Source organism: Vibrio sp. ER1A (assembly GCF_000733315.1).
Taxonomy (GTDB): domain Bacteria; phylum Pseudomonadota; class Gammaproteobacteria; order Enterobacterales; family Vibrionaceae; genus Vibrio; species Vibrio mediterranei.
In genome coordinates this window covers 104,501-219,843 of sequence record NZ_JPJA01000086.1, presented here as the reverse complement: position 1 = coordinate 219,843, position 115,343 = coordinate 104,501, and the positions used below count along the sequence as shown (strand labels likewise).

The window sequence follows — 115,343 nt, the reverse complement described above, 5'->3', positions numbered from 1 at the left end:
CCATTGGAGCCAATCGCAGCTATCCTGTTGATGTCTACGTCATCGTTGCTAGCCACAAGAACCTGACTGATATGGTCGCTAAAGGGGAGTTCAGAGAAGACCTATGGTATCGACTTGAAGGACTGAGTATCACTTTACCAAGCGTTCGTGAAAGAGAAGACACTCAACAGCTGATTGAGTCAACGTTTACGCAGGAGTCCAATAAACAGCGTCTCTCAGATGACGTTATTGACCTCATGCTTAAGTATGATTGGCCGGGAAACCTTCGAGAAGTGCACTCTACCTGCCGTTTGATCGCCGCTCTATGTGATAATCCCATCGTCAATCTAGATGATCTTCCAGAAAACATAATCCGTAAGCTCACCACTACACGAACTGCTACTCTCGAACAAGATAACGACTTACAATCGACCATTGACAATAAGCTATTGAAAACTATCGAAGAAACAAACGGAAATGTGAGCTTGGCATCGCGAATATTAGGCGTGAGTAGAAACACTATTTATCGAAAATTGAGGAAGCTCGGGATAGACAAAATTTCTTAATCGTTTCGAGAAAAACCTTTTGTTAGACATTAAACCCAATATATCCGTTAATGCGCACGACTCTTGAGTACCCTGCTCCACAACATTGGCACTCAAGAAGCTGTTCGTGACCATCATGGAAGATCATCACGAGGTTTGATTTTTCAGGTTAACGCTAATTCCCAATCATCAAATCGAGCGAAAATTCGAAAAAGAAAAAGATTAGTACCAGCCTGAGCGCATGATAAGTGAGACATGCCGTGACTAATACTTCCAAACTTGACCGCATCCGCGCCGACTACAACGTACAACACTGGAGCCAAAATTTTTTTGGCATCAATGACAGCGGCGATGTAACTGTTTCTCCTCGTAAAGACGGTCAACACCATGTTCCATTAACTCGTATTGCACAAGCACTTGAAGAAAAAGGCTTAACCTTGCCTGCCTTAGTGCGTTTTCCGCAAATCATCCATCAACGAGTTCATGGTATCTGCGACGCATTTAACCAAGCGATCAATGATTACGGATATAACAACGAATATCTATTGGTTTACCCAATTAAAGTGAACCAACAAAAAGACGTAGTAGAACAAATTCTTGCTAGCCAAGCAGAAGCAGAAACGAAACAGCTTGGTCTTGAAGCAGGAAGCAAACCTGAGTTAATGGCAGTACTGGCCATGGCTCAACGTGCGAGCTCAGTGATTGTTTGTAACGGCTACAAAGACAGAGAATACGTACGTCTTGCACTGATTGGCGAAAAGCTTGGCCACAAAGTGTTCATCGTTCTTGAGAAGCTATCCGAGCTGGATATCGTTCTTAAGGAAGCAAAAGCACTAAACGTTAAACCTCGTGTCGGTTTACGTATTCGCCTAGCATCACAAGGTGCAGGTAAATGGCAAGCAAGCGGCGGTGAGAAGTCGAAATTTGGTTTGTCAGCGTCTCAAGTGCTACAAGTCGTTGAGAGATTGAAAGCTGAAGACCAGCTAGAAATGCTTCAGTTAGTTCACTTCCATCTAGGTTCGCAGATGGCCAACATCCGTGATGTACGCAATGGTGTGAACGAGGCTGCACGTTTCTACTGTGAGCTTCGCAAAATGTCAGTGCCTATTGCTTACTTCGACGTTGGGGGCGGCCTAGCCGTTGATTACGATGGTACACGTAGCCAATCAAGCAGTTCCATGAACTACGGCTTGGCGGAGTACGCTCGCAACATCGTAAGTACCGTAGGTGATGTGTGTGCTCTTTATGAAGAAAGCGCGCCAGTGATCATTTCAGAATCTGGTCGCTCACTCACTGCACACCACGCTGTATTGATTACCAATGTAATAGGTACGGAAAGCTATAATGTGGAAACGGTTGATGCACCGAGCGAAGACGCACCGCTGCTGCTGCAAAATATGTGGCAGAACTGGCAAAACCTAAGGGCAGGCACCGATGCACGTGCACTTATCGAGATTTACAACGATACTCAAAGTGACCTGAGCGAAGCTCAAACACTCTTCACTTCTGGTGTCGTGGATTTGCATCAGCGTGCTTGGGTTGAGCAATTAAGCTTAAGCATTTATGGCGAGCTACATAAACAAATGGACAACAAGAATCGTTTCCACAGACCGATTCTTGACGAACTAAGCGAGCGTTTGGCTGATAAGTTCTTCGTGAACTTCTCGCTATTCCAGTCGCTTCCTGATGCTTGGGGAATTGACCAAGTATTCCCAGTGCTACCACTATCTGGTTTAGGAAGTGAAGAGCAGACTCGTGCTGTTATGCTAGACATCACATGTGACTCTGATGGTGCAGTTGACCAATATGTTGATGGTCAAGGTATTGAGTCAACACTACCAGTGCCAGCTTGGAACAAAGACCAACCATACTTAATGGGCTTTTTCCTAGTAGGCGCATACCAAGAGATCTTGGGTGATATGCATAACCTGTTTGGCGATACGCACAGCGCGGTAGTTAACGTCACTGATAATGGCGATTTCGAGTTTGCTGCTATCGACCTTGGCGATACCGTTGAAGATATGATGCGTTACGTGCACATTGACGTAGAAGCGATCAAAAACAATTACAAAGAGCTTGTTGAAAAACACATCGAAGCCGATGAACAGGCCTTAATTTTAGAAGAATTAGAATACGGCCTAACAGGCTATACCTATTTAGAGGATTTTTAAATGAATGATTTGTTTACTAAAACTGATTATTCACTGTATTCAAACGCGATGACGTTTGTTCGTCGTCCATACGTGAAAAATCCAGTTTCTGCTGACGCAGATGTAGTTATCTTGGGTGTTCCACTCGACATGGCGACCTCTGGTCGCCCTGGCGCTCGTTTAGGGCCAGACGCCATTCGCCGAGCATCAGTCAATCTTGCGTGGGAAGGAAAGAAGTTTCCTTGGGATTTTAACGTATTCGACAAAACAAAAGTTATCGACTCTGGCGACCTAGTTTTCGACTGTGGTGACGCAGAAGATTTTACTTATCGCTTAGAAGCAGCGACTAGCGAAATTCTAAAGAGTGGTAAGACTATGCTTGCATTGGGTGGTGATCACTTCATCACACTGCCGATCTTGCGCGCATACGCTAAACACCACGGTGAAATGGCGCTAATCCATTTCGACGCACATACAGACACTTATGCTAATGGCAGTAGTTACGACCACGGTACCATGTTCTACCATGCGCCAAAAGAAGGGTTAATCTCAGCCAAGCATTCGGTCCAAATAGGCATTCGTACTGAGTATGATTACGATGACCATGGTTTTAAAGTCATCAACGCAATGCAAGCGAATGACCAGAGTGTTGAAGAAATTGTTAGCCAGATCCGTGAAACTATCGCTGACAAACCAGTATATATCACGTTTGATATCGACTGCTTGGATCCCGCTTTCGCGCCAGGAACGGGAACGCCTGTTTGCGGCGGACTAAACTCAGATAAAGTGCTTAAGATCATCCGCGCTTTAGCCGGTATCAACGTGGTAGGTATGGATGTAGTAGAAGTCTCACCTCCTTACGACCAAAGCGAACTGACTGCTCTCGCTGGTGCAACCATAGCGCTAGAGCTGCTTTATGTTTGGGCGAGTAGACCGACTCAAGATTAAACATAAAAAACAGCAAGGCTTACTGGCCTTGCTGCTTTTCTAATCCAACCACATTTTCGCCAGCGTCGGTACTCCCATACCATTGATCTCAACCCCAGATAAGTTGTGTGACGTCTTAAAGATCATGTCATCTCGCCATAATGGGCAATAGTAGAACTGTTGAATAAGCCAGTTTTCAGCTTTATGCATCTTTAATAGGAAGTCATCACTAGTTTCGCTCTCTTCTAGCCACTCATCTAGAAAGCGGGTCATGTTTTTCTGGTTCTCCACAGAGAGACACCTTCGGAAAACATCAGAAGTTAAGAGCCATTCGTAGTACTGAAATGCTTGGTCCTCACTAAACACATAACAGTCAAAAGAGATATCAACGCTGTAATTATGTGCTTCATCTTTATCTACCACGACCCAAGATTCAGACGCGACATCGATTTGCTCTAGCACTTTCAAAAGCAGGCTGCGATGTACGTGCCTGACTTCAATAACCACAGGTCTTCGAGGTAATGCAGATGTTGTCGTAAAGAAGTACAGTCCTTCCTTTTGATGACATCGCATTATGCTGTTTGCCTGACACATATTCATTTCAACCGATCTGAATTGATTCACGATCCAATGTCGTTCTTCAGACGATAACATGTTGTTATGATGAATGAACTGAAGTACTAAACCACCATCTTGCTCAGCTACTTGGCTATCTTCATCATTGCTATGTGATAACTCTCTTAGTTCTTGAAAGTGGGCAGTTGTGGGAGAAGAATCCGCTTCCCAAAATTCGACTTGATCTATCAAGCCACCGAGTGCGAAATATCTGTGGTTTTTAGTAAAACTCCAGTGAAAAGTCTTAAACATACCAACAGAGTAAGGCCCTGTTCCATTAGGAAAGGTAGGTTGTTCAGTATCAAAGATACCTGAATGGACGTCCGCTAAAAGGTGAACAAAGACAGGGTCATGTTGACGTAGTTTTATGTGAACCCATTGGCCCTCAATAGTGATGCTCTCTAAATGCCTGAATAGTATTTTGTAGCTATGCTCACTAGTATGCCTGATTAACAGATTGTCCTTCACTCTCTCTGTCGTTAGTCTTTGATTATCATGAAAAAAGACGTCATTTCTTAATCGGAAGCTCAGTTGATTATCTTGATAGCTGAAATGGTGGGCAAGGTGCGGTATGACACGCTGAGTGACAGTATCAAATCTTAACAATGTATCAAATACGCCCTCAAGTAGCATGATAGAGCGAGACGAACGAGCATGCATCGGTCGCCATTCAGGAAGTGGGAATGGAGTCGCATAGATCAACGTATTTTGCTTTCTTAGCTCACTTTCTGCATCTTGTAACCAATTAGAAAGGTTGGCTTTAAAGTCAATCTGGTAATCAAAATGTTCCGCTAATTCAAACGCTGTTTGGACCTGTCCTGCACCAACTAAAGCTCTCAGCTGATTTAGGATAACTGCCTTAAAGTCAACAAGTAATGTAACTTTGGACAAGTTACCTCGCCCTCTCCCTGCTTTCCAATCTAGCCACCCACGCTCCATCAAAGTGCCCACCAGCTTGCTGACATTACGTTCGGAACACGACAGATTTTCCGCAAGTTCTCCTATCGTAACAGGATGAATGGTTCCGATTGAATACAGCTGATTGAGCTGTTGGAGCCTTCTAAGTTGCGTTATCGAGTAAAAAGGTGAACTTCCCATAATCATCTCTTCATTCTTTGTTCGCCAATTAGTTTACATAATAACCACACACTCAACCCGGAGGTCAATATGTATCCTGTATATTATCCAACACACACTGTAAAGGCCGAACGCCAAGATTACCGCTATGCCGCCAAAGCGACCGAACCTAAGCTGCTGAGCATTTTGTTTATATTTCTTCAACTCATTCTTGTTCTGTAAGCGATTAGGGAGAAGCCGATACCATGAGAGCAAACTCACATTTTGCAGATAGAAAAAAGCCTCGATACTGTTGCCAGCATCGAGGCTTCTAGAAAATACCTATTTACCACATCAAGTCATCAGGCACCACATACTGTGCATATGGATCATCCTCTTCAAGGACTTCCTCTTTCGATTCATTCTCGATGATAGTTTCTGAATCACGTTCCATGATCTTCTTGGCAACGATACTTGGAATAACCGTATAAGTGTCTTCTTGTCGTGCTATAGAAAGTATTCCTTTGCTAAGCTGATCTCTGACTTCTTGAGTCACATATATAGACTTCACAAGCGTGCCGTCAGTGAAATTGTATTTAATGTCACCGTCACGTTGCTCAATAGCATTTAGTGTGACCAATTGTTTAACTTGAGCCTTAATCTCTTTGCTCAACTTCTCTTCGTCACGTTGTTTATTTAACGCTTGATCTCGTTCTTTTTGAGCCGCTTTGTTCTCTTCAACAGCTGCTTTTGCTTCACGCGCTTGAACACGAGATTTTTTAGAGCCTTTTTTGGCTTTCTTCAGTTTTTTTTCGTTTACAAGGCCAGCTTTCAACATCTGTTCTTGTAGGCTTAGTTTCGACATGGGATGTAGACCTGAATCAATTTACCTATTGCCTTAATGTTCCCAAGAAATTCGCGCGAGAGCAAGTGCTACGCTGTTATCTCAAAATAAAAATCTCCTACATCAAATCAGAGATCACGTTGGTATTTAAACACTTTGAGACTTACGCAGGATTGCTATATGTTAGTGCTTAGAAAATAACAAAAAATTAACGACTTTATGCTGCTCGACATCACTCAATTAGCCACCCTATTTGTTGCCGGTATTCTCGGCGGTATTCTCAACTCCATTGCTGGAGGGGGAAGTTTTATTACTTTCCCTGCCCTACTTCTTGCTGGTGTCCCCCCAATTACTGCCAATGCCACCAACACATTCGCTGCATGTGCTGGCTATATAAGTGGCACCTACGCGTTCAGACGAGAAATTGTCAGAGACAGAGCAAACCTTGCCAAGATCATTGTACTAAGCCTTTTTGGTGGTATTACCGGTAGTTTCCTTTTGATCCAAGTCTCTGAGCAACAGTTTGTTACTGCGGTACCTTGGCTTCTTTTAGTCGCTACCTTGTTGTTCTTATTTGGCGACATCATCAATAACCACCTCAAAAAGGTCAGCAGCCACGCTAAGCTTGGCTTGTTAATATCGCTGATGCTTTCATTGTTCCTAATAGGGGTAGGTGTATTTGGCGGATTCTTCAATGCGGGTTTAGGGGTTATCGGGCTGAGTTATTTAGCGGTAGCAGGCTATCGTGACATCAACCTAATGAACGGACTCAAACTGCTAATTTCAACCTGTGTGTCAGCTATTGCCATCGTACTTTTTATCTTCAATGGATTGATTGATTGGCAATCAGGCATTGCTGTCATGCTGGGCACATTAACGGGCGGTTACTTTGCTGCTGATTTATCACGAAAAGTACCCCAATCTTACGTTCGTGGCTTTGTTGCGCTGAGCTCAATTGCCATCACCTGCTACTTTTTCTACGACATATATCTATAACCAGCAGGAATAATCAATATAACTTATATAACCCTCTGACCTATCAATGACAAAGTGATGACCGGACGGTAATCAACTCGGTGTGTGGATATGTTACTGATACTTCCTACCCTTAATAGTAAATGTATCCAAAAACACCGAGGCCCTCATGTCAGTACGCTACGCGGTTCTGTTATCGCTTGTTTCATCGGCGGCTTTTGCACAGCCAAGCCCTTTCCCGACCATTCCCAATGATACTGGGAAAGAGTTTATGGTCAGTGCTACCAATCCTTACGTCACAAGCACTGGCTACACCATTCTCAAGCAAGGTGGAAATGCTATTGATGCTATGGTGGCTATGCAAATGGTTATGTCGGTTGTTGAGCCGGACATGACTGGTATTGGCGGTGGTACCTTCGCCTTATATTACGACAATGAAACCAAAAGCTTTACCGCCTACGATGGACGAGATGCCGCTCCAGCGAGTGCAACGCCCGACATGTTTCTCGATGACAACGGCAAGGCAATAAGCCGAAACGACATATTGGGACCTCGCTCCGTCGCAATACCAGGGACCCTTAAGCTCCTCTACGAAACACATCAAAAGCATGGCAAGGTAGGGTGGGCACAGTTGGTCCAGCCAGCTATAGATTATGCTGAAAACGGCTACGCTATGAACAGCTATACCTATGACATTGTCGTGCGTGAAAGTGAACGTTTAGTCAATGACCCGGAGATAAAAGCGCTGTACTGGAAAGGAGAGACGATTCGGCCAACTGGTACCAAAATGACCAACCCTAAAATGGCGAAAACACTTAAAATGATCGCCCAACAAGGCGATAGCTATCTCTATCAGGGACCATTGGCAGAGCGTATTGTTGAGACGGTCAACGCACAGCTAAAAGACGGACAAGCCAAACTCACTCTAAAGGATTTTACCGATTATCGAATGAAGCAACGCGATATCATCCGCTCAAATTACCGAGGCAATCAAATCGTCTCATTCGGTTACCCTGCTTCCGGCGGTGTCCTTGTTTCTCAGTCACTTGACATGCTCGAGAAGTATGATATCTCCAACATGACGTACACCAGCGCCGAACCTTGGCGACTAATGGTAGAAGCGATGAGACTCGCTAAGGAAGATCGTATCGCATACGCAGGCGATCCTAGCTACGTTGATACACCCGTCAAAGAACTGCTTGCGGAAGACTATATCGATGATCGCTATGAGCTCATTCCTGAGCAAGGGGCAGGTAATAAGAAATCGATAAAACCAGGATTGCCTCCGGCTAAGACGCCAGCCAATCACGAGGGTTTTGAGAGTCAAGACACTGGACATATTTCTATCGTCGATGCACAAGGTAACGCGGTAGCCATGACGAGTACCGTCGGAACGGGAATGGGCTCCGGCGTTATGGTCGATGGCGTTTTACTTAATGCTCAGATGGCAAACTTCTCTTCAATTCCGAGTATCAAGGGTAAGCCAGTTCAAAACTCTATCGAACCAGGTAAGCGACCACGTTCTGCCATAACGCCACTAATGATGATGGATCACAAAGGCCAGTTGCGTTTGGTAGTTGGCAGTCCGGGTAGTTCTCAGATTCCGGGGTATGTGCTAAAAACCATCGTTGGTATTGTTGATTGGAATCTTCCAGCCCAAGATGCTATCGATCTGCCCAATATTCAGTACGGGACGAAAATCGACCGTACCAAGCCATATAACCCTACAGGTCTATTGGTCGAAAAGCGCACATTTGCAGAGTCTATGGTGCCGGAGTTTGCCGAAATGGGCTACAAAGTTCACGTCATCCCAGTGGTAAGCGGGCTCAACGCAATTGAAATTAAGGATGGTGAGCTACATGGCGCCACTGATCGTCGCCGAGCCTCGACTTCGTTAGGTGATTAAAATCATTGAAACAGAGTCTAGAGGCTAAATGCTGGACTCTGTTTCTTCACAGCCTAAAGTCATGGATTTGAGCTCTAAACCACCATTGAATAAAAAACCGTGATAAGTCGCTTTGACGAGTTGATAATCTAACTTTGGTGAAAACCAATACGTTACGGTTTCCGCACCTGTTTGCTCTACTTGGATCACCTCAAGCTCGCCCCACGGCTCAACCGTCATTCGCTGCGAGGCCATTACTTGGTATTGATACGGTTCGGGGCCGTCAGAAGCTTGCCTAGTTAACGTGAAGCTACTAAGCCCTTGTTTGACCCATTCTCTAAGTTGAAGAGAAAGCGTATCCATATCACGAAGCGGTTCGGCTGGATTATCGTAGGAAGTTAATTCACCATTGAGGTTCACTTCACTTTGAAGACCACTTTCAGAAAAGCTAACCAACATATCCCGACTTCGAAATCCGGATACCTTTTGATGAAAGGTTTGAGTAAGGAAAGTGTTATTTCGGTAAACAAACTGAGCCTTCTGATGATACTTAGTACCAATGCCTAAAATACTGGCGCGACTATAAGACTCGACACTCCCTTGGTGCCCATCAAACGTCTCATAGCGCTGCATACTGCCCGTTCGAATGCCACTAAAATAAATCGCATAGTCAAAGCTATTTCGGCACAGTGCACTATTATCATATGATTTCATTGCTTCAGCACTGACGGCGGCAGAGGTTAGCAGCACACCAAATCCAGCGAGGTGATTCAACGCTTTTGTTAACTTAACAACCATTAAAACGCCTCATTCACATTCAAATAGAAATGTGTTTCATGCTTACCTTTACCTATGTCTGCACGCAGGTTGATTCGGTCTTTAATTCTGACTCTAAAACCAGTTCCAACAGAGGCAAGTACATCTTGGTTCAACTCATGAATACTAGGTGCTACACTACCAGCCGCGCCCCAGAATACCATACCGTAACGTTGAAAAACGGGTAATCGATATTCGACTTGTCCCATCGCCATTTGCTTGTCTCGATATCGACCTCGAATATAACCGCGCATCGCACTTGAACCTCCAAGATCAGGCAATGCATACCATGGAACATCACCGCTGCTGAACTGACCTTGCAGCTGCCAAGCCAAAAGACCAGGCATGGGAGAGAGATCAATATAGTTGTTGAGTTCAACGCCATAACGTCCATATTGCTCATTATTATCAGAACGATGAAACAAAGCCGCATCGACTTCAAATAACCAGCCCTCTGAGGCATTTAGACGATAATCACGCGAATCATAACTACTAAGAAGACGAATACCGGAACTGGTACTGCTCGGCAAAGTCAAAGAAGTCGGCCCAGCTTCACTTTCTATGTTTTCTGCTTTAGCGTGTGTAACCTCTGCCCCTATGCCCACAAAATAATTATCAGCTAGCGCGGTCATCCATGTCGGTTTGAAAGATACCAGCACTTCATCAAAATCATTTTTATTATTCTCGTTATCTCCGGCGGCACTACCTATCCCATAATAAACTGCCGCTTCATTATGCAGCTCCAATTCCAAATTTAGACGTTGCTGACCTTGGTTAAAGTAGGTCATGTTTTCCGCACTGATGCCATAAGACTGGTTCATTGACGCATAAGTGTTAACAACTAGGGAAGAAGGCTGTTCTTGTTCTGTCGCCTTATCAGTTTTATATAAACCCACAAGTAGCAGCCCCACTCCGAATTGCTTTTCAGGCGTATAGTAGGCGGTCGGAATATAGCTCATGTCAATTGTTTTTGAGCGATCAAAATCTGCATCAGCACCGAATATATCCAGAACATCGTCCACGATATTGGGCTGGTAATCGTTAGGAGTAGCAATAAGAGGTTCAACAGCGAATGCAACTGGAGAGAAACCGGCGAGCAACACGCTTAACCGACACACGGTTCCTTGTGCAAATTTAAACATCATGTTTATGAAATCGTTGGAGAAAAACGACAGTATACGGCAAGGGATGCTTGGGGGGAATAGAATTAAAATCAACGACCTACTAACAGCCTAGTACTAAGGGTTTCTTTCTCATTTAACACCGATTTGGATTTAGCGTAATTTTTATTGACACTGAGTGACATGATGCTGTTTTGGCCACTGGTTAATCTAAGCCTTAGTTAAATGAATCAAGACTTTACCTTTAACAGAGGCCAGACATGAAATATCAAGATCGTTTAGAAGAAACCGTAAACCATCTCGGCATGGTATTAGCAGAGCAGAAGCAGTTGCTTAAAGAGCACAAAGCAACCATGAACTACGCCGAGCGTCTTGAGAATATTCTCACTCCAACAGACACACTCACAACCAAGGGCGATGATCTGTTAATTGGAGGCTGCAAAGCAAACGATCTTATTGAACAGTATGGCAGCCCGCTATTTGTGCTGAGTGAAGATACACTGCGTGGTAACCTGCGTCGTGTTAAAGCAGCGTTTGGGAATTACTGGCCGAAACCCGTCAACGTTATGTTCGCAATCAAGTCGAATACTAACTTCGCGGTACGTGCTATTTGTAATGAAGAAGGTGTTGGCGGTGATTGCTTTGGTCCGGGTGAAGTAGAAGCGACTCATATTGCTGGAGCAGATCCGAAAACGATCGCTCTCAACGGCACCGTAAAGCCTGAGCTAGCAATTCGCAAAGCGATTGAGTACGGCTATGCCATTCACCTAGACTCTTATGAAGAAATCGAAATAGTTGAACGTATCGCCCGTGAAGTAAAACCTGAGGACAAAGTAAGAATTGCTGTTCGTCTCAAGGTTCTACCAGACGACTTCTTCGACAACTTCTCACCAGATGCCTACCCATTCCCTGACTTCAAAGGTGCAATGAAGTGGATCAAGTTTGGTTTGTTGCGTGAAGAAGCGAAGAAAATCGTTAACCGCGTAAAAGAGATCGATATATTTGAATTCTACGGCTTCCACACTCACCTAGGTCGTTTCTCTAAAGATCCAGCAGGCTGGGATGCGTTGTATCGCCAATACGCTAAAGATGTGATTGAAATTTCTCGTGCTTGTGATGTTCAACCATTCCAAGTCGATCTTGGTGGCGGTTGGCCACGTGAACGAGAGCCTGAATGTCGTAGCAAAGAGCACATGATGAACGCCAATACCATTGAAGACTACGCAAAAGTGGTTTGCGCGGGCATGTTGGAAGAATTCAACCGTGCTGGTTTTGACATCCCTCAGTTGTGGTTAGAACCGGGCCGCTATATTGCAGGTAACATAGGTACGCTTCTCACATCAGTTTATGTCGTTAAAGACGATCAAGAAATGGACTACACCTACACTATGGTAGATGCGTCTACTTACCTAGCGACCTTGGTGGAATCTCAGGAGTCTAAAAACCCTGTCCTTCCAGCGAATAAAATGACACAGCCAGTGGTAGCAAAAACCACTGAAATTGCAGGTCCAATCTGCATCCCTTCAATCTGGGAAAGTGGAGCCACCATGCCTGAACTGCAACCAAAAGATGTACTGGCGATTATGGATGTAGGCCACTACGCTGAGTCTCAGGCCAGCCAATTTAACTCGTTACCGCGCCCGGCTACAGTACTGGTTAAGGATGGTCAATCTGAACTAATCAAGCGCGCAGAAACCGTAGAAGATGTGTTTGCAACTCAGATACTTCCAGAACGTTTTCTCAAAGCAAAAGCGGAACTCGAGAGAGCCAGAACACCAGTGAAAAAGCCAGCACGTAAAGCTGCAACGAAGAAGCCAGCAGCCAAAACAGCGGCTAAAAAGCCCGCTGCCAAAAAGCCTGCGGCTCGCAGAGTGTCTCGTCGCAGCGCCGACAAAATATAAAGTAACGTAGAACGAAAAAGCTCCTCGCCACTAGCGGGAGCTTTTTTGCCTTAAGCTTATTTGGAGTAGATATACCTAAACGTAAGATTAATTCTCGGCTCAACATGGCGGACTGTTTTTGGCACCGTATGTAACCAATGGTGCTGCGTATCGCCAGCCATCACTAATAGACTTCCACTGGGTAAATCTAGCGTTATCTTCTGCTTGGTTTCTCGATGTTTAAGTGCAAATCGGCGCGTGCCACCAAAGCTCAACGATGCAATCACGGGAGAGTTGCCAAGTTCTGGTTCGTTATCGCTATGCCAACCATTCGAGTCTTGTCCTGTTCGATACAGATTAGCTAGAACCGAATTAAACGGTGCTTCAGAAGCCAACTCACATCTCCGTCTTAAGTCTTCGAGATGCGGTGTCCAAGGTAGCGGATCCAACGTTAAATTGGAGTATTGATAACTCGCGTCACCATACCATGCTTGCAACCTTGGTATCGTCACCCATTTACCAAACATCATGATCTTATCTTCACGCCATTGCAGCTCGCTGTTTAACAGACGAAACCACTCTAATGATTCGAACACGTCAATAAAATCAGGAATCCAAAGTAGTTTGCCACCCAATACTTCAGTCCAACTTCCTTGTGTTAGTTCCATAGTTAAAACTCGATAACTTCTCCGTCTTCGGGAATGAACACTTTATCTGATAGACCATGTTTTTCCAGTGATCGACGCAGCGTTTCTCGGTCAACTGGGCAGTGGTTTAGTGCTTCCATATGATTTGCGATAACTTTACCCGGAGACAATCGGATGAACTCCATTACCTCATTAGCAGGCATCAATAACGGTTGCCCCACATCCATTTGCGCTTGACCTGCTGCCACAACAGTAATGTCTGGCTTAAGCTCATTGAGCGCTCTTTTTACGTCCTCTGTCAACACAGTATCACCACTGATATAAATACTTGGTTCATTTGGAAGTCGTAAAAAGAACCCAAATCCATTTGCCATCACTTTATGGATCCAACCATGACCGTGCTGAGCGGGTACACCAACGATTTCTCCTCCTAGAAATGGTATTGGTTTCCATGCTTCGAGGCCATTCACTACCGTTATCCCATATTTTTCGAGATACGCTTTATCTTTGAGAGGAGTCGTAACAGGTACTTGATGACCAATTAAGAATTTTTCGCCCGCAGGATCTAAATGGTCCCCATGTTGAAGAGGCTTAAAACCAAACGTCTGGCTGTGCGTAACAAGGGCTTGATTAACCTTATTAAGTATCGAATCCGCATTGGCTGGAAGGTCAACGGTAGGGTTCTTTTCCGCTTTAAACCGAAACACAGAAAAAGGAGGCATTGATCCTTTTTCTCCAAGCATTGGGTCAATCAAAATGAAATTATCACCCGATTCAATAACAAACGTAGCGCTTCTTAAGTGATGAATTTTCATAGTTACCTCCTATCTGAATATAGGATAAGTATGCAAAAACCAAAGCGTGTGCAATACTGTCCCAAGGGACATCTATCGCTCATATCGGGTCACAACAAGTAAAATGAGTCAATACACAGTCGCCTTAGTGGCACTTAACAATATTAGTGCATTTCATCTGTCGGTACCTTGCTTGGTATTTCAAGATGTCTTTGTAGAACAGCAACCGCTTTTTGAGTTGATGATCTGCAGTGAAAGTAGTAACCACATTTCACTCAGTACTGGATTTCAAGCTTCTGTCAGTCACGACTTGTCCGCGCTCGATAAAGCGGACATTATCATTGTCCCCAGCTGGCCTAATTCACTTCCCGAACCAAGTGAGACCTTACTAAAACGGTTACGAGTGAACTATCAACGAGGTGCCACCATCATTGGTCTTTGTTTAGGCGCTTATGCCCTAGCAAAAGCTGGCTTACTAGATGGTAAACGCGCAACGACCCATTGGGGATACCAACAGATTTTCATCGATACTTTTCCACGAGTCGATATAGATTGTGAGCCCCTTTTTATCGAACAGGATAGAATCATCACATCAGCCGGAACAGCCGCCTCCCTTGACTGCTGCTTGCACATTGTTCGTTCTTTGTGCGGAAGCGATATTGCATCAAACCTCGCTCGTATGATGGTGACAGCTCCGTTTCGAAGTGGTGGGCAACTACAGTACATTCCTAACCCGATCACCAGGCAACCTGACAAACCGACCAGCTTTGGCCACGTTATTGGTGAAATCGAGCGACACCTTGCTGAACATTATGATTTAGACAGTGTTGCACAGCGCTGCGCAATGAGTCGGCGCACATTTACACGACAATTTAAAGCGGCTTACGGCTGTACTTTTGGTGAATGGTTACTAAACAAAAGACTCGCTCTCAGCCAGCAGCTACTAGAGTCAACCCACTATACAGTGGCGACCACTGCTGAACTTTCTGGGTTTGGCTCAGAAAGTGTGTTTCGTAAGCACTTCAAAGCAGCGTTTAACACCTCACCGAGCCAATGGCGCGCGACCTTCCAAGGTTAACGTACCTTATGTTAGCCACATGAGCTTCTCACCACCAACTTGGGCGGGAACACCACGCTTTTGTATGGCTGTTTGTCGCCCTCCATGCGAGACAGAATGATCTCTCCCGCCGCACGGCCAATTTCTCGTGCTGAAACAGAGATGGAAGTCAGCGCTGGATTGGTATCCGCGGATTCCGCCACATCATCAAAACCCACAACCGCGATGTCTTTACCCACAGTTTTACCGAGATCTTTAATGGCTCGCATTACGCCAAAAGCAACAATGTCTTGGTAGCCAATAATAGCGGTAATTTCAGGGTGCTGATCCAGCAACTCCCTCGTTACCTTAGCACCCTCAGAACGACTCGCAGAGCAACTTCGAATGTATCGTTCATTGAACGGAATCCCATGTTCCATCAACTTCGACATATAACCCCCAAGACGGTGGGATCGCGTCTTCGAGATCTCCAGTCCACCAACGAACGCAATATGCTTGTGACCTTTTTTGATAAGGTGCTCCGTTGCCAACTGTAAGCCCATGAAGTTATTGGTACCAACGAAATCAAATTGATCTTCTCCAATAGGTCGAACAGCCAACACTATCGGGAAACCACGACTTTGTACTGTCTCCAAAAAGTCCAAGTTAGTTTCCATCGCAGGGCACATCACTACACCACCAGCGTTCTGGCTCAGCAATGAATCGATGAATTTGCTTTGACGCTCAACGCTCTCTTCAGCATTGGCGAGAAACAGTAGCGAATCTTGCTCTTCAAGATAATGGCTAAGTCCTGCGATCATTTCAGAGAAAAAAGGGTTGGTAATATCAGGTGTGACGAGCCCCACTAGATTACTGCGCTTATGTCGCAAGTTAGCCGCTGCTTGATTGTAAACATAACCAAGCTCCTTAACCGCCTCTAAAACCCGCTCACGAGTAGTCGCCGAGATTCGCCCTTTGTTAGTCAATACCATGGACACGGTCGCGGTGGAAACACCGCAATACTTAGCCACGTCCGCAATGGTTGCTTTGGCCATGTTGAACTCCAGTAAATGAAATTAGCACCAGTTATAGCGACTTTCTTTTCTGATTAAAACAAGGTTAATCGATTAACCTAATCAACTGTCATTTATCGTCATGATTATGTGATTAACTACAAAATTGCCTTGCTAATTATTGGTTAACAACTGCTAAATGAGTGGTTAAACGTGTTAACCAGTTTGTTAGTTGATTAACTGAGTGATTAGACTGTAGTCAAATGATTAACTTAAGGTGATGTATGAAGTACCTATCTGGTCAATCCAATTATGACAAGTTTCCAAAGGTAGAAGTTAAGGGCTTTGACCAAGCAGCCGTTCGCGGTTGGGACAGTGTCGTTGACACAATTGAACAACGCATTCAGGGCCAAGATAAACATATTTTGGTGATCGACACCTATCATGGTGTCAATCACAATGAACTCCTCGACCAGCTTGTAGCACCGCTCTCCCCCGCTCTTGTGGTGTCAATGGACGATGCGAAATACTCCGAAGAACACATCTTCGCCATGCTAGAACGCAACATTACCGATGATCGAGTATTTGGCGTCATTGCACCACACAAGCTGGACGAGTTTTTTGATAGCGAGAAGCTACAAGGGCTAAAACAAACCGTTCGCGATGCGAGCTCTGGTTTGATCGTTGTTATTGGCCATGGCGCTAGACTGGTCGCCGATGGTGATACCTTTGTTTACGCCGATTTAGCCCGTTGGGAAATTCAGCAACGCTTTCGCCGTGGCGAACTTGGCAACTGGGGAGCAGGAAACTACAACGAAGACGTCCTACGTAAATACAAGCGTTCATTCTTTATTGAATGGCGTGTCTTCGACCGCTATAAAACCAAGCTGTTGTCAGATGTTGATTTTCTCTTAGACACTAACACCGCTTTTGACCCCAAAATGGTTTCGGGCGCGGCGTTCAACGCAGGCTTACAGCAAGCGACAACTCAACCATTTAGACTGGTACCTTTCTTTGACCCTGGAGTCTGGGGCGGTCAATGGATGAAAGAAGTCTGCGACCTCGACCAAGACAAACCCAACTATGCATGGTGTTTTGACTGCGTTCCTGAAGAAAACAGCCTACTGCTTAAGTACGGTGACGTTGTTGTCGAGATTCCATCGCAAGACTTGGTATTAACACAACCGCGCGCTCTCTTAGGCGACAGTGTTCACGCGCGCTTTGGCGCCGAGTTCCCAATTCGATTCGACTTCCTCGATACCATGCAAGGTCAGCATCTAAGCCTGCAAGTACATCCTCTAACAGAGTACATTCAGAACGAATTTGGGATGCACTATACCCAGGACGAAAGCTATTACATGTTAGACGCTGGAGAAAAAGCCAGTGTGTACCTTGGTACTAAGTCTGGCATCAACCCAGATGAAATGATGGATGATTTATATGCAGCGCAGCGCGGCGAAAAGTCCTTCGATGATGAGCGCTTTATCAATCAATTCCCAGCGAAAAAGCACGACCATTTCTTAATCCCCGCAGGCACTATTCACTGCTCAGGCTCCGACTCAATGGTGCTTGAAATCAGTGCAACCCCATACATCTTCACTTTCAAACTGTGGGATTGGGATCGTCTAGGGCTTGATGGCCTACCACGACCAGTGCATTTGGATCACGGTAAAGAAGTCATTCAATGGGAACGCAACACGGAATGGTGTCAGGAGCATCTAGTTAACGCCATTACGCCAATCGCAGAAGGTGAAGGCTGGAGAGAAGAAAAAACGGGCCTGCATGAGCGTGAGTTTATCGAGACCCGACGCCACTGGTTCAGCAAACCCGTTCTTCATAAAACTGAGGGGACCGTCAATGTTCTGAACTTAGTAGATGGTAAAGAGGCAATTATCTTGAGTCCAGACAATAAATTTGAGCCATTTGTTGTTCATTATGCCGAAACCTTCGTTATCCCAGCTCACATAGACGCTTATGTCATCCAACCATATGGCGAAAGCGAAGGAAAAGAAATTGCCACTATTAAAGCGTTCGTAAGAGGTTAATCATGCTCCATTTTATCGTAGCCAGTCACGGTCCATTAGCCACTGCACTTATCAGCAGTGCCAACATGGTATTTGGCGAACTTAGTAACACGACTGCGATCTGTCTCACCGAAGAGGGAGGCATCGAGCAATTTAAACAAGATTTCCACCGTGAAATCACTGCGATAGCACCCAATGTCGACGGCATTGTTGTGCTATGCGATTTGGAATGCGGCACGCCTTACAACGTTGCTTGCACTTACGCATTCAACCCAGATTTCAATCCAAAGGTTGAAGTCGTTACAGGGGTGAATTTCCCAACACTTTTAATGACGGCAGACTTTGTTGAAGAGATGGACGCTTCATACGTTGCAACGACCTTGCAGCAAGAAGCGCTAAAAACGGTTGTCGTTGCCAAGCCAGTAGAGCTGGCACAAGAAGACGATTTTTAAGGAGAAACACTATGGCTATTTCATTTGTGCGTATCGACGACCGCGTTATTCATGGACAGTTAATGACTCGTTGGGCGAAAGAACTTCCTTGTGATGGCATCGTAGCCATTGACGATGCTGTTGCAGCTGACCCATTGCTATCACAAGTCATGAAAGGCGCTGTAACCGACGTTAAAGTTTGGCTATTTGACACGGCGACCGCCGTCAGCAAGCTACCGAAGGTGATCGCCAGCGACAAGAAGTATTTCGTCATCGCGAAATCTCCAATCACGCTGCGCCGCATTCGCGAAGCGGGTATTAGCCTTGAAAATCTCAATAACAAAATCAACGTTGGCCCAATGAGTGCTAGAGAAGGCACAACGACAATTGGCGGCAACCAATGCGTCAACCAAGAAGAAATCTCCGCATTTAACTACCTTTCAGAAGACGGTCATCACATCGACTTCAGATTGGTTCCTGATGCCAGTTCCTACACCTGGCAAGATGCACTGCAAAAACTGAAATAACAACAAGACAACCTCCACTTTTGACGCGACTTTTCGCGGTAAAAGTGGAGCGACTAATACGTGAGCTAAAGGATGACATTATGTTTATAGAAGCAGTATTTATCGGGATACTCTGCTATCTCGGTGCCCTCTCCACCCCCTGGTTACTTGGATTAACAGGTGGTTGGTACACAATCACTCGACCACTGGTGTCCGGTATGTTGGTGGGTATCATCTTAGGTGATATTCAAACTGGCATCATGGTTGGTGTGGCAGTACAAGCCGTTTACATCGCAATGGTAACACCTGGCGGCTCCATGCCAGCCGACCTTAACTTCGTCGCCTACCCTGCTGTCGCGCTAGGCATCATGTCTGGACAGGGCGTGGAAGTCGCTGTTGCTATCGCCGCGACCATCGGTATCGCAGGCACCATCATCTTCAACTTTATGATGGTTATTAACTCCTACTGGAACCATAAAGCGGATTTAGCCATAGAAGCTGGTGATGAGAAAGGCGTGTACATGAACTCCGCCATTTATCCGCAGGTCACCAACTTCTTAATGCGCTTTATTCCGACCTTTATTGCGGTTTACTTCGGTAACCAATACATCGAAGGGTTTATGGCTAGCCTCCCGGATATGGTGATTAACACTATGACGGTTCTAGGTGGCATCTTACCTGCTGTTGGTATCGCAATTCTGTTAAAGCAGATTATCAAAGAGTCTACGATGCTGATTTATTTCTTAGTCGGTTTCGTTGGCATCGTATTCCTAAACCTCAACATGGTGGGTTTGGTAATGATTGGCGCACTATTCGCTCTACTTCATTACAACTACAAACCAGAACCACAAACAGCTAACGCTGCGCCAGTTCAACAGGCTGATGATGACGAGGATGAATTCTAATGACTGTACAACACAACAAAATTGGTACTGAGATCGAACCAAAGGTCGCACTCGACAAAAAAGATCTTAAGAAATGTTGGCGTGCATGGATGATGTACAACCTATCATCGATGAGTTTTGAACGCTTGGAATCGTTTGGCTTCTGTCTCGGTATGATGCCTGCTTTGAAAAAGCTCTACCCGAATCAAGAAGATCGAAAAGAAGCAATGAAACGTCATGCTTCCTTCTACAACACCGAACCGCAGTTGGGCGCTATCATCAATGGTATGGCTGTGGGTATGGAAGAGAAGAAAGCCAACGGCGAGCCTATTGACGGCGAGACCATCAATACACTCAAAGTCGGTTTGATGGGACCAGTTGCCGGTATTGGCGATTCTATGATTCCGGGTATGTTAGTACCTATCTTACTCAGTATTGGTATGGCACTAGCCGCTGGCGGTAGCATGTTAGGCCCGATCTTCTACATCGTGGCATTCAACGCCATCGCTATCATCGGTTCTTACCAGCTGTTTATGAAAGGCTACAAGATGGGCGCAGGCTCCGTTGAGATGCTTGTCAGCCACCGTTCAACCAAGATCCGTGAAGCGTTGTCACTATTAGGTGTCTTTGTCATGGGCGGTGTTGCGGCCAGTTACGTCAACCTAGGCACTGGTCTTGAGTTTGCAACCAAAGACGGCGTCGATATTAACGTACAAATGATGCTCGATGGAATCTTCCCTAAACTACTACCATTAGTTGTCGTTTTAGGCACGTGGTTTGCGATGGCGAAAAAAGGCCTTAGCCCAGTAAAAGCAATGCTTTCATTAGTGGTTATCTCTTTCATCGGTGTCGCTATCGGTCTCTTCTAATAGTTCAATACTTAGGGCACTCAATGAGTGCCCTACTTTATGGAGCAAGCTATGGACTCCCTAACCTTTCAAATCGCTCGATGCCAACACTGGCTCACTCAACACGCATTACCTCGATGGCAAAAAACACAATCGAGTCAAAACGGGATTTTTGCCGAAGGCTTACTTTCCGACACACAAGAGTTTAGTGACGATTTAATTAGATTTCGCGTGCAACCACGCCAGGTTTACGTCTTCGCTCACGCCACTGAGCTCAACCTAATCGACGGTCGCAATCAAGTTTTGGCTGCCATTGAACAAGGATTCACACACTTTGGCTCACCATCATCCGGTTATCGTTTTTCGCTGTGCGCAAGCAACGACAGTAAAAGTGAGGCGATTCATCTATACGAACAAGCCTTCGCACTTCTTGGGTTTGCTTGGCATTACAAACTGGCTGCTGATGAACATTCTCTACATTCAATGGAAGCCATTTATCAATACATCTCAACGCACCTTTGGGATACAGAACAAGGTGGTTTCTTTCTGACTGAAGGCAACACGGTCAACAAAGGGCAAAACCCCCACATGCATTTGTTCGAAGCGTTAATGGTCAGCTATGAGCATACCGACAACCCTATTTGGCTAGAGCGAGCAACACAAATCTATCAGTTGTTCCAAACTCATTTTATGCAAAGTGACCATTTAGCCGAGTTCTTTCAGGCCGATTTCTCACTTGACGTGGAAACAGGTACCCATATTGACCCTGGTCATCATTATGAATGGATCTGGTTACTCAGCCATTATCAGAAACTGACTGGCGTTGACGTCCAAAAGAACATCGACGTGTTGTACCACTTTGCACATCAATATGGGCACAACGACAATGGTCTTGTTAGAGACGAGATATACGCCAACGGCAAGCCGTTGCGCTCAACATCACGCCTTTGGTGTCAAACCGAGTACTTAAAAGCCTGTATTGCACTTTGGGAAAGAGACCCTAGCGGAACTCGCAGAGCCGCAGTCAGTCAAGCAGTGGAACATATCTTCGTTCATTACTTGAATCCAGCGTTGCCAGGGTTATGGGTCGATCAAGTAGATAGCACGGGTGAACCGTTAAATGAACACTCTCCAGCGAGCAGTTTTTATCATCTATTTCTAGCCTTTTCTGAATTACTCAGAATTGCCAATAAGGATTAACATGCATTTATCTATTCCTCCTAGCATCAATTACTTAACTGGTCATATTGATGCAGAAAACGTCGTCTGCAAAGAAACTACACTTGGCTCACTTGAGGGTGTATTTGCTGACGAAACCCAACGTGCCGCAAGTGCACAGCACCAAATTATCTACCAAGTAGAAATGCTACCTGCCCAGGATGCAGAAGGAGAACTAAACTTTGGTGTTTCGCATATTGAGCCCGGTTCTGTAGGTGATGAGTTCCACATGACGAGAGGTCACATCCACCAACGTAAAGAGCAAGCAGAGTTCTATTTCGGCTCGCAGGGTGAGGGTTTATTACTCATGCAAACAGAGCAAGGAGAAGTGTCGATTGAGAAAGTGTTCCCAGGCAGCGTGCATCATATTCCAGGCTTTGTCGCCCATCGATTGATCAATACAGGTAACACGCGATTATCTGCACTCGCTGTTTGGCCTGCCATAGCAGGACATAACTATGATTTTCTAAATGAGGTGGGGTTTAAAGTACGGGTACTAAAAAGTAATGACGGATACCAAATAGTTTCTGAGGAAGAGCAGCAAACCGTTTAACGATAGTGCAAATCCCTTGCACTCATCATTGTTGATATTACGCGTTATCTTCAACCACATAACCCGCATACTCGCGCCACTCAGGAATATCACGAGGGTCACCGAACTGACGGAAGAAACGGACTGAACTTTGTGGCGCTTTACAATCAAGTTGATCTTGGCAGAAATTCGTCAGCTTATAATGGCTTTGATATCCCTCTACCCATGCATCATACGCAAGGTGTGATTGTTTCCAGAAAACGTGGTCAACTTGACCTTTTGTCGCAAGGAATGGGTAACTTGGCTTTACCTGCTGCGTAGCGTAGACCGCGTGCCCAATAAGATTGAGTAACTTAGAAATACAATCGGCACCAATGTCTTCGATAGTCAGCGTCTTAATTTTATCAATGTCGTCTCCAACGATAGAGGCAACACGATTAATAATGAACTCCATATCAATAAGTGGTTGAAGCTCATAAGCAAGCCAATTAAGACGTTCGCCTATTTCATCTAAATATTCCTGACGCGTAAACTGTCCTTCTCTTACTGCTTTCGCATACTGTGCAACATTAGGATTTTTACGAGCCAAATATTCCTGAAGTTCCGGATAGTCGGTCAATGAAGCATGGTTTTTTGAAAGGACTTCTAGCAGAGCTTCTTGGTTTACTAATAGCTTACCTAGCTCATTTTTGGCGTTTTCGTTCATTTTCAATCTCACTTATGATTCGTTGATTATCTTATGGCCGCAATCATACGTTTTCAATCTCTTTTCAGTCTAATTCTATAGCTTTAGTAAAGAGTAGTAATAGAAAAAACAAAGCCCAGCATACACTGTTGCTGGGCTTAGGTATGCGAGCATTAACTAAGTTCGATGAGTTCGTTATTAGAAGGTGAACCAGAGAAGAACGCTTGGATGTTGTTCAATGTGGTATCAGCGATATTGTCCAGCGCTTCATGGGTTAAGAAGGCTTGGTGGCCAGTAAATAGCACATTGTGACAGGCTGACAGGCGTCTAAATACGTCATCAACGATGACATCATTAGACTTATCTTGGAAAAACAGATCTTTCTCGTTGTCGTAAACATCAAGACCAAGTGAGCCTATCTTTCCAGACTTCAGTGCTTCAATAGCTGCAGAGGAATCCAACAATTCGCCTCGGCTGGTATTAATGATCATAACCCCATCCTTCATCAAGCTAAATGCCTGCTCGTTGAGTAGATGATAGTTGTCTTTGGTCATTGGGCAGTGCAAAGAAATAATATCACTGATACGGAATAACTCTTCCTTACTACAGTAGGTTGCTCCTAATTCTAACGCTTGTGGGTTTTCGTAAGGATCGAAACACACCAACTTCATACCAAATCCTTTGAGGATTCGCATGGTCGCTACACCGATTTTTCCAGTGCCGACAATTCCTGCTGTTTTACCGTGGAGATTAAAACCCACTAAGCCGTCTAATGAGAAATTGGCGTCACGTGTGCGCTGATAAGCCTTGTGAAAGCGACGGTTTAGGCACATCATCAAACCTACGGCGTGCTCAGCTACTGCTTCTGGCGAGTACGCTGGAACACGAACTACCTGCAAACCTAGCGCCTTCGCCGCATCTAGATCCACTTTATCGAACCCAGCACAACGCATCGCAATAAGTTTTACTCCCTCTTGTTGGAGCTTAATCAGCACTTGCTTCGATAAGTCATCATTGACAAAAGCGCACACCACATCACATCCAGCTGCCATCTTGGCCGTTTTTTCGGTCAACCTGAAATCATGAAAATGCATTTCATTGCCAAAGCGTTGGTTCACATTTGAAAATGATTCCTGGTCGTAAGATTTAGAGCTGAAAAAAGCAATCGAAGTCATACTTACTCTCCCATCGATTATTGTATATCGGTTAGCATACGCCGACTTTTAAGCAATTACACATGACAAAAAGTATGGTTAAACTGTTGATGAATTAATAAGTTATGGCTGTAACGTCTATAAAACTCATCAATTTTCTAATACCTCTATCATTTGAATCCCCAACTTAGTTTTAAAATTGACAACTAAGTCAATATTTTGACTCTTCGATAAGTTTTTTGATTGCATATCACTGCTTGAGATCCTAGTATTTCGCGAACACCATTCCAAAAAATAATAGGTGTGAAGTAACAAATGTCAGGAATAACAGGCAGTGACGCAAACAAATAATAAAAAAACACTCTCCAACACAACTCAAAAAAGTACACAAACACTAAATAGTACGGATGCTTTAGCCATGATAGAGCATGGCGGGGATGTGACGCTTACAGTGACCACTCCCGTTGGCACCTCGTTTCGTAGTGCAACTAAATTCATTGGTGCTCACTCCGATCATCGTATTCTGTTAGAAATCCCCAATATCGATGAAAGTGACCTCAAGTACTTTTTTCAAGAAGGCTTTTGGTTAATCGTTCGTGCTATCTCTCAGCGTGGAGAAGGTGGGGTGGTTCAATTCCGCTCTCAACTGTTGCATATCGTTGATGAGCCGCTATCACTGCTCATCTTGTCGATTCCCCAATCCATGCAGGTGACCAATCTCCGTAAAGAGCCAAGATATGAGGTAAATTTGGGCGCACGTCTTTGTACTGGTGATACACAAGTTCGTTGTGAACTTCGTGACATGTCAAAAAGTGGATGCCGATTTATCTTACCAGCTCTTGGGAAGAGCTTGGTCGTTGGACAGGAAGTCGCCCTCAAAGTCGCCGCAGGTGGAGACAAAGACCGCTTCTTTCCTGCTCTATCAGGTTTAATTTGTAATCAGCAAAAGTCCAGCCACTACACTGGTTACGGAATAAAGTTTGATGAAGAAGGAGAGAAGAACGCAAAAGAGCTGCTCTCTCATTTAAAATTTGATGGCACTAAACTCAAACTACGCGCCTAAAAAAGCCAAGTGATAACACTTGGCTTTCTCTCCCGTTAGGGGCTAACTACTTTCTAAGTGCGTTGAGCCTTGCTTGTGCGATGCCATAAACAGTATCTATAGGATAGCTGCCTTCCAATGACGGTGTGCCCGCCTCTTTTCCGGTAAACAGTTCTATCGCTTCTGTCACATGATCAATCGCCCAAATGTTAAATTCACCTTTATCAACCGCTTTAACGATATCAGGTCTTAGCATTAGGTTATGAACGTTTGAACGAGGAATAATGACGCCTTGTTCAGAGGTTCTACCTTTAATGGCACAGACATCGAAGAAGCCTTCGATCTTCTCATTCACGCCACCAATGGGTTGAGATTCACCGAACTGGTTCATCGACCCGGTAATAGCGATGTCTTGTCGATTTGCCTGTCCTGAAAACGCCGACACTACCGCACAGAACTCAGCCATACTCGCACTATCACCATCGACACCACCATACGACTGCTCAAAAGTGATGGTCGTAGTAAGCGGGACTTTAGCAGTCTTACCAAATACCGAAGACAAGTACGCCGTTAAGATCATCACCCCTTTGGAGTGGATACTGCCGCCCAAATCCACGCTGCGCTCAATGTCGATAACATCACCATCGCCGTAAGAGGTCGTCGCGGTAATGCGATTAGGTGCGCCAAACATATGATCGCTGGTTGTCAGAACCGAAAGCGCGTTCACTTGCCCAATTGCCGAACCTTGGGTATGAATTAGCGTCGTGCCATTTACAAACCCTTCCATTACATTATCTTGTAAACGATTGACTCGCATCTGTTGGTATTCCAACGCTTGCTCAACGTGCCCAGCTCGGATCAGGTTGGATTTGGCATTGCGAGCCACATAGTTTGACTCGCGCAATAGATTCGCAATGTGTGCTGAGTGCAATGACAGTTTGTTTTGATCACCCGATAAACGAGAGCTGTGCTCTATGATACGAGCTATCGCTTTACGGTCACAATGCAACATATTGTTGTCATGAACGATACTGGAGATAAAGCGTGCATAATGTAGCTCGGAGTCCGCGCTCCGCTGCATCTCATCTTCGAAATCAGCGGTCACTTTAAACAACTCACTAAATTCCGGATCGTAGTGTTGCAACAATTGGTAGGTACGATAATCACCAAACAAAATGATCTTTACGTCAAGAGGAATTGGCTGCGGATCAAGCGAAACCGTACCAGTCAGAGTGACTTCTTTCTCTAATGAGGTGAAACTTAATTGTCGTGAACGCAAAGCACGCTTCAAACCATCCCAGACATAAGGCTGCTCCAGTACTTTTACCGCATCCATTAACAGTACGCCGCCATTAGCACGATGCAAGCTGCCAGCTCGAATCAAGGAGAAATCGGTAAATACTGTGCCTTTGTAAGTCGCCGTCTCGATATAGCCGAATAATGAGTGATAGTTCGGGTTTTCTTCCACAATGATAGGAAAGTCGGAACAAGACTGCTTAACAATCAAGTTTACCTTGTAGCGACGCGGGAACTTCTTATCAAGGGAAGCAGACGCGATTTCGCCCTGCTCACTGCCCTCCTCTAAGAAAATATCAACGTTTTCACAGATGTCCTTTTGCAACTCTGTAAAGTACTTCTTGATTTCAGTGTAACCGTTATACTCTTTCTTAAGCTTTTTAATCAGATGACTAATAACACCAAGCGTCACTTCTTCATTAAGTTTTTGAATATTGTCGGTATAGGTTTCTTCCCAGTCGGTTAGCTCACGAGCCATTCCACGTAGGCTCACTTCCAACTCATCAATCGTTAAACCAAAGCGCTCCTGTTCATCATCCGGCAATTCTGCAAAACTTTCTTCTGTATGCAGTTCATCCTCGTTCATCGCTACAAATTGATAGTCACCTTGAGGCGTAATGGTCAGGCTAATACCTTTCTCTTTAGCCTCTTCACTGAGTTTTTGTAACTCTACTTGCTGTTTCTTAGCGAGATCATTTTTCAGCTTATCAGCACGACCAAAGTAAAGTTCATTGTCGAACGCCATAGGTATGGCTTTTACTAGCTTGAGGATAAGTTTTTCAACATCTTTTTTTAGCCTCTCGCCGACACCGCAAGGCAACTTCAACACTTTAGGCGTTCGAGTATCGGCAAAGTTAGCCACATAACACCAGTCATAGAGGTCACTGCTATCATGAGGATGGCGACTTAAATAACGTAAGATCATCGTACGTTTGCCCAGACCATTCTGGCCAATAGCGTAGATGTTGTAGCCTTTCTCTTTAATCGACATCGCAAACTCAACCGCTTTCTGAGCGCGTTCTTGTCCGACGATTTCATCAATTGGTGGAAGTTCTTTGGTGGATTTACAAGGCAGTTTTTCCAGTTCTGCTGCGTGGTATAGCTGTTTTGTTTCTAATCGTTGGATCGCCATAACCAGCTCCTTATCATTTCCTTCTTCACTTCAGTTTAGCCGAATTGGCTTTACAATTTAGTGACTTAGTAAGAAATTACGTTTAAGTGGTCAGTTTTTAGACAAAGCAGTAGTTTATAATAGAAGTGAAAAGTGCCAGAGTAAGGGTGTACTCTGGCACGCAGACAAGATGTTTAGCCAATAAACAGCAAGTCCATGGAGTTGTGCTTTCGAAGTTCAGATTCAGCGCCGGAAATCGCAGAGAAAAAGCTGTGCTCTTTACCAAACACTACAAGGTTCGCGTTCAATTCCTCAATCAGTTTAAGTAGGTGTTTCGTCACATTCCCTTCCGACATGTGGATGGCACGAATGGGATAACTCGTTCCCTTAGCAAGCGCCATAAGCTCTTCAAACTTACGAAACTGTTCGGAGTCATGAAAAGACGCTAACTCGACTTCAAGATCATTGAAGCTGTTATTGCCGATTCCTGGCTCAACATAAACAACATGTAAATCGGCGTTGTTTTGCTCTGCAATAACACCAGCTTTCACCAATAATCGGTGAGAGCGCTCGTCAGCTGGGTCAAGCGCTAGAAGAATAGTTTGATAAAGCATGGTTTCGTCCCGTTAAGATACCTACCTATAATTTCGGTCTTAACACGATAAAACTCAAGATATTAGTGAATTAATTCCAGCAAGCTAAGTTTACATATTCGCTCAAGTTTCTTTGCTAGGCTGACATTCCAGGCGATATAATCGATACACGGTGGTCGATAACACGATGGCATTAAATGTGTCGTTTAGCATCCCACCATAAGAACCTACTATCACCGCGTTAACCAGCCAAATTAGTGTGCAAAGCAAAAACGCCAATCGCATTTTTAAACCATGCCCAAGAAATAGTGCCCAACAACTCAACGAGGACGCCAGCCAAGGTAGAAGATCCTTCGCCTCCGAGTAATAGGTGATGGTCATTACGGTTTGGATAGCCAAAAATAACCAAAACATAGGCGCGCCTTTAAGCCTCAAAGAGACAAATGCACGCACCGAATTGATCAATAGATTAATGGCAGCAACCACGGCCCCCATAAAAAAGTAATGGGTCGAAAACAGCAAGCAAGAGCAACAAATAAGGGCTCGCATTCTATTATCGTTGACGGTACTCCCTGCTAAGAGGTTGATACCAAATGCTATAAACCCTAATGCTTGTATTAGTTCACTGCTCACATAGCTCTCGTTAATTGTTTTTAGTAAAACACTATTATGTCACTAGTCTTGAAACGGTATTGTGATTAACAGCTAGGCGTTATCCATTCCTTACATTTAAAACTCGGCCCCTTTTTGTTGCAAATAACGCAGACATCTGAAGTTACTATTGGTATGCAGATTTGGTTCTGAAAGCGGGTTATTAAGCAGTTGAGTGCTGTGACCTCGATAGAAACTTACATTGCCAATTTGTTCCGTTTTTTCCAAATAGATATCTCGCAAAAAACACTCCAGGCTAGATGCATGAACCAATACGTGAAGCTCACAACCAATGCAGAGCTCTAGAATGGTGTTGGTCAAACAAATGCGAACCTCTTCCGATAGAGCTCCGTAGCTGGCAAGGGAAAATACGCCGTTTTCAATGGAGAAAATCGCATGCCCAATAATAGCGCCACCATGCAATAGCCGCAGCACCTGAGGCCGCTGAATATTCATCTTATTCAATACACGTTCAAGAGGTAACGAGAATATTTTTGAGTGGCCCTGCAGGATAAGTTGCTGACTGCTATCGTCCAACATATCCCAATGCGTTACTACCTGTTTATCAACGGTAAAATTATAAAGGCACTGCTGGGCCAATAGAGTATCTTTATTTTTAAGTGCTTTTGAAATAATCGCAGTTTCGGCGTCTTCATAAACATAATCTTGAGAGAAAAAGCTTGCGATACCAATTCGTCTTAATAGAGAAGGCTCAACATTTCCCCTCTCCCAATGGCTAACCATACTCTGGCTCACATTCTGATATAGCTTATGAGAGGTAGACAATTGGTCAGTTAACTCTGTTTGGGATAATTTACATTGTTTTCTGAAATAACGCATCGCCTCGGAAAATGTTTGGCGGCTAAACGAATTCATATAACCTCGAATCATTATTATTAGATTTATTAGTAATAGATAAAACTCACACTAAACCGCAGTCATCAAACTGAAGTTTGCAGCTAGCAACTCAAGTCTTTTTGTTATTCGTTTTGTTCGTCATAGTGATACGCTGGTCACCCATCATAACACCCAATCATCTTTCAATGAGAAGCAGACAAAAAAACTTTTCTACCCTAGCATTTAACCTACCATTTACTCCTAAAATCACATCAGTTATGTTGTTTGTTATGCAGGATTGATGTGATAGGTTTAATACATGGAAAAGTTTGTGGCGGCGTCCAAGTTCGCCTTTTCGATTGCTTTGATTGTGATGGCAGCGTCCATCTATAACTTTACGCAGGAAGCGAGACAACTCAGACTCGAGCTTCCAACGCTACTGGCACAAGTTGACTCGACTGCTCAGAAAATCACCCCTGTCATTCAAGAAATAAAAAATATCCAAGAAATTGTGCCTCAAATTCTGGCTCAAAGTGAAGAGTACCAGAGACTTATTCCAGAAGTCCTAAAACGAATCGACGATGTCAATCAGCAGGTTCCGGCAATTGTCACTGAGGTCGCCCAAGTGCGTGAAGCCATTCCCCCCATTCTCAATGAATCTCAAAAATGGCATCAGTCTGTACCCGATATATTGGCAGAAGTGGATAAAACCAATGCAACCGTTCGCCAAACAAACCAGCAAATCGCCTCGACAAATAAACAAATTCCGCTCATTTTGTCGGAAAGTGCAGCTCTAAGAAAAGAAGTACCTGATATTCTTTCGCAAGCAGAAGGCCTTGTTGAGCAAGCTGAACAGGCCGGAAGAGAAGCGAGTAAAGGTGCAGTCTCCGGAGTCATTGGTGGTATTTTAAGTTCCCCTTTTCAATTGGTTGATAAAATAACCGAAGTGTCGGCTGATACGTTTGGGCTAAAAGAGAGCGACAGCTACACCAAGAAAGATAAAGAACTTCATAAAGAAGCAGTCGAAGCCCTAGTTAAAAATCCAAAATCAGGTAAATCGAAGACATGGAGTAACCGTTCCTCCGGTAATTCAGGCGTCGTTAGTATTCAATCAATGAAAGACTCGAGTGAATCGCGCTGCTTCACCATACTGAGTCGACTCACCATTGCCTCTGGCCCAGATAAAGGCACACACAGCGTAACAACAGATAAATGTATAAAACTCTAGGAAGTATCGTGACAGACATTAAATACATACTTGATGACAACGTAGACGACACCATCAACCAACAGTTGATCGCTTTATTAAGTCGCTGTTTTACCAAGCCCAGCGATGAGCGTTTTAAGGTGCAACGCTACTACAATGAGATGCCACAACATCGTTGGTATATTAAGTCACCATCGGGAGACGCCATTATTGCTCATCTGGCGGTACATGAGAAAACAGTTCGTATTGGCTCACAAAAAGCCTTGATTGGCGGCGTTGCTGAGGTGTGCGTGCATCCGGATTATCGAGGTCATGGGTATGTGAAGTTGTTGTTGAAACAGGCTCATAACTGGATGGCGCAGCAAGGCTATGTCTATTCGGTATTATTTGGGAGAGACGAAGTATACAGCTCTAGCGGCTATGAACGCGTCACTAATCTTTACCTAGTTGGAGAAGAGACTCCGCCGCGAGCCACTTCAGTCTCAGCCATGATTGCTCCGCTAACTGATAAGAAATGGCCACGATTCAACGTAGAGCTAAAAGGCTTAGCATTTTAGCTCTGCCATTCTTTTAGCAGTAAACAAGCTTAACGTTTGAACAAGATGACCTCGGTGGCTAGCTCATGCGGCGTAATTTGCTCAGGGTTATTGATATAACTCTTGAGGCCAAGCTGCCTCCTCTGCTGCACTTAGATTGCAACTGAATCGTGAGCTAAAAGCCGATTGATATGTTCGGGAGTAAACTAGATATCGGCTCCTCTATTAATGATATAACTCAACGTCTTTAATCCCCCACCGCATTTATGATCAATAAGTTAGTTCAGATATTCGTGACTAGAGATTAGCGCCACCTAATGGCTAAACGATGACTTCAATCACTGCTAAGTGATCGATAGAAAACTCAACACGTAACAGAGCTCTGCCTATATGAACAAACAAGGAATGCAACTATGAAATACCTTATATCTCGCGTGATCACCTTTTTTTCTGTGCTTATGTTTTCGTTTTCGGCTAGTGCAGGACATCATGGAAAGGACATTGTCGACGTCGCCTCTGAAAATGGCTCGTTCACCACTCTCGTTGCTGCGGTTCAAGCAGCAGGATTAGTCGATACACTCAAAGGCCCCGGTCCATTCACTGTCTTCGCTCCAACCGACGAAGCCTTTGCTAAATTGCCAGCAGGTACGGTTGAAAGTTTGTTAAAGCCAGAAAACAAAGACAAGTTAGTCGCGATACTCACTTATCATGTCGTTCCTGGTAAAGTAATGGCAGCTGACGTCATGGGGCTCGACAAGGCAACTACCGTTCAAGGGCAAGACATCATGATTACTAAGAAGGATGGTAAGGTAATGGTAGATAATGCAACGGTTGTTGCTACCGACGTGATGGCGAAGAATGGTGTAATTCACGTCATAGATACGGTAATCATGCCGAAATAAACTCAGGGTAATTTTGAGTAGGTGGCCAAGACAACGACCACCTACCTCTGGCTACCTCTCAACAAATCAGTGCGCTAATTGGCTCTAGAAGGAATTAAATTGAGCATTGACCTAATGATTCTTTCCATTTCATGTTGCTGATTTGGGTCATCAATGCGCCCCTCAGTAGGCCCCTGCGCCAACACTCGCCAACGTGGGGAATCGCCAACTGGGGCAAAAGCGGCGACGTAGACACTGCCTTTCTCACCTTCCTCACCAGGTTTTGCCTGCACCTTAATACCGGTAGATATTTGGGTCGATTCAAAGATCTCTTGGTCGTTCATACCAGATTCCGTCGCAATTCCGAAATCCATGAACATATTAGGACGCTGAGAAGAGGAAACTTGAACATAACCCTTGTTGGCAAGCTCTTTATCAATAAGATTTTTAATAACTTTGAGATACTTTTCGCCATCAACATTATCCGATACTCTCGCCACAGCAGAGTCTGGTCTCCACGCGTAAGTTGCAACACCTTGTGTTGGCAGGAAAGAGAAATCGCCAGTGGTAGCAATACCATAGGATAAATTGGGTTGCGGTGAGATAGTAGTGGTTGTACAACCAACAAGTGCTAATCCAGCAATCAGTAATAGGGATAGTTTCTTCGTCATCTCGTCACTCTTCTATTAGCCTTTCCGTTACAATACTAAATGACTCTATAAAGAATGACACCGTTTTTCATGCATTAACAATGAGTTTTCTACTCAAATACAGCGCGATACGAGATACCTTCCAATCGCTTTCTCAGGCTTTGTGCCGTACCTTGGTTATCGTCAAAATTGGAGAGTACGCGCTCTAAATCAAAACCCTCCCCATAATAGGCCTTGTTAAGTTCATCATTTAAGGACAGTTGAAACGTATCAATACTGCCACCAAAATAAAGCCCTTTGTTTTCAGATACCATCATGGCACTGATTCCACTCGTTCCACCAATCACTTTGCCACTGACACCTTTACCAACAGTCAGGTCTGCCGTTCCCCCTAATTTGACTGGCTGATGCTGTAATGTGGACAGCACATCATTTGAAAGCACAACACCTACGCCGCTGAGAGACTGAGCTCCGGCCAAAAGCCCAAACATAAAGCTGTTGAAATTGATAAAAACAGGCTGACTCCAATGGTGTGCTTGTCTGGTCATTAATATGCCCTGACCTCTTTGCATGCCTAGTAAAAAACCGCCTTGTCCACCGGAAGGGAAAATCACGATGGCTTTAGCAACACCAGTGAGATTTTTAACCGAGTCCCAATGAGATGTTGAGTCGAACTGGTCAATTTTCTCAGCAGAATCAACAATGATAGCGTGGGCTTGACGAGAAGATTTGTTATCTGATGATTCAATAGCATATGCCCTAGCCGGTAGCACCAAAGCTAACAGGGCAAAGGAAAGTAACGTTGATAGAGTACGATGAGTTGACGACATATAAGCAAACCCAAGTAGAAATATGGATGCGAATTGTAGCAAAAAAAAGGTGACGCCAATGGCATCACCTATTTGAAATTCAGATACGTTAAACGTAATTACTTATGAGCGACTGCCATCAGCACTTTTCGCACACCTTTGCCAGAGTCGATTTCAAATGGTGTCGTAACGTCAACTTTATCAAAACCGGCATTAAGCAATGTGTCTTTTGCTCGCTTCAGTGTCAAACCATAATCTTGGTTGTCTGTCTCTGCCACCCAATCCCAATGAACAAATAAACCGTATTCATCAAGCAGCGTGTAAATGATATTAACCGTTTCTTGAAGGTTATCTAAAAAGCCGCATACCGAAGACGCGACGACAAGATCAAACTGATTACGAAATGCTGGATGCTGAGCAACCAAACCGCGAGTCAAAAGATCAACGACCGGCTCAACGTTTTCCAAGCCTTTTTTGTCTAACTCTTCGATCATCGCTTCAGAGCCATCCAATGCCACAATCTCTTTCGTCTCAGGAGACATCAATTGGCTTAAAAGACCCGTTCCACAGCCAAAGTCTAATACCGATTTACGCTTAAGTGACGTGAGTTCAGTTAACTCTTTGAAGCAGGCTTGTGCAAAGGTTGCCGTTGCTTCGTTGTTTTCCCATGTCGCGGCGTACTCATCCCACTCGTTAGACATAGTTCACTCCATTATTTCTACTAGTACCACGATATCTCAGGCACCAAACTTTAATCCTTAATAACTAGGCATAGATTAAACCAGAACACCAATCAATTCCTAGTGTTATCTTCGTATTCTTTGGCACACATGCTATGATTTTTGTTCCGTTAAGTAACAGGTAGTTTCACCGCTATGTCGATAAATCTTTCTCAAATAGAGGCATTTTGTGCAGTGGCCGACACTGGTTCAGTCTCTGAAGCTGCTAGAGTCCTAGACTGTAATAGAACGAAACTTAGCATGGCAATCAAAGCACTAGAGAAAGATCTCGATACCGAACTGTTTGTGCGCACGGGCAACAACGTCTCTTTGTCTGAGACGGGTAAAGCGATCTACAAAGACTGTGAGAATTTACTGATTACTTCGGCGCGCATTCGTCAAACCTGTGCGCAAGTCTCTGGTGATTTTGCCACCGAGTTACGCATTGCCCATGATGACTCGCTGCCAGACACCTTGTGGCGTGATTTCTCAATCCACTTAAATCAGCAGTTCCCTGCCATCTCTTTCAATGTAGTTCTAGTTTCTTCAGGAGACCTAGCCGACATTGTTGAGAAGAAACAGGTAGATTTCGCGTTTGGTGTTGATTTCGAGCGCGTTGAAAACCCTCGTTTGGCCTATCAGCCATTGGGTAAAATACGCATGATGTCAGTATGTCGTTCCGATAATAAGCTTTCCAAGCTGCCCCGTGTCTCTGATGAAGTTCTACGCGACTCTATGCAGGTTTCCCTCGCTTATCTAAATCATCGCGATAACCCAGAACTATTGCCTTTCTCACTAAAGTACATTGGGTTTTCTAGCTTTGAATTTATGCTGAAAACGATTCTGTCCGAGGGAGCTTGGGGTGTACTGCCAGAGCCGCTGATAAGACAGCACCTAAGAGAGCAAGAACTCTCAGTCATCAAACACACTTATGGTCTAACACAAGAAGATTATTGCATGTTCACTTCAGCAGGTATGTCCGAACACCCCGCGATGATTTGGCTTGCAGACCAAGTCAGTGAATACTTGTTTGCTTTCTAAGCCAAGCACCATCAGTGAGCGTCAATATTCCTGCCACCAGAAAAGCGTTCTAATATATTGATTTTCATAAAATTAATTCACACAATTAGATTTTCAAGTCATGTTTAGCAAACTTTTGTTTGAAAGATAACCAGCCTAGCTCAACAATGGATACAGATTTTAAAGAAGGTAAATCGTATGTATCCCAATAATCCACATAATGAGTCAAAAACTCTGACAGTATCAGCCATTATTGCAACAGGCTTTGCTATCGCAGGACTTGTTGTCGGTGTGGTGATGGGCTCATTAGTTATCGCTTTTGATGGTGTGTACTCATTAGTCAGCCTACTGTTAACTTTATTGTCGCTGGTTGCGGCAACACAGTTGAAAAAGCCAAACAGCGCACTTGCCAAATACGGCCGCACGACAGTTGAAGGTACCGTGATCGCCATTAAAGCTTCTGTGATTCTACTTATTGTCTTGGCGTCGTTGTATTCCGCAGTCACAGCAATGTTTGGTGGTGGCCGTCCAGTAGATACCTCTATTGCAACCATATTTGGACTGTTTAACGTTATCGGATGTGCGCTTTCATGGTGGTATATCGCTAAGAAAAACGTAGCACTTAACTCAAACCTTATTGATGCTGAAACAAAACAATGGCAAATGGACACCATGTTAAGTGTCGCTGTAATGACGGGCTTCATTGCAGCTTGGGTACTAGAGCAGTCCCCATTCGCTGCATACAGCGTCTATGCTGACCCAATGATGATGATTTTGATCTCAGCGTATTTTATTAAGGTGCCTGCCGTCATGTTAAAGGACGCATGTGAACAGCTTTCTAGCCCACAAAGTAAGCAAGTATCAACGTCTAACGCTTAACTCAAATTCAATATAGCTTTAATTAAGCCGGAGCATTTTCATGCTCTGGCTTCTCTTTGGTGGCCCAATAACACACAAGTGACCCTATCGTTACTAATGCCACGCCTTGCCAAAATGAAGCGCCTAGAGCAACCGATAAATAGAATGAAGAGAAGATCGTCGAAAATACTGGCGTAAAGTAAGAGAAGGTCGCAAGAAGCACCATATTTCCGCCAATGATAGCTTGATTCCACAGTGCATAACCCGCTCCCATGACTACACCCGATATCAATAATGTTGATACAGATGAGAGCGTAAATGTCATTCCACTTTCAGAGCTGAATGCATATTGAATCCACAGGGTGATGGCTGTCGCGGCAAAAAATAATACTATGGCATTCTTCCCATTACTCATTTTCGGAGTGATATTACAGTAAAATGCCCAAATAAACGCCGCACTAAATGCCATAAAATAAGTAATCGGATTCGTCGCAATATTTGCTGCAAGTACAGACAACGCTAGACCAGAGTCCCCCGAAATACACCATGCGACGCCAACAAATGCCACCAATACACTTGGATACACCAGAGCACTGACTTTGCGTTTAGTCGATACAACGGCAAGCAATACCGTTAGGGCTGGCCACAGATAGTTGATCACCGCCATTTCCATCGCTTGATGACGGTCATTTGCCATTCCTAGCGCGAGAGCCAAGAAGATTTCGTAGCTTACAAAAAGTGCCCCACCTAGTAACAGATATTTACGATTGAAGTCTGATAACTTAGGAACCCCCATCACCATAGCAAGTGAAATGGTACTCACAGTGTACAGCATCGCTGCCCCACCAATTGGCCCAAACAACTCGGCAATATTACGAGTCAATGCCATTAACGTGCTCCACAATAATATTGCGGCAACTCCAAACAGCGTGTATTTGTTTGAACCAAGTCCAGCCATAATCTCTCCTTAAATAATGGCAGTTAATTTTCTATAAACTGATATCAGCAATTGCTATGCAACTGAGCGGGTTTCTATTAACCTTAGATTAAGCAAGTGTGAAAAATATCAGTCAAAAGCCTGAGGATACAGTGCATTTGCCAATGGAAGTGGCTAAACTCGCTCTGCATTTTTAGGAAATCACAATTTAAAGTAACACTTTAACTATGCTCAATTTTTTGTCTATAAAAAACCTGTTTTCTGTATTACTGATTATTGCCTTAAGTGGGTGTGTATCATCAAGCATTGATCCATCGAGGTACGAAAAATCCCCGTCCTACACAATCATCAACGACACACCCACACGCTTGGACGACTATTTCTCACGAGAGGTCGCCTCGCACTCCTTGACCACTGAGACCGGCTTCTATCCACTAGACAAAGGTCATGATGCACTGCTTGCTCGTCTAGCGATAATTGAAACAGCACAATCTAGCATTGATGTTCAATACTATATTTTCCGCGATGATGAGGCCGGCAACTTAATTGCTTGGCGTCTATTCGAAGCAGCAGAACGGGGAGTTAGAGTTAGGTTGCTACTGGATGACATGCAAAAGTACAACGACAGTGATCTAGTGCGCTTTAGCAGTCATCCAAATATCGAAGTACGTATGTTCAATCCGCATCACTTACGCTCGGCTCGTGGCATCGCGATGCTTAGTGATTTTGAGCGACTCAACCACCGAATGCACAATAAGTCACTGACCGTAGATGGTGTGGTTTCCATTGTTGGTGGAAGAAACGTTGGCAACGAATACTACTCCATAGAATCAACAGTCGAGTTCGCCGATCTAGACCTACTTATGGTTGGGAAATCAGTTCGACAGGTAAATCGCCAATTTGATCTTTATTGGAATAGCCATTACAGCGTCCCTATTGAATGGATAACACCTCAGATGGAACACTACACTGACGCAGATGTAGAAACTTGGGTTAAAAGTCTAGGGTTAGAAGCGAAGTTCTCAGGCGGTGTTTATGACTTTGCTAAGCTGCCTCTTTATACCGATCTCATCAATGGAACCATTGATTTGTATTGGGGGGAAAGCGACTTGTTGTATGACCTGCCAAATAAACCGGACAGCAAACAAAGTACCTTAATCGATAGTTTGAACGCCGTTCTAGAAGAAGGAAAAACTTCTTTAGTCTTCATTTCACCCTACTTCGTTCCCACGGAGCGTGGTACTCAAGAGTTGGTGAATGCCGTCAAAGATGGCCTAGAAGTCGTCATTATAACGAACTCACTGGCTTCCAATGATGTATTTGCCGTTCATGGTTGGTATGCAAAATACCGTAAAGATTTAGTGGAAGGCGGTGTACAGCTATGGGAAGTAAAATCTCATGCAGAAATCAAGAAGAATTGGAGCCTAACGGGGAGCAGTCGTTCAAGCCTGCACACCAAGGCCATGGTTATCGACAAAACCAAAATCTTTGTTGGCTCAATGAACTTAGACCCACGTTCCGCGCACTTGAATACGGAGATGGGCGTCGTTGTTGAACAGCCAGAATACGCACAAAAAGTCTATGACGATATTATGCGAGAGATACCCACTACTGCGTATGAGATTGCCGTCGAAGATGGTGATGTAGTATGGATAGATCATTCAACAGGCGAAACACTCACCTCTGAACCTGATGCCAGTATCTGGCGCAAAATGGGCGCTTGGTTCAGTGGCATACTGCCCATTGAAGAACAGCTCTAGTGATGAGATAAAAACTAAAAAAGGTAGCCTTGGCTACCTTTTTCTCAATATTGAAAGTGATTATGCTTTCTTAAGATCACGTGCTGGGTAAGTTAGAGACATGCCGTCTACTTTAACGTGAACGTAGTAGCCACCACTGCTCAAACCAGTAACAACCATCTGACCTAGATCGATACCTTTTGTTGCAACAACAACATCATCAATAGCAAACATTTTGAACCCTTAATTGGAAATAAGATTAACAACAATCTTTCGGGCGCTATTGAAGCAAAGTTGATGCATTTGAACTAATCTGATTTTTTGTCGTTTGGACAAGATTATTTTGTTGTGAGAGGCATAAAAAAACCACCGCTGCAGCGATGGTTTTTACTATTCATAATCAATATATTACAGTGACACTGAGCCGAATGCTTGATGCCAAACAGTGTGGCGATTCTCACCACCGTTTTCTCTCTTACGCTCTTCAGCTAACCAGCATAGAAGTTCCCAACCAAAACCGGCAGCAATGATGCCATCTTTGTCAGTTGGATCCGTATCAGGCGTGTATTCTGCAATATCTGCTCCCACCAAACGTACTTTGCCTGATGCCTTTACTTTACGAATGATATCGTAAACTTGCAGGTGAGTAAGGCCGAACGGATCTGGGCTCGAGTTTGAACGACAGAATGCAGTATCCAGAGCATCAAGATCAAATGTAAAGTATACCGGACCACCGTCACCACAAAGCTCGATGATCTTATCCGCAACAGCGTCTACGCCTTGCTCGTAAACTTCATTGGTCGTGAAACCTGTAGTCCCAAATGCAATATGGTTACCTTTTACTAGAGCCGTTTGACGACCACGCATACCAATTTGTACCGTGCGCTCTGGGTCCGCTAGACCTTCAGAGTAAAGCTTTGGCAACCAGTGACCTGATGTGTACGGGTAATCAAAGTCTGCACGTGTCGACAAGTCGTAGTGTGCATCGAAGTGAATCACTCGCAAAGGACCATACTTCTCGCCAAGTGCACGCATCGTTGGATATGGAATCGTATGGTCACCACCAAAAATCAGTGGCGTACAGTCTTTTTCGACCACCATGTGGTGTAGAAGCTCGGTCAACTGCTCTACTTCTGCTTTCAGTTCAAATTGACCTAAGCTGTCCCAGTTACCGTAATCAGAAACGCGGCACCATTCGAATGGAATTTCACCGTTATCACCAACCGTTCCCATCCCCATTTTACTAAGGTGACGTAGACGCTGTGGTGCGAACTTGTGAGAAGAACCAGTTGGAGAGCATTTCTCAATACCCATACCGTAGATAACAACATCAGTGTTATCTAAATCTTGCGAGAATGGCGCTTGATAGAAGCCTAGGTAATCTTTATTGATGAAACTCATCTGCTCGATACCTTTGCCACCACCTTGCTCTTTAACACGAGCTAAGTAAGCCGCTACTTCAGGATCAAGGTTATCTGCTGCCGATACGTTTTCCCAAATATGTTTATATTTAGCAACTTTCTCTGGGTCAATTGCTGGCCACTTCTTAACATTAGACATGGTATTGCCTCTCATTTCTGTTGAACATCATCACTTTAGCGACTCTGTTATGGCAAAACCAGTAGCAAGGGGTATGTTACTTAAGTAACCCTGACTCCTCATCTAGCATCAGGGTTACCAATAGTAAGTTGCACCACCATTTTCTTGATGTCAGGCTAAGCGAATACTCGCTGTAGTCGCTCAATAGCTTCTACCACTCGTGCTCGCGGTGTTGCTAGATTAAATCGCAAAAATTGTTCACCACCAGCGCCGAATGACGAACCATGGTTCGCAGCAATTTTGGCTTCGCTCTGCACCTTTTCAATCACTTGTTCGGCGGTTAAACCCGTGCCTGAAAAGTCTACCCATGATAAATACGTCGCTTGCAAAGCCATAGATTGTAATCCATCGATGGCATTAATAGCTTCATCAAAGAGACGACGGTTTTCATCCAAGTATTCCACCAGCGCTTCCAACCATGCTTCACCCTGTTCATAAGCGGCCGTTGCCATCAGCATACCGATGCGGTTAGGACCAATACCGGCAGCATTAAGAACACTCGTATACTGCGCTCGCAACGTTTCATTTGGGATGATGGCGGCACCGGTCAAAGCAGAGGCGATGTTAAATGTCTTTGTTGTCGCCGCAAGGATGACCATATTCTGTTCATGTTTAGGCGCTGCAAGTGTTGCCACAATGTGCTTATTAGGAGAGAAAACCAGATCATGATGAATTTCATCCACTACTAATATCAAGTCATGCTGAGCACAAAACTCGGCCACCTCGCGGATTTCATCCGCACTCCAAACACGGCCGCCGGGATTATGAGGGGAACACAAGATCACCATCTTTTCTCGGCCATTAAGATTAGCCGCTAAAGCTGGTAGATCCATTTTGTATTGACCGTCTTCCTGTACTAGCGGACTCTCTACCACAACTCGTTGATTGGCATTGATAACGCGCGAGAAAGCATGGTAGACAGGAGTAAACAAAATAACGCCATCGCCAGGCTCACTATACGCCTGAACACAGAGTGCCGTACCTTGTACTAATCCTGCACAGGTCACTATCCACTCGGGCTGAACATTCCATTGGTGTCGCTTATTCATCCAAGCAATAACGGCATTTCTATAACGATGGTCATCACCATAGTAACCATTAACCCCGTTATCCGCGGCTTCCATTAAAACCTGATTGACGGCAGGCGGCGCTTTAAAATCCATGTCTGCGACCCACATGGGTAACCCTTCATCAGGAGAAACACCAAAACTACTCTCCATCTCATCCCATTTGGCCGAATGGGTGCCTCTACGCTCTACAATCTCATCGAAGTTAAACATTGCTTATTTCACCATCTATATCGTTGGAAAAACAGTTTAACTCGTTGATATTCAGGGAACCAGACAGTTAGCCCGACATTGTCAATTGAATGTGACCTGTGTGGGGGTCAAGGCTTTCATCAACAATGCTAAAACCACAACGATGATAAAAGCCTATTGCACGACAGTTGTGTTTATACACCGACAGGGATAACGCCTGGCTTTTCTCTCTGGCATCCGTTATTAAACGCATCCCAATGCCGTCGCCTTGTGCTTGTGGGTCAACAAACAAGGCCGCTAAATTAGAATTTACCAGAGAATAAAACCCCAAAACCCGTCCGGCTCGCTCATATACAAAGGTATCTGAGTTCGGAAGGTATTTGTTACGCATATCGTCTACACGTTGGTGCCAGAATAGCGGCTCAACAAAATCATGCGCTTCTACTGACGCGCTGAGCCAAATCTTTAACACACTGTCTAAATCTTCTTCGCTAAACTCTCTGATCATTGACCTATTCCATATAGTATTTGAATCCGTAGTGACTTTTCTCGAAACCAAGACGCTCATAAAACTGATGGGCACGTTCGCGAACTTGATTACTAACAAGTTGAACTATCTTGCACCCTTGATATCTAGATTGCTCAATAGCAAACTCAACCAAAGTAGCCCCTACGCCTTTTCCTTGAGCATGATTTGCGACAAACACGCCTTCAATATTAGCTCGTATTTCGCCGTTATAGGTAAATTGAGGAATAAAACTCAGTTGCAACGTCCCAACGACGTTGTCATCAATAGTAGCGACATACAGGAAATGATCCTTAGATGTCGCAAAATGGTCAAATATCCGATACATATCGTCAGTAATTTGCCCATCGCAAGCTTGCTTTAATTCAGGCTTATCATCCCAAAACAAAGGCAGGATTGAAGGCAGATCATCAGAGTGGGCAATACGGATTTCTATGGTCATAACACGTTCACTTATTCAAATTGAGAAAGGTATCGTTAAGTATGCATACCATTCATGACTAAAGCTTTACAGCTTAAAATCAACAGTTTGCTGCGCTACCTTGTCACAAATATACTCTCCAATCGGTATGGCGGATGTCGCTGCCGGAGAAGGTGCGTTACAGACATGCAAGCTTCTAGAAGTTTGAGCAAATAAAAAGTCGTGCACTAACGACCCATCTGCTTTGACGGCCTGCGCACGAATTCCCGCGGGGTAAGGTTTAAGATCATCCAAGACAATCGACGGGCAGTACTTGTGCACTAACCCTAAGTATCCGGGCTTCCAAATGGAATTTTTGAACTCATATAACCCAGTAGTTAAATGCTGCAACGTAACTTTCCAGTAACCTGAAAATGTCAGCATTTGCCAACAGTCACGCCAACTAATGTTAAATGAGCCGTAACCTTCTCGTTTCCAACCTTGCACTGCATTAGGGCCAACAGTAATAGAGCCATCGATCATTTTTGTTAAGTGAACACCTAAAAAAGGTAGCTCGGGATCGGGAATAGGATAGATAAGGTGGTTAACAACATCACGATGCTTATCAGCAAGCCGATAGTATTCACCGCGATAAGGAATGATTTGGAAGTCGGTTTTAATACCTATCATCGTGGCCATTCGATCCGCCATTAAACCTGCGCAAACCACTAGTTGTCGACATTTAAGAGTGTTCAAAACGCCGTTTTGCAAGCAGGTTAACGTCACATGGTCGTCATACTCCTGCATCGCTTTTACAGACGTTGATAGCTGCACTACACCACCCAATAGCGAAAATTGCAGTGCCATCACTTCGGTAACCTTTCGATAATCAACAATGCTAGTTTCGGTCACTCGAATAGCTCCCAATCCCGATATATTGGGCTCTAACGCTGCTAACTGCTTTTGATCGATAAGCTCGACCTCAATTCCATTTTGTAGGCAGCGTTGATACAAACTCTGCATCCGTTGCATTTCTAGCTCAGAGGTCGCAACAAGTAGCTTGCCACAGTTTTCAACGGGTATTTGGTGTTGATGACAAAACTCTATCGTCGCTTTAAGACCACGCTTACAGAAATCCGCTTTTAAACTGCCGGGTTGATAGTAAACACCTGCGTGAACAACGCCGCTATTGTGTCCGGTTTGATGCTGCGCCACATGCGATTCTTTTTCCACAACCAGAACAGAACTGTCGGGATAACGCTGCTTAAGCTGCCATGCGGTTGATACACCTACAATGCCACCACCAACCACAATAAAGTCGTACATGTCTCTCATCCTTGTGAAACTCGATATTGACTACCTTACTCCGCTGGCTGCTAGGAGGAAAGTGAAGGTGTCACAGCTTTTAAATACAGCGTTATTGAACCCTGATAAATGTCGTATTTCGCTTGCTGGTCAATCTCGGAAAACTGCATAGAGAATGCGAACCCATGCAAATAATCCGCAAGCAGACTCACTGCGTTTTGTTTCTCTGTCGTAGATAGATCAAGTTCCTCAATAACTTGATTGAACCGACTGATAAATACATTAGCGGGTCCTGCTGTTTTCATCTTGAACAGTGTTTCTAGCAAGCCCGGATATTGTCCCAATAGCTCAAGATAACTCCAACCCAGTTGCTGTAACTCCTGTTGCCATTCTCGTCCTTCCTCCGGCAGATATATCCCCTCAACCAAAGATACTGCTACAGCTTCTAGCAACTCATCCTTGTTTTTGAAGTAATAGTAGATGGCCATCGCATCTATATTCAGCTCAGTAGCTAACCTTCTGATACTTGGGATCTTTCCATCCATTTGCATCAAGCGCTTTGCGTTTTCCACTATCACTTCTTTGCTCAGCGTGACATTACCTTTAGTTGGACGTCCCCTTTTTTTGGCCTTGACAGTCATAAAAGATCCTAGCTAAACTAATATTAATTTCTACACTGTAGAATTATAGCAAAATGACCTTTAATATCAAATAGCGGAGTCTCAACAATGGCAAATATCGTATACATCGGAACCAGTCTAGACGGCTATATCGCAGACAAAAATAACGGTCTCGATTGGCTACATGATGTGCCAAACCCTGAGGGCTCAGATTTTGGTTTTGCGGAGTTTATGGACCGAGTTGATGGACTCGTCATGGGCAGAAACACTCTAGAAATCGTTCTGAGTTTTGGTATTGAGTGGCCCTACTCTAAGCCAGTATTTGTGTTAAGTAATACACTTACTAAAGTGCCTGAAGGCTATGAAGACAAAGTCTTTTTGGTGAAAGGTAAGCTAAGCGACATCGTTAGTGACTTGAACTCGAAAGGCTACAAAAACCTCTACATTGATGGCGGTAAGACGATTCAGAGTTTCTTAGCGGAAGATCTAATTGATGAGATGATAATCACCACCATTCCCGTTCTGCTTGGCGGCGGCATTCCATTGTTTGGCGAGCTCGATAAACCATTGAAGTTCCAACATGTCTCAGCAGAACGTTACGCTGATTATATTGTTAAGAATCGATACGTTAAGGCTTAAGAAAGACCACAGGTGCCAGAGTGATGATGCTCTGGTACCATTAACCACGTCAAAAATTCGCTATCTGTTTGATTTGGCCAACGAGCTGTTTTACGACTCGCCCCTGGTTCTTACTTGGTGTGCACCAAAGATCAATTCGGCACAGAATCTCGGTACAGGAAAACTCTGGATTAATAATGAGCAAGGATCCAACCTCTTGTCGTTGCTTTGCTAGAACCTTGGGAACAAATGCCCAGCCTAAACCTTGTTCCACCATATTCAATACATCCTCCTGATCCGTCATCACCCAGATTTCAGGAGATAAGCGTCCTTGAAGTGATAGTGAAGGGTTTTCAATCATGCTTTCACAACAAATCTGACGACGGGTTAATAGAGCCTCGTTATCGACGATTGCAGTATCCGCTAAATCGCTATCCGGCGCACAAACACAGCACATTTCCATGAGTGCGATATCAAAAAACTCCAATGATTTTGGTTCAGCTGCCGTCGCGCATTGCAAAACGAGGTCCAGTTCATGAAGCTCAATTCGGGATTGTAAGTTGGCATTAGTATCTCTCACAATATGGATAGCGGTATTTGGAAAATCGCTTGCTAGTTTTTGCAGGCCAGACTCAATCATGCAGCTAGGTATTAATCTATCTATACCAATTGTCACTTTGTCTTCCACTTGCTGAGCATAGCTAGTGGCCGCACTCTCAATTCGCTCGATATGTCTAACTAGTAAAGTGCATTGCTGGTAAAGCCTTTCTCCTGCTGAGGTCAACCGAGGATACTTAGTCGAACGATCAAAGAGATCGATACCTAATTGGATTTCAAGGTTTGATATCGAAATGCTGATAGCCGCAGGCGTTTTGCTGAGTAATCTTGCCGCTGCGGAAAAGGAACCTTGCTCGGCTGCAGTCTTAAAGATAAACAACTGTTCAGTACTTAACATCCGTTCGCTCCCTAATATAAATGTCCGTTTTCACCCTACCATCTTTAAATTTTATTTAAACTAACTTATTTAACCTTTCACTATTTCATAAGTATTGTAGCTCCATCTAAACCAACAGGAGCAAACCAATGACAACTTCAATGACTCGCAGAAAGTTCTTTTCACTCACTGGCGCAGCCGCCGCTGTCACAGGCGCTGCTGTTGTCGCACCTAAGGCGTTAGCAAATGCGTTAAAGACCGATACCGTTGCTACAAAAAGTACAAGCCTTGCAGACACCGCGAAGCGTATTCATGTGACAAGCGAATATGGCAGGCTAAAAGAGGTGATCGTCGGACGCACCCCGAAGTTTGATGATAAATACTTTAACTATAGCGATGGCTACGAAAGAAATATGCCTTGGCTTAAACCAGAAACAGTGACATTCCTAAAAGAGAACCCAAATTCAACATGGGGAGATGTATACGGTGTTGAAGGCTATGAGAAACTCGTCAGCCAAGTTGAAGGATTTGTTTCAGCACTAGAACAACAAGGAGTGAAAGTTATTAGGCCAAAGGCCATTGAAGGCAAAAATGCGCATTATATTGACAGCACAGTCGATCAAATATGGCCTAGAGATGTATTTTGTACAGTTGGCAACAACGTCATCGTCAGTTCCCTTCGTATGAGTTTTAAGCGCAAGCAGCAATATGCGTTCACCGGATTTTATTCCAACCTCATGAAACAAAAACAATGTAAATACCTCTCTGCACCACAGGCAGGACTGGATATTTTTACCAACGATGCCATTGCTAATGAACGAGCAAACTCGGAAAACATTTGCCTAGATGGCGGTGATTTCTTTGTAGACGGAAAAAACATCTATCTTGGCATTGGTGAAGGCTCCAACATGAATGGCTATGAATGGCTCGAATCAATGTACGGTGACGAATACACGATCACGCCTTTAATGCTTGATGAGAAAGCGTTACACCTCGATTGCGCACTATCATTACTAAGTCCTAACCTAGCATTGATTTGTCGAGATTGGATTAAATCCGATTTGCCTGAAAGCTTGGCTCACTACACCTTTATTGATGTTAATGAGAAAGAAGCCAGTTGGTTAGCGGCCAATGGGCTGCCTATTAGCCCAGATACGTGCATTATGGACAAAGCACATCAACGTGTAATCAATGAAGTTCGCAAGCACGGACACAATGTCATCGAGGTCGAATTTGATATGCCCTCAATGCTTGGTGGTGCGCTACGCTGTGCAAGCCAGCCTATATACCGTGAGCCTGTTTAAACGCATTTCAGGTATCTCACCAATATGAACACGGGAGACTATCATGGGTGGAATTAGTGTTTGGCAGCTCGCGATAATAGCCTTAATTATCGCGATATTATTTGGAACCAGAAAGCTGAGTACGATTGGCAGCGATGTAGGGAGCTCAATTAAAGACTTTAAGAAAGCACTAAGCGAAAGTCGTACTAGTGATCATAATCTAGATTAACCGCGACTCCGCTGGTCTGACACAGCACTTAGCCATGGAGGGCTAATTGGCTTTACTAGCTTTCAAATGAAAGCTTGTCACCAAACACTTCTGACCAATCTTTATCAAACTGTGCTACTGCTGGTTCAATGGCTGGATGCGAGAACATTTGCGCCGCCACATCAACTGGTAAAGTAATTGCACCAATTCCCAACTTCATCACATCCATCGCCTGCTGGACATTCTTGAAGCTTGCAGCGAGGATTTTTGTTGAAAGTCCATGTTTTTCGATCAGCAATTGAAGGTCACGAACCACTGCAACGCCATCACCATTCATAGCATCAATACGGTTAACGTAAGGCGCAAGATAATCGGCGCCACACAATGCAGCCATGAATCCTTGCTGCACCGTGTATATTGCTGTAGCTAGAACCTGAATACCCTCTTGTTTCATTAACTTAATAGCAGCTAACCCTGCCTCCGTAGCGGGAACTTTTATCACCATATCGTAAGGAAGTTCACTTAGCTTCTTTGCTTCCGCTAACATTGAATGAGGATCTTTACTCACCACTTGAGCGTGAAAACGCGCCGTATCACCCAATACTTCTTTCATATTAGCAAGTGTCGTCGTGAGCCCCACCATAGATTTAGCGACAATCGTCGGGTTGGTGGTCACTCCCTTTAACGGGAAACATTGGTTAAAACGTGCGGTCTCGCTGACATCCGCCGTATCTAAGTAGAGTTCAATCATCTTCTATTCTCAAACCTTTATTTGAACATTATCAAGTTACCAACAATATAGATCTTGCCAATTTGATGGATCTTGATTTTGATCAAGACAATCTTCATATGAAGAGTTAAAGTTTCATTTAATGAAAGTATATGACTTCTTAAAATGAAAGATTGGATGGCACATGTATTTTAATATCCAAAGATTCTCTACTCATGATGGTGATGGTATTCGAAGCCTACTGTTTCTCAAAGGATGTAGCTTGGCTTGCCCCTGGTGCCAAAACCCAGAAAGTCGCAGTGCTAAGCATTCTGTGCTATTCGATAAACGCAGCTGTTTAAGTGACTGTCATCGCTGCTCGGACGCTTGCCCTTCAATTGAAGCAACACCAGAAGGCATCAAGATAAACAGAGATACCCTTGATGATTCACAAATCATTGCATTGCGAAATGTGTGCCCGACACAAGCGTTAACCGTGTGTGGAGAAGATGCTCAACAAAAAATGCTGTTCGATACCTTAATGAAGGATAAGCCGTTTTATGATCAAAGTAGTGGCGGGGTGACTTTCTCTGGTGGCGAACCATTGATGCAGTCGGATCTAGTGACGTCCTTAGCAAAGCAACTCCAAGCTGAAGGTGTAAATACAGCTGTAGAAACGTGTATGCATGTACCGTGGAAAAACATTGAACAAGCAGCGCCCTATATTGATTGCTGGCTAACCGATCTTAAACATACCAACGAAAGGAAATTCTTAGACTGGGCACAGGGTTCACTGAAACGTATTAAGAGCAACTTCCACAAACTAGCGCCTATTGCAAAACGAATCATCATTCGTGTACCCGTAATCCCAGACTTTAATGACTCTCCCGAAGAGCTCGAAGACATTATTGATTTCGCAGCTGATATCGAAAACTGCACCGAACTACACCTGCTGCCCTATCACACACTAGGCATCAATAAATACCGTTTGTTGGACATGCCCTATTTATGCTCCGACAAACCACTCAACAACCCCGAGCTGCTTGAATACGCGCAACAGTACGCCAAGCAGTATCCACGTATCAACGTGATTGTAAGAGGCTAATGACTATGGAACTCAATTACTTACCTAAGCGTATTCAAGAACATAAGAAAGCTCTGGTTAATATTATTACGCCACCTATTTGTACCGAGCGTGCGCAAGCATACACCAAAGTCTACCAGCAGAATGAAGACAAGCCTGTTATCGTCCAACGTGCACTAGCACTGGAAGAACATTTAGCGACACGTACAATCTGGATCGATAATAATGAGCTAATTGTGGGTAACCAAGCCAGCAAACTGCGCGCGGCGCCAATCTTCCCTGAGTACACCGTACGTTGGATTGAAGCAGAGATTGATGAGCTTGCTGACCGACCAGGAGCAGGCTTTGCTGTCACAGAGCAAGACAAAGACATTATCCACGCCCTTACCCCATATTGGCGAGGTAAAACGGTACAGGATCGTTGCTATGGTCTATTCACCGATGAGCAGCAAGCCATCTTGGCAACGACCATTATCAAAGCCGAAGGTAATATGACATCCGGTGACGCTCACTTGGCGGTCGATAACGAAAAGATCCTCGCCATTGGTTTAGATGGGCTCATTACCGAGGTGGACGATCATCGTTTAAATAACGATATTTCCACTTATGAAGGACTTAAGAAAGAGCAGTTTTATAAGTCGGTCGATATTGTGTTACGTGCGATTCAGCAACACATTTTGCGTTTCTCGGAGTTGGCATTGAACATGGCGCAACAGGAGTCGGATACTCAGCGCAAACTAGAGCTTGAAACCATTGCCGCAAACTGTGAACACATTGCTTACCACCCACCTTGCAATTTCTGGCAAGCATTACAGCTAAGCTACTTTGTGCAATTGATGCTGCAAATCGAATCAAACGGTCACTCTGTTTCATTTGGTCGTATGGACCAATATCTTAATGATTTCTACATCACCGATATCAACAATGGCTCCTTACAACCCAGCTTTGCCACAGAACTACTACAAAGCTGCTGGTTAAAGCTGCTGGAAGTCAACAAAATACGCTCTGGGGCTCATTCCAAAGCCTCAGCGGGTTCTCCACTTTATCAAAATGTGTGTATTGGCGGTCAAAAGCTTGATGAGAATGGAGTGCCAATGGATGCGGTCAACCCACTCTCTTGGGCAATTCTTGAGTCATGTGGTCAACTCCGCTCCACGCAGCCTAACTTGAGTGTTCGCTATCACGAAGGCCTGAATCAAGAGTTCTTAATGGGTTGTATCGAAGTCATTAAGTGTGGCTTTGGTATGCCAGCGTTTAACAACGATGAAATCGTTATTCCTGAGTTTATAAAACTAGGGGTCGAGCGAGAAGATGCCTACAACTATGCGTCGATTGGTTGTATTGAAACCGCGGTCCCTGGTAAGTGGGGTTATCGCTGCACCGGTATGAGCTTTATTAACTTTGCTCGAATCCTATTGGCCGCGTTAAATGAAGGTGTCGACGCCACGTCTGGAGAGTGCTTCTTACCTCACAGTAAATCACTAGAGAAAAACAATTTCGCTAGTATGGATGAAGTGATGCACAGCTGGGCAGATCAAATCCGCTACTACACCAGAAAGTCGATTGAAATTGATACCGTTGTCGACTCTGTGCTAGAACAGCAGGCGCACGATATCTTTTGCTCATCGTTGGTTGATAACTGCTTACCAAGTGGCAAAACTGTCAAGGAAGGCGGTGCGAAGTATGATTGGATATCCGGATTACAAGTAGGTATCGCAAACTTAGGCAATAGCTTGGCAGCCATCAAGCATCTGGTGTTCGATGAAAAGCAGATCAGCCAGCCTGAATTGGCGAAAGCGATGGCAGAGAACTTTGAAGGCTCACAACAAGAACAGTTGCGCCACCAGCTGATTAACTTTGCGCCTAAATATGGCAACGACGATGACGCTGTTGACCATCTACTAGCGCAAGCGTATCAAGTTTACATTGATGAGCTTAAACAATTCGTTAATACCCGACATGGACGAGGCCCGATTGGTGGTGGGTACTATGCGGGGACCTCTAGTATCTCTGCTAACGTGCCATTCGGAGCCTCGACGATGGCAACGCCTGATGGCAGAAAAGCGTCAACTCCACTTGCTGAAGGAGCAAGCCCTTCGTCTGGCTCGGATCGTTTGGGACCAACGGCTGTGTACAACTCAGTGGCAAAAATCCAAGCAAATCAGATTCTTGGTGGTGTGTTGTTGAATCAGAAACTCTCTCCTGCTGCTGTGCAGTCGGACAGCGACAAATTGAAGCTATCCATGTTGATTAGAACTTTCTTCAATCATCATAAGGGGTGGCACGTTCAATACAATATCGTATCGAGAGACACCTTATTGGCGGCCAAACGTAATCCTGAACAGTATCGCGATCTCGTGGTTCGCGTTGCAGGATACTCAGCGTTCTTTACTGCATTGTCTCCAGACGCGCAGGATGACATCATCGCTCGTACCGAGCACGACTTGTAACAAGTTTCAAATCACCACTTTCAAATGAAATTGAAACGAAAGAGGGCTATACTAGCCCTCTTCTTTATTGATTTACGTAACGCCCGGGGCCTCAATGAATTCCAGACAGTCTGAAATCTTAAACTTAGTGAACGACAGGACACGAGTGCAAGTCACCGACCTCTCTGAGCTCACTGGTGTTTCCGGTGTGACCATACGTCAAGACCTCAACTATCTAGAGCAAAACGGCTACTTAAAACGAGTTCATGGTGCCGCTGTTTCCTTGCAAAGTGATGACATCGACTCGCGCCTTGAAGTGCATTTCGATATAAAACAGCAGCTTGCCAACAAGGCTGCTGATCTTGTTGCCGCTAATGAAACGGTGCTTATCGAAGGCGGCAGTGCCAATGCGTTACTTGCTCGTACACTAGCAGAAAGAGGTGATGTCACCATCATCACTCCTTCGGCCTACATTGCGCATCTCGTTCGTCATACCTCAGCCAACATCATTTTGCTGGGCGGTGTTTACCAACATCAAGGTGAAAGTTTAGTTGGACCACTAACCAAGCTTTGCATTGAGAACATTCATTTTAGTACTGCGTTTTTAGGTATCGATGGCTTTGATATTGATACCGGCTTCACTAGTCGCGATATGATGCGTGCAGACATTGCCGATACCATCATCCAGAAGAAACGCCGCAATATCGTCTTAACAGATTCCAGCAAGTTCGGGCAGATCTTTCCGTCGTCGATTGGCGACACCAGCGAAATCTCCATTTTGTTGACTGATGACGCAGTACCAGAAAACATGGTTAAACATTTGCGGTCCAAGCACGTCGAGGTCATTATCGGCTAGCGATATTAGTTCAAAGGCAATAGTATTAATACTGATATGCTTTTGTGTAATAAATAGTGAGCAAGGAAGATATGAAGACTCTTGAGCAGGAACTATCAAGAATAGACTTAAATTTGCTGGTATCACTTAGCGTACTGATAAAAGAACGCAACGTGTCACGAGCGGCTGAAAAGCTCTACCTCTCCCAACCAGCGATGAGTCGTACCCTTTCCCGGTTGAGAGCGCTTTTTGACGATCCTTTGTTTTACCGCGAATCCAATGGTCTGCAACCCACAACTAAAACCCTTGAACTAGAGCCTGAACTCGATCGAATCCTGCTATCCATTGATGCCTTACTTAATGGACTGAACTTCTCGCCCAGTCGATGTGAACGCGCCTTTAGGATTTCTGTACCACCGTTAATGAGCCGCTTTCTCACAGCTCCTTTAGCCAAAGCAATTAAAGAAGTCGCCCCTAACGCATCCCTTGAAGAATACCCCTCGTCTCTTGACCCTACTCAGCTCTTAAAAGACGGGCAAGTGGATTTTTCAATTCACGTTGAAGAAGTGATACAAAGTGAGGAGTACCACTGTGAAAAGATTGGAAGCACTTACCCTGTTATCTATGGTTCTAATAGCCACCCATTGCTGGATAAACAGACTATAAGCATCAAAGATTGCTTAGAGTATCAATTTGTCGACCTATCTCTAGACGTGCGCTCTACTCAGCATTATCTCAACCCGATTGATATAGAACTTGCCAATCAAGGGCTATCAAGAACCATCGCTTTAAAATCAGGACAACTCGCCACATTGATGGAATCACTTGAAGACACCGATAGATTAATGATTTCGAGCCACGCATTGGCCCAAACGTTTGAGAAAAGCTCCAACCTCAAGAGCATCAAGCCGTTTAATGACAAGCCGTATTTAGTCAGTATCTATTTGATTGAACATCGCCGCACCTTGAGCAGTCCCGCTCACAAGTGGTTTAAAACATTGATGTTGGAAACGCTGGCAGAAAAGATATCGGTATCAGTTAGTTAATCAAGATATACGCTTCATGCATATCTGAAATAAAAAGGTATCATTGGTAATAATACCTATCTCTACATAGTCTTAACCTCATTCAAGAACGCGATTAAATACAAGGTTGAGTTAATCGTCACTTTGGTTAATTACTACCCTCGGAGATAGTTATGATACTCAAGAAAACGTTACTCGCCACTTCTGTCATCAGCTTAAGCTTTGTGCTCAGCGCCTGTGGAACCACCACTACTAATAATGACAGCAACGAATTCATCAAAGTAACCGAGCAAAACTACGCATTTGCAGAGACAGCACGCAACTATCGCAATTGGGCAGCGCTCGGAGCTAACCAACACATCACTCATATGCGAAATCTACCACCACGTGGTAAAGCCGCCCCTACAGTGCAAATGAATGATGACACGCTTTACTCTGTAGCCATTGTTGAAGCGCAGAATGGCTTTGTCTCATTCGATATCCCGCAAAGCGATGTCTATATGGCCGTTCAAGTAGTCAATGAGGGTGGCCATGGGGAACATTACGTCGTGGGTGAAGGTTCTTACACAACCAAAGTAGAAACAGACTATGCCTTTCTGATTTACCGCACTGGTACTGAGAAAGGCCTCGATGCAGCGAGAGCCGCTCAGGACAGAATTACGACTGACCAGTTGAAATTTGGTACTTATCAAGTCAAAAACTATGACTTCGACGAAGTAGAGGCATGGACTTCAAAGTTAACCGCTGAAACTCAGGGCAAAGTCTTCGCTTACACTTTTCCACGCTCATCGTCTGACATTACCGATCTTCATCAGTGGAACCTAGAAAATGCCAACGGCTGGGGAGGCTCTTCGCCTGAGGTCAACGTCGCGAACCTTTATACTAACTCGGTCATGTTAAAGGCGAATCAGTGCCAGACAACAACATTCAAGAGTCCTGACTCCAAGTACTTTACATCCGTTACGCCATATGACGAAAACCGCTACCTGATCGATGGTGCCAATCATGTGTCATCAAATAACTGGCAGAAAAATGCGAATGGCTCCGTGACTGTCTCTTTCAACTGTGGGCAAGAGGCAATCAACAACATTGACACCAACGGCCAAAACTTCTCTTTTACCGTTCGCTATTACGGCGTGAACCAAAAAGTACTGGATGGGAAAATCACACCAGAGAAAACCGTAGTTAAGTCATGACCTTAACTCGATTTCTCAACTAATGATGCGCTCTTAGCGCATCTCATTCTATCCATCGACTTTATTTGCTGCGTCTTAATCGAATTCTAACCACCATGAAGGAGAGTTTATGATTCCCGTTGTTTATAGCGACTATGCCACGAGTATTTTATCTCAATTGCGCCGCAGCGGTGTTGATGTTCACGAGTTCGTATCTTCGGCTGGTCTACCGACCGAATATGAACAAGCGGAACCCACATTTCTTCCTTTGCAAGCCGTCTTTCGTCTGGTTCAACTTAAGTATGATCAACTGGGTCCTGAATCTGGCACACAAGTAGTGCGTATTGCATTACGAGAACATATTGTCCCACAATTGCTATGTAACGTCGGTTCAGAAACCACTCTCGAAGACGCACTGAAACAGGTCATTCAAGCACTTCAAGTTCAGTTACCTCAATCGGACATTGAGTTAAAACTATTTGGCGATCATTTTCTATTTTCTCGCTACAAAGCAGTAAATACTGAAGATACCACTTTTGTCTGGTCCGAAGTGTTTAGTCTTTGGGCAATGATAGAAACCATTCAAGCGTTAACCAAAACAGATTGGATACCAACGCAAGTGCACTTACAGTCATTGTGTCATGACGACATTATCCAGTGTTTTCCAGCAACAATTCAGTTTGTTCAAGCTCGCACTGTTTGTGGCGTGGTCATTGAACATTCACTGGCGCAGTCAACTATCACAGTGACGAAAAGTGAGGTGGGGTTTCGTAAAGAAGAAGAGGAAAACAACGGGATTTATTACAACGCCATCAGTCATATATACAGCGCGCTTCGTCCGTATGTATTAGAAATTAAGTTTGACCTAGAGCGAGCCGCTCAAGTGATCAATGTTAGTAAACGCACACTTCAACGTCGACTTAAGGAGCAAGGTATCACTTTTCGACAACTAAGAGACAACCTAATTTTAGACATAGCTATGGAACAACTGCAACGCGGTGAAACAGTATCGCGCGTAGCAGTTAATATGGGCTTCTCAAGCATACCTCAGTTTTCGCGCGCTTTTAAGCGACTGACGGGCATCTCACCATCGCGCATCGCTATTCGTCCGCTTTAGGTGGTGACCACTTTATCCGCTCTCAACACTCCTCAATTAATCGTCTGTAACAGCGCAGATTAGCTTGGAAACGAACCATATCCAAACCCGCACACTCTGGTTTTTTTCCATCAAGCTCACTATGTTGAACAATTCTTATCTCTCCAAACTGTCTCTCCAGTTGATAGACAATCGACAACGCAGCGTTCAACTGTTCATCGGTAAACACACCAGAGCGACCAATCAAGCATATCCCAACAGATTGAGCGTTGTGCCCTTTCACATGAGCACCTACTTCAAAAGGAGAGACCAAGGAATCGCTATTCAACGCTCGTCCAGTTTCGATGTGACCGTTATAGCAAGGATGATAAGATCTGGCGCTCAGCCAACCATTCAAAATCACGTAATGATATCCAATCCCTTGCCAGCCTCTCGCCAGATGCCATTTCGCAATGAGCGCAGCATTACCAAAATGAGAATCAGAACAATGCAACACTATGGTTACCACGTAATTTGCTCCTTCACTCTCTGTTCAAGGGTTTTAGCGGAGTTGTCACTTTGTGCTTTTGAAGCACCGGTTACCAATCGCGTAACCGAATTAGAGATGCCGCGCTTTTCGGCACTTCTCCCTAATGCGTAGGCACCCGCTACTGTTCCCCACATATACAGAAATGCCGATAATATTGCCGTAGAGCTTTCAATAACGGCCGAGCTCGCTTCAAGGTGGGAAAGTAACGCTACTCTCAACCCAAGCAGTTCTAGAAACACAAACAAAAGCCCCGCATAAATCACTGTTGGCCTTGCTCGCTTAGTGTAAAGATCGGATTGGTGAAGCTCGGCGACAATGACATCTTTCGAGGCACTGATTTCTCGTTGGTAGGTATCGTGGATTTGTTTTTCGCGCTCTGCGATTAGCTGTTCTAGTTGAACTTTAAAGCGCTGTTCATTTTGTGCTAACTGTGAAGTAATCGCCGCCATTTGTGCTTTAAACTTTGTGCGATTTTTCTGTGCTGAGACGCTGTCTCTGCTCTTTTCTTCATCCGTATAGAAGTAATCATCTACGGCAGATTCTACCTGCTCAACTATCGAAGCTGCATTACTAGTCACAAATCCCCAGATCTGACTCCACATGTTCAAGTTCTCCTTATTCCTTTACACATCAAAACGTTGGGTAGCTAAATTATAATGACAACTAGAACACTGACGTCGCGTGAAGTATGAGATTTTTCGACCGTATTCACGTGTGAGGATGAAATGTTACCTAGGACTAGGGACAATTAGTTGAGTAGCGCTGAAGAGTTACTAACGTACTTCGCTTTCTAGGCTAACCACCAACTGTTTTGCATCGACAGTAAGATAAAGCAGCGGTTTCATCTGAGTCTCATCTGACGATGACAGAGTTTGCATTGTGACCTGACTAATATCTCCCGTTGCCATTTTGATTAAATACGCTTTGTCATTCACAAAACTACTTTGATCGATAGATTGGAACTGCACAAAAATGAAATCTCGATTGAAGTCCTCATACAGTTTTACACAAGGTGCGGCATCAGACTGACATTGAGAAGGCAAGTCCGCCAATGGAAAGCGATATTTATCCGTTACATTTCGGAGGATATGAATGTATTCACTTCGTCCAACGGGCTCTCCATAAAAATGGCTGTCGTCATCGCATTTGATGTTGGCCAGTTCGCCCGTAGAATCGTGAGAAACGGTAAGCGATTTGTCTACGGTATGATGAGACAGCGTGTTTTCAGTTAATCCAGCGATTTCAAATCCTCTATGATTGAGCTCCATTAAGAGATAGGTTGCGTCGTTGCTTCCATAAAGCCCATCAGTATAAGTGTAGGTATAACGGCCATTTTGAGCTTGATATTCCGAAGCAGCTCCTCGTGAATACCCTTCACTCAGTGTTTTCATTGTCCCTGGCCGGTGCTCCTTTATAGTCAACTCAATGTTGTTAGGTTTACCGTAACGGTATGTCGTTAACCCTGTTTTATCAGTACAGAAACTAACAACCTTATCGTTACGAAGCTCGCATCCCGCTAACCAATCTTCTTCTTGGTGACACAAGGTACTTGCCTGACTTAACACTGGCACAAATACAAGCAATGATAATAAACCAGATTTCAACCTATCTTCCTTTCTAAACTCAGCCCTTTCGTGGCGAGTCTAACATAGCTAATCGAACGAACTAAATGCCTACGTAAGGGAACGTTAACCACTCTCATCTGATGATTAAATGCGGTTACTACAATTTGAGAATACGAGATCATGAACACGACAAACGCTGTCCTCCTTGTGGCACAATAACGCCCTCATGCTTGAAACCATAGCGCCTCTCCTAAACTATCATTCTCAGCAGGAAAATCGGATGAACAAAGAGATGAAACTACTCGTGGTGGCAATAGTGATTGCTTTACTGAACATCATTTCCCACTTGTTACTTTCAAAATACTTCACCGACTTCCCTTGGCTAGAAATCTCCTTGGCGTCCATTCCTTTTATTATGATGCTTTTGTGTGTGTTCGCAGTTCGCTACGCAGCTAACGCCTTGAAGGAAAAACAGTCAACAGAAGATCGCTAGAGGATCTAAGGCGGCATTTAATGGTTGCCTTTAAGTCCTTATGTTGCCCAACACCTTAACTAATATGGTGACTAGCCTAATACAAATATTTATATTGAAAAATCTAGGGTGTATACTTAGCTAAGTGAAATTAAAAAGTTTGTACACTGGAAACTAAATGTTAATAAAAAAAATGGACGCACCATCAGATATGCAAATAGGTGCGAGATTTGAAACTAAAAAGCATGGTTATGTTACTGTTGTGGAATACTACAATACACATACCGTCATTGTTGCGTTTGAAAACACCGGTAATATACGTTCAATTACAGCCGCTAAGCTTCGAAGTGGTCAACTTACCGACCGCTCTGTTCCAGTTCAATCATCAATGGTTGGTGAAACTATTCAATCACCCAACCATGGTTTGTTAACTATTATTCAAGTTGAGTCAGATAACATTGTCGTATTGGAAAATGAACTCGGTGATGAAGTTCGCATGCTTTTACCTGCGGTACAGAAATTGAGAGATAAAGCCGAAGATACAGTCGAAGATTCCGATAAACCGCAGTTACCAACCTCATTAAGTGCTCTTACAAAAAGAAATAAAAAGACCAAGGACGTTAATAAACTTCTCAAGAAAATGCTCACTGATTATGGTAAGTAATAACATTGCCCCCTACCACTTATAAACAAATGAAAATCCATTCATATACACAGATCACATTGTTTCTCTTGTGCTGTTTCATCGCTACCATCCTATTAAATCCACAAATAACCCTTAAGTATTAGTGTTCAAGTTTTAATCGATATTACTCCGCCAATACTGTGATCCAGATCATAAGGTCAACTTGATTTTGTGATTTGGATCCATGGCAACCCTCCTGTTTTTCGTTATGATGCACTCAATCCAATAGAGAGGTGAACGGCCTCCTTCTCAATAACTCTACAGAGAATGACGATATGAAAAAGATAATGGTTGTATGCGGAAACGGTCTTGGTACTTCATTAATGATGGAAATGGCAGTTAAAGAAGTAGCAGGGAAAATTGGTCTAGATGCAGAAGTTGATCATGAAGATCTATCATCAGCAGCATCAAGCAATGCTGATATTTGGGTAGCAGCTACTGATGTTGCAACGCAATTAGCAGATGCTGGTAAAGAGAATATTGTTAGCCTAGCGAATATTTTTGACAAAGCTTCAATTGAAGAGCAATTAAAAAAATTCATCTAAGGAAAAAGTATAATGGCTGACTTCTTCGAGTTTATGCTGGGCTTATTAAAAGAGCCCGCAATCATGGTTGGTTTAATAGCTTTCATTGGCCTTATTGCACAGAAAGCTGATGTTTCAACCATTCTAAAAGGCACTATTAAAACCGTAATGGGTTTCCTAATTTTAGGTTTTGGTGCTGGCGCTTTAGTTGGCGCACTAAATAACTTCTCCACTGTATTTACAGAAGCATTTGGCGTAAGTGGTGTTATTCCAAATAACGAAGCAATTGTTGCTCTAGCACAAGAAGCATTCGGTTATGAAATGGCACTAATTATGTTCTTTGCATTTATCGTTAATATTCTTTTGGCTCGTTTCACACCGCTAAAATATATTTTCCTAACTGGTCACCACACTATGTTTATGTCTATGCTAGTTGCAGTTATTCTGTCAACAGCAGGTATTACAGGTGCGACTCTAGTTGCGATGGGTGCAATAATTGTTGGTTCTCTAATGGTCATTATGCCTGCTCTAGCTCAGAAATATACTGAGAAAGTTATGGGTACCGATCAATTAGCAATGGGTCACTTCTCAACACTGTCTTACATCGTTGCTGGCTTCATCGGTAGCAAATTTGGTAACCCAGAAAAATCAACTGAGCACATTAATGTTCCAAAGAGCCTTATGTTCTTGCGTGATACGCCTGTCGCTGTTGCTACAACTATGGCTGTGTTCTTTATGATTGCATCTATCTTTGCAGGCGGTGAGTTTGTAGAAGGTGTTTCAGGTGGTCAAAACTGGGTAGTATTCACCTTCATGCAATCTCTGACTTTCGCTGGTGGCGTGTACATCGTACTACAAGGCGTGAAGATGCTGATTGCTGAAATTGTACCGGCATTTAAGGGTATCTCAGACAAACTTGTACCAGGTGCAAAACCAGCACTAGACTGTCCTATGGTATTCCCAGTTGCTCCTAACGCTGTACTGATTGGTTTCCTATCTTCATTCTCAGCAGGTCTTGTCGCAATGGGTATCCAAGGCATGTTTGACTGGACCATTATCGTAGCAGGTGTTGTTCCTCACTTCTTCGTAGGTGGTGCGGCAGGTGTTTATGGTAACGCAACAGGTGGTCTTCGCGGTGCAGTACTAGGTGCATTCACTCAAGGTCTATGTATCTCGTTCCTACCAATGTTACTACTGCCAGTACTAGGTGGCTTAGGTCTTGAAGCAACGACGTTCGCTGACTTCGACTTCGGTGTAGTTGGTCTAATTCTAGGTTGGATTGTATCATGAGCATCATGAACCTAATTGGAGATAACGGCATCGTTATCTCTCACGAAACGAACTTAAGCGTAGACGCAGCGTTAGACATCACATGTTCAAAGCTGATTGAACAAGGTAAGGTCGAGCCAAGTTATTTGGAAGCAATTAAGGTTAAGCACAAAGATATTGGCGCTTATTATGTACTAGCTCCGAAAATCGCAATGCCACATGCTCGTCCAGAAGACGGCGTGAATGAGCAAGCGCTTCAGATCACGGTATTTAAGAATGGTGTTGACTTAGAATCAGAAGATAACGGCGACGTCTACTTCTCGGTCACATTGGCAGCGATGGACTCTGATAGCCATATCCAAACTATCATGGCATTGGCAGAACTGTTCCAAAACGATGAAGACGTGGACGCCATCATCGCCGCGGATAATGAAGCCGCTATCGCCGAAATTCTTAAAAAGTACTAAGAGTTTGAAAGTTGCGTTAAGCATGCTGTTAAATTTAAAGTAGCTAGATTGAAAAGACCTATTCATATAGGTCTTTTTTTGTACATTCAGTTCTAGTTCTAGACTGAAGATTGTCAGCAAATAGAGTCCTCATAAAATTCGTCGTTATTCCCCTTTCCCAATCGAATAAGAGTTTTTTAAAATTGTCGTTGACCTGTCTATAACTTCACACTTTATAGTGACGACATCACATAAGCGAAGAACAGCGGCTTGATGCTTAAACCAGCGTGGCCAAATAGCAGGTAATTGAATGAAAATCAGAACAGAAACTCACGAAGATACTAAACAGATCCACTCAATAACATATCAAGCATTTGAGAACCACCCACATCACGAACCAGGTGCGAAACCAACAGAACATCTCATTGTCGACGGACTTCGTCGTGACAACGCACTTACTGTTTCTCTTGTGTGCGAAGCCAATAACGAGGTTATCGGTCATATTGCGTTTTCACCAATCCTAATAGATGGTGAAGCTTCAACTTGGGTTGGATTGGGTCCTGTATCTGTCATTCCAGAGCATCAAGGCAAAGGCATAGGCGGAGCGCTGATTCGAGAAGGGGAAGCTCAAATCAAACAACTCGGTTATCAAGGCGTTGTGTTACTTGGAGACCCAAGTTATTACGGACGCTTTGGTTTCGAATCTCATCCAAACCTAACGTTTGCAGATGTCCCAGCAGAATACTTCTTGGTGAAAGGATTTGAGAATACTATCCCTAAAGGTGAAGTAACCTATCACAAGGCGTTCTTTGAAACGGCATAAGGCATAACAAACAGATAAACCTCTCTGCATATCACAATGCAGAGAGGTTATTCACTATTGTGAGTTTACTGTTGGCACTGTTGAAGGCTACCTAGCATCGCCAGCAACAGCTGACTATATTGGTCTTTACCTACTGCGATATCAGCACCGATAGGATCCATCACACCGATGGTAGTAACAGTAGAGTTTTCAAACACTGAATTTACCAGTTGCGGATTAAACTGAGGTTCCGTAAACACACAAGTCACTCCGAGCTCTTTTACCGTGTTGCGAATTTGAGTAATACGCGCAGGACTTGGCTTCGACGCGTCCGATACTGATATTGCTCCTGACGCTAACACTCCAAAACGTTGTTCGAAATACTGATAGGCATCGTGGAAAACAATGAATTTAATACCGCCCAGATTCTGGGTTTGCTGTTTTATCTCAGAAGTCAGTTGTTGTAAGCGAGAAATCGTCGCTTTTGCGTTCTGCTGATAAATCGATGCATGCTCACTATCAGCTTCAGAGAGTGTTTTAGCGATGACTTTAACCCAAACCTCGGCATTTTGAGGATCTAACCATACGTGTGGGTCATGGCCTTCATGATGGTGCTCATGATGCTCTTCTTGGTGTTTCTCATGGTGGTCAGCATCGTGATGTTCATGTTCATGTTCATGTTCATCATGATGAGCCTCATCTCCATGGTGTTCATGCGCCTCAAATGTGGCACCCTCACGGAAGTCATACAAGGTTGTGCCATCCACTTCCATCATCTCAACTTTCTTTGCTGATCCAGCTAAGCTGGATAATGGTTTTTCGAGCCATGGGGTCAACCCCTCGCCAACCCAAAATACAACGTTCGCTTCTGAGAGAGCTTTAGCCTCTGATGGACGCAAATGGTATTCATGAGGTGATGACTCGGGACGAATCAATAAGTCAGGCTCACCAACGCCATCCATCACCTGAGACACTAACGAATGCAATGGAGCAATATCCACTGCCACATTAGGTACCTTAGCGTAAGCGTTTGAAGCTACGACCAAACCAACCACCATGCCTGATAAGGCTTTTTTAAACATTTTCTTCTCCCTGTTTTTTTAAGATATAAGATTGGCAACTACAATTGTTATGTTATAACATAACTTTTATTCCAGACGTCTTGCAAGCATCTTTTCTCTATGCACAGGTTTGCAAATCGTCGTTACTTAGTAAGTTGAGAGAAGGTGAATGTTGATTTCATCCCACGGGTTGTCAGTTAAATTTGGCAGCCATTTAATATTGGACAACATAAATATCTCGGTGAGTCAGGGGGAAATAGTCACGATTGTCGGCCCCAATGGGTCAGGTAAATCCACACTATTGAAGACCTTGATAGGCGCAATCTCCCCAATTAGCGGTCACATCGAGCGCAGTGAGAGTTTGAAGATCGGCTACGTGCCCCAGCGTTTACATATTGATGAAACCCTACCTATGACGGTATATCGCTTTCTAACGCTTCCTCTGCGTCATTCCAAATCAAGGATAAAACAAGCCTTGGAGCAAGCTGGTGTTGCTAACTTAGAAACACAGCAACTTCGGTCGCTATCAGGCGGGCAATTACAACGCGTTCTACTAGCTCGAGCACTTCTGGAGCAACCGTCCCTACTGTTACTCGACGAGGCCACTCAAGGACTTGACCAGCGAGGTACTGTCGATTTCTACCAACAAATCGACGCGATCCGCAAACAAACAGGATGTGCTGTCATCATGGTTAGTCACGATCTTCACGTTGTTATGCGAAGAACAGATCGAGTGATCTGTTTAAACGGACATGTGTGCTGCGAAGGTGTTCCAGAGAAGGTCAGTGCGTCACCAGAGTACAAAGCACTATTCGGTTTGGATGATGAAGACGTGCTAGGTGTCTATCGACACCACTCTTCCCCAATCGCTCTCCAAGAAGGAAGACTCAATGTTGGATGATTTTCTATGGCGAGCGGCCTTAGCAGGAATTGGTGTTACATTAGCCGCCGCGCCATTGGGCTGTTTTATTGTCTGGCGTCGCATGGCCTATTTTGGTGATGCTACCGCTCATGCCTCTATGCTGGGCGTTGCGTTGTCACTGGCATTTTCGCTGCCTATTTTTCCAGGCGTGCTTTTTATTGCGCTTCTGATGGCCATAACCGTCTCCACCTTCAGCGGCAGAGGTTATGCCATGGACACCTTACTCGGCGTCATGGCTCATTCGGCATTGGCGATCGGTCTGGTTGCTGTCTCATTTTTATCTGGGATTCGCCTTGATCTAATGGCCTATTTATTTGGCGATATTCTGGCGGTAAGCAAGACCGATTTATTGGTGATTTGGCTGGGTACGTTACTGGTTGTTGGACTGATTGGCTTTCGTTGGTCGGGATTACTGCTCTCCACCTTAAACAAAGATCTCGCGTTAGCAAGTGGCTATTCTCCCAAAAGGGAGCAACTGATACTCACAATCGCACTCGCTGTCGTCGTTGCAGTCGCCATTAAAGTGGTGGGTGTCTTGCTGATTGTTGCCATGCTGATCATTCCTGCAGCCACCGCCCGCCCATTTAGCCGAACCCCCGAAATCATGGTCGTATTGGCGGCGGTTATTGGAAGCAGTTCCAGCATTGTAGGTCTGCGCACTTCTTATCTAATGGATACGCCTACCGGCCCAACGATCGTTTGTGTCGCCGCTGGGCTATTTCTTGTTTCAAGCTTGGTTTGGAAAGTTACCGTCAAACGTCAAGAGAATGGAGGCTAAGCACTTATGCATGACTATTTAACCAATACAAGCACAGAACTGGGATTGTCCCCTTCACTACCACTGAGCCTACAACCCAGCGCTCTGACGGGCATTTATCAGCCAGAACACAACATCGCGGTTTGGCATCGCTCACTCTCAACAGAAATGACACAAAGTATAGAGTTGCTGCTTCAAGAGCAAACATCTTTAGCGCTAGTGCAAACTGTCACACCCAGCAACACAGCACATTGGGTAAAGAACAAGCTGGCTGGTCATGATTGCGCAGACGCTCTAGGCGAAGACATTGCGCTTATCGTTGATATGTTCTGTTGTCTATTCGATTTAAAGGAGGCGGGCTTGCGTCTGACTCGTTTAGATAAACCCATGTGTCCTAAATTTCATGTAGATCATGTCCCTTGTCGACTCGTGACGACTTATCTTGGCAGTGCGACCCAATGGCTAAGTAATAACGACGTTGACCGCAGTAAACTCGGTGCAGGAAGTCATGGTAAGCCCGATCATCTGTCTGGTATTTATCCTAATGAGGCTAGTATCAATCAGCTGTCTTCTGGTGACGTTGCGTTGTTAAAAGGCAGTGGATGGGAAGGTAACGAAGCGTTGGGGCTGGTTCATCGCTCACCTGAGGTTCTGCCAAATGAACGAAGGCTGTTACTCACATTAGATATGGTATAGCAATTATGGGTAACATTAACGACATTATTGAGCATGCCGAAAAGCGCTGTAAGACTCGCGGTAAACAACTGACATCTAAACGTAAATTAGTCCTAAAAGCGTTAGTCCATGCTGATAAAGCGTTATCTGCCTATGACTTAGTTGATTATTGTAAAACGCATTTTGACCAGAGTATTCAGGCCATGTCGGTCTATCGTATTTTGGAATTTCTTGAGAGCGAGCACTTTGCTCATAAGCTCAATGTTTCTAACAAATACATCTTTTGCTCTCACATTCTTTGCGAACATGAGCACGGCGTTCCTCAGTTCCTTATCTGTTCTCAATGCAACAAGATCAGTGAACACATCATTGATCCTAATGTGGTATCCGGCCTCCAGTCACACGCCAAAAAGGAAGGCTTTACCGTGCTAAGTCCACAATTTGAGATCAGCGGCGTGTGCGACGAATGTGCGAGAAACGACTAATCACCACCATTTAATAGCCTATTTCACCCAAAGGAGTCCTAATTCCCATGTCTGCCACGCTTATCAAGAACGCTCGCTTAGTCAATGAAGGAAGCATCATTGAGACGGATATTAGAATTGTTGGTCAGCGAATCGAGATAATTGCATCCAACATTAGCAGTAAACCAGGTGACACCATTGTCGATGCTCAAGGTGGCTACATCATTCCTGGGATGATTGATGATCAAGTCCACTTTCGCGAACCAGGCCTTACCCATAAAGGGACTATTGCAAGTGAATCCCGAGCGGCCGTAGCGGGTGGCATCACCAGCTATATGGAGATGCCAAATGTCAATCCAGCCACAACAACCATTGAAGCATTAGAGCACAAATTTAGCATTGCAGAGCAAACCTCTTTCGCCAACTACTCATTTTACTTGGGTGCCACCGAAGACAATCTTGAGCAGATAAAGCGGCTTGATCCTCAAAAACATTGTGGCGTGAAGGTCTTTATGGGCGCTTCAACTGGCAATCTATTAGTTGAAGATCCAGCCGCATTAGAGGCTATTTTTCGCGACTCACCAGTGCTCATCGTCACTCACTGTGAGAGCGGTGCTGTAATAAAGCAAAACCTACAGAAATTAGCACAAGACAAGTCACCATTGACCATCGACGATCACCCTATACTCCGCGATGAAGAAGCGTGTTTTGCTTCCTCATCCTACGCAGTCGAACTGGCAAAGAAGTATCAAAGTCAGTTGCACGTCCTGCATATCACTACCGCAAAAGAACTGTCTTTGTTTGAGTCTGGTTCAATTAATAAAAAACATATCACCGCCGAAGCGTGTGTTCATCACCTTTGGTTTAGCAACAAAGACTATGAGCGCCTTGGTAATCAAATTAAATGTAATCCTGCTATCAAATACCCAAATGACCGTGATGCCCTGCTTCAAGCTCTGAATACAGGAAAAATCGATATTATCGCTACCGATCATGCACCGCACACTTGGGCAGAAAAACATGTACCGTACGAGCAAGCCCCAGCTGGGCTGCCTTTGGTTCAACATGCCCTACTCAGCTTACTCGATCAAGTGAAACAAGGTCACATGACTATGACGCAACTGGTTGAGAAAACGGCCCATAACCCAGCGGTCCGTTATGGTATTCAGCAGCGCGGATTCGTTCGCGAAGGTTACTATGCCGATTTGGTTCTCATCGACCCAGATACGACAACCCTGGTGACTGCCGACAATAGCCTTTACCACTGTGGTTGGTCGCCATTTAATGGACACTCTTTCTCTGCGCAAATCAACAAGACTTGGGTAAATGGTAATCTCGTCTATACCAATCAAAAAGTGGTTGAGCAACCCGCAGGAGCAATGAGATTGGTGTTCAATAAATAGCTCATAAGACTTTTAATCATGCGATACAGCGCAATTTTTACTCACTATTGAACAAAGAACACTATGCTAAGAAGAAACCCCAATGGTCATATGCCGCAAGTCTCTGAAACGGCTTTCATCGATCCCACTGCAATTATCTGCGGCAAAGTTATTATCGAAGACAATGTTTTTATTGGTCCTTATGCCGTTATCCGTGCTGATGAAACCAACGAACAGGGCGATATGGAAGCGATAGTCATCAAAAGAGACACCAATATTCAAGACGGTGTCGTTATTCATTCCAAAGCTGGAGCTTCGGTAATCATCGGTGAGCGAACCTCAATTGCGCACCGCTCTATTGTTCACGGACCGTGTGAGGTCGGCAATGATGTATTTATCGGCTTTAATTCCGTTGTGTTTAATGCTGTCATAGGGGAAGGATGCGTGGTACGTCATAACTGTGTGATTGATGGGCTTGACCTCCCTCAGCACTTTCATGTCCCACCTATGACCAATATTGGTGCAGATTTTGATTTAAACAGCATTTCTAAAGTACCACCTGAATATTCAGCCTTTTCCGAGTCGGTGGTTTCAGCTAACCATACGCTAGTTCAAGGCTATAGGAGAATCGCTAATGAACTCTGACAATCAGCCTATAACTGGCGTTCCAACTAACATCATTACTGGTTTTCTCGGTGTTGGAAAAACATCGGCAATTCTTAGTCTGATGAAAGATAAGCCCAAAAATGAGCGTTGGGCCATATTAGTTAACGAGTTCGGAGAAATTGGTATCGACGGTAGTCTGGTACAAGGACAACACAAAGATAAGCAGCAAGTCTTCATTCGTGAAGTCCCGGGGGGATGTATGTGCTGCGCAGCCGGGTTACCCATGCAAATTGCATTAAACCAGTTATTGTCGGAAGCAAGACCCGATCGTCTTTTGATAGAACCTACTGGACTTGGTCACCCTAAAGAGGTGTTAGAAGTCCTTTCTACCGAACACTATCGCCAAGTGCTTTCATTACAAAAAACAGTCACGCTTGTCGATGCTCGTCGGTTGTCCGACTCTCGCTATACTCAACATGACACTTTCAACCAGCAAATATCGATAGCTGACACTATCGTGGGTAACAAGTTCGATCTCTACCAGCAAGGCGATTCTGAAAAATTGACAACCTACGTAGCGAAAGTAGGCCGACCAAATACAAAGGTGGTCTTTGCCGAACACGGTGCCATCCCCCTATCGGAGTTTGAAGGGGAGACAAGCATTCATCAACACCCACCTCATCACCACCATCATCATTCCCAAAGCAAGCCGCTAGTGTCTGAACAAGACCTCCCAGAGAGTGGTTTTCTTAAAGCAGAAAATGAGGGGGAAGGCTTTCAAAGCGTGGGGTGGCGTTTTAGTCCCGATAAAGTATTTAACCGACAGAAACTCATTTTATTATTGGTTGAATTAGACGTTGAGCGCATGAAAGCAGTATTTATTACCGAAGATGGAATATTCGGTTACAACTTAACGTCAGATGGTTTAACAGAAGTCGTCCTCGACGATTATTTTGAAAGCCGAATCGAACTAATTTCAGATACTATTGATGATACGTTTGAAGAACAGCTCTTAAGCTGTTTGCAGGAGTAATCATCTTTGACGATTTATGAACTAAAAAATAGAGCCCGCCAAAAGAGCAAGTATTTATTGGTAGGTTTCGTCGCAGCGTTATTCGTTAACGCTGCTGCGGCTCATCCTCATTCTTGGATTGAAATGAAAACACATATCAATGGCCAAGACGGTATCATCACAAGCTTAAGTATGGAGTGGTCATTCGACGCAATAACCTCTATCTATATGCTTGATGGAGAAGATGTTTCTCCCGATAAAGAGCAGGAAACGTTGCATAATTTGTCGATGTCAGTCCTCAACAATATGAAAGATGAACATTACTTCACTCACTTTTACGACGGTGAAAAAACAGTAAAGTACGGGCTAGCACGCAATGCAAAGATGACCCGTGATAAAGCAAAATTGGTGCTCAGCTTTGAGATTCCCTTTACCAAACCGCTGCCTGTTACTCGCGATTCATTAAAGCTATTGATATATGAGCCGAGTTATTATGTTGATATGGCTTGGCGATCCACTAATGATGTCGTCCTGTCACCAGAGCTAGCCCGCCAATGTCAGGTCAACATCATTGAGCCAAACCCTACTCCAGAGCAAATGAGTTATGCCATGTCTCTCCCTGCTGACGCGGATCCGGATAACACATTGGGTCACCTGTTTACACAAACTGCAAATATCCATTGTGCCAATGTTTCCGACTCGCAATGACAAACTCAAAGCAAATTGAATCAAACGTTATGAAGCAAAACAAGAACAATGTAACACTCAATCACACCAAAGAAGCACACTTACATTATCGACGTATCTTTGTAGCGATAGTCGTCTCTATACTACTGGTTGTAAGCTTATATCTGTTATGGCAAGCATGGCCGTCACTGGTCGTGATGAGCATTCAATGGCAGCGTGAGGTGAACACACAACTTGCCGATTTGCTATACGATGCTCAAACACAACCTTTGATCGCTGGTGGCTACTTGATTGGCGCCAGTTTTCTTTATGGAATGCTCCATTCCATTGGTCCAGGTCACGGTAAAGTCATCGTGACCACTTATCTGGCAACCCACCCAACCAAAGTTAAAACTAGCTTAGTTTTAACCGTTATTTCTGCGTTGTGTCAGGCACTCGTTGCTATTGTACTCGTGAGCGTCCTCATTTGGGGTTTCAATGCCTCAATGCAGGCCGTCAACCGTGATGCTATGATTTTTGTTTCAATTAGCTTTGCGCTCGTTGCTTTATTGGGAGGCATTATTTGCTGGAAGGCCGCAGCGCAGATTTTTAAGCTCTTGCGTTCTCACAACCTCAAGATCCGTAGTCTAGCTCCACTCTCTTCTCTAAACACGAAACAGAAAACAAGGCTTGAGGTAAATCCTGCCACCTACGCTATCAAGCCCTCACCTATAGTGGCTAAAGCAAAAGGTATTCAACATCACCATTCCCATGGCGATAACTGCGGGTGTGGGCATCAGCATGTTGTTAGTGCACAGATGATCAACGAAGCTTCAACATGGAAAGAATACTTAGGCATTGTTGCATCCATAGGTGTTAGACCCTGCAGTGGTGCCATTATGGTCCTGCTTTTCGCAAATGTTGTTGGTTTATATTGGATGGGGGTAATCAGTGCGATTCTGATGGGACTAGGAACGGCTTTAACAACGTCACTGATTGCACTAATGACTCTCTCTGGCAAACATATACTTAAACGGTATCTAATGGTGGCAAACAGTGAGCACTCCGTTAACTGGAAGCTAGCTGGCAGTTATCTCAAGCTTGTTGGTGGCGTTATACTGATGATCATTGGCTTACTTTTCATGGGCGGGCAGGATTACGGAATGTCCCCTGTGTTGTCGAGCTGATCTAGAAAGCTCTAAATAGAAACTATTTAGAGCTTGTTTACTATGATATGCCAGCTGTATTGTCTATCCAGAACATATCCCAGCGGGTTCGTGGTCATCACAGTAGTCACTAGATAAGATAGAAGCCCATCCTATCGAACTGAAACCGTGTGTTTCTCAGCCAAAGCCATCACGATATTCGAGTCACTGTAGGCACTCTCATTTATAAAGTGTGGGTAGACCTCATTGTCGCTCTCCCAATAAACATCATGACCACTGAGAGTGGCCAACAAAGGCTCTCCCTTCCTTAGAACTTCGAAATCTCGCCCACATAGCGTGGGATGTACGACAGCTTCACGCATACCGTCGTTTCCGACTGGTGCTTTGACCTCTTCGGTATAGTAAAAAGCGTCATAATCATTCAGCTCACCAAGTTGCTTCAGGTTGTGCTTTTCTATGTAATCCAAAACCACAGAACACATCGCTTTCATAAGCTCTAACGTACTGTATTTTAGCGAGCTATGAGCTTGACTCCCGACCTCTATCATGACGCCATATTCACTAGCAGTGCAAAGATAGGGCTGATCACTCCAAGATTTCCTGCTTTCAAATAAGATATTTGTCTTAGGTAGACGTTGCTTCACATACGCGCCCATCATTCGATAAAACGGGCTATCCGCAAGTAGAATCAAGGTCGCCCCCATATTACTTGTGGTGTTATGCAGATCAATGATCAGTTGATCACTTGTGTTTGCGTGATGTTCAATAAACTGATTGGCGACTTTCGATTCGTGCGAATTCGAACTCTCAACCTTATTAGGTGCGGAGAATTCACGATTTAAGTCAGAATCAATATATCTAATGTTCTGTTTTTGAGCCTCAGGGTTAGCAATGATGGAAGAGGCAGAAAACGTCGAGCGATCAACGGCATAAAGACCTTCTTTAATTAACTTATGTAGATAAATCCCAGAAAGTTCATTGCCATGGGTCCCAGCCACAATCAGGACCTGCTTGAGTTTATCCATTTATCTAATACCTCCAATTAAAATTAATAACATTCCTAAACTAGGGCCGATGGCCTACTAAGTGTGTAAAGGTAAGTTAGGAATAATTGATATGTTATAACATATCAATATAAATATGAAAAAGACTAGGTTTAGATAGGTCAAAAACACAAAAGAGCGGCTGACATGCCGCTCTCTTCTACTGCATTTTTTCTGAGTTATAGACTCCGTTGATGCGCTTCAATTAATGCTAACATTTTGGCTTCAGCCGATTGATTCGCTTGAGCGTAGTCCATCTCTGGTGGAAAATCGCTGATGACCTCATAGTAGCATTTAAGCTTAGGCTCAGTGCCAGATGGACGCACAATGACTCGCGATTGATCCTCAAGCAAATAAATCAGCACATCACTTGCGGGTAAATCGATGGTTTCTGTCGTTCCGTCTGCGAATTGTCGAACGGATGTATTTAGGTCTTCAATCACTTCAATGCGCTTGCCTGCAATCTCTGTCGGTGGGTTGCGACGAAGTTTCTCGCCAATAGGTGGCGACTTAGGATCTAACGCAATACTGCGCTGGGCATTAAAGTAAAAACCATGTTGACGATAAAGCTCTTCCAGATTATCCCACAGCGTTTTTCCTTGCGCTTTGAGCTTACCGGTAAACTGTGAAAACGCCACAAGTGCAGAGAGCCCATCTTTATCCCACACTTTATTGCCAACCGTATACCCTAATGCCTCTTCATAAGCGAACAGGAAGGGATGGTCCACGCTCTCTTGAGTCATTGCGACGTTGGTTAGCCATTTAAATCCCGTCAATGTTTGGTAATACTGAGCACTATGCGCCTTGGCAATACTTCTTAGTAGGCGCGACGAAACTATGGTATTCCCCACCAGCGCATTAGGTTGACCCGCCAACAAGTAATCACCAAATAGTGACCCTACTTGATCTCCCGTCAGCATTTGGTACTCACCATCAGGACGTTTAACTGCAACTGCAAAACGATCAGCATCTGGATCGTTGGCACAGGCAATATCTGCACCTACAGACTTGCCGAGTGCCATCACCATATCCATTGCTCCAGCTTCTTCTGGATTTGGGAAGTTAACGGTTGGGAACGCACCGTCCGGTTCTCGCTGCTCAGTTACACTCGCCACTTGGTTAAAGCCTGCGTCTGCTAACAGTGTTTCTGCCATGTCAGCACCGACACCATGCATCGCAGTATAAACAATGGAAATATCCGTATTGCTATCCGGTGTTAGAAGTTCACTTTGGTTTATGGCCTTACGATAGGTTTGATAGTAATCCTCTTCTAACCAAATCAATAACCCCTGTTGTTTCGCTTGGTCTAAGGGTAACAACGTTAGAGGTTGAGTCGTAGCATCGTCAATCTGTGCCGCAATACCAGAGTCATGTGGAGGAATAATCTGCGCCCCGTTTTCCCAATAGACTTTAAATCCATTGTATTCTGGTGGATTATGACTGGCCGTCACCACAACGGCTGCCGCTGCATTCAATTCACGAACACCAAAGGCAACGATAGGCGTTGCTGCAACTTTATAGGTCAGATACACCTTGATACCAAGAGCTGTTAGAACGGACGCGGTATCGTGCGCAAACTGCTTGGAATCAGGGCGGCCATCATAACCAATCACTACACCTCGCGATGAAGCCTCGCTAACTTGTTCGAGAAGATAATGACCTAACCCAGTCGCAGTTTCTTGAATGACTAAACGATTCATACGATTTGGTCCAGCCCCCACTTTACCGCGTAAGCCAGCGGTACCGAATGCAAGGCGAGAGCTGAATCGATCTTTCAACTCTCTTTCATCGTTCGAGTCCACCAGCTGCTGCAATTCGTGTTTAGTAATTGGATCAGGATCGCGTGCTAACCATTGAGAAATTTGTTCAGTCATAGTGATGTTTCCTTAATTGAGGCAACCTGATGGAGAGGGATATCTTTCAGGTTCTCATTTGTCTATTTAATAATAGTAAATGACTCTCAATATCATTAAAGAGAGGGCAACCGATAAAATGAACTCTAATTTGATAACAAGCTAGAACAGTAATGATAGGTAAGCCAACACTTACCTACCAATAGACAGGGTGACTAAGCCTCTTCAGGGTCTAAATCGAACGACGCATCAATCAACTTCTGGGTATAGTCGCTCTTTGGATGATAGAAGATTTCATCAGTGGTGCCTTGCTCCATAATCTCACCCTTTTGCATTACCAGAACGCGGTCAGATAGCGCTTTAACCACGCTCAAATCATGGCTGATGAACAAGAAACCGATGTTATGTTTCTTCTGAATGTCTTTAAGAAGGTCTATAACGGTAACCTGTACCGAGCGATCCAATGCTGAAGTAGGTTCATCAAGCAAGATAAATGATGGTTCAAGAATGAGTGCTCGGGCAATAGCAATACGTTGTCGCTGCCCTCCTGAAAACTCATGGGGATAACGGTTGATACTGTGGGGGTCAAGCCTAACTTCTTCTAAGGCAGTCCGTGCACGCTGCATGCGTTCGGCTTTTGACAAATTGGGATGATGAACCGTAAGGCCTTCTGTAATGATGTCGCCTACGGTCATTCGTGGCGAGAGCGACCCATAGGGATCTTGAAACACCATTTGAATGTCTTTTTTAAGGGCAAATCGAGCTTTAGCCGTCAGTTTGTCCACTTCTTGACCTTTGAACTTCACAGTCCCAGTGCATGGTAGCAACCCGATCAGTGCACGTCCTAAAGTCGATTTACCCGACCCTGACTCCCCTACAATACCCAAGGTTTCACCCTGCTTGAGCTGCAACGAAATCCCTTTAACCGCTTCAAAATACTGATTACGCTGTTGTATGAAGCTCGATTTAATCAAGAATTTCACTCGAATATCGTCAGCTTCTAGCAAAGTAGGGGCGGTTTCTTCTACTTCCTCTTTTTGTCCCTTAGGTACAGAATCGAGTAGCATCTTGGTGTAATCGTGCTGGGGTGATGAAAACAGCGCTTGGCATTCGCCTTGTTCGACAATATCCCCCTTACACATCACTATCACTCGGTCTGCCAAGTGTTTGACCACACCCAAGTCATGAGTAATAAACAGAATCGCTGTTCCAAGCTTGGCTTGGATTTCTTTGATGAGATTAAGTACTTCAGCTTGAACCGTTACATCGAGTGCAGTGGTTGGTTCATCAGCGATCAAAATGTCAGGCTCATTAATCAAGGCCATAGAAATCATAATGCGTTGCAGCTGGCCACCAGAAAACTCGTGAGGGTACTTAAAGTAAGCCGTTTCTGGTTCTGGCAAATGCACCAAATCAAACAGCTCCAAAACGCGTTTCTTGGCTTGTTGACCACTCACCTTTCTATGGCACATCAATGCTTCAGCAACTTGAATGCCCACCTTCATATAAGGGTTAAGTGAGGTCATTGGTTCTTGGAAGATCATTCCGATACGGTCACCACGAATCTTTTGCATCGCCTTATCATCCATTTTCAGTAGCGAGTGGCCGTTAAATACGATGTTTGAATCCGCGTGAATAATCGCATTGTTAGGCAAAATCTGCATCAGCGCGTTGGTTGATACAGATTTACCGCTTCCTGATTCACCCACAATAGCTAATGTTTCACCCGCAAAAAGATCGAAGTTGACTTGTTTCACTGCATCAACAATACCGTCATTGGTGGTAAAGCTTACGGAAAGATCGCGGACAGTTAGAATAGGGTCTTGAGACATAATGCTTCCTTGCTCATTCGAATTAGTAATGTGAGTTTGGTGTCGGGTTGGTGTGTGGATTCAAGACCGCAATACTATGATGCGATCGGCTAAGCTCATTGAATTTTTGAGTCCACTCAGCACTGTGTTGAGAAGCGCAGAAGGCTTCCATATGGCTGAGCACAAGATCTGTACTCTCTTCAATCGCCGCATAAACGATCTTGATAAGTTGAGTTTGCTCTAGTGACAAAAATTGCAGTAATGCATAACAGCGATTGAGTGTCTCAAACGCTTGCTGTGGCTCACCAATACTATTGAGGATACTTGATTGATAGATAGACGCGTCTCGTAATCCTGTCACCAAGAAAACGAACTGACATGGGCGAGTTTGTTTACATTCAAGTGCATGATAAACATGCGAAGGTAAGCTATCTAACACTTGTGAAAACAAGTGTTTTGCCTCAGGCCAACTGCCTTGTTTTAGTAATTTCTCTGCATTTACAAAACGAGACCAGCACTGTTGAATTTCCATTGGGTGAGCCTTTTTAAAACGATAGTTGCCTATTAAAATTCAAACCAAATGCGAATGCAAGTAATTATCATTTAACTAATGACTTCACTATTCGAAATTAATGAATACTAAATTCAAAATAAAGCCAATTATCAAATTTAATTAAATGAATACAATGAGCAGACAATAAACATCAGCCACTCAGGACATTCAACATGAGCAAGTTATTTGAGCAAACAGAGATTAAAGGTCTAGGACTTCAAAATCGTATCGCGATGGCACCAATGACTCGAGCACGCACTAGTCAGCCGGGCAATATTCCTAATGATATGATGGCCACCTACTACCAACAAAGAGCCACCGCTGGATTGATCATTTCCGAAGCGACGCAGATTTCCGATGACTCTCAAGGTTACTCTTTCACTCCAGGTGTTTATACCGATGAACAAGTGGCCGGCTGGAGCAGAGTGACGCAAGCTGTGCACAGTGAAGGCTCAAAAATGTTCTGCCAACTTTGGCATGTGGGCCGAGTGTCCCACCCGACGTTCCAAAACGGTGAAAAGCCAATGGCCCCCTCTGCTCTAGCACCAGTAGAAACTCAAGTATGGATTGCAGACGAAAACGGCAATGGCAACATGATAGATTGTGTCGAGCCACGCGAAATGACCAAAGACGACATTCAGCGTGTGGTTAACGATTTTGCCACCGCTGCAAAGCGTGCTGTAGAGGCCGGGTTTGATGGTGTCGAAATTCACGGTGGCAATGGCTACCTTATCGACCAGTTCCTTCGCACCAACTCCAATAAACGTACCGACGAGTATGGCGGTACACGCGAAAATCGTATTCGTTTCTTACTTGAGGTTGTGGATGCAGTTGTCAGCGCGATAGGTGCTCACAAAGTCGGCGTCCGATTAGCACCATTCATAACTTTTAAAGATATGAATTGCCCAGACATCGTACCGACCATTCTTGACGCAGCGACAGAATTACAACAACGTGATATCGCTTACTTACATTTATCTGAAGCGGATTGGGATGACGCGCCTGAAATTCCTGAAGCATTTCGTATCGAGCTTCGCAAACGCTTCGACAACTGCATTATTGTTGCCGGCGGTTACACCCAGCAAAATGCAGAGGCCGTCCTAGCTAAAAACTACGCCGATATTGTCGCCTTTGGTCGCCCGTTTGTGTCTAACCCAGATTTGGTCTCTCGCTTACAGCACGACAAACCACTAGCGGAACTCGATGGCGCTACTCTGTTTGGTGGCAATGACAAAGGTTATACCGATTACCCGACAATGCCATAACTCTCAGGCCCGCCTTTTGTGCGGGCTTTTTTGTCACCAAATTCCTACATCAATCCTGCTTTTCTTCTTTTTAATCATATATTAACCCGTCACAACCCTTCATTTGCACAAAATATGACCTCGCTCAAAAAAATATATGCATCATTAGGAGTATTTTAGGAACGTTCATATTTCAGGAGTGAAAAACATGACGGCTTCAAAAATGTTTGTAAGGGATTTTCTGGGATTACTATTAATCGTCTGCACTGTGCTTGCAGGATTGTGCGTTTTACTTTGCCTACTTGCATTGTTTGCATACGTAAACCACGAAACGATTCTCGCCTCTGACTTCTTCCACGAATCGTTCTACCTCATCGCTTTCTTTATTCCACCCTACTTCATAGCAAGACACATCAACCGTGCAGAGACGGTCACTGCCGTTGAGCAATATTTGTTGATGAAGAGTAAAAGCGAGCAACTTCCACACTAATACGCTTTAAGGGTAATCTTCAATTCATCCTGACCATTACCCTTATTCGACCGCAATCGACGTATTCAGTTACGTACTTCACTGAGCAATCAGACGTTTCTTGTCGCTATCTTTCTCTGTTAACTACCGCGCTCAACACCATTAACTCGTCTGACGAATGATGCCCGGTAGTGGAATCTTATTTTCAGCTAAGCACCAATATCCAAAGCTTAAAAAGTTACATTAATGTCACCAGCTGCTCTTTGTCTCTGTCACAAAGCTGAAAGCATTACCTGTTCAAACTGCGGTGAAAATAGGGCTATTACGTTGTTAGACTCGGTCAGCTTAACTAATAAATAAAAATAAACGATTGTTATTAAAAGATTTATATAGTTATCCGCCCCTACCAAAAACAGAGCCAGTGCTTGTCGTAACAAATACATTTAATGCGCCTGGTACATAAACAATTCTTAAACATATGCATGACTAGCATAAATGGAATGCAAACCTTTCATTTTACTCATAAAAATTATCCATAGTATTTTTGAGGGAAAGTCATCTGATGATGTTTTTCTTATATGAAAAATACTTTGAGCAATGCATTCGGCTCTTGAGGAGTTTTTCATATAAGAATTAATCAGTATAAGGAATATTAACTAATGACAAAGTTAATCGAAGAGATAACGCTTGGGCTGTCCAAGGCCACGCTTAAAAACCGCATTGTCATGGCACCAATGACCATTCAATCTGCATTTTTTGATGGTGGAGTGACTCAAGAAATGGTGGATTACTATGCCTCTCGTTCTGGAGATGCAGGGGCTATTATCGTGGAAAGCGCATTTGTCGAAAATTACGGCCGTGCATTCCCTGGGGCTCTAGGTATCAACCACGACAGTAAAATTGCTGGCCTCGAAAAATTGGCAACGGCAATTAAAGCTAAAGGTTCGAAGGCTATTTTACAAATTTATCATGCTGGACGCATGGCAAATGGTGAATTCAATGGCGGCCACCAACCGATCTCTGCCAGTCCTGTTGCCGCTCTGCGCGATAACGCAGAGACCCCACTCGAGATGACCGAAGAGCAAATTGTTGGCATGATCGACCATTTTGGTGACGCAGTTAATCGTGCCATTCTTGCGGGCTTTGATGGCGTTGAAATCCATGGCGCCAACACTTACCTTATCCAACAATTCTTCTCTCCACATTCCAACCGACGCACTGATAAGTGGGGTGGTGATATTGAGAAACGCACCACATTCCCGCTCGCTATTTTAGAGAAGGCGAAACAGGTAGCCACATCTCACCAAATGCCTGGGTTCATTATTGGCTACCGTTTTTCTCCTGAAGAGATTGAAGAGCCGGGAATCCGTTTTGAAGAGACCATGTTCCTTCTTGATAAACTCGCTCAAAGCGGCCTTGATTACTTCCATTTTTCAATGGGTAACTACGCTCGAAACTCTATTGTTAATCCAGAAGACAAAGAACCGCTTATCCGCAAATTCCATGCGTTGAAGTCTGAAGATGTTGCTAAAGTCCCAGTTATCGGTGTCGGTGGCATTGCTCAGCGTCAAGATGCGGATACTGCGCTTGAGTATGGTTATGACATGGTTAGTATTGGTAAAGGTTTCCTTGTCGAACCAACATGGGCAAAGAAAGCAATCAATGACGAAGTCTGCGCTGAATTTGCTGATATCGCTCAACAACAAGCATTAATGATCCCAACACCATTGTGGGAGATCATGGATTACATGATCATCGACAGCGCAGCCGAAGCATTGAAACACCAACGTATCAAAGAGCTTCAAAGCGTCGAGATTAAGTTCGAGCCTGGCGAATACACAGCGTATGGTTATGGCCATAACGGTCAACTTCCAGTCACAGTCAGTTTCTCTGAAGATAGAATTCTTGATATCGCCGTGGATTCCTCAAAAGAGTCAGACGGTATCGCCAACCCTGCTTTTGAACGTATTCCTCAGCAGATACTCGATGGTCAAACACTGAATATCGATGTTATCTCCGGCGCTACTGTCAGTAGCCAAGCTGTTCTTGATGGTGTGTCCAATGCCGTGGATCTCGCTGGGGGCAATTCAGAGGCACTACGTTGTAAAGCACGCGAAGCAGTTGAGTGGTCAACAGAAGTCATCGAAGACACCGTAGATGTGGTGGTAGTCGGTGGTGGTGGTGCAGGTTTGAGCGCAGCGCTTACCGCATTAGATAATCATCAATCAGTGATAGTACTTGAGAAGTTCCCAGCGATCGGTGGTAACACCGTTCGCACTGGTGGTTGGGTTAACGCCGCAGAGCCAAAATGGCAAAAAGCATTCCCAGCTCTTGCCGGGGAAGCAGACTATCTAAAAGCACTTGCTGACACACCAGAGTCTGAGATTGCGCCAGAATATCTTGCGGACTTCCGCATGTTGAAAGATCAGTTAGCAAACTATTTCTTAGATGTAGACGCTGGTAACCACTATCTGTTCGACTCAACAGAACTGCACTTGATTCAGACTTATCTTGGCGGCAAACGCACTAACTTAGATGGTGAGTCAACCTACGGCCAATACGATCTTGTACATACACTGACTAGCCGAGCTATGGAATCGATCGACTGGCTAACAGAGAAAGGCATCGATTTTAACCGTGGTATGGTCGACATTGCGGTTGGTGCGCTATGGCGTCGCGCCCACAAACCAAATCGCCCTAAAGGTGTTGAGTTTGTTGAAAAGCTGCAAAAGCACATTGTCGCTCAAGGTGGCCGTATTATCACGGATACACGTGCAGACGACCTGATTATTGAAAACGGTCAAGTCGTGGGTATTAATGCCACTCATTCAAACGGCACGAAATACAAACTAACCACGAAGCAAGGTGTAGTAATGGCATCTGGCGGATTTGGTGCCAACACTAAGATGCTTCAGAAGTACAATAACTACTGGAACGAAATCGCCGATGACATCAAGACAACTAACTCTCCAGCGCTTGTGGGTGATGGTATTGCCATTGGTGAAAACGCTGGAGCAGAATTAGTCGGTATGGAGTATATCCAGCTGATGCCAATTGGCGACCCTAAGTCAGGTGCATTGCTTACAGGCTTGATTGTTCCACCAGAAAACTTTGTCTTTGTTAATCAACAGGGCAAGCGCTTTGTCAACGAATGTGAAAGCCGTGATGTACTGTCTAACTCATTCTTCGATAATGGCGGTGTGATTTACATGATTGCGGATGAAGAGATTCGCAAAACAGCGGCAAACACAACCGACGAGACTATCGAACGAGAAATTGAAGAAGGTATTATCATTAAAGCTGACACAATTGAAGAGTTAGCACAGAAGATCAATGTTCCGACTGCTGAACTTAGCGAAACCATTCGCTTGTATAACTCCTACGTTGATAATGGACGTGATCCAGAGTTCCAAAAAGGTGCACTTGGTCTTAAGGTCGAGCAGGCTCCTTTCTACGCGACGCCTAGAAAACCATCGGTACACCATACGATGGGCGGTCTCAAGATCGACATTGACGCTCGTGTGTTAAATAAACAGGGAGCACCAATTCCTGGGCTATATGCCGCTGGTGAAGTAACGGGTGGCATTCACGCTGGTAACCGCCTCGGCGGTAACGCCTTAATTGATATATTCACTTACGGCCGAATCGCAGGTCAAAACGTTTCTATGAGAAACTCGTAAACAAAAGGGAAGCCTCTGGCTTCCCTATTTTTATTCCTGTTCGGAGACACATTATGCCTAGCTATAAAACTCGCTTTCAAATGATGGGGACCTTCATTGATCTTGTTATTCATCATCACAATGGCGGGCAGTTGCTAAAGGACTGTTATCTCCAACTCCAAGAATTCGCCCAGCGCTTTACCGTGAATCAGTCTCATTCGGAGCTGATGAACGTCAATCACAATGCAGGTATACGCCCGGTGCGTGTCAAAGCTGATTTATACGAACTGTTGAAAACTGCCACCGCAGTGAGCCTTGATAACGCCAATCCTTTTAACATCGCCATTGGGCCGTTAATCAAAACATGGCGTATTGGTTTTAAGGACGCGACCCTACCCTCCGATTCTGAGCTTGCATCAAAGCTTGAACTTGTGAACCCCTCACATATTGTGTTTGATGACATCTACCAAACGGTATTCTTAACCAAAGTAGGTATGCAAATTGATTTAGGCGCCATCGCCAAAGGCTATTTTGCTGACAGGATAAAGCAGTATTTGGTTAGCCAAGAGGTAAAGTCCGGCTATATCAGCTTGGGAGGGAACGTATTAACCATAGGGCATGCACCAGATAGCAAAGAAAAAGCCTGGACGGTCGGAATTCAGGACCCATTTAGCCCAAGGGGCCAAGTTTGCCGAATCGTACCGCTTAACGATAAGTCCGTCGTCACATCTGGCATCAATGAACGCTTCTTTGAACACAACGGGGTACGATATCATCATTTACTTGATGCACAGAGCGGCAAGCCCATCGTGACTGATATCGCGAGCGTAACGATTATTTCCAAGTTGTCTGTCGATGGTGAAATTTGGAGCACGGCAGGTTTCCTGACTTCGGTTGACGATGCACTAGCTTACTTGAATCAACAACAGCACGTTGAAGCCATTGTCATTTCCAATCAAGGTCACGTACATATCACTCACGGACTTGTCGACAACGGCCATACGATTCTCGAAAAGTGAGACTATTAGCTCAAGTCATTCACCCTGCGCAACCTCACTCCAGCAAACGTTTGCAATTCATCTAGAACTCACTATTATTCGCGCTAATTAAAAACAATAATTAAGAGCTACTATGAATATCAAACAAACGTTACTCGCCACGACGATCGCTGGCTTAAGTACTTTTTCACACGCTGCCCAAAAAGTCGATCTGATGATCACCGACGCTCACGTGCTTACAATGAACCAACAGAAAACCGTGTACCAAAACGGCACTGTGGTTATCAACGACAACAAGATTGTCGCCGTAGGCGACGAAGCGCTAGCTGAACAATATAAAGCCAAACAAACACTTGATGTTGATGGTGATATCGTGATGCCCGGCCTAATCAACACCCATACTCATGTATCAATGACCGTGTTCCGCTCTCTTGCCGATGATGTGCCAGATCGCTTACACCGCTACATTTTCCCGCTTGAAGCTAAATTGGTGTCTCGTGATATGGTTCGTATCGGGGCAAACCTTGGTAACGTTGAGATGGTGAAAGGTGGTGTTACCACGTACGCTGATATGTACTACTTTGAAGATGAAGTAGCAAAAACCGTTGATGAAATCGGTATGCGTGCCGTGTTGGGCGAAACTGTGATTAAATTCCCAGTCGCAGACGCTGCCAATGCTGATGAAGGCATCAAATACGCATTGAACTTTATTGAAGAATATAAAGACCACCCTCGTATTACCCCAGCGTTTGCTCCTCATGGTCCTTATACCAATACGACAGAAACGCTACAGAAAATTGCTAAGCTATCTCTAGAGCACGACGTGCCTGTCATGATCCATCTTGCTGAATCTCATCGTGAACAAGAGAAAATCGCAGAACGTTCCAATGGCATGTCTCCCGTTCAGTATATGCACAGTATCGGTGCGCTCAATAAAAACCTTGTTGGTGCTCACATGATTTTGGTCGATGACGAAGACATCAAGTTGGTGAAAGAGTCTGATATGGGTGTGGCACACAATATGAGTGCAAATATCAAATCGGCGAAAGGTGTTTCTCCGGCGCTAAAAATGTATGACCAAGGTGTACGTATTGGCTTAGGTACTGATGGCCCTATGTCTGGTAACACACTAAGTACTATTGACGAGTTCAATCAAGTGGCTAAGGTCCACAAGCTGGTCAACAAAGACCGAGCAGCGATGCCTCCAATCAAAGTTATCGACATGGCAACCATGGGCGCCGCACGTGCACTTCACATGGAAGATAAAATTGGCTCATTAGAGGCTGGTAAGTTGGCAGATATCATCGTCATTGATACCAAAGCGCCAAACATGGTTCCGGTTTACAACCCTTATTCGGCGTTAGTTTACTCAGCGAACTCCGCTAACGTTAAACACACTATCGTCGATGGTAAAATCATAATGAAAGACCGTGACATGCTAACCGTGGATGAAGATAAGATTCGAGAGGAAGCATTAGCGTTCACGGAAGTGGTTCGCAAGACAGTCGTTGAAGCTGGTGAAGTAGTTCAGTAAATATCTAATTCACCGTTAAAAAAACGCTTGGTGGTAGCCAAGCGTTTTTGTTTGGAAGCTACTTAAAGCTATCGAGCAACCAATAGCTAACCGGATTATCCGGGCATTGATACGGACCACATTCAATAAAGGTCGACAGCACATTAATAGCTACCGCCACGATAGCCAAAATACAGACGACTCTACCAAACATATTCATTTGGTAGTGTTCATCACTCCAGTCTTTATTCCAAAGTACCAATAGCAATGCCACCCCTGCGATAGTCATAGCAAAAATCACAAAAGCCCACGTGTAATAATGCATTCCCAAAATCGGGCTACCAAAACCCGGGGTTCCCGGAATCACATGCAGTGAAACCTGTCTAAGTGCTGTCGCCGCACCAAATAGAGCCCCCACTAAAATGACGCCATAATGACGCTGCTCCGTTCCATACATAATATTGAGCAGGAATCCAAACATGACCATTACAAAACCAATCCGTTGCAATAAGCAAAGTGGACATGGCAGTTCATTCCACGCCACCTGTAAAACAGATCCCATGAGCAAAACAAAGGTAATTCCAAGTAATCCAAGAGTATTCAGCAAAGTGATGTGCTTCTGATTCATAAGTAGTCACCTCCGCTATAACAAGATCGATAACGTATCGGTTGCATGGTGATGAAACCAATATAGACCCAGCACAACTGAGACTCCAAAAAATGCGTAACCCACCTGTTTCTTACCAATGAACGCGCTAACCATGGCGATCAAAAGCAATAAGAAAATTAAACTCATCATAAGCGACGTACCTTATTGTTTTATCGAGTATTATCCTTCCGATAACATGAGTTTAATTATAGAAAGAGTTGCATAGGTTGCAAAAAATGAGGTGTGGGAAATCTGCAGACTTAGATTGTACAAATCAATTGAATGCTCTTTATCAGGCTATTTTGCGCTCTGGTTAAAGCATGGTAAAAGCTATCATACTAGCTTCCCAAGACCGTCAGCGGTCTTTTCCCATCGCAGGCTCCTTTCTCAAGATCATATAGCGGACTAGTACCGTGACTGCTCCAACGGTGGTCTTCTCTCGACAGCTTGCGATATTGTGTGGGCGTGACTCCGATATAGGTTTGGAATGTCTCGTAAAAGCGGCTACTTGAGTTAAAGCCGACGGTAAGTGAGATATCTAATATGGTTCGGTCTGTATCACTAAGCAAGGCTCGGGCATGGTTAATACGCATAGCGGTGATGTACTGTTTAATGGTCATCTGCATGGTGCGTTGGAACACGTTCATTGCGTAGTTAGTGTGCAAGCCAATGTGTTCAGCGATATCTTTGATCGTCAGAGGTTGATTGTGGTGCGTTGCTATGTATTCCAACATCTGACTGACGTAAAACTGAGAGTGTTTAGATACCCCTTTAGGTGTTGACTTGTCCTGCTTATTAATAAGTAATTGTTGCCAACCATCAAGGCAAATCCGCTTTAACATCAAGCCAATTTCATCCACAGCAAGCTGCTGGCGGCTTTCCGATGGATGGTTCATTTCTTCTGCCCAACGGGCAATTTCAAACTCACTAATCAGCGAACATGAGTTGGATTGAATTACGCTACCGTGAGTAATTTGATTGACGAGATCTCGGCTCAATGTCCAAGACATAAAGTGATGGATAGGAATATTTATGATTCCCATATTGTGGCTGTGACCCGGGTCAGTTAAGCGATGTGGCACCGATGCCCAGAACAATCCTATCGCCCCGCTTTTTACAACAATGGGGCTGCCGTTAATGATGTACTCCACATCATCACCGAACGGAATATTAACTTCAATTTGGCCATGCCAATGGTATCCCGGCATGGAATGTGGCGGTCTCAATTCAATATCAATTTTCTCATACGACGAATAGAGCGACAGCGGACTGACCGATACCGTTTCTGATGAGTATTTGTCTTGGGTGACAACTTTTAGCGCATCTGGGTCATATTGTTTCATCGATCACTCCTTAGGAAATCGTACAAACCTGTTTTAGCAGATCGTGCAATTTAAAACTCTGAACAGGATCATATAGCCAAACTACCCCAATAAGTAAGATTCAAGTTATGTGATTAAAGTCAGTGTGTTACATGAAATGCGCTAGTATTTTCACAATCTTTATCCGCAAAAATGACAATATTGTCCCATTTCCTAAGATTTTTATTTGCCTCATTATAAATATGAGAAAACAGGATACTCATTGTTATATCTGAGACGAATCTACTCTTGCCACAGGTGTACCTTAGCTTCATCGAAACAGAACTTTGAGAGATAAAGGATTCGACTATGAAAAGCCCTAAAATCACATTCATCGGTGCTGGCTCCACCATTTTTGTTAAGAACATCCTTGGTGACGTTTTCCACAAGCCAGCATTAAAACAAGCGCAGATTGCGCTGATGGATATTGATGAACTGCGTTTAGAGGAATCTCACCTTGTCGTGAGCAAACTTATGGAGTCCTCTGGTGCGACCGGTACCATCACTTGTCATCTAGACCAAAAAGAAGCACTTAAAGATGCTGACTTTGTGGTTATCGCATTCCAAATTGGCGGTTATGAGCCATGTACGGTGACAGACTTTGAAGTGTGTAAGCGTCATGGTTTAGAGCAAACCATCGCTGATACTTTAGGCCCTGGTGGAATCATGCGCTCGCTGCGCACCATTCCTCATCTATGGAGTGTGTGTGAAGACATGACAGAAGTTTGTCCAAACGCCACCATGCTTAACTACGTCAACCCAATGGCGATGAATACTTGGGCAATGTATGAAAAGTATCCGCATATTAAGCAGGTGGGTCTTTGCCATTCGGTGCAAGGCACGGCTGAAGAGATAGCTCGTGATTTGGAGCTTAATTATGCTGACCTTCGCTACACCTGTGCAGGTATCAACCACATGGCTTATTACCTCACACTAGAGAAGAAAAATGAGCAAGGCGACTATGTTGATATCTACCCTGATCTACTCGAAGCTTTTGAAAGTGGTAAAGCGCCTAAGCCGGGTCTTCACCACAATGGACGCTGTACCAACCTCGTACGCTATGAAATGTTCAAAAAGCTTGGCTACTTTGTCACTGAATCTTCAGAACATTTTTCTGAATACACGCCATATTTTATCAAACCAAATCGCCCTGATTTGATAGAACGTTATAAAGTGCCACTAGATGAATATCCGAAACGCTGTGTAGAACAAATTGCAGACTGGAAAAAAGACCTTCAAGAATTCAAAAACGCCGACCAAATTACGGTTCAAGAATCACATGAATACGCCAGTACTATCATGAACTCAATTTGGACAGGAACTCCAAGCGTCATCTACGGCAACGTCAAGAACGAAGCATTGATCGACAACTTACCTCAGGGTTGCTGTGTAGAAGTCGCCTGCTTAGTTGACGCCAACGGCGTTCAACCAATCAAGGCGGGTCGATTACCAAATCATTTAGCCGCGTTGATGCAAACCAACATTAATGTTCAAACACTGTTAACTGAAGCGATTCTCACCGAAAACCGCGAGCGCATCTACCACGCTGCCATGCTTGACCCTCATACCGCTGCCGTACTTGGGTTAGAGGAAATTTATGCACTGGTTGATGACCTCATCGACGCTCATGAAGGCTGGCTGCCTGAGTGGGTAAATCAGTAAATCAATACCAATAAAAACAATAACGTGAATATTTAACGCCTTCTCTATGGGAAGGCGTAAGGAGTAACAAATGAGTATCTCAATGAATACCAAGCTGAGCTATGGCTTCGGCGCATTTGGCAAGGACTTCGCAATTACCATCGTCTATATGTATTTAATGTTCTACTACACCGATGTGGTAGGCATTTCCGCTGCAGCGGTGGGTACCATCTTCCTCGTTGCACGTATTTGGGATGCGGTCAACGACCCGATAATGGGCTGGATCGTTAACAATACCCGTAGTCGCTGGGGTAAATTCAAGCCTTGGATTTTGATTGGCACGCTTGCCAACTCTGTGGTCCTTCTAATGCTGTTTAGCGCACATTATATTGACGGTCCTTGGCTGATTGCTTATGCAGCTGTCACCTACATTTTATGGGGTATGACCTACACCTTAATGGACATCCCGTTCTGGTCTCTAGTACCAACTCTGACCTTAGACAAACGTGAGCGCGAAGAGCTTGTTCCTTACCCTCGATTCTTTGCAAGTCTTGCATGGATAGTCACCGCTGCCATTGCTATGCCGTTTGTGAACTATGTGGGTGGTGATGACAAAGGTTTTGGCTTCCAAATCTTCACGTTACTCTTAATCGCTTGTTTCCTTGTGTCAACTTACATCACTCTTCGTAACGTCAAAGAGCGCTACTCGAGCGCTAATTTGAATGAAACACAACAAGAAGAAAAAGTATCGTTAAAACAGCTTCTTAAACTCATCTACAAAAATGATCAGTTAACGAGCGTGTTATGTATGGCGCTATCCTACAATCTAGCGACAAACATCATTACAGCATTCGCGGTTTATTACTTTACCTACGTGGTCGGCAACGAAGCTCTATTCCCTTATTACATGGCTTATGCGGGGATTGCGAACCTCATTACCTTAGTACTGTTCCCGAAATTAGCACAAATGTTCTCACGTCGTGTTCTTTGGGCTTGTGCTTCTAGCTTCCCTATTTTAGGTAGCGCGGTACTTATTTATGTAGGCATGTACGACAAACAGAGCATTCTATTGATTTCAACGGCTGGTGTTCTACTCCAAATCGGTACTGCCTTGTTCTGGGTTCTGAATGTCATCATGGTGGCAGACACTGTTGATTACGGTGAGTACAAGCTAGGCTCTCGCTGTGAGAGTATCGCCTACTCGGTACAGACATTAGTGGTAAAAGCAGGTTCAGCATTCGCCGCATTCTTCATCGGTATCGCGCTCACTGCTGTCGATTACGTGCCAAATGTAGAACAAAGTGCTGACACTGTCTTTGGCATGCAATGCATCATGGTTGGTTTACCTGCGTTCTTCTTTGCAATTGCATTGGTGGTCTATTTCCGCTTCTACAAGTTGAACGGAGCCTATCACCAACAAATTCAAGACCATCTCACAGAGAAATACGATCACATTACCAATGATGGTTCCGAAAAAGGTCAATCGACTAAACCTGCTGAGCCAGCACAAGCTCTATAACCCAATACAATAAAACCCATGCAGAACTCCGGTCTGCATGGGTTCACTAACAATCGTCAAACATCGGCTAGATTTTCCATTTCCAATAAAGAGAACAGTATGAAACTTAAAGTCCTTGCATCCGCAATCACTTTTGCCCTCACACTATCTGGTGCGGCAATTGCACAACAGAACGACAACCTTATTGTGAACCCAACATTTGAAAACAAAGGGTTAGGCTGGAGCTATTGGTTTGCCAATATCAAAAACGACCAAACTCATGAAGGTGAATACCGAGGCCGTATTGCCCAAGGTCGAAACCACCACATAAGCCAAGAAATCACGATTCCTGAAAGTGGCTATTATGATTTATCTGCGTTTATCATCAGTCCAGGACAAGACGCCACTCTTGCTATTACCAACCTGTACGATGAAATCTTGGTACGAGATAAAGCTAAACAGAGCAAAAAATACAAACGTAACAAGCTCAAGCACATTCCTTTGGAGCAAGGTGAACAATTAAAGGTCTGGTTCTCGGGTTCTAAACGTGGTGGTGTTAGTGTCGACAGTGTTTCTTTGACTAAGAGTGACAAGAACAAAAAGCTGAACTTCAATCAGATCATCCAGTTCTCCGCTCTAGAGCAAGTGGGCGCAACAAACCTTAACAAGAAGTCTAAACAGATTGAGTTTTACGTCCCTTATGGTACCGACTTAACCCGTATCACCATTGATAATATTCTCGTTTCATCCACCAGCAATGTCTCATTAGAAAACGGAGACACGGTTGACTTTACTCAGCCTGTTCGTGCTGTCGTAACCGATCTAAAAGGTAATAAGCAACGCTGGACAATCAAAGCGATCGAAAAAGAGAAACAAGTTGTTGTCACCTCTTCCAACCAAAAGCTCCAAGAGTCGTTCGATTGGGCTATCGATAAAACCCGTCGCTTCGTTATGACTGGCCAGCATGATCTGGTCAACCGTGACGAATTCAACAACGATGGAGATGGCACCGCGGATTACATCCCATCCTATTGGGCGGGGTATTTTGATAGAACAGCCTTCTATTCTCGCGATTTTTTGCATCAGGCGAGCGGAGCAAAGATCGCTGGATTGGATATCGAAAACTTTTCCATGTTTAAGACCTTTGCCAAACACTCAACAGAATCCAGAAAGTGGTACACCTTGTGGGCTGTGAACTTTGATGGCACGCCTCATACTATTGATTACAAAGATGATAGTTGGTTTGTCCGCGAGGTTCCGGCTCAGTTTGAGTTCGTCGAAAAAGCATGGCAGCAGTATCAGTGGACTGGTGATAAGCGCTACATCGAAGATGAAGACCTATGGCGCTTTTACACTAAAGTGCTCACAGACTATATCGAATTACACGACGACCAAGATCCAAACGGAATCGCAGAAGGTTACGGTGGGATTTTTGAGGGGTCAGCAACCTACAACGAGCGCGGCGAGTTTCCAATTGAAGCCGGAGATGGTATTGGCTCACAATACCAAGCAACAGTGGCTTACTCCGCTATGTTAGAAGCTCGTGAAGAGTACAGTGAAGCTGCGGTTTGGCGTGAGAAAGCTCAGCAGCTCAAAACGTACTTTAACGAGGAATGGAGCATCGCCGACCCTGATAAACCACTCGACAACTACGTCAATATCGTTCAAAGAGATGGTTTTAGAATGAATGATTTTGGTAAGGAAAACAGTTGGTTTATGCCAATGAAGCGAATTACCGAACCCGGGGAGCGTAATAATCGTTATCTTGACTTTATCGCCAAAAACTTAGGAGATGGCATCGGTTCGACTCCGGAAGCTCCAAATAATATTGAGGCCTACACTTACATTCCAGAAACCTACTTCCCGTACAATCGTAATGAGGAGGCATGGAAGTGGATGCAATACATCATGGATATCAAAGATGAGCCACATGAACGTCCAACTCAAGGTACCAACGGTGATTACCCTGAAATCTCGTATACCTTTATCTCCAACACAATCGAAGGCTTGATGGGCATTAAACCTGATGCAGCGAACCACAAAGTGGTCACCGCTTCCCATCTCACTCCAGACATTGGTTGGCTGGAAGTAACACAACTTCCAATGGGAGAACATGAGCTTACTGTCCGACACGATGGTTTAAGTAAGTCCACACTGACTAACGACTCAAATCATAACCTAGATTGGGAGGTGTGGTTCTATGGTAATTATCCAAGTTTAGTTGTCGATGGACAAACTGTTCGCAGTCAGCACAAACAAGTTAATGGTCAGCAAGTCAGCTATGTACTGGTCTCTGTAGCAGCGGGAGACACAAGCACCGTTCACAAGTAGCGCTCTGCTCGTTCATTGAACAAGGCTCAAAGAACAAGGCTCCTCGGATTCATGCCGTGGAGCCTTGATGTCATTGCTAGTTGTTACTCAACCCCAATATGCGCGCCAACCCTTCTCCATAAGCCGTATCCGCTTGAGAGGCGTTGTATACGTGACGCAACTTAACTGCTTCACTCACTCCCGACATAGCACGTGCCGTATTTGCGAACAGACGTTGTTGCTCATCCTCAGACATTAAGCGGAACAAATCGCCAGCTTGCTGGAATTGGTCAACATTGTTTCGATGATTGTAATGGTCTGCGTCCCCAGAGATTTTCAAAGGTGGCTCTGAATAGTCTGGTTGCTCCGCCCATTCTCCGTATTGATTCGGTTCATAACCTATTGTTGCGCCCGAGTTAGCATCCACTCGCATCAACCCATCACGATGAGAGGAGTGTACCGGACAACGCGGTGCATTGACTGGGATTTGATGATGATTCACCCCAAGACGGTAGTTTTGTGCGTCGCGATAAGCAAAGAGTCGACCTTGAAGCATTTTGTCTGGAGAGTAACCAATACCAGGTACAACAGCGGCCGGGTTGAAAGCCGACTGTTCAACTTCAGCAAAGAAGTTATCAGGGTTACGGTTTAGCTCGAATTCACCAACTTCTATTAGTGGGTAATCAGCGTGAGTCCATACTTTGGTTAAATCAAACGGATTAAAGTCCACCGATTCAGCTTCTTCCTCAGACATTACTTGAATGAACAAGGTCCATTTCGGGAAGTCACCACGCTCAATCGCATCGAATAGATCTCTTTGGTGGCTCTCTCTGTCTGCTCCAACGATAACTGCAGCTTGTTCGTCAGTCAGGTTCTTAATACCTTGCTGGGTTTTGAAGTGAAACTTAACCCAAAAGCGCTCATTATCAGAGTTAATCATGCTAAATGTATGTGAGCCAAAACCGTGCATATGGCGATAGCTCGCAGGTATCCCACGATCTCCCATAACGTAAGTGACTTGATGTAGTGCTTCCGGTAGAGAGGTCCAAAAATCCCAGTTGCTCTCGGCGTTATGCATATTCGTTTTCGGATCGCGTTTCACCACTCGGTTTAAATCTGGAAACTTCAGAGGATCGGCGAGGAAAAATACCGGTGTATTGTTACCCACTAAGTCCCAGTTTCCTTGTTCGGTATAAAACTTGAGTGCGAACCCGCGAATATCACGTTCAGCATCGGCAGCACCACGTTCTCCTGCAACGGTAGTAAACCGAGCAAACATCTCGGTTGTTTTACCTACTTCAGAAAACATCGCGGCTCTTGTGAACTTAGTGATGTCCTGAGTCACTTTGAAAGTACCATATGCGCCAGAACCCTTAGCATGCATACGCCTTTCTGGAATTACTTCCCTATTAAAGTGGGAGAGTTTTTCCAAATACCAAGTGTCTTGAAGAAGCATTGGACCGCCTTCACCAGCTGTTAGCGCGTGATTATTATGAGCGACAGGGCAACCCGTTGCAGTGGTTAGTTTTTTAGTCATTGCTTATCCTTCCATTACTTCGCGAGTAGGTAACCTCTTACTACCGCTCAAATTAAATACAAGAACAGTAATTGCCTTTTATTTAAGACGCCCAAAGTGGACCAAAAGGCGTTATCGACAGGTAGCAAGAGGTTTTATTTACATTTTGTAGTAGTAAACACTACGTAGGATACGCTCTATAATGAATAACATAATACATAAAAAAGCGAATTCTCTTTTTTACATAGGCGAATAATAAATAATGGCAGTTATCAAGAACTAAAGTAAAAAATAGACAAATCATAACAATCAATTACAAAAAACCACAAAAGTGATTTTTTACATAAGAAAAAATCACAGATGATAAAAATAATATGAATAATAATTCCATAACCAATAAAAGTTATCACTCCTAACATTACTTGAATTTACTTTTATTTAAAAAATGATAGCATCCGAAGAAAATTAATTATAACAATACCAAGGATAAACCTAATGAAAATACAGCATTGGTCAGCAATTACGTTATTAGCACTAGTTATTTCCGGATGTGGTGGTGAAAGCTCATCCGGGAATGATAACGGCAATGTTCAATCTTCCAACCTAAACCAACCCAACAAACAACTCCCCTCAAAGTTAGCTACCTCTAAGGATGGAAGTGTTCATCAAATACCAATAAACCAACCTGATATTGAATCAACAAATAGTAAGCTAATATTTGCCGTTGAAGGCCTTATAGAAAAAGGTAGCCAGGTAAATCAGTACACGTCTATTTCGTTTGACGATACTCTTCCTGCTTTTACAGATTCAGACTCTCAAAAAGTAGACATAACAATATCTGTTCCAACCATCATTATCGATAATGGTAGCAGTCTGGTTGATGATTGGCATTGCTATCAGACAACTAACTTAACAGCACAAAGGAAAAACCACCACTTAATGGTTGATGGTATGATCTCCGAATACAGATTTGACATGAACACAAACTCTTGCTCCAACGACCATCTCAGCTCTTTTGTATTCAATAATGCGGTTATCGACAGCACTCTAGCATTCGAGAATGTTGGTAGTGTTGTTCTAAGGGACAAGAGTAATCATGAAAGTAACCTACCTACATATGAATTTATTGCACTTGCTTACGGAAAGCAAATGAGAGATAAGTTTGGCGAATCATGGGAGCTAGTCCAACGTAGTAGTATCAACTCTGTCGCTAAAAGTGCAGGGGTACCCATCTTCAAGCTGGACAAAACCACAGGAAATATTAGCTTAGATTTAAGTCAAGTTAATACTGACATGCTTATTGATTTCGCTTCATTAGACCAAACACAACTTCTCCTCGGTTCACTTTGGGGTATGCCTGGTCAAGGTATTGCTGATGAAAAGTGGTGCCATATTGTAAACATTCCCGAAGGCCTAACTCGGGAAAACATAAAATATCAAACCGTAATCTCTACGAACTGCGCCAGATCGACACCTCGTTACTGCGATTCTCATGGCTCATCATTTTCGGGAGGAAATTTCGCTGCAGTCTCTCCAGTCGCTTGGGATGACATAACAGCGAATAATGCCCAATTAAACTCAAACGAGCAGTATAGACAAAATAAACAAGGTCACTTTATCGTCAAAAGTTCTGGGCAAAATGCTTTTGTTCTTGCAACCAAAACGGCCATAGTCCCTGTCTTTGGATATACTATTCCTAGAGTCGACGGCCACATTAACAATGCGGGCCGTAACAGCTGGGCAGGCCATGAAGGCCACTGTCAAAATGTAATGAATGCAAACTTTACAAAAGTAGGTATTGGATATAGGACTAGTAAGTCCGATCTATCAAAGATGTCCTATTGGACTCAAGATTTTAATTAGATTGGAGCACAAACTCATACTGGCCTGAATTTATGATGTAGCGCTAACCTAGACATAGGTTAGCGCATAAGTATTTTTTAAGCGTTCTTCATTACTATTCTAGACAGTCACAGCGTCAACTAACTAGTTACTTTCCAACCAATATTTAGTCACAATATCAATATCCAAACCTTCCCTGCTCACTTTGTAGTCTAGCTCTGCGATAATCTCGTTAGAAAACTTCAAATCATCTAGCTTATTGATTTGCGCTGCCGTAAACCTATCTGCTACGTCTTCAGGCACGAGTAGTACCGCACGGTCAACAATACCGAGCAAACCTTTAGGGTCTTCTATCTCTCGAATGTCGTACTTGAAATGCAGGAACTGCGGTTTCCATAGTGGCACAACGAACCACTCATTGTTGGCGACTCGTTGCTCGAAGGTAGTAAAGCAGTCTTCCTCAGTCCCAGTGTGAAATTCGTACCCAGCCTCACTTAGTCCATACTCTTCCATCATTTTAATTGAAAATCTGGTAATGCCGGCTCCAGGATTGATGCCCTGAATATCCTTTTGCATTTTGCCCAGCACATCTTGCTTGAGCAAGTCCTTCACTTCCCGAACAGCTTCTTCAGGAACATAACTTGGCACTCCCCAATGCGCATAAGGTTCATAGTGCAAACCAAACTCAATCACGGGACGTTTTTGTTCAACATCCTGTTTGTAGATTCCATGGCTAGAAGGCAGCCAAGCAGAGGTTAGAATATCAATCTCACCAGACTTAAGCTTTGCGAAATTTTCTTGGTGCGGAGAGTAGATTCGATTTACCTCAAATCCCATGTCAGTAAGCACATGAGATATAAGAGAGGCGGTAATTCTATGGAATGATAAATCTGTTACGCCTAAGTTTATTTTTTTATTCATTATTTCACCGTATAAATTTATTTATATTAAAAGTTCTGACTTGTTAGCGAATATTCTCTTTCAATAACATTCAATACACGCTGATTAAATCCCTATTAAAATAGAATTTGAAGAGATGGAAGATTAGTAATCAATTATGGTTTGTTCGGTTGGTAGCTTTTTCTTATATTCGAAAAACTGTGCCATTAGGTTGCTTAGAACCATTAAAGCCATCACTAATATTTGAACTTGACTAAATGAATCTCCCATTATTGTCGCTCCGAGAACCATCGCCAATATAGGATTGAAGGTTCCAAAAAAACTCAATTCATTAGTAGATATCATTGGAATTGTATAAATGTAAGCACCATACGCCAAAGAAGTGAGTCCTATCGTCAACCAGAACATCGCGGCCCACTGCTCACTACCTACCGGGATGGCTGCGACAAATGACCTACCGCTCCATACCATTTCCCAATATGCCATGGGAATCAACAGCAAGCCTCCAAAAATCAGTTTCCATGTGAGTAGCTTCCACCAATGGATCTTTTTCATGACGTGCTTTGCTACTACGCTACCGCCTATCAGTGCCGTCATCGCACCAATAAGTAGCACCACCGCACTCACATTGATAGGAACGGTACTCGAAAAGAACAAATACGTTGCGCAGGCTATAAGAATTAAGGCTAATAGCAATTGAATCATAGACGGTTTTACTTGATGGAATATACCCATTATAGCCAAACCAATCACAGGCAATGCGACCATTCCAACGCCCACCAAAGTGCTAGGAAGCTGCATCGCTGCAGCAAAGAGCAAACCAAAGAACAAAGCGATATTAAGAAACCCTATCAGTAACAATGCAGGCAGTTCTGACGCCTTTGGTAAGGTTGGTTTAAGTAACAGCAGTATTATGCCCGCTGGTAATGCTCGCCACACCGCCAGCGCAAATGGTGACCAACCGACAAATTCAGAAGCCACTACGGCATAAGTGGTCCCCCACAACAGCGGAGCCAACATGGCTAGAAAGATTTTCATACTACGACTCTCATTTATGTTTAATTAAACATACTTTACATAAACAAAAATAGATAGTAAAGTGCCTTCAAGTCATCAAATGGGGTATGCGGGGTTAACGTGTGCCGTGTTATCAATCAGGTTCGAATGAGCCACATAAGGTCAGTAAGAGTTAGGAGTTACTATGAAAGCACTATCCATATTCAAAAAAGGCGCGAGCGTCGGGGTCACTAAGACTATTTTTTTGGCAATTGAAGTAGTCTCACTACTTGTGCTGGTTTTCCATGTAATCAGTTCGATCAGCAAAATTATGTATTACGGCGTAAAACTCAGCATTGCAAGACACCAATACCGTCAGTCCCATATGGGTAATCAACTCAAATAGTATGAATAGACAAGATTATGAATCTCCGCTGAGATTATTTTTAGATAAGACTAAGGCCCCATTTCATATCAGAAGCTTGACACATGAAATGGTGGCCTTAAATCAGGCAAGACAGTTTTTTAAGTCATGAAAGTGCATATACTTATAAGAGCCATCGCAGATACCCGTTGCGTGGTATCCAGTCTAAGGTGCTACCTAGATTCAGGCTCCCATCTTACTCATCAATACCATTAGTGTTTCTATCTCACTTGGCTCTAGGGATGAAAACTGCCTGGACATTTGCTCGAAGAACTTTGGATACATTTGACGGACTAACTCCACTCCGTCTTCAGTGAGAGATATTTTTACGCTGCGCTTATCAATCGTATCATGTCTTCTCTGAACCAAACCTTTCGCTTCCAGGCGATCAATTCGATTTGATAACGCGCCCGAAGAAGGAAGCAAGGTCTGCTCTTTCAGTTCTTTCGCTGTCACTTCATAAACGTCACCCGCTCGATAAAGTGTTGCGATGACATCGAATTCAGACGTATTTAATCTATATTGCTTGCAAAACTCACAACGAACATGAGTAAACTGATTCGAAGCCAAAACAAATTGTGTCACTAACCTAACGGACGATTCAGATAGACCAGCGTCCGCACTCATCCACTGACTTACGATAGATTCTTCTTTTTCTCTATTAATCAAACGATTAACCTCGGTTAATATTGACGATGGTTATAGAGCATTACCCTAGCATATTTCGCCGTTTTTCGCTTTAACATCCGCTAGTCCACCAGCATTCCATTGACGATAAAATACCTAGAGTCCGCCAAACATCATTAATCACAAAACCGACACCTTGGTGTCGGTTTACTCAATAGAAAGGTTATTCAGAACGAGCGCTAGCTGGTTTTGGCGTTCCAACTTTTGTCAGTACCATCTGCCACACGCTCAGTTCTCGACAACGAAATGCACCAGCACAACTCAATAGATAGTACTTCCACATACGGTAAAACCTCTCATTGTAGTTGAGGTCACCTTGCTGCCACGCCTTGTCAAAATTACGATACCATGCACAAAGCGTATGATCATAATCCTCTCCAATATTATGCAGGTCTTCCATATTGAACTCTGGCTCCATCGCCGTCGCTAACTGAGCTAAAGAAGGAATTTCACCATTAGGGAAAATGTATTTATGGATCCACGGATCATTGGTTTCTGTCGATTCAAACGTACCAATAGAGTGAAGTAAAAAGACCCCATCTTGATTCAAAAAGTTATCTGCACATGTGAAAAAGTCTCGATAATTCGATGAGCCAACGTGCTCTAACATACCCACAGAAACAACGCGATCGTATTTCGTTTCCGGTTCATAGAGTCGGTAATCTCGAAGAATGAAATTAACGGGAAGTTGTTTTTCCTCCACCATCTGAGTACCTAGCTTTGCTTGTTCTTCAGATAACGTTAAACCATCACAAACTACACCGTATTTTTCGGCGGCATAGATCATCAAACTCCCCCAACCACAGCCGATGTCCAAAACCCGCATACCTGGTTTTAAGCCTAGTTTTCTACAAATTAGATCCAACTTGGCCTCTTGAGCGTCATCTAGGTTATCTGCATTTTTCCAATAGCCACAGGTATACGTCATACGTTTATCGAGCATAGCGCGGTATAAGTCGTTACCGATATCGTAATGAAATGAGACGTTGTGCTTGGAAATTGTCGTGCCTTGAGGGTTAAAAAACTTTTTGATTTTGTCTTTACCAATTTTGGCACCAAGTATCATTTTGGTCCTTAAATCTAAGTACTCGTCGAGCTCAAACGCTAAGATCCTGTTTACCAATTCTGCGATGTCCTTACATTCCCACATCTTTTCCATATAGGATTCGCCCAAACCAAGCGAACCGTCGGCTAATATTCGATCAAACATGGCAACATCATTGACCTGAATATCCCATGGTCTAGAGCCATTAATCTTGATGTCCGCGGAACTCAACATACTTTCGAAAATTGCGTATTCATTACCCTTCATGTGTTAACTCCAAAAGAATCACCTTGAAGCTCCACATTATTCTCAATGTATATTCACATAAACATAATTTATTTAAACATTAATCACTTCAGAAGAGTGTTTTTTTGGCGACAGTTGGAGTGTTGTGACTAAGGCGCTCAACACAGCTCGGATCAATGTGAGTGGAATGCCCAACCGCTACCCATACTCTTAACCGTTCTGCTGCCAAACAAAGAGATTTGATTAGATTGTTCAGTATTTACGAATAATGATTTCATTTTTTGGGTAATTCTAAAAACTAAAATGAATAAATATACTCTCACCATCACTTGAGAGACGAGCCACCTTACAACTCAGCGTGACTCATCCCAAACCGTTTTAGAGGAGAAAAACCATGAACAAAGAGAAGATGCCATTTCAAGTCTGGATACTAACACTCGCCGCCTTCGCTATCGGCACTGCAGAATTCATTATCGCAGGTATTTTGCCGCAAGTTGCCACATCGCTGTCGATTACTGAGGGTCAGGCAGGTTATTTAATCAGTGCATACGCACTTGCCATTGTGATTGGAGGACCAATCTTAACCATTTATCTCGCACGCTTTAATAAGAAAATGGTTCTTATCGGATTAATGGCATTATTTATAGTCGGTAACCTCATGTCAGCCTTTTCACCAAGTTATGACATCTTGTTCATCAGTCGCATTATTAGTGGCTTAGTACAAGGGCCTTTCTATGGTATTGGTGCCGTTGTAGCGACAAACCTCGTGTCTGAGAAAATGGCTGGTCGCGCTGTAGGACAAATGTTTGCAGGCCTAACTCTAGCGAATGTACTAGGCGTTCCCGGTGGTACTTGGATCGGTGTTGAATTCGGCTGGCACACGACATTTATTGTGGTCGCTGCATTCGGTGTCGTAGCTCTATTCGCCATTCTTGCCGCTATCCATTCAACAGGTCACGGCGAAGCGAAAAATGTTAAAGCACAACTTGCTGCGTTCAAAAATCCAAAGCTTCTTATTAGCCTAGCGATTACCGCTGTAGTTTGGACTGGCTTCATGACACTTTACGGTTACATTGCTCCTATCGCTATGCATGTTGCTGGTTACGGTGAAAGTGCTGTGACATGGATTCTGGTCATTGTAGGTCTTGGCTTAATCATTGGTAATACGCTTGGTGGTCACTCATCAGACAAAGATTTAAACAAATCTTCTCTATTTTGGGCCATTGCAATGATTGCTTCTCTAGTACTTGTCGGTGTGTTTACCGACAACAAAATCCTATTCGTCGCCGCATCATTTGTTTTCGGCATCGCATCATTCGCTAACGTTCCATCTATGCAATTGCGTGTAATGAACAATGGTGGTGACGGACAAGAACTGGCAGCAACAGCAAATATCTCAGCGTTTAATGTTGCTAATGCGTTCGGTGGTTTCCTTGGAGGTATGGTTCTTGATGGTCAGCTTGGTGCAGAAATGATTCCTTACGTGGGTGTTATCGTTCCAATCATCGGTGTGTTATTGATTCTTAAAGCGAACCGCAACGAGAAACAAGCACAACCAGTAGAAGCGTAATAGGCTTTTCTCCCCCTTGCCTCACCAACCTTGCCGTGGCGTGTTAATGCGCCACGGCATACGCATTAGCAGTCCGACAAGCTCGGTACCATTCTGAAAAAGCCAAATTCGATATTCAGCAAAGTCAACATCGCCTTTATTGGCTTTGCTTTGAGGAGAAAAAGATGAACACTTTTGATAAGACATTCCGACTACTCACCCTCATTGCCGCCACTTTCACGGTAATACTCTCTGTCAAAGCCGTTGTGGACAACGGACTAGGTAGTTGGGTCTCTACCTCCACAGGCCTATTTATTGCCGTTCTTATCGCGTCCTTACTTAAAACCTATAACAAAGGACAGGTTAACTTTTTTGGTTTGATAGGTGCTTTGTTTGCACAGCTCACTTTAGGAAGAATATTTTCAACCATTCACCTTGAATCAATCGATATTTCAACATTGTCGTCACTTGATCCTCTGATGGTGGCAGAGACAGGCCCAGGTATCCCATGCATTGAGCTAACCAGCACCCTGTTGTTCGTCTTATTGGTCCTACAACTTATCGCCCTTCCTTGGAGAACCAGACTGTCGCAAACTCAATCGACAATAGGAAAACCAGACCACTACGCGTGGGGCATGACATTAGTAAGAATATATGTAGGACTCATGTTTATTGCCCATTTCACTGGTCACTTGTTAGTCGGAGGTAATCCATTTGCCGTATTTACCGATTACTTTGGCAGCATTGGCCTCCCCTTCCCTCAGGCCTTTGTCATTCTTGCAGGAATCATTGAGATATCCTTGGCGATTATGCTGTCCTTTGGCCTGTTCACACGCCTCGCAGGGTTTGGTTCGGCAGTCTATTTATTTGTATCTGTAGGCTTGGGCGGCCACTATTCAGTGGGGTATGTATGGGTACTACCCACGGGTGGCTGGGAATTCCCTGCAATGTGGATCTTCGTATCTGGGATATTCATGTTAGCAGGCGGAGGGAAATTGTCTGTTGATTACTTGCTTAGAAAAAAGCTGGGGCAAAACTCCATTAGTTTGCCGGAATATTTGGTTTAACCTATACCAAACTGAGTAACTAAAAAAGCGGGCAATCCTCATTGCCCGCTTTCAATCACATATAGCTACTTCATTGAAGGCTTTTCGATCTGATTGAGGACATCCGACACACTGAGAATACTTGCGTTAAAGATGAAAAACTGAGTTACAGCAGAATCACAAGCGCTTGATGTTGAAATGATAGCTGGTTGGCCTTTGAAACCGATACGGGATAGCTTATGGCAAAGTTTCTCTGGCGCTTTATCGAATACTACATTAAGAAAGGGCAATAATTCCTGACTGACTAATCCTTGTTCATTGAACACTTCCATTGCCTGACTAAGGTGATCCGTATCCGTGAATTCGATAATTTCTTCAATTTGTTCCAATTGCATGTACTACTCAATTCCATTTTTATCAGATGCTTAGCTCGAACGCCGAGTCTACACTATCTGATCGGTAGATAACATGTATTGGATCAAATTGAGTCTTTCGGGGACTTTCGATACTGTCGATCATAATCACTTTATGCTCAGGCGATATAAAGAAAGTGGGCTGTCGCTATTAGCTTGATGTAAGCCGATGTACTGAAATCCCAGTTTTTCGAGTAATCGTATGCTGGGTGCATTTTGTGGTAGTGATACCGCGTCAATCACTGGAAGTTGGAAAGCATCAATGGCAAAAGTCAGTAATTCGCTACAAGCCTCATGCGCATACCCTTTACCTTGATAGCCGGGCAAGAACGCGTAGCCGAAATCTGGGTAACTCAGGTCAGGTTTCTTTAAGAAACCACAGATTCCTATTGGTGTTGAACATGATTTGAGGCGCACAACGTAATACCCAAAGCCCAATTCTTGATAGGCTTTGATGAAACCGTTGGTAAGATACTCTTGAGCTTGATCTGACGTACGAACATTGCGATCACCTATGTTTTTGAGCCATCCTTCACTGTTCATCAACTCAACAAAGAAGCCTGCATCATTACTGGTAATGTGATCAAGTTGAATTCGAACTGTATCAAGCAGTGTTTCAAAAGTCATGGTATCTCTAAACTCATTCAATAATAGGAAGTCTCGTCGGTAAGTCGCCATCTGATTCGATAACCTCAGCATCAACTTCATTAAGTCAAAGCAACCACCAGCCCAATCAGTACTAGCGTAACCCCAATACCTCGAGTATACAGCCATTTTTCATTGAGAAACCAGATGCCCATCAGAAGCCCAAAGACGATACTCACCTGACGCATAGCAACCACATAACTAACGTTATCGACCATAGTCATTGCATACAGCACAATGCCATAGGTCAGCCCCATCATGATCCCAGCGATAGACGAACGATAACGATGCTGCCAAGTTAGCGCTAACTCACTGCGTTTATTAGTCGCTAATAACCAAGCTACCAAAACAAACGCAATCGCAGCAAACTGCACGCCTAGGTAGAAAATAGCTACTTGAACTTTGGTTAGTCCGCTAGTTTCAAGCTGTAGCCATGTTAGTGCCTGTTTGTCGATGATGGAGTAAATAGTTGTGCCGATTGCGGCAATACATGACCAGAACACACCTAAATTTAAATAAGAGCCAAGCCTTAAGTCTTTGATGTGTCGCATTGGGATCAACAAACAACCCAATGTTAAGACCACAAACCCTATCCACGCATTGGGGGACAACGATTGGCCTATGAATACAGTCCCAATCCCAACCATCAGAACTGGTAAGGCTCGCGCGATAGGATAAATCACACCAATGTCACCGGCATCATAAGCCTTGATTAAACCAATTAGGTAGATAGCCTGCCCGATTCCACTTAGCGTGACCAGAAGCCAAAAGTAACCGTCAAGACTGTCAAAACCAATCACCGAAATGCACCAGATTATATACGGCGATAGTAAAATAAGTGGAGCAATAGACGCGCCTAAAGTAAACGAATACCCAGAGCCAGTATTCGATTTTCCAAGAATATTCCACCCCGCGTGGAGCAGTGCAGAAAAAATAACAAGAAGAGCGGCGTAGAGAGTCAAAGTGGGCACCAACAAACATGAAAGTCACCCCTCTCGAGACGTCAAGAGGGGTGAGCAGAAGGATATCAGTCGAGCTGAGCAATAGATTCTATATTGATGGCATCGTGTCGCCAGTATTCAATATCACAGTCAATCAATTCGCCATGTTGATTGTAATTGATGCGCTCAACCATCATCGCCGGAGTGCCAGACGTTGCACGTAATGCTTGCGCGATGTCACCTAGAAGCGAAGTAGTGCTGACTCGGTATTTCACCTTGCTGTAGGTGACGCCATACTCGTCGCGATAGATATCCGTCAAAGAGGAGTTTTCCATATCAAACTCTAATAAGTTCGCAAATGGTTCCGTCCGAATAAAGTTTGTCACGAACACGACTGGGCGATCTTCTAAATAACGAACGCGGTCTACTCGATAAATATCGGAGAACGGCGGCAAATGTAAAAGCTCTGCTGCTTGCTTGGTGGCTAACATCGCTTTGGCTGACAACAGCTCGGTTTTTGGCGTTCGATTTTGACTTTTCGCCATATTGGTAAAGTTCAATGTTTGAGTAGGATCATAACGCAGTGGTTCTGGTGAGATAAACCAGCCACGCCTATCTTCGCGATAAATACGACCTTCCGACTCAAGTAGTGACAACGCTTCACGCAGCGTTACACGAGTCGTGTCAAAAGACTCTGCTAACTTTCTTTCTGCTGGCAATTTTTGTCTTGGTGTGAGCATTCCTGAGTCTATTTGCTCAACGATAGCGTCTTTAATTTTTACGTATTGCACACCGCATCCTTAATTCAATCATTGTTATTAGCGCTTGCGCCACGCTTGAGTTCGACCTTCAAACAGCTTTCCAACAAACATATGGGTAAGTTTTGCCACCGCTGCCGATAGCATGATCATCACTGCCATTGCCGCAGCACTGCCCGTCTGCCCTGCATCGTCCATATTCAGCACCGCTACTGATGCCGGAATGGTGTTGGTTGAATACAAGAATACTACTGCCGATGTGGTTGTTAAAGCATTGATAAATAAATATATCGCTATATCTAATACCGCTGGTAAACAGCAAGGCAGCGAAACTTTGAAAAACAGCTTATATTGTGGGAGTTTAACCGAAGCAGCGGTGGCTTCAATCTCTGCCGGTAACTGCTTCAGAGCTGTCAAAGCTGTCATGTGTCCAACCGTGTAATAATGGACAATGGTATTAATCACCAGAAACGCCATCGTACCGTACATGACACCCAACGGGTTGTTGGCATCGTTAAAATAGAAGATATATCCCAAGCCGAGTACGAGTCCAGGTACCGCCATGGGAATCACACTCATCATTTGCATCGCTTGACGAACGGGAGCGAAGGCACGACCTTTTTCAATACAATAAGCACCGACAAAGATAACTACAGAACCAATAATCGCCGTCCACGTCGCCAGTTTCAGCGAATTAAAGTACGGACTCCACCCATAGGTACTCATCTCAGCAAAGTTATAGTTATTTAGCGTCAGCGCCTTGTTCCAAGGCCAAAACGTCACTAGTGAGCCATAAACCGCCATACCAAGTACCGCTAGAACCGCGAAGGAAATAACCAGGCAATAAACGAAGCACACCGAGTCTCGCAGTTTATTAGGGGATGGTTGATAAGGCACAGAACGACTGTCCAACATGCTCTTTTGCTTTTTTTGTACCCAGCGATCAACCGCAAAGGCCAATACCGCAGGAAGCAGAAGTAAGATACTGGTGACCGCCCCCATGGAGAAGTTTTGCTGCCCCACCACTTGCTTGAATATATCCGTAGCCAGCACGTTGTAACTGCCACCAATGACCTTAGGCACACCAAAGTCACACACCACCAGCGTAAAAACGACGATGAGCGTACTGATCAAACCGTACTTAGCCGCAGGCAATGTCACCATAAAGAAGGTCTTGAACGGAGAGGTTTTTAGAGCTCGAGCCGCTTCGTAAAGCCTAGCATCTGAGGTGCGTAAAGAGGTGTTAAGAATCATCAAGGCGTGAGGGAATGTCCAAAATATCAAGCCTAGAGAAATGCCAACTAAGCCATAGACTGAATGCCCATGCAGCAACTCTTTTGCGACGCCCTGATTACCAAACAGAAAAATCAAACTGATAGCAGGCAGCAGAGAAGGCGCTAATATTGGAGCTGTTCCCATCAGTTGAAACACGCCTTTAAAGGGCATACAAGAGCGCGTTAATGCGAACGCATGCCCAAACGCCAAAAAGCCCACTACAACGGTCACAATCAGACCAAGGGTAAAGGTATTGCTTAGTGAATACCATAAACTGTCGGTAGCAAAATAGGTGGCAAAGTTTTGTAGACCAACAAACTCACCGTCGCTGTTTTGGACACTCTTTTTCATCATGGCCCAAAGAGGCATCAAGATAAACAATGTCATCGCCACAAAAAGGAACGTCAGAAGACCAAACAAGACAATATTGTCTTTGCTCATTGTTGAGCTCGCTTTTTGCGTTGCCAACTGTGCAATTCGTTGTTTCATAGATCCGCCTGTCGTAAAGGTTGAAGATGCTTGCATGTCTGTCCCTTAAGCCGCCGACTCTAACGTTGCACTCAGCGATGGATAGCCCAGCAAACCACTTTCAGAAAACGCAACATAGCGAATATCATTACGGCGCAGATTAAGTTCATTCGCCTGTTTCACGGGTACGTCCACATATAGGGCGTTGGCCATTGGTGCATGTTGCATTGCCACTTCGACGCGATAGTAAGACCCTTGAAATTCCTTGGATAACACTCTGACAGGAATAGCGTTCGAAGCGTGCTCGACAAAGTGCAGACTCTCCGGTCGCACGGCTAAATCAAATATATCGCCATGCTTTAGAGTCATATTGTCTAACGTAGGCAAACGCAACATAGACTCAGCCACGCGCATGGTGTTAGCAGATGGCACCGATGCTTCGATAAAATTCATACTGCCAACAAAATCAGCGACAAATCGAGTCGCAGGTTGCTCGTACACCTCTTGTGGCGTTCCAACCTGCTCAATCACACCGTGGTTCATCACCACAATGCGGTCAGCCATGGATAGCGCCTCCTCCTGATCATGAGTCACCATGATGGTGGTGATACCGAGTTTGCGTTGCATCTGACAGATCTCATCTCGAAGGTGAGTACGCACTTTCGCATCCAATGCAGAGAGCGGCTCATCCAGAAGCAGCAGACCCGGAGACAACGCCAATGCACGAGCCAGAGCCACACGCTGTTGTTGACCACCTGATAGTTGGTTAGGAAACTTCTCTCCCGAGGTTGGCAAGCCGATCATTTCTAGCCAGTGCTCTACTTTTTCAAGCGCCTCTTTGTTCGACATCCCTTGGTTCTTAAGACCGATAGCAATGTTCTCTTGTACCGTCAGATTTGGAAACAACGCGTATGACTGGAACACAATGCCAAAATCACGCTTCTCTGGTGGTAAAAACGTAATCGCCTCATCCGCTTGATGGATTTCTCCTGAGGTTGGAAGATCCAAACCCGCAATAGCGCGGAGCAACGTCGTTTTACCGCAGCCAGAAGGGCCGAGGAAACAGACGAACTCGCCTTTGTTAATGGACAAGGAAATATGCTTTAATGCCGTGAACTGACCAAATTGCTTCACCACATTGTTGATTTCTAGATAAGGTTTGGATACTGACATCGTTTACTCTCCAAATGGTATATACCAAATTTAAATCTGGTATATTTCATTGGGATGACAGTTTTGTAGCAGGTTGATTGCAGTTTAATGATTGGCTTTTCTGGTGTGATTGGAGAGCAGAAATGACAAGAGGAAGATCGATAACAATCTCCCTCAATAGCTTATAATCTACCAATTCCCAGTTATTTTATTTCTTTAAAATTAGGATTTAGGCTCTGACTTTCCATCAAACTTTTTCGACCATGTTTTTAAGATCTCAGCACGATCGGCACCCATTTTCGCAAAATCCATCTCAGCCATCGCACCTTCAACTTCAGGGTAGTTCGAGACCACTGCTTTCACGTCTTTATGAGCAACCACTGGGTAGGATTCAACGTAGAGTTCGTTCGCCGCTTTTGACACTGACCAGTCAACAACACGCTTCGCCGCCTCAGACTCTTTCACCAAACCCACAGCCTCTGATTCCCAACCAATGCCTTTAGGTGTGATAACCGCGAGAGGCGCGCCTTGATTCTTGAGCTTCGCACCACGCACAGCCATCGAAATACCGATTGCCACCTCACCCATCGCAGCTTGAACACAAGGCTTTGAGCCAGAGTGCGTGTAATGTGCCATGTTGTTATCGAGTTTTTTCATGTAATCCCATGCTTGGTCCTCACCCATGTTTTGTAGCCAAGCTGAGACTTGCATATAACCTGTTCCTGATGAAGCAGGATTAGGCATGGCAATATGACCTTTGTACTCTGGTTTGGTTAAATCTTCCCATGACTGTGGCTTAGGTAGGTTGAGTTGCTTTGCCACCGCTTCGTTAAAACACACAGCATTGAAAAATGCATCATTGCCAAACCAAGCTTGATTAGATTGTGGGTCATTCAAACTGGCATTTAGCTCATCTGCACCTTTTGGAGTATAAGGCTTAAGAATCCCCTCTTCTTTAAGCAATGCCATAGAAGAGCCTGCTAATCCCCACACAACTTCGGCATGCGGATTGTTTTTTTCAGCAAGAAGTTTGGCCGTCATGATGCCCGTTGAATCTCGAACCCATTTGATTTTTACATCCGGATTTTCTTTCTCAAACGCATTCTTATATTTCGCCAGAATGTCAGTTTCGAAAGCGGTATACACCGTGACTTCCGTTGCTGCTAGTGCATTTGTCGCTAGTAGAGAAACCAGTGTCGCTAGTGTTCCCTTCATCAAACGGTTTTTCATCATTCTCTCCAGTTAGATTTGGTCTGTACCAGTTTGTGCGTTAAACGTTAAATTCCAATTATGACGATTAAATGAACGAATAATGGCAGTTTAAAGAAACTTTGATTGGCAAGGAGAGCGAGTGTGAAAGTTTTATGAAACCTTAAGTTGTGCCGTTTACTTCCCCTAATTATCGCTGTTAGGTTAACCAAAACAAATTGGTATAGTCCAAATAGAGAAATAACATGAAGAACGATTATTTGCTGTTAACTCCAGGTCCTTTGTCTACATCAGAAACGGTGCGTCAAGCGATGCTTAAAGACTGGTGTACGTGGGACGATGAATACAATAAAGATGTCGTCGAAGTCATTCGTGCCAAGCTGACCCAATTAGCGACTTCCCATCACGGTTATACCAGCGTTTTAATGCAAGGTAGTGGTACTGCGTCGGTAGAGGCAACTATTGGCAGTGCCATCAGTAAAAACGGAAAGTTGCTTGTCATCGACAATGGCGCATACGGTGCGCGTATCGCCCAGATCGCAAGCTATCTCAATATCGCAACCCAAGTAGTTGCTCCAGGCGAGGTTAGCCAACCGAATATTGATGCTATTGATACGCTGCTCAAGCAAGATGACACGATTACTCACGTTGCCATCGTACACTGCGAAACTACGACAGGCATGCTGAACCCTATTAAGCAAATTGCATCGTTGGCAAAACAACATGGCAAAGTGGTCATTCTAGACGCGATGTCGAGCTTTGGTGGTATTCCAATGGATATTGGTGAGTTGGGTATCGACTTTATGATCAGCTCTGCCAACAAATGCATCCAAGGTGTTCCTGGCTTTGGGTTTGTTATTGCCAAGCAAACAGAGCTTGAGAAATGTAAAGGTCAGGCCCGCTCTCTCAGTCTCGATCTTTATGACCAATGGCAATGTATGGAAGTTAACCACGGCAAGTGGCGCTTCACTTCGCCAACTCATACTGTGCGCGCCTTCTATCAAGCATTAATTGAGCTGGAACAAGAAGGTGGGATTTCCGCTCGCCATCAACGTTACTTTACCAATCAGAAAACGCTGGTTGAAGGCATGCGTTCGCTAGGCTTTCGCACACTTCTTAACGACGATTTGCACTCACCGATTATCACTTCATTCTACTCGCCAGAGCACAGTGATTATCAGTTCAAAGAGTTCTACGACCGTCTAAAACAGCAAGGGTTTGTAATTTACCCAGGCAAAGTGTCCAACGCGGACTGTTTCCGTATCGGTAACATTGGCGACGTACACCCTGAAGATATTGAGCGCCTTATCATTGCCATCAAAAAGGCAATGTATTGGGAGGTAGCATAATGCCAGAGCAAGCAACCCATTTACGCAGCGAGGGGGACGTGAATAATACGCCCGCTCGCCACGAGTGGAATCAGAACATTCAAGACCAAGCGACTCAAGCACTGCTTAAACGTGACTCGGATGTGTTTCTGCATCAATCAATGTCCACGCCTTGCTTGGATTCTTTAGAAGCAGCTGAAGGTATCTACATTCAAGATACCCGCGGTAAGCGCTATATGGATTTTCACGGCAACAATGTTCATCAACTCGGCTATGGTCATCCTCATGTGATTAAACGAGTGACCGAGCAGATGCACTCGTTACCGTTTTCGCCACGTCGCTTTACCAACGAAACGGCGGTGCAATGTGCAGAAAAACTAACGCAGATTTGCGGTGGAGATTTGAGCCGTGTGTTATTTGCGCCAGGAGGCACTTCCGCTGTAGGCATGGCACTTAAGTTAGCACGCTACATTACCGGCAGCCACAAAGTAGTTTCATTATGGGATTCTTTCCATGGTGCGTCACTGGACGCCATTTCTGTCGGAGGTGAAGCCTGCTTTCGTGAAGGTATGGGGCCTTTGATGGCAGGTGTTGAGCGTATTCCACCCGCCGTGTCTTACCGAGGTGCCTTGCCTTCTCAAGATGGCAGCGATGTACATTATGCAGATTATCTAGAATACGTTATCGAGAAAGAAGGCGGCATAGGTGCCTTTATTGCTGAAGGTGTTCGCAATACCGATGTTCAAGTGCCAAGTAAAGCCTACTGGCAACGCGTACGCGAAATATGTGACAAGCATAATGTGCTGTTGATTATCGACGACATCCCAAACGGTATGGGCCGAAGCGGTGAGTGGTTCACCTATCAAGCCTTTGATATCGAACCGGATATTTTATGCATTGGTAAAGGTTTCGGTGGTGGTTTGGTGCCTATCGCCGCCATGGTAACCAAAGAAAAATACAACACCGCTGCAGAGATTTCTCTGGGTCACTATACCCACGAGAAGAGTGCGCTTGGCTGCGCGGCGGCACTGGCTACCATGGAAGCCATTGAACAAGAGAATCTTTTAGAAAAAACACGTCGTGACAGTGAGTATGTCAAAGCTCGCCTAGAAACGATGAAGCAACAGTATCCAGTCATTGGTGACGTACGCGGTATTGGTCTACTCTGGGGTGTGGAATTAGTGAAGAGTCATGTCACTAAAGCACGCGCATTCGATGAGGCAGAACAAGTTCTTTACCAATGTCTGAACCACGGACTGAGTTTTAAGGTGTCGCAAGGCAACGTTATTCAGCTTAGTCCCCCCCTCGTTATTACTCGTGAAGAGCTGACGACCGCACTCGATATTTTCGAGCAAGCAATCACTAAAGTATGTAAGGATTTCAACTATGTCTAATTCATCTCCAATTCAAGCCATTGTATTCGACTGGGCAGGAACTATCGTGGACTTTGGTTCATTTGCACCAACGAGTATTTTCGTGGAAGCATTTAAACAAGGTTTCGACTTCGATATTACGCTTGCCGAAGCTCGTGAGCCTATGGGCATTGGTAAATGGGACCACATTAAAGCGGTCGGCCAATTACCAGAAGTAAAAGTGCGCTGGGTTGCGCAATTCGGCAAAGAGATGAGTGATTCAGATGTAGACGCTATTTACGCTGCTTTCATGCCTTTGCAAAAAGCCAAAGTCGCCGATCATGCCGAGCCGATTCTTAATGCCGTTGAGGTGGTGAATTCATTCAAAGATAAAGGAATCAAGATTGGCTCTTGCTCTGGTTACCCGAGAGAGGTCATGGATGCACTTATTCCTGTCGCTGCGGACTATGGCTACAAGCCGGATTATGTGGTTGCCACAGATGATCTCCCTCAAGGTGGCCGCCCTGCACCATTTATGGCACTGAAAAACGTTATTGAGCTTGGTGTTGGCTGTGTTGGTGCTTGTGTGAAAGTCGATGACGCTGCGCCGGGCATCGAAGAAGGTCATAATGCGGGAATGTGGACCGTTGGCCTGCTGCTATCAGGCAACGAAGCAGGCTTAACGTTTGACGAATACCAATCAGCGGATCACGCCACTCTTAATGCAGCTCGTGAGCGCGCTCGCACGAAACTTGGCAAAGCATCACCGCACTACCTCATCGATACCATCGCCGACCTCCCAGACGTCGTAGCGGATATCGAAAAACGTCTTGCTGCTGGCGAACGTCCTTAACGACGACATTTCGACAGTACAAGAAGCGCGCTAAGCTCCTTTGGCTTATCGAGTATTTGAACGCAAAAACCCGCAGCCTAGCTGCGGTTTTTTGCGTTCTGTTCGCAGTGCGATGTTTTGTAACGATATTTTGACGTGGGATTACATTGTTCAACTGAAGTAATCGATCTGATCGTAAGTTACTGATTCAACCCTATCGAATTCCACAACAAAGCTAATACTAGCAACCGCACTCTACGACTAATGTCTAACTGTCTGAGACTATTTGTTTTTTTTCGATTGGTATAAGGTACTAACAACTGATTTTCAGGCGTCACAAAAAGAGTTCTCGAGTCTTTGTCGTAGAAAATATGTAGACAACTACTCGCGTAGTCTTCGTACAGTGAATAAATAACGTTGGTTGGAAAAACACACCTTAGAGTGTGAGCGAAAGGAATCAAAATGAGCAGTACTATAGAGTCCGTGCATATACGAGTAGATAAGCCTCAGGTCAACGAGGATGAACTAACTTATGAACAACAACATAAACCAAGATCGAAATTTGATACCCGAGAACAATATTTAGAGCATGAATTACAAATCATGGCACCCAAACGCTGGCGCGCCAATCTGCCGTTTAAGGATTATCGATTTGAGCTCGAAGACACCATCCCAGCTATGGCGGCGACGATTGGTAAAGTAGTTATGGTGGGCGCCATTGCAGCCACCTTTGCTGGAGCGCTTGGGCTAAATGAAGGCTTTGTTTTGGAAAATGTTCGTTATGAATTACTCATTGCATCTGTTTTCATTATTCTTTTCTCAGGATTCTTATTACCGACTGCTAATCTCGCAGGCACACACGGCCCACTAATCCCTTTAATTCCTATTGTCGTCGCAGCAGGCGGGCATCCTATGGCTTTTGGGTTGCTGATTGGCGCTTTTGGCTTAATCTTAGCCATCAGTAAAGGCGGCAGTATGTTGGCAAGTCTCACGAGTAAAGGTGTGTGTGGCGGTTTATTACTCTACCTTGGCTTTGTTGGAACCGTTTCTCAAGTTAAAAAACTGTTTGCTTGGGCTGAGGGAATAGGCATGAGTCATATTGCGTTTGTCGTGATCTTCTGCACTATTATTTTGTATGCTTTATTGGAACATTTTCGTAAGCGTTGGCTAGCCGTTCCTCTTAGTTGCTTGTTAGGTGGTTCGTTAGCTTTTGCCATGGGTGCTCCGTTTTCTTTTCAAACCGAGCCTGGGTTACCCAATATGAACCCTATGTATTGGTGGGGAGAGGATACTGGCTGGATGCTCGGCTTACCCACAATTGAACATTTCATGGTGGTACTGCCCTTTGCTATTTTAGCAGTGGCCATGTGGTCGCCAGATTTTTTAGGGCATCAAGTGTTTCAAAAAATCAGCTATCCAGACCGTACAGAAAAAGTCCATATGAACATTGACGATACCATGACCACGGCTTCAATTCGTCAAACGTTCGGCTCTCTGCTCGGTGGTACTAATTTTACTTCTTCATGGGGCACTTATATCGTGCCGGCCGCTATAGCTAAACGCCCTATTCCTGCCGGTGCCTTGCTGACAGCACTGTTCTGCATCATAGCGGCAGTTTGGGGCTACCCTATGGATTTAGCTATATGGCAACCTGTACTTTGCGTTGCGTTAGTTGTTGGAGTGTTTGTTCCACTCCTAGAAGCAGGAATGGAAATGACGCGCGAAGGGAAAACCACGCAATCGGCGGCTATCGTTGTATTTTCTTCCGCACTAGTTAACCCAGCATTTGGCTGGTCTCTGACCATGCTGTTAGATAACTTAGGCTTAGTCGGCTGTAAAGAACGTAGCGGTGAGCTAAGTAAAATGAGCCGTTGGGTGCTACCTGGAGTTATGTTTGTTGTGCTAAGTAGTGTGATGGCGTTGGTTGGTCTTCTACCAGGGATACCTGCGATTATCCCAAGCTTTCGTTAACCTTTAGATAAGCTCTCTATACGGGAGAATAGTTTGAAGGTACTTTTTCTAACCTGATAGAAACGGTTTAGTTCAGTGGTTCTAAACCGTTTATTCCCTTTTCGATGCTAGTTGCCATCAAATATCCAAATACAGTCATTCCTGTGAAGGCAGGAACCTACTGACAACGCCCACTGAATCATATGGTCTACTCCACGAGCAGTCTGACGAGGCAGGCTTATTTTTGCCCCATTATGAGCCAGTGCAAAATTGAGTTTGATTTCAACATCCGAAATTTGACTCACTTTTCCTCATGCCTAGAGCTCTGACTATGTGGTCGAATTGAGCGTACGACTACAAATCCCCAATAATGCACTAGATTAGCGGTATAGAGTCAGCTGAAATAAACGGCTGTCCCTCTAAAGTCTGAAATTTCCTGAATGCTCGATCAGACACTTATTTGTTAATTATTGTTGTAGGCAACTCATAAAATCCCACTATGTGGAATTTTAATCTCACACAGTGGAATCGAGGTGGTGATCACAATTACAACATCTGTAAAACACTATATTAGCTTTACTGACAATTTGTAACTATTCACCCGCGAG

110 protein-coding genes and 1 pseudogene (1 of these 111 cut by a window edge) are annotated in these 115,343 nt (G+C 44.2%); 61 read left to right on the top strand and 50 right to left on the bottom strand.

Annotated features, from left to right (window positions below; all coding sequences use genetic code 11):
* The 3 genes from HW45_RS08635 to speB form a co-directional block, all read left to right on the top strand.
* On the top strand, window positions 1–545 hold the 3' end of the coding sequence (locus HW45_RS08635; protein WP_038226353.1) for a sigma-54-dependent Fis family transcriptional regulator. The gene continues 1,240 nt to the left of window position 1, outside the view; the window shows 545 of its 1,785 coding nt (coding positions 1,241–1,785); its start codon lies beyond the left edge, outside the window; it ends in the stop codon at window positions 543–545.
* A gap of 239 nt (window positions 546–784) precedes the next feature.
* Window positions 785–2,695 carry a biosynthetic arginine decarboxylase gene (gene speA, locus HW45_RS08630; RefSeq protein ID WP_038226350.1) on the top strand — a complete coding sequence of 637 codons (1,911 nt, stop codon included), beginning with the start codon at window positions 785–787 and terminating at the stop codon, window positions 2,693–2,695.
* Entirely contained in the window at window positions 2,696–3,622 is a 927-nt protein-coding gene (gene speB / locus HW45_RS08625) for an agmatinase (protein WP_038226347.1), read from the top strand. It abuts the gene before it with no gap.
* Window positions 3,623–3,661: 39 nt separating this feature from the next.
* On the opposite strand, the gene HW45_RS08620 is transcribed toward speB, so the two are convergent.
* A complete protein-coding gene (locus HW45_RS08620; RefSeq protein WP_038227688.1) occupies window positions 3,662–5,314 on the bottom strand; it encodes an SgrR family transcriptional regulator in 1,653 nt (550 codons plus the stop codon).
* A 304-nt stretch (window positions 5,315–5,618) separates the two neighbouring features.
* On the bottom strand, window positions 5,619–6,137 hold the full coding sequence (locus HW45_RS08615) for a DUF2058 domain-containing protein (protein ID WP_038226344.1): 519 nt from the start codon (window positions 6,135–6,137) through the stop codon (window positions 5,619–5,621).
* Window positions 6,138–6,335: 198 nt separating this feature from the next.
* On the opposite strand from HW45_RS08615, the gene HW45_RS08610 reads away from it, so the two are divergent.
* Window positions 6,336–7,112 (top strand): sulfite exporter TauE/SafE family protein, encoded by a 777-nt coding sequence (locus tag HW45_RS08610; protein WP_038226342.1) that lies wholly within the window; start codon window positions 6,336–6,338, stop codon window positions 7,110–7,112.
* Window positions 7,113–7,260: 148 nt separating this feature from the next.
* On the top strand, window positions 7,261–8,997 hold the full coding sequence (gene ggt, locus HW45_RS08605; protein ID WP_038226340.1) for a gamma-glutamyltransferase: 1,737 nt from the start codon (window positions 7,261–7,263) through the stop codon (window positions 8,995–8,997).
* A gap of 24 nt (window positions 8,998–9,021) precedes the next feature.
* Here the strand turns inward: ggt and HW45_RS08600 are convergent, their stop codons facing one another.
* On the bottom strand, window positions 9,022–9,774 hold the full coding sequence (locus HW45_RS08600) for a hypothetical protein (protein ID WP_051867917.1): 753 nt from the start codon (window positions 9,772–9,774) through the stop codon (window positions 9,022–9,024).
* Entirely contained in the window at window positions 9,774–10,937 is a 1,164-nt protein-coding gene (locus tag HW45_RS08595) for a BamA/TamA family outer membrane protein (protein WP_235225410.1), read from the bottom strand. The genes HW45_RS08600 and HW45_RS08595 overlap by 1 nt, the downstream gene beginning before the upstream one ends.
* Before the next feature lie 236 nt (window positions 10,938–11,173).
* On the opposite strand from HW45_RS08595, the gene HW45_RS08590 reads away from it, so the two are divergent.
* Window positions 11,174–12,814, top strand: a complete 1,641-nt coding sequence (locus HW45_RS08590) for a diaminopimelate decarboxylase family protein (RefSeq protein WP_038226336.1) — start codon at window positions 11,174–11,176, stop codon at window positions 12,812–12,814.
* 56 nt (window positions 12,815–12,870) lie between these two features.
* On the opposite strand, the gene HW45_RS08585 is transcribed toward HW45_RS08590, so the two are convergent.
* Both HW45_RS08585 and HW45_RS08580 read right to left on the bottom strand, forming a co-directional pair.
* Window positions 12,871–13,461: an alpha-ketoglutarate-dependent dioxygenase AlkB family protein gene (locus HW45_RS08585; RefSeq protein ID WP_038226335.1), complete on the bottom strand. Its 591-nt coding sequence runs from the start codon at window positions 13,459–13,461 to the stop codon at window positions 12,871–12,873.
* Between the two features lie 2 nt (window positions 13,462–13,463).
* On the bottom strand, window positions 13,464–14,255 hold the full coding sequence (locus tag HW45_RS08580; protein ID WP_038226334.1) for an MBL fold metallo-hydrolase: 792 nt from the start codon (window positions 14,253–14,255) through the stop codon (window positions 13,464–13,466).
* A 103-nt stretch (window positions 14,256–14,358) separates the two neighbouring features.
* On the opposite strand from HW45_RS08580, the gene HW45_RS08575 reads away from it, so the two are divergent.
* Window positions 14,359–15,312, top strand: coding sequence for a GlxA family transcriptional regulator (locus HW45_RS08575; RefSeq protein WP_038226333.1), 954 nt, complete (start codon window positions 14,359–14,361; stop codon window positions 15,310–15,312).
* 11 nt (window positions 15,313–15,323) lie between these two features.
* On the opposite strand, the gene HW45_RS08570 is transcribed toward HW45_RS08575, so the two are convergent.
* Window positions 15,324–16,325: a LacI family DNA-binding transcriptional regulator gene (locus HW45_RS08570; RefSeq protein WP_038226332.1), complete on the bottom strand. Its 1,002-nt coding sequence runs from the start codon at window positions 16,323–16,325 to the stop codon at window positions 15,324–15,326.
* A gap of 242 nt (window positions 16,326–16,567) precedes the next feature.
* Between HW45_RS08570 and HW45_RS08565 the strand changes: the two genes are divergently transcribed.
* From HW45_RS08565 to HW45_RS08535, 7 genes are all read left to right on the top strand, one after another.
* Entirely contained in the window at window positions 16,568–18,328 is a 1,761-nt protein-coding gene (locus tag HW45_RS08565; protein WP_038226327.1) for a class I mannose-6-phosphate isomerase, read from the top strand.
* A gap of 2 nt (window positions 18,329–18,330) precedes the next feature.
* A complete protein-coding gene (locus HW45_RS08560; protein ID WP_038226326.1) occupies window positions 18,331–18,759 on the top strand; it encodes a PTS sugar transporter subunit IIA in 429 nt (142 codons plus the stop codon).
* 11 nt (window positions 18,760–18,770) lie between these two features.
* A complete protein-coding gene (locus HW45_RS08555; protein WP_038226325.1) occupies window positions 18,771–19,265 on the top strand; it encodes a PTS system mannose/fructose/N-acetylgalactosamine-transporter subunit IIB in 495 nt (164 codons plus the stop codon).
* A gap of 80 nt (window positions 19,266–19,345) precedes the next feature.
* The gene (locus HW45_RS08550) at window positions 19,346–20,149 is read left to right on the top strand and encodes a PTS mannose/fructose/sorbose/N-acetylgalactosamine transporter subunit IIC (RefSeq protein WP_006069165.1); all 804 of its coding nucleotides are present in this window, start codon (window positions 19,346–19,348) and stop codon (window positions 20,147–20,149) included.
* The gene (locus tag HW45_RS08545) at window positions 20,149–20,997 is read left to right on the top strand and encodes a PTS system mannose/fructose/sorbose family transporter subunit IID (protein WP_006069166.1); all 849 of its coding nucleotides are present in this window, start codon (window positions 20,149–20,151) and stop codon (window positions 20,995–20,997) included. Before HW45_RS08550 ends, HW45_RS08545 begins: the two co-directional genes overlap by 1 nt.
* A 51-nt stretch (window positions 20,998–21,048) precedes the next feature.
* On the top strand, window positions 21,049–22,176 hold the full coding sequence (locus tag HW45_RS08540; protein WP_038226323.1) for an AGE family epimerase/isomerase: 1,128 nt from the start codon (window positions 21,049–21,051) through the stop codon (window positions 22,174–22,176).
* A 1-nt stretch (window position 22,177) separates the two neighbouring features.
* The gene (locus HW45_RS08535; RefSeq protein ID WP_051867914.1) at window positions 22,178–22,747 is read left to right on the top strand and encodes a glucose-6-phosphate isomerase family protein; all 570 of its coding nucleotides are present in this window, start codon (window positions 22,178–22,180) and stop codon (window positions 22,745–22,747) included.
* Between the two features lie 37 nt (window positions 22,748–22,784).
* Here HW45_RS08535 and HW45_RS08530 read toward each other — a convergent pair whose 3' ends face one another.
* Window positions 22,785–23,432 carry a hypothetical protein gene (locus HW45_RS08530; protein ID WP_038226321.1) on the bottom strand — a complete coding sequence of 216 codons (648 nt, stop codon included), beginning with the start codon at window positions 23,430–23,432 and terminating at the stop codon, window positions 22,785–22,787.
* 152 nt (window positions 23,433–23,584) lie between these two features.
* Window positions 23,585–24,586: a 2-hydroxyacid dehydrogenase gene (locus tag HW45_RS08525; protein WP_038226315.1), complete on the bottom strand. Its 1,002-nt coding sequence runs from the start codon at window positions 24,584–24,586 to the stop codon at window positions 23,585–23,587.
* Between the two features lie 397 nt (window positions 24,587–24,983).
* Here HW45_RS08525 and HW45_RS08520 point away from each other — a divergent pair, with 397 nt between their 5' ends.
* The gene (locus HW45_RS08520) at window positions 24,984–25,628 is read left to right on the top strand and encodes a PilZ domain-containing protein (protein ID WP_216610644.1); all 645 of its coding nucleotides are present in this window, start codon (window positions 24,984–24,986) and stop codon (window positions 25,626–25,628) included.
* A 46-nt stretch (window positions 25,629–25,674) separates the two neighbouring features.
* Here HW45_RS08520 and HW45_RS08515 read toward each other — a convergent pair whose 3' ends face one another.
* The 4 genes from HW45_RS08515 to HW45_RS28345 form a co-directional block, all read right to left on the bottom strand.
* Window positions 25,675–28,035, bottom strand: coding sequence for a Lon protease family protein (locus tag HW45_RS08515; RefSeq protein ID WP_038226307.1), 2,361 nt, complete (start codon window positions 28,033–28,035; stop codon window positions 25,675–25,677).
* A 173-nt stretch (window positions 28,036–28,208) separates the two neighbouring features.
* Window positions 28,209–28,628, bottom strand: a complete 420-nt coding sequence (locus HW45_RS08510) for a universal stress protein (RefSeq protein ID WP_006069193.1) — start codon at window positions 28,626–28,628, stop codon at window positions 28,209–28,211.
* Window positions 28,629–28,730: 102 nt separating this feature from the next.
* Window positions 28,731–29,240, bottom strand: coding sequence for a YgjV family protein (locus HW45_RS08505; protein WP_038226306.1), 510 nt, complete (start codon window positions 29,238–29,240; stop codon window positions 28,731–28,733).
* Between the two features lie 96 nt (window positions 29,241–29,336).
* Window positions 29,337–30,149: a helix-turn-helix domain-containing protein gene (locus tag HW45_RS28345; RefSeq protein WP_152559652.1), complete on the bottom strand. Its 813-nt coding sequence runs from the start codon at window positions 30,147–30,149 to the stop codon at window positions 29,337–29,339.
* Window positions 30,150–30,414: 265 nt separating this feature from the next.
* Here HW45_RS28345 and HW45_RS08495 point away from each other — a divergent pair, with 265 nt between their 5' ends.
* The 3 genes from HW45_RS08495 (at window position 30,415) to HW45_RS08485 (ending at window position 32,740) form a co-directional block, all read left to right on the top strand.
* Window positions 30,415–31,323 (top strand): hypothetical protein, encoded by a 909-nt coding sequence (locus HW45_RS08495; protein WP_235225407.1) that lies wholly within the window; start codon window positions 30,415–30,417, stop codon window positions 31,321–31,323.
* An 8-nt stretch (window positions 31,324–31,331) separates the two neighbouring features.
* Window positions 31,332–31,859 (top strand): GNAT family N-acetyltransferase, encoded by a 528-nt coding sequence (locus tag HW45_RS08490; protein WP_160171209.1) that lies wholly within the window; start codon window positions 31,332–31,334, stop codon window positions 31,857–31,859.
* Between the two features lie 437 nt (window positions 31,860–32,296).
* Window positions 32,297–32,740, top strand: a complete 444-nt coding sequence (locus tag HW45_RS08485) for a fasciclin domain-containing protein (RefSeq protein ID WP_235225476.1) — start codon at window positions 32,297–32,299, stop codon at window positions 32,738–32,740.
* Window positions 32,741–32,814: 74 nt separating this feature from the next.
* On the opposite strand, the gene HW45_RS08480 is transcribed toward HW45_RS08485, so the two are convergent.
* From HW45_RS08480 to HW45_RS08470, 3 genes are all read right to left on the bottom strand, one after another.
* Window positions 32,815–33,390 (bottom strand): DUF4136 domain-containing protein, encoded by a 576-nt coding sequence (locus HW45_RS08480; protein WP_038226303.1) that lies wholly within the window; start codon window positions 33,388–33,390, stop codon window positions 32,815–32,817.
* 89 nt (window positions 33,391–33,479) lie between these two features.
* A complete protein-coding gene (locus tag HW45_RS08475; RefSeq protein ID WP_038226301.1) occupies window positions 33,480–34,199 on the bottom strand; it encodes a lipid-binding SYLF domain-containing protein in 720 nt (239 codons plus the stop codon).
* Window positions 34,200–34,297: 98 nt separating this feature from the next.
* Complete coding sequence (locus HW45_RS08470) at window positions 34,298–34,879, bottom strand: class I SAM-dependent DNA methyltransferase (protein ID WP_038226299.1); 582 nt, start codon at window positions 34,877–34,879, stop codon at window positions 34,298–34,300.
* 180 nt (window positions 34,880–35,059) lie between these two features.
* Between HW45_RS08470 and HW45_RS08465 the strand changes: the two genes are divergently transcribed.
* Window positions 35,060–35,938, top strand: a complete 879-nt coding sequence (locus HW45_RS08465; RefSeq protein WP_038221630.1) for a LysR family transcriptional regulator — start codon at window positions 35,060–35,062, stop codon at window positions 35,936–35,938.
* Between the two features lie 177 nt (window positions 35,939–36,115).
* Complete coding sequence (locus HW45_RS08460; protein WP_038226297.1) at window positions 36,116–36,796, top strand: cation transporter; 681 nt, start codon at window positions 36,116–36,118, stop codon at window positions 36,794–36,796.
* A gap of 22 nt (window positions 36,797–36,818) precedes the next feature.
* Here the strand turns inward: HW45_RS08460 and yddG are convergent, their stop codons facing one another.
* Window positions 36,819–37,733, bottom strand: a complete 915-nt coding sequence (yddG, locus tag HW45_RS08455; protein ID WP_006069205.1) for an aromatic amino acid DMT transporter YddG — start codon at window positions 37,731–37,733, stop codon at window positions 36,819–36,821.
* A 206-nt stretch (window positions 37,734–37,939) separates the two neighbouring features.
* On the opposite strand from yddG, the gene HW45_RS08450 reads away from it, so the two are divergent.
* Entirely contained in the window at window positions 37,940–39,472 is a 1,533-nt protein-coding gene (locus HW45_RS08450; protein ID WP_038226296.1) for a phospholipase D family protein, read from the top strand.
* 60 nt (window positions 39,473–39,532) lie between these two features.
* Here the strand turns inward: HW45_RS08450 and HW45_RS29300 are convergent, their stop codons facing one another.
* From HW45_RS29300 to HW45_RS08420, 7 genes are all read right to left on the bottom strand, one after another.
* Window positions 39,533–39,685: a hypothetical protein gene (locus HW45_RS29300; RefSeq protein ID WP_006069207.1), complete on the bottom strand. Its 153-nt coding sequence runs from the start codon at window positions 39,683–39,685 to the stop codon at window positions 39,533–39,535.
* Window positions 39,686–39,859: 174 nt separating this feature from the next.
* Entirely contained in the window at window positions 39,860–41,011 is a 1,152-nt protein-coding gene (locus HW45_RS08445) for an arginase family protein (protein ID WP_038226295.1), read from the bottom strand.
* A gap of 155 nt (window positions 41,012–41,166) precedes the next feature.
* Window positions 41,167–42,330: a MalY/PatB family protein gene (locus tag HW45_RS08440; RefSeq protein ID WP_038226293.1), complete on the bottom strand. Its 1,164-nt coding sequence runs from the start codon at window positions 42,328–42,330 to the stop codon at window positions 41,167–41,169.
* A 67-nt stretch (window positions 42,331–42,397) separates the two neighbouring features.
* Window positions 42,398–42,817, bottom strand: a complete 420-nt coding sequence (locus HW45_RS08435; protein WP_038226292.1) for an N-acetyltransferase — start codon at window positions 42,815–42,817, stop codon at window positions 42,398–42,400.
* Window positions 42,818–42,821: 4 nt separating this feature from the next.
* Complete coding sequence (locus tag HW45_RS08430) at window positions 42,822–43,277, bottom strand: GNAT family N-acetyltransferase (RefSeq protein ID WP_006069211.1); 456 nt, start codon at window positions 43,275–43,277, stop codon at window positions 42,822–42,824.
* A gap of 66 nt (window positions 43,278–43,343) precedes the next feature.
* Entirely contained in the window at window positions 43,344–44,570 is a 1,227-nt protein-coding gene (lhgO, locus tag HW45_RS08425; RefSeq protein WP_038226291.1) for an L-2-hydroxyglutarate oxidase, read from the bottom strand.
* 41 nt (window positions 44,571–44,611) lie between these two features.
* Complete coding sequence (locus HW45_RS08420; protein ID WP_038226290.1) at window positions 44,612–45,181, bottom strand: TetR/AcrR family transcriptional regulator; 570 nt, start codon at window positions 45,179–45,181, stop codon at window positions 44,612–44,614.
* 87 nt (window positions 45,182–45,268) lie between these two features.
* Here HW45_RS08420 and HW45_RS08415 point away from each other — a divergent pair, with 87 nt between their 5' ends.
* Window positions 45,269–45,799, top strand: coding sequence for a dihydrofolate reductase family protein (locus tag HW45_RS08415; protein WP_038226289.1), 531 nt, complete (start codon window positions 45,269–45,271; stop codon window positions 45,797–45,799).
* Between the two features lie 49 nt (window positions 45,800–45,848).
* Here HW45_RS08415 and HW45_RS08410 read toward each other — a convergent pair whose 3' ends face one another.
* Window positions 45,849–46,733, bottom strand: a complete 885-nt coding sequence (locus HW45_RS08410) for a LysR family transcriptional regulator (RefSeq protein WP_038226285.1) — start codon at window positions 46,731–46,733, stop codon at window positions 45,849–45,851.
* Between the two features lie 128 nt (window positions 46,734–46,861).
* Here HW45_RS08410 and HW45_RS08405 point away from each other — a divergent pair, with 128 nt between their 5' ends.
* On the top strand, window positions 46,862–48,016 hold the full coding sequence (locus tag HW45_RS08405; RefSeq protein WP_038226283.1) for a dimethylarginine dimethylaminohydrolase family protein: 1,155 nt from the start codon (window positions 46,862–46,864) through the stop codon (window positions 48,014–48,016).
* Window positions 48,017–48,059: 43 nt separating this feature from the next.
* A pseudogene (tatA, locus tag HW45_RS28770) lies at window positions 48,060–48,194 on the top strand (twin-arginine translocase TatA/TatE family subunit); the annotation flags it as partial.
* Window positions 48,195–48,279: 85 nt separating this feature from the next.
* Here tatA and HW45_RS08400 read toward each other — a convergent pair.
* Window positions 48,280–48,954 (bottom strand): fructose-6-phosphate aldolase, encoded by a 675-nt coding sequence (locus HW45_RS08400; RefSeq protein ID WP_038226279.1) that lies wholly within the window; start codon window positions 48,952–48,954, stop codon window positions 48,280–48,282.
* Window positions 48,955–49,117: 163 nt separating this feature from the next.
* On the opposite strand from HW45_RS08400, the gene HW45_RS08395 reads away from it, so the two are divergent.
* From HW45_RS08395 to HW45_RS08370, 6 genes are all read left to right on the top strand, one after another.
* A complete protein-coding gene (locus HW45_RS08395; protein WP_038226277.1) occupies window positions 49,118–50,017 on the top strand; it encodes a glycyl-radical enzyme activating protein in 900 nt (299 codons plus the stop codon).
* A 5-nt stretch (window positions 50,018–50,022) separates the two neighbouring features.
* Window positions 50,023–52,446, top strand: coding sequence for a formate C-acetyltransferase/glycerol dehydratase family glycyl radical enzyme (locus tag HW45_RS08390; protein ID WP_038227681.1), 2,424 nt, complete (start codon window positions 50,023–50,025; stop codon window positions 52,444–52,446).
* A gap of 94 nt (window positions 52,447–52,540) precedes the next feature.
* Window positions 52,541–53,281, top strand: coding sequence for a DeoR/GlpR family DNA-binding transcription regulator (locus tag HW45_RS08385; RefSeq protein ID WP_038226276.1), 741 nt, complete (start codon window positions 52,541–52,543; stop codon window positions 53,279–53,281).
* Window positions 53,282–53,352: 71 nt separating this feature from the next.
* On the top strand, window positions 53,353–54,306 hold the full coding sequence (locus HW45_RS08380; RefSeq protein ID WP_038226274.1) for a LysR family transcriptional regulator: 954 nt from the start codon (window positions 53,353–53,355) through the stop codon (window positions 54,304–54,306).
* Between the two features lie 152 nt (window positions 54,307–54,458).
* A complete protein-coding gene (locus HW45_RS08375; RefSeq protein ID WP_038226272.1) occupies window positions 54,459–55,481 on the top strand; it encodes a DUF1254 domain-containing protein in 1,023 nt (340 codons plus the stop codon).
* Window positions 55,482–55,590: 109 nt separating this feature from the next.
* Window positions 55,591–56,577, top strand: coding sequence for a helix-turn-helix domain-containing protein (locus tag HW45_RS08370; protein ID WP_038226270.1), 987 nt, complete (start codon window positions 55,591–55,593; stop codon window positions 56,575–56,577).
* 22 nt (window positions 56,578–56,599) lie between these two features.
* Here HW45_RS08370 and HW45_RS08365 read toward each other — a convergent pair whose 3' ends face one another.
* From HW45_RS08365 to HW45_RS08355, 3 genes are all read right to left on the bottom strand, one after another.
* On the bottom strand, window positions 56,600–57,064 hold the full coding sequence (locus tag HW45_RS08365; protein WP_038226267.1) for an N-acetylmuramoyl-L-alanine amidase: 465 nt from the start codon (window positions 57,062–57,064) through the stop codon (window positions 56,600–56,602).
* On the bottom strand, window positions 57,058–57,687 hold the full coding sequence (locus HW45_RS08360) for a 3TM-type holin (RefSeq protein WP_038226262.1): 630 nt from the start codon (window positions 57,685–57,687) through the stop codon (window positions 57,058–57,060). The genes HW45_RS08365 and HW45_RS08360 overlap by 7 nt, the downstream gene beginning before the upstream one ends.
* 171 nt (window positions 57,688–57,858) lie before the next feature.
* Window positions 57,859–58,689: a hypothetical protein gene (locus tag HW45_RS08355; protein WP_038226259.1), complete on the bottom strand. Its 831-nt coding sequence runs from the start codon at window positions 58,687–58,689 to the stop codon at window positions 57,859–57,861.
* A gap of 241 nt (window positions 58,690–58,930) precedes the next feature.
* Between HW45_RS08355 and HW45_RS08350 the strand changes: the two genes are divergently transcribed.
* The 6 genes from HW45_RS08350 (at window position 58,931) to HW45_RS08325 (ending at window position 62,869) form a co-directional block, all read left to right on the top strand.
* Entirely contained in the window at window positions 58,931–59,143 is a 213-nt protein-coding gene (locus HW45_RS08350; protein ID WP_006069228.1) for a hypothetical protein, read from the top strand.
* 157 nt (window positions 59,144–59,300) lie between these two features.
* Complete coding sequence (locus HW45_RS08345; RefSeq protein ID WP_038226256.1) at window positions 59,301–59,786, top strand: hypothetical protein; 486 nt, start codon at window positions 59,301–59,303, stop codon at window positions 59,784–59,786.
* A 296-nt stretch (window positions 59,787–60,082) separates the two neighbouring features.
* A complete protein-coding gene (locus tag HW45_RS08340) occupies window positions 60,083–60,352 on the top strand; it encodes a PTS sugar transporter subunit IIB (RefSeq protein WP_006069230.1) in 270 nt (89 codons plus the stop codon).
* Window positions 60,353–60,364: 12 nt separating this feature from the next.
* Entirely contained in the window at window positions 60,365–61,621 is a 1,257-nt protein-coding gene (locus HW45_RS08335; protein ID WP_038226253.1) for a PTS ascorbate transporter subunit IIC, read from the top strand.
* Window positions 61,618–62,067, top strand: coding sequence for a PTS sugar transporter subunit IIA (locus tag HW45_RS08330; RefSeq protein ID WP_038226251.1), 450 nt, complete (start codon window positions 61,618–61,620; stop codon window positions 62,065–62,067). Before HW45_RS08335 ends, HW45_RS08330 begins: the two co-directional genes overlap by 4 nt.
* A 289-nt stretch (window positions 62,068–62,356) precedes the next feature.
* Window positions 62,357–62,869, top strand: a complete 513-nt coding sequence (locus HW45_RS08325; protein ID WP_038226249.1) for a GNAT family N-acetyltransferase — start codon at window positions 62,357–62,359, stop codon at window positions 62,867–62,869.
* A gap of 65 nt (window positions 62,870–62,934) precedes the next feature.
* On the opposite strand, the gene HW45_RS08320 is transcribed toward HW45_RS08325, so the two are convergent.
* Complete coding sequence (locus HW45_RS08320; RefSeq protein WP_038226248.1) at window positions 62,935–63,930, bottom strand: zinc ABC transporter substrate-binding protein; 996 nt, start codon at window positions 63,928–63,930, stop codon at window positions 62,935–62,937.
* 148 nt (window positions 63,931–64,078) lie between these two features.
* Between HW45_RS08320 and HW45_RS08315 the strand changes: the two genes are divergently transcribed.
* The 9 genes from HW45_RS08315 to HW45_RS08275 all read left to right on the top strand — a co-directional run bounded on the left by HW45_RS08315 (window position 64,079) and on the right by HW45_RS08275 (window position 71,580).
* Window positions 64,079–64,810 carry an ATP-binding cassette domain-containing protein gene (locus tag HW45_RS08315; RefSeq protein WP_006069237.1) on the top strand — a complete coding sequence of 244 codons (732 nt, stop codon included), beginning with the start codon at window positions 64,079–64,081 and terminating at the stop codon, window positions 64,808–64,810.
* Complete coding sequence (locus tag HW45_RS08310) at window positions 64,800–65,609, top strand: metal ABC transporter permease (protein ID WP_006069238.1); 810 nt, start codon at window positions 64,800–64,802, stop codon at window positions 65,607–65,609. The genes HW45_RS08315 and HW45_RS08310 overlap by 11 nt, the downstream gene beginning before the upstream one ends.
* A gap of 6 nt (window positions 65,610–65,615) precedes the next feature.
* A complete protein-coding gene (locus tag HW45_RS08305; protein ID WP_038226245.1) occupies window positions 65,616–66,284 on the top strand; it encodes a DUF1826 domain-containing protein in 669 nt (222 codons plus the stop codon).
* 5 nt (window positions 66,285–66,289) lie between these two features.
* Window positions 66,290–66,748, top strand: coding sequence for a Fur family transcriptional regulator (locus HW45_RS08300; protein ID WP_006069240.1), 459 nt, complete (start codon window positions 66,290–66,292; stop codon window positions 66,746–66,748).
* A 47-nt stretch (window positions 66,749–66,795) separates the two neighbouring features.
* Window positions 66,796–68,130, top strand: coding sequence for a dihydroorotase (locus HW45_RS08295; RefSeq protein ID WP_038226244.1), 1,335 nt, complete (start codon window positions 66,796–66,798; stop codon window positions 68,128–68,130).
* Window positions 68,131–68,193: 63 nt separating this feature from the next.
* Window positions 68,194–68,754 carry a carbonate dehydratase gene (locus tag HW45_RS08290; RefSeq protein ID WP_006069242.1) on the top strand — a complete coding sequence of 187 codons (561 nt, stop codon included), beginning with the start codon at window positions 68,194–68,196 and terminating at the stop codon, window positions 68,752–68,754.
* The gene (locus HW45_RS08285; protein ID WP_038226242.1) at window positions 68,744–69,748 is read left to right on the top strand and encodes a CobW family GTP-binding protein; all 1,005 of its coding nucleotides are present in this window, start codon (window positions 68,744–68,746) and stop codon (window positions 69,746–69,748) included. The genes HW45_RS08290 and HW45_RS08285 overlap by 11 nt, the downstream gene beginning before the upstream one ends.
* 6 nt (window positions 69,749–69,754) lie before the next feature.
* Window positions 69,755–70,435 (top strand): DUF1007 family protein, encoded by a 681-nt coding sequence (locus HW45_RS08280; protein ID WP_370736750.1) that lies wholly within the window; start codon window positions 69,755–69,757, stop codon window positions 70,433–70,435.
* The gene (locus HW45_RS08275) at window positions 70,432–71,580 is read left to right on the top strand and encodes a nickel/cobalt transporter (RefSeq protein WP_152559650.1); all 1,149 of its coding nucleotides are present in this window, start codon (window positions 70,432–70,434) and stop codon (window positions 71,578–71,580) included. Before HW45_RS08280 ends, HW45_RS08275 begins: the two co-directional genes overlap by 4 nt.
* Before the next feature lie 131 nt (window positions 71,581–71,711).
* On the opposite strand, the gene HW45_RS08270 is transcribed toward HW45_RS08275, so the two are convergent.
* The 4 genes from HW45_RS08270 to HW45_RS08255 form a co-directional block, all read right to left on the bottom strand.
* Window positions 71,712–72,584 (bottom strand): aspartoacylase, encoded by an 873-nt coding sequence (locus HW45_RS08270; protein WP_038226239.1) that lies wholly within the window; start codon window positions 72,582–72,584, stop codon window positions 71,712–71,714.
* A gap of 197 nt (window positions 72,585–72,781) precedes the next feature.
* Window positions 72,782–74,476, bottom strand: a complete 1,695-nt coding sequence (locus tag HW45_RS08265) for a phospho-sugar mutase (protein WP_038226237.1) — start codon at window positions 74,474–74,476, stop codon at window positions 72,782–72,784.
* A gap of 194 nt (window positions 74,477–74,670) precedes the next feature.
* The gene (locus tag HW45_RS08260) at window positions 74,671–76,287 is read right to left on the bottom strand and encodes an ABC transporter ATP-binding protein (RefSeq protein WP_038226233.1); all 1,617 of its coding nucleotides are present in this window, start codon (window positions 76,285–76,287) and stop codon (window positions 74,671–74,673) included.
* 22 nt (window positions 76,288–76,309) lie between these two features.
* Window positions 76,310–76,798, bottom strand: coding sequence for a hypothetical protein (locus HW45_RS08255; RefSeq protein ID WP_038226232.1), 489 nt, complete (start codon window positions 76,796–76,798; stop codon window positions 76,310–76,312).
* Window positions 76,799–76,992: 194 nt separating this feature from the next.
* Here HW45_RS08255 and HW45_RS08250 point away from each other — a divergent pair, with 194 nt between their 5' ends.
* The 5 genes from HW45_RS08250 to HW45_RS08230 all read left to right on the top strand — a co-directional run bounded on the left by HW45_RS08250 (window position 76,993) and on the right by HW45_RS08230 (window position 84,723).
* Window positions 76,993–78,084, top strand: coding sequence for an alkene reductase (locus HW45_RS08250; RefSeq protein ID WP_038226230.1), 1,092 nt, complete (start codon window positions 76,993–76,995; stop codon window positions 78,082–78,084).
* A gap of 187 nt (window positions 78,085–78,271) precedes the next feature.
* On the top strand, window positions 78,272–78,553 hold the full coding sequence (locus HW45_RS08245) for a hypothetical protein (protein ID WP_038226228.1): 282 nt from the start codon (window positions 78,272–78,274) through the stop codon (window positions 78,551–78,553).
* A 638-nt stretch (window positions 78,554–79,191) separates the two neighbouring features.
* Window positions 79,192–82,212 carry an NADH-dependent flavin oxidoreductase gene (locus tag HW45_RS08240; protein ID WP_038226227.1) on the top strand — a complete coding sequence of 1,007 codons (3,021 nt, stop codon included), beginning with the start codon at window positions 79,192–79,194 and terminating at the stop codon, window positions 82,210–82,212.
* A gap of 53 nt (window positions 82,213–82,265) precedes the next feature.
* Window positions 82,266–83,210, top strand: coding sequence for an FAD:protein FMN transferase (locus HW45_RS08235; protein ID WP_038226225.1), 945 nt, complete (start codon window positions 82,266–82,268; stop codon window positions 83,208–83,210).
* A gap of 112 nt (window positions 83,211–83,322) precedes the next feature.
* A complete protein-coding gene (locus tag HW45_RS08230) occupies window positions 83,323–84,723 on the top strand; it encodes an amidohydrolase (protein ID WP_038226215.1) in 1,401 nt (466 codons plus the stop codon).
* A 58-nt stretch (window positions 84,724–84,781) separates the two neighbouring features.
* On the opposite strand, the gene HW45_RS08225 is transcribed toward HW45_RS08230, so the two are convergent.
* The 3 genes from HW45_RS08225 to melR form a co-directional block, all read right to left on the bottom strand.
* Complete coding sequence (locus tag HW45_RS08225) at window positions 84,782–85,330, bottom strand: disulfide bond formation protein B (protein WP_038226210.1); 549 nt, start codon at window positions 85,328–85,330, stop codon at window positions 84,782–84,784.
* 15 nt (window positions 85,331–85,345) lie between these two features.
* Window positions 85,346–85,501 carry a DUF5993 family protein gene (locus tag HW45_RS29720; RefSeq protein WP_038226209.1) on the bottom strand — a complete coding sequence of 52 codons (156 nt, stop codon included), beginning with the start codon at window positions 85,499–85,501 and terminating at the stop codon, window positions 85,346–85,348.
* Between the two features lie 188 nt (window positions 85,502–85,689).
* Window positions 85,690–86,694, bottom strand: a complete 1,005-nt coding sequence (melR, locus tag HW45_RS08215; protein ID WP_038226208.1) for a transcriptional regulator MelR — start codon at window positions 86,692–86,694, stop codon at window positions 85,690–85,692.
* A gap of 327 nt (window positions 86,695–87,021) precedes the next feature.
* On the opposite strand from melR, the gene HW45_RS08210 reads away from it, so the two are divergent.
* From HW45_RS08210 to HW45_RS08200, 3 genes are all read left to right on the top strand, one after another.
* Window positions 87,022–88,374 carry an alpha-glucosidase/alpha-galactosidase gene (locus tag HW45_RS08210; protein WP_038226206.1) on the top strand — a complete coding sequence of 451 codons (1,353 nt, stop codon included), beginning with the start codon at window positions 87,022–87,024 and terminating at the stop codon, window positions 88,372–88,374.
* A 70-nt stretch (window positions 88,375–88,444) separates the two neighbouring features.
* Window positions 88,445–89,872 (top strand): melibiose:sodium transporter MelB, encoded by a 1,428-nt coding sequence (melB, locus tag HW45_RS08205; RefSeq protein WP_038226203.1) that lies wholly within the window; start codon window positions 88,445–88,447, stop codon window positions 89,870–89,872.
* Window positions 89,873–89,971: 99 nt separating this feature from the next.
* Window positions 89,972–92,182 carry a hypothetical protein gene (locus HW45_RS08200; RefSeq protein ID WP_038226200.1) on the top strand — a complete coding sequence of 737 codons (2,211 nt, stop codon included), beginning with the start codon at window positions 89,972–89,974 and terminating at the stop codon, window positions 92,180–92,182.
* Between the two features lie 76 nt (window positions 92,183–92,258).
* Here HW45_RS08200 and HW45_RS08195 read toward each other — a convergent pair whose 3' ends face one another.
* On the bottom strand, window positions 92,259–93,698 hold the full coding sequence (locus HW45_RS08195) for a catalase (protein WP_038226198.1): 1,440 nt from the start codon (window positions 93,696–93,698) through the stop codon (window positions 92,259–92,261).
* Window positions 93,699–94,172: 474 nt separating this feature from the next.
* On the opposite strand from HW45_RS08195, the gene HW45_RS08190 reads away from it, so the two are divergent.
* Window positions 94,173–95,540, top strand: coding sequence for a CAP domain-containing protein (locus tag HW45_RS08190; protein WP_038226195.1), 1,368 nt, complete (start codon window positions 94,173–94,175; stop codon window positions 95,538–95,540).
* Between the two features lie 123 nt (window positions 95,541–95,663).
* On the opposite strand, the gene HW45_RS08185 is transcribed toward HW45_RS08190, so the two are convergent.
* Complete coding sequence (locus tag HW45_RS08185) at window positions 95,664–96,440, bottom strand: glycine betaine ABC transporter substrate-binding protein (protein ID WP_038226194.1); 777 nt, start codon at window positions 96,438–96,440, stop codon at window positions 95,664–95,666.
* Window positions 96,441–96,563: 123 nt separating this feature from the next.
* Window positions 96,564–97,457 (bottom strand): DMT family transporter, encoded by an 894-nt coding sequence (locus HW45_RS08180; protein ID WP_038226193.1) that lies wholly within the window; start codon window positions 97,455–97,457, stop codon window positions 96,564–96,566.
* 163 nt (window positions 97,458–97,620) lie between these two features.
* On the opposite strand from HW45_RS08180, the gene HW45_RS08175 reads away from it, so the two are divergent.
* Window positions 97,621–97,821, top strand: coding sequence for a hypothetical protein (locus HW45_RS08175; RefSeq protein WP_006069264.1), 201 nt, complete (start codon window positions 97,621–97,623; stop codon window positions 97,819–97,821).
* 201 nt (window positions 97,822–98,022) lie between these two features.
* Here HW45_RS08175 and HW45_RS08170 read toward each other — a convergent pair whose 3' ends face one another.
* Together HW45_RS08170 and cfa are read right to left on the bottom strand one after the other, a co-directional pair.
* A complete protein-coding gene (locus HW45_RS08170; RefSeq protein ID WP_235225398.1) occupies window positions 98,023–98,508 on the bottom strand; it encodes a MarR family winged helix-turn-helix transcriptional regulator in 486 nt (161 codons plus the stop codon).
* Window positions 98,509–98,689: 181 nt separating this feature from the next.
* Complete coding sequence (cfa, locus tag HW45_RS08165; RefSeq protein ID WP_038226188.1) at window positions 98,690–99,838, bottom strand: cyclopropane fatty acyl phospholipid synthase; 1,149 nt, start codon at window positions 99,836–99,838, stop codon at window positions 98,690–98,692.
* Window positions 99,839–100,211: 373 nt separating this feature from the next.
* Between cfa and HW45_RS08160 the strand changes: the two genes are divergently transcribed.
* On the top strand, window positions 100,212–101,387 hold the full coding sequence (locus tag HW45_RS08160) for an MFS transporter (RefSeq protein ID WP_038226186.1): 1,176 nt from the start codon (window positions 100,212–100,214) through the stop codon (window positions 101,385–101,387).
* A gap of 21 nt (window positions 101,388–101,408) precedes the next feature.
* Here the strand turns inward: HW45_RS08160 and HW45_RS29555 are convergent, their stop codons facing one another.
* On the bottom strand, window positions 101,409–101,573 hold the full coding sequence (locus HW45_RS29555) for a hypothetical protein (protein WP_156750258.1): 165 nt from the start codon (window positions 101,571–101,573) through the stop codon (window positions 101,409–101,411).
* On the opposite strand from HW45_RS29555, the gene HW45_RS08155 reads away from it, so the two are divergent.
* Entirely contained in the window at window positions 101,552–102,433 is an 882-nt protein-coding gene (locus HW45_RS08155; RefSeq protein WP_038226184.1) for a DoxX family protein, read from the top strand. The two genes, HW45_RS29555 and HW45_RS08155, sit on opposite strands and share 22 nt — an antisense overlap.
* A 65-nt stretch (window positions 102,434–102,498) precedes the next feature.
* Here HW45_RS08155 and HW45_RS08150 read toward each other — a convergent pair whose 3' ends face one another.
* From HW45_RS08150 to HW45_RS08120, 7 genes are all read right to left on the bottom strand, one after another.
* Window positions 102,499–102,807 carry a hypothetical protein gene (locus HW45_RS08150; protein ID WP_031493168.1) on the bottom strand — a complete coding sequence of 103 codons (309 nt, stop codon included), beginning with the start codon at window positions 102,805–102,807 and terminating at the stop codon, window positions 102,499–102,501.
* A 126-nt stretch (window positions 102,808–102,933) separates the two neighbouring features.
* Window positions 102,934–103,452 (bottom strand): GNAT family N-acetyltransferase, encoded by a 519-nt coding sequence (locus HW45_RS08145; RefSeq protein WP_038226181.1) that lies wholly within the window; start codon window positions 103,450–103,452, stop codon window positions 102,934–102,936.
* Between the two features lie 80 nt (window positions 103,453–103,532).
* The gene (locus tag HW45_RS08140) at window positions 103,533–104,432 is read right to left on the bottom strand and encodes a multidrug transporter (protein ID WP_038226179.1); all 900 of its coding nucleotides are present in this window, start codon (window positions 104,430–104,432) and stop codon (window positions 103,533–103,535) included.
* A 65-nt stretch (window positions 104,433–104,497) separates the two neighbouring features.
* Window positions 104,498–105,202, bottom strand: a complete 705-nt coding sequence (gene phnR, locus HW45_RS08135; protein ID WP_006069272.1) for a phosphonate utilization transcriptional regulator PhnR — start codon at window positions 105,200–105,202, stop codon at window positions 104,498–104,500.
* A gap of 27 nt (window positions 105,203–105,229) precedes the next feature.
* A complete protein-coding gene (locus HW45_RS08130) occupies window positions 105,230–106,933 on the bottom strand; it encodes a putative 2-aminoethylphosphonate ABC transporter permease subunit (protein WP_038227678.1) in 1,704 nt (567 codons plus the stop codon).
* 45 nt (window positions 106,934–106,978) lie between these two features.
* Entirely contained in the window at window positions 106,979–108,085 is a 1,107-nt protein-coding gene (locus tag HW45_RS08125; protein ID WP_038226177.1) for a putative 2-aminoethylphosphonate ABC transporter ATP-binding protein, read from the bottom strand.
* A gap of 201 nt (window positions 108,086–108,286) precedes the next feature.
* A complete protein-coding gene (locus tag HW45_RS08120; protein WP_038226175.1) occupies window positions 108,287–109,297 on the bottom strand; it encodes a putative 2-aminoethylphosphonate ABC transporter substrate-binding protein in 1,011 nt (336 codons plus the stop codon).
* Between the two features lie 221 nt (window positions 109,298–109,518).
* Here HW45_RS08120 and phnW point away from each other — a divergent pair, with 221 nt between their 5' ends.
* The 4 genes from phnW (at window position 109,519) to HW45_RS08100 (ending at window position 114,756) form a co-directional block, all read left to right on the top strand.
* A complete protein-coding gene (gene phnW / locus HW45_RS08115; RefSeq protein ID WP_038226173.1) occupies window positions 109,519–110,622 on the top strand; it encodes a 2-aminoethylphosphonate--pyruvate transaminase in 1,104 nt (367 codons plus the stop codon).
* A complete protein-coding gene (locus HW45_RS08110) occupies window positions 110,622–111,995 on the top strand; it encodes an aspartate aminotransferase family protein (protein ID WP_038226171.1) in 1,374 nt (457 codons plus the stop codon). The genes phnW and HW45_RS08110 overlap by 1 nt, the downstream gene beginning before the upstream one ends.
* On the top strand, window positions 111,988–112,806 hold the full coding sequence (gene phnX, locus HW45_RS08105) for a phosphonoacetaldehyde hydrolase (RefSeq protein WP_038226168.1): 819 nt from the start codon (window positions 111,988–111,990) through the stop codon (window positions 112,804–112,806). Before HW45_RS08110 ends, phnX begins: the two co-directional genes overlap by 8 nt.
* A gap of 441 nt (window positions 112,807–113,247) precedes the next feature.
* Window positions 113,248–114,756, top strand: a complete 1,509-nt coding sequence (locus tag HW45_RS08100) for a DUF3360 domain-containing protein (protein ID WP_038226165.1) — start codon at window positions 113,248–113,250, stop codon at window positions 114,754–114,756.
* Window positions 114,757–115,343 lie beyond the last annotated feature (587 nt).

Coding starts and splice junctions, on each gene's coding strand:
- HW45_RS08510 (WP_006069193.1), bottom strand. CDS start 28,628: ATGCTTTATCAAACTATTCTTCTAGCGCTTGACCCAGCTGACGAGCGC.
- HW45_RS08435 (WP_038226292.1), bottom strand. CDS start 42,817: ATGATCAGAGAGTTTAGCGAAGAAGATTTAGACAGTGTGTTAAAGATT.
- phnW (WP_038226173.1), top strand. CDS start 109,519: ATGAAGAACGATTATTTGCTGTTAACTCCAGGTCCTTTGTCTACATCA.
- HW45_RS08575 (WP_038226333.1), top strand. CDS start 14,359: ATGAGTCAATACACAGTCGCCTTAGTGGCACTTAACAATATTAGTGCA.
- HW45_RS08155 (WP_038226184.1), top strand. CDS start 101,552: ATGAACACTTTTGATAAGACATTCCGACTACTCACCCTCATTGCCGCC.
- HW45_RS08340 (WP_006069230.1), top strand. CDS start 60,083: ATGAAAAAGATAATGGTTGTATGCGGAAACGGTCTTGGTACTTCATTA.
- HW45_RS08360 (WP_038226262.1), bottom strand. CDS start 57,687: ATGTGGAGTCAGATCTGGGGATTTGTGACTAGTAATGCAGCTTCGATA.
- HW45_RS08305 (WP_038226245.1), top strand. CDS start 65,616: ATGCATGACTATTTAACCAATACAAGCACAGAACTGGGATTGTCCCCT.
- HW45_RS29720 (WP_038226209.1), bottom strand. CDS start 85,501: ATGATGAGTTTAATTTTCTTATTGCTTTTGATCGCCATGGTTAGCGCG.
- melR (WP_038226208.1), bottom strand. CDS start 86,694: ATGAAACAATATGACCCAGATGCGCTAAAAGTTGTCACCCAAGACAAA.
- HW45_RS08175 (WP_006069264.1), top strand. CDS start 97,621: ATGAAAGCACTATCCATATTCAAAAAAGGCGCGAGCGTCGGGGTCACT.
- HW45_RS08110 (WP_038226171.1), top strand. CDS start 110,622: ATGCCAGAGCAAGCAACCCATTTACGCAGCGAGGGGGACGTGAATAAT.
- HW45_RS08320 (WP_038226248.1), bottom strand. CDS start 63,930: ATGTTTAAAAAAGCCTTATCAGGCATGGTGGTTGGTTTGGTCGTAGCT.
- HW45_RS08530 (WP_038226321.1), bottom strand. CDS start 23,432: ATGAACGAAAACGCCAAAAATGAGCTAGGTAAGCTATTAGTAAACCAA.
- HW45_RS08235 (WP_038226225.1), top strand. CDS start 82,266: ATGCCTAGCTATAAAACTCGCTTTCAAATGATGGGGACCTTCATTGAT.
- HW45_RS08145 (WP_038226181.1), bottom strand. CDS start 103,452: ATGACTTTTGAAACACTGCTTGATACAGTTCGAATTCAACTTGATCAC.
- HW45_RS08535 (WP_051867914.1), top strand. CDS start 22,178: ATGCATTTATCTATTCCTCCTAGCATCAATTACTTAACTGGTCATATT.
- HW45_RS08470 (WP_038226299.1), bottom strand. CDS start 34,879: ATGTCTAACGAGTGGGATGAGTACGCCGCGACATGGGAAAACAACGAA.
- lhgO (WP_038226291.1), bottom strand. CDS start 44,570: ATGAGAGACATGTACGACTTTATTGTGGTTGGTGGTGGCATTGTAGGT.
- HW45_RS08295 (WP_038226244.1), top strand. CDS start 66,796: ATGTCTGCCACGCTTATCAAGAACGCTCGCTTAGTCAATGAAGGAAGC.
- HW45_RS08415 (WP_038226289.1), top strand. CDS start 45,269: ATGGCAAATATCGTATACATCGGAACCAGTCTAGACGGCTATATCGCA.
- HW45_RS08610 (WP_038226342.1), top strand. CDS start 6,336: ATGCTGCTCGACATCACTCAATTAGCCACCCTATTTGTTGCCGGTATT.
- HW45_RS08335 (WP_038226253.1), top strand. CDS start 60,365: ATGGCTGACTTCTTCGAGTTTATGCTGGGCTTATTAAAAGAGCCCGCA.
- HW45_RS08100 (WP_038226165.1), top strand. CDS start 113,248: ATGAGCAGTACTATAGAGTCCGTGCATATACGAGTAGATAAGCCTCAG.
- HW45_RS08150 (WP_031493168.1), bottom strand. CDS start 102,807: ATGCAATTGGAACAAATTGAAGAAATTATCGAATTCACGGATACGGAT.
- HW45_RS08250 (WP_038226230.1), top strand. CDS start 76,993: ATGAGCAAGTTATTTGAGCAAACAGAGATTAAAGGTCTAGGACTTCAA.
- cfa (WP_038226188.1), bottom strand. CDS start 99,838: ATGAAGGGTAATGAATACGCAATTTTCGAAAGTATGTTGAGTTCCGCG.
- HW45_RS08390 (WP_038227681.1), top strand. CDS start 50,023: ATGGAACTCAATTACTTACCTAAGCGTATTCAAGAACATAAGAAAGCT.
- HW45_RS08520 (WP_216610644.1), top strand. CDS start 24,984: ATGATAGAGCATGGCGGGGATGTGACGCTTACAGTGACCACTCCCGTT.
- HW45_RS08375 (WP_038226272.1), top strand. CDS start 54,459: ATGATACTCAAGAAAACGTTACTCGCCACTTCTGTCATCAGCTTAAGC.
- yddG (WP_006069205.1), bottom strand. CDS start 37,733: ATGGCTGGACTTGGTTCAAACAAATACACGCTGTTTGGAGTTGCCGCA.
- HW45_RS08570 (WP_038226332.1), bottom strand. CDS start 16,325: ATGGCCAAAGCAACCATTGCGGACGTGGCTAAGTATTGCGGTGTTTCC.
- HW45_RS08555 (WP_038226325.1), top strand. CDS start 18,771: ATGGCTATTTCATTTGTGCGTATCGACGACCGCGTTATTCATGGACAG.
- HW45_RS08405 (WP_038226283.1), top strand. CDS start 46,862: ATGACAACTTCAATGACTCGCAGAAAGTTCTTTTCACTCACTGGCGCA.
- ggt (WP_038226340.1), top strand. CDS start 7,261: ATGTCAGTACGCTACGCGGTTCTGTTATCGCTTGTTTCATCGGCGGCT.
- HW45_RS08525 (WP_038226315.1), bottom strand. CDS start 24,586: ATGACTTCGATTGCTTTTTTCAGCTCTAAATCTTACGACCAGGAATCA.
- HW45_RS08440 (WP_038226293.1), bottom strand. CDS start 42,330: ATGTTTAACTTCGATGAGATTGTAGAGCGTAGAGGCACCCATTCGGCC.
- HW45_RS08450 (WP_038226296.1), top strand. CDS start 37,940: ATGCTCAATTTTTTGTCTATAAAAAACCTGTTTTCTGTATTACTGATT.
- HW45_RS08290 (WP_006069242.1), top strand. CDS start 68,194: ATGCTAAGAAGAAACCCCAATGGTCATATGCCGCAAGTCTCTGAAACG.
- HW45_RS08595 (WP_235225410.1), bottom strand. CDS start 10,937: ATGATGTTTAAATTTGCACAAGGAACCGTGTGTCGGTTAAGCGTGTTG.
- HW45_RS08550 (WP_006069165.1), top strand. CDS start 19,346: ATGTTTATAGAAGCAGTATTTATCGGGATACTCTGCTATCTCGGTGCC.
- HW45_RS08210 (WP_038226206.1), top strand. CDS start 87,022: ATGAAAAGCCCTAAAATCACATTCATCGGTGCTGGCTCCACCATTTTT.
- melB (WP_038226203.1), top strand. CDS start 88,445: ATGAGTATCTCAATGAATACCAAGCTGAGCTATGGCTTCGGCGCATTT.
- HW45_RS08445 (WP_038226295.1), bottom strand. CDS start 41,011: ATGTCTAATGTTAAGAAGTGGCCAGCAATTGACCCAGAGAAAGTTGCT.
- HW45_RS08125 (WP_038226177.1), bottom strand. CDS start 108,085: ATGTCAGTATCCAAACCTTATCTAGAAATCAACAATGTGGTGAAGCAA.
- HW45_RS08270 (WP_038226239.1), bottom strand. CDS start 72,584: ATGGATAAACTCAAGCAGGTCCTGATTGTGGCTGGGACCCATGGCAAT.
- HW45_RS08565 (WP_038226327.1), top strand. CDS start 16,568: ATGAAGTACCTATCTGGTCAATCCAATTATGACAAGTTTCCAAAGGTA.
- HW45_RS08185 (WP_038226194.1), bottom strand. CDS start 96,440: ATGAATAAAAAAATAAACTTAGGCGTAACAGATTTATCATTCCATAGA.
- HW45_RS08345 (WP_038226256.1), top strand. CDS start 59,301: ATGTTAATAAAAAAAATGGACGCACCATCAGATATGCAAATAGGTGCG.
- HW45_RS08285 (WP_038226242.1), top strand. CDS start 68,744: ATGAACTCTGACAATCAGCCTATAACTGGCGTTCCAACTAACATCATT.
- HW45_RS08325 (WP_038226249.1), top strand. CDS start 62,357: ATGAAAATCAGAACAGAAACTCACGAAGATACTAAACAGATCCACTCA.
- HW45_RS08485 (WP_235225476.1), top strand. CDS start 32,297: ATGTTTTCGTTTTCGGCTAGTGCAGGACATCATGGAAAGGACATTGTC.
- HW45_RS08330 (WP_038226251.1), top strand. CDS start 61,618: ATGAGCATCATGAACCTAATTGGAGATAACGGCATCGTTATCTCTCAC.
- HW45_RS08350 (WP_006069228.1), top strand. CDS start 58,931: ATGAACAAAGAGATGAAACTACTCGTGGTGGCAATAGTGATTGCTTTA.
- HW45_RS29555 (WP_156750258.1), bottom strand. CDS start 101,573: ATGTCTTATCAAAAGTGTTCATCTTTTTCTCCTCAAAGCAAAGCCAAT.
- HW45_RS08190 (WP_038226195.1), top strand. CDS start 94,173: ATGAAAATACAGCATTGGTCAGCAATTACGTTATTAGCACTAGTTATT.
- HW45_RS08265 (WP_038226237.1), bottom strand. CDS start 74,476: ATGACTGAACAAATTTCTCAATGGTTAGCACGCGATCCTGATCCAATT.
- HW45_RS08275 (WP_152559650.1), top strand. CDS start 70,432: ATGACAAACTCAAAGCAAATTGAATCAAACGTTATGAAGCAAAACAAG.
- HW45_RS08240 (WP_038226227.1), top strand. CDS start 79,192: ATGACAAAGTTAATCGAAGAGATAACGCTTGGGCTGTCCAAGGCCACG.
- HW45_RS08370 (WP_038226270.1), top strand. CDS start 55,591: ATGATTCCCGTTGTTTATAGCGACTATGCCACGAGTATTTTATCTCAA.
- HW45_RS08460 (WP_038226297.1), top strand. CDS start 36,116: ATGTATCCCAATAATCCACATAATGAGTCAAAAACTCTGACAGTATCA.
- HW45_RS08260 (WP_038226233.1), bottom strand. CDS start 76,287: ATGTCTCAAGACCCTATTCTAACTGTCCGCGATCTTTCCGTAAGCTTT.
- HW45_RS08585 (WP_038226335.1), bottom strand. CDS start 13,461: ATGGAACTAACACAAGGAAGTTGGACTGAAGTATTGGGTGGCAAACTA.
- HW45_RS08495 (WP_235225407.1), top strand. CDS start 30,415: ATGGAAAAGTTTGTGGCGGCGTCCAAGTTCGCCTTTTCGATTGCTTTG.
- HW45_RS08515 (WP_038226307.1), bottom strand. CDS start 28,035: ATGGCGATCCAACGATTAGAAACAAAACAGCTATACCACGCAGCAGAA.
- HW45_RS08545 (WP_006069166.1), top strand. CDS start 20,149: ATGACTGTACAACACAACAAAATTGGTACTGAGATCGAACCAAAGGTC.
- HW45_RS08245 (WP_038226228.1), top strand. CDS start 78,272: ATGACGGCTTCAAAAATGTTTGTAAGGGATTTTCTGGGATTACTATTA.
- HW45_RS08620 (WP_038227688.1), bottom strand. CDS start 5,314: ATGGGAAGTTCACCTTTTTACTCGATAACGCAACTTAGAAGGCTCCAA.
- HW45_RS08475 (WP_038226301.1), bottom strand. CDS start 34,199: ATGTCGTCAACTCATCGTACTCTATCAACGTTACTTTCCTTTGCCCTG.
- HW45_RS08230 (WP_038226215.1), top strand. CDS start 83,323: ATGAATATCAAACAAACGTTACTCGCCACGACGATCGCTGGCTTAAGT.
- HW45_RS08410 (WP_038226285.1), bottom strand. CDS start 46,733: ATGTTAAGTACTGAACAGTTGTTTATCTTTAAGACTGCAGCCGAGCAA.
- speB (WP_038226347.1), top strand. CDS start 2,696: ATGAATGATTTGTTTACTAAAACTGATTATTCACTGTATTCAAACGCG.
- HW45_RS08615 (WP_038226344.1), bottom strand. CDS start 6,137: ATGTCGAAACTAAGCCTACAAGAACAGATGTTGAAAGCTGGCCTTGTA.
- HW45_RS08480 (WP_038226303.1), bottom strand. CDS start 33,390: ATGACGAAGAAACTATCCCTATTACTGATTGCTGGATTAGCACTTGTT.
- HW45_RS08315 (WP_006069237.1), top strand. CDS start 64,079: ATGTTGATTTCATCCCACGGGTTGTCAGTTAAATTTGGCAGCCATTTA.
- HW45_RS08590 (WP_038226336.1), top strand. CDS start 11,174: ATGAAATATCAAGATCGTTTAGAAGAAACCGTAAACCATCTCGGCATG.
- HW45_RS08395 (WP_038226277.1), top strand. CDS start 49,118: ATGTATTTTAATATCCAAAGATTCTCTACTCATGATGGTGATGGTATT.
- HW45_RS08420 (WP_038226290.1), bottom strand. CDS start 45,181: ATGACTGTCAAGGCCAAAAAAAGGGGACGTCCAACTAAAGGTAATGTC.
- HW45_RS28345 (WP_152559652.1), bottom strand. CDS start 30,149: ATGATTCGAGGTTATATGAATTCGTTTAGCCGCCAAACATTTTCCGAG.
- HW45_RS08600 (WP_051867917.1), bottom strand. CDS start 9,774: ATGGTTGTTAAGTTAACAAAAGCGTTGAATCACCTCGCTGGATTTGGT.
- HW45_RS08300 (WP_006069240.1), top strand. CDS start 66,290: ATGGGTAACATTAACGACATTATTGAGCATGCCGAAAAGCGCTGTAAG.
- HW45_RS29300 (WP_006069207.1), bottom strand. CDS start 39,685: ATGTTTGCTATTGATGATGTTGTTGTTGCAACAAAAGGTATCGATCTA.
- HW45_RS08560 (WP_038226326.1), top strand. CDS start 18,331: ATGCTCCATTTTATCGTAGCCAGTCACGGTCCATTAGCCACTGCACTT.
- HW45_RS08430 (WP_006069211.1), bottom strand. CDS start 43,277: ATGACCATAGAAATCCGTATTGCCCACTCTGATGATCTGCCTTCAATC.
- HW45_RS08580 (WP_038226334.1), bottom strand. CDS start 14,255: ATGAAAATTCATCACTTAAGAAGCGCTACGTTTGTTATTGAATCGGGT.
- phnX (WP_038226168.1), top strand. CDS start 111,988: ATGTCTAATTCATCTCCAATTCAAGCCATTGTATTCGACTGGGCAGGA.
- HW45_RS08540 (WP_038226323.1), top strand. CDS start 21,049: ATGGACTCCCTAACCTTTCAAATCGCTCGATGCCAACACTGGCTCACT.
- HW45_RS08255 (WP_038226232.1), bottom strand. CDS start 76,798: ATGGAAATTCAACAGTGCTGGTCTCGTTTTGTAAATGCAGAGAAATTA.
- HW45_RS08130 (WP_038227678.1), bottom strand. CDS start 106,933: ATGAAACAACGAATTGCACAGTTGGCAACGCAAAAAGCGAGCTCAACA.
- HW45_RS08385 (WP_038226276.1), top strand. CDS start 52,541: ATGAATTCCAGACAGTCTGAAATCTTAAACTTAGTGAACGACAGGACA.
- HW45_RS08400 (WP_038226279.1), bottom strand. CDS start 48,954: ATGATTGAACTCTACTTAGATACGGCGGATGTCAGCGAGACCGCACGT.
- HW45_RS08200 (WP_038226200.1), top strand. CDS start 89,972: ATGAAACTTAAAGTCCTTGCATCCGCAATCACTTTTGCCCTCACACTA.
- HW45_RS08160 (WP_038226186.1), top strand. CDS start 100,212: ATGAACAAAGAGAAGATGCCATTTCAAGTCTGGATACTAACACTCGCC.
- HW45_RS08380 (WP_038226274.1), top strand. CDS start 53,353: ATGAAGACTCTTGAGCAGGAACTATCAAGAATAGACTTAAATTTGCTG.
- HW45_RS08195 (WP_038226198.1), bottom strand. CDS start 93,698: ATGACTAAAAAACTAACCACTGCAACGGGTTGCCCTGTCGCTCATAAT.
- HW45_RS08180 (WP_038226193.1), bottom strand. CDS start 97,457: ATGAAAATCTTTCTAGCCATGTTGGCTCCGCTGTTGTGGGGGACCACT.
- HW45_RS08310 (WP_006069238.1), top strand. CDS start 64,800: ATGTTGGATGATTTTCTATGGCGAGCGGCCTTAGCAGGAATTGGTGTT.
- HW45_RS08120 (WP_038226175.1), bottom strand. CDS start 109,297: ATGATGAAAAACCGTTTGATGAAGGGAACACTAGCGACACTGGTTTCT.
- HW45_RS08225 (WP_038226210.1), bottom strand. CDS start 85,330: ATGAATCAGAAGCACATCACTTTGCTGAATACTCTTGGATTACTTGGA.